73 protein-coding genes and 5 pseudogenes (2 of these 78 cut by a window edge) are annotated in these 115343 nt (G+C 62.5%); 36 read left to right on the top strand and 42 right to left on the bottom strand.

Going from position 1 to position 115343, the window contains the following annotated elements; all coding sequences use genetic code 11:
• Together NUH87_RS01980 and hutH are read left to right on the top strand one after the other, a co-directional pair.
• Positions 1-1880: pseudogene (locus NUH87_RS01980) on the top strand (multidrug efflux RND transporter permease subunit) (it extends 1278 nt beyond the left edge of the window).
• Positions 1881-2242: 362 nt separating this feature from the next.
• Positions 2243-3772: a histidine ammonia-lyase gene (gene hutH, locus NUH87_RS01975; RefSeq protein WP_338524476.1), complete on the top strand. Its 1530-nt coding sequence runs from the start codon at positions 2243-2245 to the stop codon at positions 3770-3772.
• 162 nt (positions 3773-3934) lie between these two features.
• On the opposite strand, the gene NUH87_RS01970 is transcribed toward hutH, so the two are convergent.
• On the bottom strand, positions 3935-4066 hold the full coding sequence (locus NUH87_RS01970) for a hypothetical protein (RefSeq protein WP_338524475.1): 132 nt from the start codon (positions 4064-4066) through the stop codon (positions 3935-3937).
• On the opposite strand from NUH87_RS01970, the pseudogene NUH87_RS31175 reads away from it, so the two are divergent.
• The 9 genes and pseudogenes from NUH87_RS31175 to NUH87_RS01930 all read left to right on the top strand — a co-directional run.
• Positions 4017-4324 (top strand): annotated as a pseudogene (locus NUH87_RS31175) (FAD-binding oxidoreductase); the annotation flags it as partial. The gene NUH87_RS01970 and the pseudogene NUH87_RS31175 sit on opposite strands and share 50 nt — an antisense overlap.
• Positions 4322-5221, top strand: coding sequence for an FAD-binding oxidoreductase (locus tag NUH87_RS01965; protein WP_422393968.1), 900 nt, complete (start codon positions 4322-4324; stop codon positions 5219-5221). The pseudogene NUH87_RS31175 and the gene NUH87_RS01965, both read left to right, overlap by 3 nt.
• Positions 5222-5324: 103 nt before the next feature.
• Complete coding sequence (locus NUH87_RS01960) at positions 5325-6161, top strand: transporter substrate-binding domain-containing protein (RefSeq protein ID WP_338524474.1); 837 nt, start codon at positions 5325-5327, stop codon at positions 6159-6161.
• Positions 6162-6230: 69 nt separating this feature from the next.
• Positions 6231-6890: an amino acid ABC transporter permease gene (locus NUH87_RS01955; RefSeq protein WP_338524473.1), complete on the top strand. Its 660-nt coding sequence runs from the start codon at positions 6231-6233 to the stop codon at positions 6888-6890.
• Entirely contained in the window at positions 6887-7558 is a 672-nt protein-coding gene (locus NUH87_RS01950; protein WP_338524472.1) for an amino acid ABC transporter permease, read from the top strand. The genes NUH87_RS01955 and NUH87_RS01950 overlap by 4 nt, the downstream gene beginning before the upstream one ends.
• Before the next feature lie 89 nt (positions 7559-7647).
• On the top strand, positions 7648-8448 hold the full coding sequence (locus NUH87_RS01945) for an amino acid ABC transporter ATP-binding protein (RefSeq protein ID WP_422393967.1): 801 nt from the start codon (positions 7648-7650) through the stop codon (positions 8446-8448).
• Positions 8445-9578, top strand: coding sequence for a histidinol-phosphate transaminase (hisC, locus tag NUH87_RS01940; RefSeq protein WP_338524470.1), 1134 nt, complete (start codon positions 8445-8447; stop codon positions 9576-9578). Before NUH87_RS01945 ends, hisC begins: the two co-directional genes overlap by 4 nt.
• Before the next feature lie 3 nt (positions 9579-9581).
• Positions 9582-10319 carry a histidine utilization repressor gene (gene hutC / locus NUH87_RS01935; RefSeq protein ID WP_040066862.1) on the top strand — a complete coding sequence of 246 codons (738 nt, stop codon included), beginning with the start codon at positions 9582-9584 and terminating at the stop codon, positions 10317-10319.
• Between the two features lie 163 nt (positions 10320-10482).
• Positions 10483-10761, top strand: coding sequence for a putative quinol monooxygenase (locus NUH87_RS01930; protein ID WP_338524469.1), 279 nt, complete (start codon positions 10483-10485; stop codon positions 10759-10761).
• 107 nt (positions 10762-10868) lie between these two features.
• Here NUH87_RS01930 and dctM read toward each other — a convergent pair whose 3' ends face one another.
• The 7 genes and pseudogenes from dctM to NUH87_RS01895 all read right to left on the bottom strand — a co-directional run bounded on the left by dctM (position 10869) and on the right by NUH87_RS01895 (position 18154).
• Positions 10869-12152: a C4-dicarboxylate TRAP transporter large permease protein DctM gene (gene dctM, locus NUH87_RS01925; protein WP_338524468.1), complete on the bottom strand. Its 1284-nt coding sequence runs from the start codon at positions 12150-12152 to the stop codon at positions 10869-10871.
• Entirely contained in the window at positions 12152-12790 is a 639-nt protein-coding gene (locus NUH87_RS01920; protein WP_338524467.1) for a TRAP transporter small permease, read from the bottom strand. Before NUH87_RS01920 ends, dctM begins: the two co-directional genes overlap by 1 nt.
• A gap of 34 nt (positions 12791-12824) precedes the next feature.
• Positions 12825-13811 carry a TRAP transporter substrate-binding protein gene (locus NUH87_RS01915; RefSeq protein ID WP_338524466.1) on the bottom strand — a complete coding sequence of 329 codons (987 nt, stop codon included), beginning with the start codon at positions 13809-13811 and terminating at the stop codon, positions 12825-12827.
• 193 nt (positions 13812-14004) lie between these two features.
• Positions 14005-14815, bottom strand: a pseudogene (locus NUH87_RS01910) (HpcH/HpaI aldolase/citrate lyase family protein).
• 26 nt (positions 14816-14841) lie between these two features.
• Positions 14842-16056, bottom strand: coding sequence for a CaiB/BaiF CoA-transferase family protein (locus tag NUH87_RS01905; RefSeq protein WP_338524465.1), 1215 nt, complete (start codon positions 16054-16056; stop codon positions 14842-14844).
• A gap of 84 nt (positions 16057-16140) precedes the next feature.
• Positions 16141-17304, bottom strand: a complete 1164-nt coding sequence (locus tag NUH87_RS01900) for an acyl-CoA dehydrogenase family protein (RefSeq protein ID WP_338524464.1) — start codon at positions 17302-17304, stop codon at positions 16141-16143.
• A gap of 22 nt (positions 17305-17326) precedes the next feature.
• Entirely contained in the window at positions 17327-18154 is an 828-nt protein-coding gene (locus NUH87_RS01895) for an FAS1-like dehydratase domain-containing protein (protein WP_338524463.1), read from the bottom strand.
• Positions 18155-18301: 147 nt separating this feature from the next.
• Between NUH87_RS01895 and NUH87_RS01890 the strand changes: the two genes are divergently transcribed.
• Both NUH87_RS01890 and tal read left to right on the top strand, forming a co-directional pair.
• Complete coding sequence (locus NUH87_RS01890; RefSeq protein WP_338524462.1) at positions 18302-19189, top strand: LysR family transcriptional regulator; 888 nt, start codon at positions 18302-18304, stop codon at positions 19187-19189.
• A 138-nt stretch (positions 19190-19327) separates the two neighbouring features.
• Positions 19328-20248, top strand: a complete 921-nt coding sequence (gene tal, locus NUH87_RS01885; RefSeq protein WP_338524461.1) for a transaldolase — start codon at positions 19328-19330, stop codon at positions 20246-20248.
• Between the two features lie 186 nt (positions 20249-20434).
• Here tal and NUH87_RS01880 read toward each other — a convergent pair whose 3' ends face one another.
• The gene (locus tag NUH87_RS01880; protein ID WP_040066890.1) at positions 20435-20638 is read right to left on the bottom strand and encodes a co-regulatory protein PtrA N-terminal domain-containing protein; all 204 of its coding nucleotides are present in this window, start codon (positions 20636-20638) and stop codon (positions 20435-20437) included.
• Positions 20639-20854: 216 nt separating this feature from the next.
• Between NUH87_RS01880 and NUH87_RS01875 the strand changes: the two genes are divergently transcribed.
• The gene (locus NUH87_RS01875; RefSeq protein ID WP_338524460.1) at positions 20855-21751 is read left to right on the top strand and encodes a LysR family transcriptional regulator; all 897 of its coding nucleotides are present in this window, start codon (positions 20855-20857) and stop codon (positions 21749-21751) included.
• A gap of 4 nt (positions 21752-21755) precedes the next feature.
• Here NUH87_RS01875 and NUH87_RS01870 read toward each other — a convergent pair whose 3' ends face one another.
• The 3 genes from NUH87_RS01870 to NUH87_RS01860 all read right to left on the bottom strand — a co-directional run bounded on the left by NUH87_RS01870 (position 21756) and on the right by NUH87_RS01860 (position 25406).
• Positions 21756-23006, bottom strand: coding sequence for an HD-GYP domain-containing protein (locus tag NUH87_RS01870; RefSeq protein WP_338524459.1), 1251 nt, complete (start codon positions 23004-23006; stop codon positions 21756-21758).
• Positions 23007-23165: 159 nt separating this feature from the next.
• Positions 23166-23882: a hypothetical protein gene (locus NUH87_RS01865; protein WP_338524458.1), complete on the bottom strand. Its 717-nt coding sequence runs from the start codon at positions 23880-23882 to the stop codon at positions 23166-23168.
• Between the two features lie 243 nt (positions 23883-24125).
• Positions 24126-25406, bottom strand: coding sequence for an HAD family hydrolase (locus NUH87_RS01860; RefSeq protein WP_338524457.1), 1281 nt, complete (start codon positions 25404-25406; stop codon positions 24126-24128).
• Between the two features lie 263 nt (positions 25407-25669).
• On the opposite strand from NUH87_RS01860, the gene NUH87_RS01855 reads away from it, so the two are divergent.
• Positions 25670-26440: a DeoR/GlpR family DNA-binding transcription regulator gene (locus NUH87_RS01855; protein ID WP_338524456.1), complete on the top strand. Its 771-nt coding sequence runs from the start codon at positions 25670-25672 to the stop codon at positions 26438-26440.
• A gap of 5 nt (positions 26441-26445) precedes the next feature.
• Here the strand turns inward: NUH87_RS01855 and NUH87_RS01850 are convergent, their stop codons facing one another.
• A complete protein-coding gene (locus tag NUH87_RS01850) occupies positions 26446-27642 on the bottom strand; it encodes an MFS transporter (RefSeq protein ID WP_338524455.1) in 1197 nt (398 codons plus the stop codon).
• 229 nt (positions 27643-27871) lie between these two features.
• On the opposite strand from NUH87_RS01850, the gene NUH87_RS01845 reads away from it, so the two are divergent.
• Complete coding sequence (locus NUH87_RS01845; protein ID WP_338524454.1) at positions 27872-29911, top strand: hypothetical protein; 2040 nt, start codon at positions 27872-27874, stop codon at positions 29909-29911.
• 73 nt (positions 29912-29984) lie between these two features.
• Here the strand turns inward: NUH87_RS01845 and NUH87_RS01840 are convergent, their stop codons facing one another.
• Complete coding sequence (locus tag NUH87_RS01840; protein ID WP_338524453.1) at positions 29985-30614, bottom strand: glutamine cyclotransferase; 630 nt, start codon at positions 30612-30614, stop codon at positions 29985-29987.
• A gap of 9 nt (positions 30615-30623) precedes the next feature.
• Positions 30624-31844, bottom strand: a complete 1221-nt coding sequence (locus NUH87_RS01835; protein ID WP_338524452.1) for a helix-turn-helix domain-containing protein — start codon at positions 31842-31844, stop codon at positions 30624-30626.
• 122 nt (positions 31845-31966) lie between these two features.
• On the opposite strand from NUH87_RS01835, the gene NUH87_RS01830 reads away from it, so the two are divergent.
• The 3 genes from NUH87_RS01830 (at position 31967) to NUH87_RS01820 (ending at position 34809) form a co-directional block, all read left to right on the top strand.
• Entirely contained in the window at positions 31967-32764 is a 798-nt protein-coding gene (locus tag NUH87_RS01830; RefSeq protein ID WP_338524451.1) for a thioredoxin family protein, read from the top strand.
• A 5-nt stretch (positions 32765-32769) separates the two neighbouring features.
• Positions 32770-33048, top strand: a complete 279-nt coding sequence (locus tag NUH87_RS01825; RefSeq protein WP_338524450.1) for a hypothetical protein — start codon at positions 32770-32772, stop codon at positions 33046-33048.
• Positions 33049-33162: 114 nt separating this feature from the next.
• Entirely contained in the window at positions 33163-34809 is a 1647-nt protein-coding gene (locus NUH87_RS01820; protein WP_338524449.1) for a SulP family inorganic anion transporter, read from the top strand.
• A 30-nt stretch (positions 34810-34839) separates the two neighbouring features.
• On the opposite strand, the gene NUH87_RS01815 is transcribed toward NUH87_RS01820, so the two are convergent.
• Complete coding sequence (locus NUH87_RS01815; protein ID WP_040066911.1) at positions 34840-35025, bottom strand: ribbon-helix-helix protein, CopG family; 186 nt, start codon at positions 35023-35025, stop codon at positions 34840-34842.
• A gap of 123 nt (positions 35026-35148) precedes the next feature.
• Positions 35149-36120 carry a LysR family transcriptional regulator gene (locus NUH87_RS01810; RefSeq protein ID WP_338524448.1) on the bottom strand — a complete coding sequence of 324 codons (972 nt, stop codon included), beginning with the start codon at positions 36118-36120 and terminating at the stop codon, positions 35149-35151.
• 179 nt (positions 36121-36299) lie between these two features.
• Here NUH87_RS01810 and NUH87_RS01805 point away from each other — a divergent pair, with 179 nt between their 5' ends.
• Positions 36300-37832, top strand: coding sequence for an MFS transporter (locus tag NUH87_RS01805; RefSeq protein ID WP_338524447.1), 1533 nt, complete (start codon positions 36300-36302; stop codon positions 37830-37832).
• On the opposite strand, the gene NUH87_RS01800 is transcribed toward NUH87_RS01805, so the two are convergent.
• Complete coding sequence (locus NUH87_RS01800; RefSeq protein WP_338524446.1) at positions 37820-38461, bottom strand: DUF2239 family protein; 642 nt, start codon at positions 38459-38461, stop codon at positions 37820-37822. The two genes, NUH87_RS01805 and NUH87_RS01800, sit on opposite strands and share 13 nt — an antisense overlap.
• Before the next feature lie 255 nt (positions 38462-38716).
• On the opposite strand from NUH87_RS01800, the gene NUH87_RS01795 reads away from it, so the two are divergent.
• From NUH87_RS01795 to NUH87_RS01765, 7 genes are all read left to right on the top strand, one after another.
• The gene (locus NUH87_RS01795; RefSeq protein ID WP_040066925.1) at positions 38717-39784 is read left to right on the top strand and encodes an NAD(P)-dependent alcohol dehydrogenase; all 1068 of its coding nucleotides are present in this window, start codon (positions 38717-38719) and stop codon (positions 39782-39784) included.
• Positions 39785-39994: 210 nt separating this feature from the next.
• On the top strand, positions 39995-40441 hold the full coding sequence (locus NUH87_RS01790) for a hypothetical protein (RefSeq protein ID WP_338524445.1): 447 nt from the start codon (positions 39995-39997) through the stop codon (positions 40439-40441).
• A 22-nt stretch (positions 40442-40463) separates the two neighbouring features.
• Positions 40464-41201, top strand: a complete 738-nt coding sequence (gene dapF / locus NUH87_RS01785; RefSeq protein WP_422393896.1) for a diaminopimelate epimerase — start codon at positions 40464-40466, stop codon at positions 41199-41201.
• A 224-nt stretch (positions 41202-41425) separates the two neighbouring features.
• Positions 41426-41926 carry a GNAT family N-acetyltransferase gene (locus NUH87_RS01780; RefSeq protein ID WP_338524444.1) on the top strand — a complete coding sequence of 167 codons (501 nt, stop codon included), beginning with the start codon at positions 41426-41428 and terminating at the stop codon, positions 41924-41926.
• A 343-nt stretch (positions 41927-42269) separates the two neighbouring features.
• Positions 42270-42950 carry a hypothetical protein gene (locus NUH87_RS01775; RefSeq protein ID WP_338524443.1) on the top strand — a complete coding sequence of 227 codons (681 nt, stop codon included), beginning with the start codon at positions 42270-42272 and terminating at the stop codon, positions 42948-42950.
• 191 nt (positions 42951-43141) lie between these two features.
• Positions 43142-43417 carry a hypothetical protein gene (locus NUH87_RS01770; RefSeq protein WP_338524442.1) on the top strand — a complete coding sequence of 92 codons (276 nt, stop codon included), beginning with the start codon at positions 43142-43144 and terminating at the stop codon, positions 43415-43417.
• Positions 43418-43615: 198 nt separating this feature from the next.
• Positions 43616-44023, top strand: coding sequence for a hypothetical protein (locus NUH87_RS01765; protein WP_338524441.1), 408 nt, complete (start codon positions 43616-43618; stop codon positions 44021-44023).
• A gap of 132 nt (positions 44024-44155) precedes the next feature.
• Here NUH87_RS01765 and NUH87_RS01760 read toward each other — a convergent pair whose 3' ends face one another.
• From NUH87_RS01760 to NUH87_RS01735, 6 genes and pseudogenes are all read right to left on the bottom strand, one after another.
• Positions 44156-44743 (bottom strand): GNAT family N-acetyltransferase, encoded by a 588-nt coding sequence (locus NUH87_RS01760; RefSeq protein WP_338524440.1) that lies wholly within the window; start codon positions 44741-44743, stop codon positions 44156-44158.
• Positions 44744-45018: 275 nt separating this feature from the next.
• The gene (locus NUH87_RS01755) at positions 45019-45348 is read right to left on the bottom strand and encodes a DHCW motif cupin fold protein (protein WP_338524439.1); all 330 of its coding nucleotides are present in this window, start codon (positions 45346-45348) and stop codon (positions 45019-45021) included.
• 167 nt (positions 45349-45515) lie between these two features.
• Entirely contained in the window at positions 45516-47885 is a 2370-nt protein-coding gene (locus NUH87_RS01750; protein ID WP_338524438.1) for a hypothetical protein, read from the bottom strand.
• A gap of 49 nt (positions 47886-47934) precedes the next feature.
• A pseudogene (locus NUH87_RS01745) lies at positions 47935-48683 on the bottom strand (ABC transporter permease).
• A gap of 8 nt (positions 48684-48691) precedes the next feature.
• A complete protein-coding gene (locus tag NUH87_RS01740) occupies positions 48692-49693 on the bottom strand; it encodes an ABC transporter substrate-binding protein (protein ID WP_338524437.1) in 1002 nt (333 codons plus the stop codon).
• The gene (locus NUH87_RS01735; RefSeq protein ID WP_338524436.1) at positions 49690-50541 is read right to left on the bottom strand and encodes an ABC transporter ATP-binding protein; all 852 of its coding nucleotides are present in this window, start codon (positions 50539-50541) and stop codon (positions 49690-49692) included. The genes NUH87_RS01740 and NUH87_RS01735 overlap by 4 nt, the downstream gene beginning before the upstream one ends.
• Positions 50542-50683: 142 nt before the next feature.
• On the opposite strand from NUH87_RS01735, the gene NUH87_RS01730 reads away from it, so the two are divergent.
• The 5 genes from NUH87_RS01730 (at position 50684) to NUH87_RS01710 (ending at position 56344) form a co-directional block, all read left to right on the top strand.
• Positions 50684-51427: a GntR family transcriptional regulator gene (locus NUH87_RS01730; protein WP_338524435.1), complete on the top strand. Its 744-nt coding sequence runs from the start codon at positions 50684-50686 to the stop codon at positions 51425-51427.
• 193 nt (positions 51428-51620) lie between these two features.
• Positions 51621-52142, top strand: a complete 522-nt coding sequence (locus NUH87_RS01725) for a winged helix-turn-helix transcriptional regulator (RefSeq protein ID WP_040066952.1) — start codon at positions 51621-51623, stop codon at positions 52140-52142.
• Between the two features lie 25 nt (positions 52143-52167).
• On the top strand, positions 52168-53295 hold the full coding sequence (locus NUH87_RS01720) for an HlyD family secretion protein (protein ID WP_338524434.1): 1128 nt from the start codon (positions 52168-52170) through the stop codon (positions 53293-53295).
• Entirely contained in the window at positions 53292-54857 is a 1566-nt protein-coding gene (locus NUH87_RS01715; protein ID WP_338524433.1) for a DHA2 family efflux MFS transporter permease subunit, read from the top strand. The genes NUH87_RS01720 and NUH87_RS01715 overlap by 4 nt, the downstream gene beginning before the upstream one ends.
• A gap of 20 nt (positions 54858-54877) precedes the next feature.
• The gene (locus NUH87_RS01710; protein WP_338524432.1) at positions 54878-56344 is read left to right on the top strand and encodes an efflux transporter outer membrane subunit; all 1467 of its coding nucleotides are present in this window, start codon (positions 54878-54880) and stop codon (positions 56342-56344) included.
• 89 nt (positions 56345-56433) lie between these two features.
• Here NUH87_RS01710 and NUH87_RS01705 read toward each other — a convergent pair.
• The 10 genes and pseudogenes from NUH87_RS01705 to NUH87_RS01655 form a co-directional block, all read right to left on the bottom strand.
• Positions 56434-57824 (bottom strand): annotated as a pseudogene (locus NUH87_RS01705) (pilus assembly protein).
• A 2141-nt stretch (positions 57825-59965) separates the two neighbouring features.
• The gene (locus NUH87_RS01695) at positions 59966-60529 is read right to left on the bottom strand and encodes a hypothetical protein (RefSeq protein ID WP_338524429.1); all 564 of its coding nucleotides are present in this window, start codon (positions 60527-60529) and stop codon (positions 59966-59968) included.
• 10 nt (positions 60530-60539) lie between these two features.
• Positions 60540-61610, bottom strand: coding sequence for a PilW family protein (locus tag NUH87_RS01690; RefSeq protein WP_338524428.1), 1071 nt, complete (start codon positions 61608-61610; stop codon positions 60540-60542).
• Complete coding sequence (locus tag NUH87_RS01685) at positions 61607-62023, bottom strand: type IV pilus modification PilV family protein (RefSeq protein ID WP_338524427.1); 417 nt, start codon at positions 62021-62023, stop codon at positions 61607-61609. The genes NUH87_RS01690 and NUH87_RS01685 overlap by 4 nt, the downstream gene beginning before the upstream one ends.
• Positions 61989-62483 carry a pilus assembly FimT family protein gene (locus tag NUH87_RS01680; protein ID WP_338524426.1) on the bottom strand — a complete coding sequence of 165 codons (495 nt, stop codon included), beginning with the start codon at positions 62481-62483 and terminating at the stop codon, positions 61989-61991. The genes NUH87_RS01685 and NUH87_RS01680 overlap by 35 nt, the downstream gene beginning before the upstream one ends.
• Positions 62484-62485: 2 nt before the next feature.
• On the bottom strand, positions 62486-62896 hold the full coding sequence (locus NUH87_RS01675; protein WP_040066959.1) for a type IV pilin protein: 411 nt from the start codon (positions 62894-62896) through the stop codon (positions 62486-62488).
• A 185-nt stretch (positions 62897-63081) separates the two neighbouring features.
• Positions 63082-64440: a sensor histidine kinase gene (locus NUH87_RS01670; RefSeq protein WP_338524425.1), complete on the bottom strand. Its 1359-nt coding sequence runs from the start codon at positions 64438-64440 to the stop codon at positions 63082-63084.
• Positions 64416-65081, bottom strand: coding sequence for a response regulator transcription factor (locus NUH87_RS01665; RefSeq protein WP_338524424.1), 666 nt, complete (start codon positions 65079-65081; stop codon positions 64416-64418). The genes NUH87_RS01670 and NUH87_RS01665 overlap by 25 nt, the downstream gene beginning before the upstream one ends.
• Positions 65082-65229: 148 nt before the next feature.
• Positions 65230-65676 carry a hypothetical protein gene (locus NUH87_RS01660; RefSeq protein ID WP_338524423.1) on the bottom strand — a complete coding sequence of 149 codons (447 nt, stop codon included), beginning with the start codon at positions 65674-65676 and terminating at the stop codon, positions 65230-65232.
• A gap of 32 nt (positions 65677-65708) precedes the next feature.
• The gene (locus tag NUH87_RS01655) at positions 65709-66476 is read right to left on the bottom strand and encodes a membrane protein (RefSeq protein WP_040066965.1); all 768 of its coding nucleotides are present in this window, start codon (positions 66474-66476) and stop codon (positions 65709-65711) included.
• A 306-nt stretch (positions 66477-66782) separates the two neighbouring features.
• Between NUH87_RS01655 and NUH87_RS01650 the strand changes: the two genes are divergently transcribed.
• Positions 66783-67514: a helix-turn-helix transcriptional regulator gene (locus NUH87_RS01650; RefSeq protein ID WP_167337437.1), complete on the top strand. Its 732-nt coding sequence runs from the start codon at positions 66783-66785 to the stop codon at positions 67512-67514.
• A 73-nt stretch (positions 67515-67587) separates the two neighbouring features.
• On the opposite strand, the gene NUH87_RS01645 is transcribed toward NUH87_RS01650, so the two are convergent.
• Positions 67588-68187 carry a LysE family translocator gene (locus NUH87_RS01645; protein ID WP_338524422.1) on the bottom strand — a complete coding sequence of 200 codons (600 nt, stop codon included), beginning with the start codon at positions 68185-68187 and terminating at the stop codon, positions 67588-67590.
• A gap of 300 nt (positions 68188-68487) precedes the next feature.
• On the opposite strand from NUH87_RS01645, the gene NUH87_RS01640 reads away from it, so the two are divergent.
• Both NUH87_RS01640 and NUH87_RS01635 read left to right on the top strand, forming a co-directional pair.
• A complete protein-coding gene (locus NUH87_RS01640; RefSeq protein ID WP_338524421.1) occupies positions 68488-69240 on the top strand; it encodes an acyl-homoserine-lactone synthase in 753 nt (250 codons plus the stop codon).
• Positions 69241-69320: 80 nt separating this feature from the next.
• The gene (locus NUH87_RS01635) at positions 69321-70148 is read left to right on the top strand and encodes a helix-turn-helix transcriptional regulator (protein WP_338524420.1); all 828 of its coding nucleotides are present in this window, start codon (positions 69321-69323) and stop codon (positions 70146-70148) included.
• 47 nt (positions 70149-70195) lie between these two features.
• Here the strand turns inward: NUH87_RS01635 and NUH87_RS01630 are convergent, their stop codons facing one another.
• Genes NUH87_RS01630 through NUH87_RS01620 form a run of 3 tightly spaced genes read right to left on the bottom strand, consistent with a single transcriptional unit; the run spans position 70196 to position 75755 of the window.
• The gene (locus tag NUH87_RS01630; RefSeq protein WP_338524419.1) at positions 70196-73228 is read right to left on the bottom strand and encodes an efflux RND transporter permease subunit; all 3033 of its coding nucleotides are present in this window, start codon (positions 73226-73228) and stop codon (positions 70196-70198) included.
• A complete protein-coding gene (locus NUH87_RS01625) occupies positions 73225-74328 on the bottom strand; it encodes an efflux RND transporter periplasmic adaptor subunit (protein WP_338524418.1) in 1104 nt (367 codons plus the stop codon). The genes NUH87_RS01630 and NUH87_RS01625 overlap by 4 nt, the downstream gene beginning before the upstream one ends.
• Positions 74325-75755 (bottom strand): efflux transporter outer membrane subunit, encoded by a 1431-nt coding sequence (locus NUH87_RS01620; RefSeq protein WP_338524417.1) that lies wholly within the window; start codon positions 75753-75755, stop codon positions 74325-74327. The genes NUH87_RS01625 and NUH87_RS01620 overlap by 4 nt, the downstream gene beginning before the upstream one ends.
• A 275-nt stretch (positions 75756-76030) precedes the next feature.
• On the opposite strand from NUH87_RS01620, the gene NUH87_RS01615 reads away from it, so the two are divergent.
• Positions 76031-77365, top strand: a complete 1335-nt coding sequence (locus NUH87_RS01615) for a diaminobutyrate--2-oxoglutarate transaminase family protein (protein WP_338524416.1) — start codon at positions 76031-76033, stop codon at positions 77363-77365.
• A gap of 59 nt (positions 77366-77424) precedes the next feature.
• Here the strand turns inward: NUH87_RS01615 and NUH87_RS01610 are convergent, their stop codons facing one another.
• The 4 genes from NUH87_RS01610 to NUH87_RS01595 form a co-directional block, all read right to left on the bottom strand.
• The gene (locus tag NUH87_RS01610; protein WP_338524415.1) at positions 77425-79386 is read right to left on the bottom strand and encodes a MacB family efflux pump subunit; all 1962 of its coding nucleotides are present in this window, start codon (positions 79384-79386) and stop codon (positions 77425-77427) included.
• A 2-nt stretch (positions 79387-79388) separates the two neighbouring features.
• Positions 79389-80546: a macrolide transporter subunit MacA gene (macA, locus tag NUH87_RS01605; RefSeq protein ID WP_338524414.1), complete on the bottom strand. Its 1158-nt coding sequence runs from the start codon at positions 80544-80546 to the stop codon at positions 79389-79391.
• A gap of 64 nt (positions 80547-80610) precedes the next feature.
• A complete protein-coding gene (locus tag NUH87_RS01600; RefSeq protein ID WP_338524413.1) occupies positions 80611-111573 on the bottom strand; it encodes a non-ribosomal peptide synthase/polyketide synthase in 30963 nt (10320 codons plus the stop codon).
• Positions 111574-111937: 364 nt separating this feature from the next.
• Positions 111938-115343, bottom strand: partial view of an amino acid adenylation domain-containing protein gene (locus tag NUH87_RS01595; protein ID WP_338527047.1) — the final stretch only. 13067 nt of this gene lie beyond the right edge of the window; only the last 3406 of its 16473 coding nucleotides appear in the window; the start codon falls outside the window, past its right edge — the gene reads right to left on this strand; the stop codon is at positions 111938-111940.

Here is a 115343-nt window from a genome sequence, read left to right as displayed (position 1 = left end):
CGGGAGGCCACCCGCAAGGCCATGGGCCAGATCAGCGGCGCGATCGTCGGCATCACCCTGGTGCTGGTGGCGGTGTTCATTCCCATGGCCTTCATGCAGGGCTCGGTGGGGGTGATCTACCAGCAGTTCTCGTTGTCCATGGCGACCTCGATCCTGTTCTCGGCCTTCCTCGCCCTGACCCTGACCCCGGCGCTCTGTGCCACCCTGCTCAAGCCGATTGCCCAGAGCGAGCACCACGCCAAGGGCGGCTTCTTCGGTGCGTTCAACCGGCGTTTCGAGCAACTGAGCAATAAATATGAAGGCTGGGTGGTGTATGCGCTGAAACGCAGCGGCCGCTACCTGCTGGTCTATGGCCTGCTGCTGGTACTGCTGGGACTGTGCTTCATGCGCCTGCCCGCCTCCTTCCTGCCGGTGGAAGACCAGGGCTACACCATCACCGATATCCAGTTGCCACCTGGCGCAAGCCAGAACCGCACGGTCAAGGTGGTGGAACAGATCGAGGCCCATAACGCCACGGAACCGGGGGTCGGCGACACCACCATGATCCTCGGCTTCAGCTTCTCCGGCAGCGGCCAGAATGCCGCGCTGGCCTTCACCACCCTGAAGGACTGGTCGCTGCGCAGCGCCCAGGACTCGGCGCAAGCCATTGCCGACCGCGCCAACCTGGCCCTGGGCGACATCAAGGACGCGGTGGCCTACGCCATCCTGCCGCCGCCGGTGGATGGCCTCGGCACCTCCAGCGGCTTCGAGTTCCGCTTGCAGGACCGTGGCGGCATCGGCCATGAGGCGCTGATGAAAGCCCGCAGCCAGTTGCTGGCGGCGGCGGAAAACAGCCCGGTGCTGGCCAACGTCCGCGAAAGCGCCCTGGCCGAAGCGCCGCAGGTGCAACTGCAAGTCGACCGCCAGCAGGCCAACGCGCTGGGGGTATCGTTTGCCGACATCGGCGCGCTGCTCTCCACCGCGCTGGGCTCGGCCTATGTCAACGATTTCCCGAACCAGGGCGTATGCAACGGGTGGTGATCCAGGCCGAAGGTGACCAGCGCAGCCAGGTGGCCGACCTGCTGAAGATCCATGTGCGCAACAGCAGCGGGAAAATGGTGCCGCTGTCGGCCTTTGTCCAGGCCCACTGGACCCAGGGCCCGGCGCAACTGACCCGCTACAACGGCTACCCGGCCATTGCCATTTCCGGCGAGCCCAAGGCCGGGCACAGCACCGGGCAGGCCATGGCGGAAATGGAGCGACTGGTGACCCAGCTGCCGAGCGGGCTTGGCCTGGAATGGACCGGGTTGTCGTTACAGGAACGCTTGTCCGGGTCCCAGGCGACGATGCTGCTGGGGCTGTCGCTGCTGGTGGTGTTCCTCTGCCTGGCGGCGCTGTATGAAAGCTGGTCGATCCCGACCTCGGTGCTGCTGGTGGTGCCGCTGGGGGTGCTCGGCGCAGTGCTGGCGGTGACCTTGCGCGGGATGCCCAACGACGTGTTCTTCAAGGTCGGCCTGATCACCATCATCGGCCTGTCGGCGAAGAACGCGATCCTGATCATCGAGTTCGCCAAGAGCCTTTACGACGAGGGCCATGATCTGCTGGACGCAACGGTGCAGGCGGCTCGCCTGCGATTACGCCCGATCATCATGACCTCCCTGGCCTTCATCCTCGGTGTAGTGCCGCTGGCGATTGCCAGCGGGGCCAGTTCGGCGAGCCAGCAGGCCATCGGCACCGGGGTGATCGGCGGGATGATCACGGCGACGCTGGCGGTTCTGTTCGTGCCGGTGTTCTTTGTGGTGGTGATGAAACTGGCTGGAGCCAGGCGCCAAGGCTCGTCGAGCGCGGCACCGGCGCTGGGCGCCGATCCGGAAGCGGGAGGTGATCGTCGTTTCGGGTGAAACCCATCCAACCTGTATATACAGATAAAAATTCCCCTGCAGTCCTGCCCTTCGTCCCTCCAACGACAGCCGGCACGCCAAGGCGACTCATCGTAGCGCAGTCGCCTTGAGCACCGGCAACTCCCTCAACCATTGGTTTCCCTTCGCCCCAACAGGGTGCGAAGGGAACGCCTGTGGTGCGACTTTTGGTTACACATTCCGGGTTCAACAGGTCGTGGTGTTCTTTTCGCGACCGCCTTGAATCGGCTCTGCAACGCCACTCTCTGACTGGAATAGCGACCTTGGCCCGCATATTGCTCATCCTGTATATACAGGAATATATAGCAACCTGGTCCACCCACCCTCCACCTCAGGACACTGCAATGCACACACCTCTGCTGCTCAAGCCCGGTCAACTCACCCTCGATCAATTGCGCGTCATCTATCAGAAACAATGCGCGATCGAACTGGACCCCATCGCTCGCGAGACCGTCGATGCGAGCACACGCACGGTGAACGCAATCATCGCCAACCAGCGCACGGTGTACGGCATCAATACCGGCTTCGGCCTGCTCGCCAGAACCTCGATCGCCACCGAGTCGCTGGCCAAGCTGCAGCGCAACCTGCTGCTCTCGCACTGCACCGGCACCGGTCCGCTGCTCGATGACGCCAGTGTCGGCCTGATCATGGCGTTGAAGATCGGCTCGCTGGCCCGTGGCTTCTCCGGCGTGCGCTGGGAAGTGATCCAGGCGCTGGTCCGGCTGTATGTCGCCAAGGTCTATCCATGCATCCCGTCCCAGGGATCGGTGGGCGCCTCGGGCGACCTGGCACCACTGGCGCATATGTCCGCCGTGCTCATCGGCGTCGGTCGCGTGCGTCATGAAGGACGTGAAATGGATGCCGTCGAAGGCTTGGCGATTGCCGGCCTGGAACCCATGGTACTGGGGCCGAAGGAAGGCCTGGCGCTGATCAACGGCACCCAGGTGTCCACCGCACTGGCGCTGCGCGGGCTGTTTGCCGCCGAGAAGCTGTTCAGCGCCGCCGTGGTCGCCGGCAGCCTGTGCGTGGAAGCCTTGAAGGGCTCCGACGTGCCCTTCGATCCGCGCATCCAGGCGGTGCGTGGTCAACTCGGGCAAATCGACGTGGCCCAGTACTATCGTGAACTGCTGGCCGACAGCGAGATTCGTCAATCGCATATCGATTGCGCCCGGGTCCAGGACCCCTACTCGCTGCGCTGCCAGCCTCAAGTCATGGGCGCCTGCCTGGACCACTTGCGCTTTGCCGCCGGCGTGTTCCTGCGTGAATCCAACGCGGTTTCGGATAACCCATTGGTGTTCAGCGCCGACGGTGATGTGCTCTCGGGTGGCAATTTCCACGCCGAACCGGTGGCGATGGCCGCTGACGTCCTGGCCCTGGCGATTTCCGAAATCGGTGCCCTCTCCGAACGGCGGATCGCCCAGTTGGTCGACCCGGCGCTCTCCGGCCTGCCGGCCTTTCTGGTGCGCGAAGGGGGACTGAACTCAGGCTTCATGATCGCCCAGGTGACCGCCGCCGCCCTCGCCTCGGAAAACAAGACCCTGGCCCACCCGGCGTCGGTGGACAGCCTGCCGACTTCGGCCAACCAGGAAGACCATGTGTCGATGGCGACCTTTGCCGCCCGCCGCCTGCTGGATATGGCCGGTAACAGCAGCGCCGTGGTGGCCATCGAGCTGCTGGGGGCGGCCCAGGGTGTGGACCTGCATGCTCCGCTCAAGACCTCGAAGAAACTCGGCGAGGTCATGACGATGATTCGCAGCGAGGTCGCGCATTACGACGAAGACCGTTACTTCGCGCCCGACATCGCGGCAGCCAGGGCCTGGGTCGAATCCGCCGCCTTCGAGCGCTGGATGCCCGCCGAACGCCTGTATGCCTGATTAAAGCCGGATTGGCGGAGGCGATCTACCCTGTATGAGCCTCCGCCACCTTCCCTGACCGTGAGTTGAGCCGATGAGCGATCCAGCACAAACCCTCGAACAGTTGCGCCAGGCGTTAGGTGATGACGCGGTCGTCACCGGGACGGACATCAGTCAGCGTCACTACAGCGACTGGACCGGCCATGCGCCGGCCTGCCCAGCCGCGCTGCTGTTGCCACGGACCACCGCGCACGTCGCCAGTGCCCTGCGCATCTGCAATGCCGCCAGGCAACCGGTGGTTCCCCAGGGCGGCATGACCGGGCTGGCCGGCGGTGCCGTCCCCGGGAAAGCGATATCGCCCTGTCCCTGGAACGCCTGCGCGGCATTGAAGAGCTCGACCCGGCGGCGGCCACCATCAGCGTCATGGCCGGCACCCCGCTGGAGGACATCCAGCAGGCGGCGCTCAACGCAGGCTTTGTCTTTCCACTGGACCTGGGAGCCCGTGGCTCATGCCAGATTGGCGGCAATATCGCCACCAATGCCGGGGGCAATGCGGTGATTCGCTACGGCATGACCCGCGACCTGGTGCTCGGGCTGGAAGTGGTCCTGGCCGATGGCCGGGTGCTCGATTTGCGCAACAAGATGATCAAGAACAACTGCGGTTATGACCTGAAACAGTGCTTTATCGGCAGCGAAGGCACCTTGGGCGTCATTACCCGTGCGGTCTTGAAACTTGCGCCACAACCGGGCCCGACCAGCACCCTGCTCTGTGCCCTGCCCGACTACGCCAGCGCCGTCAGCCTGCTGCGGCGGATTCAGCGCGGTGTCGGCACGCCACAGGCCTATGAGCTGATGTGGCAGGACTTCTTTCGCCTCGGTGTGAGCTGGCTGGAAAACCCGACAGCGCCAATGTCGCTGGACCATCCGCTGTATGTGCTGCTCGAGTCCGCAGGCCCCGGGGAACCGCTCGAAACCTTGCTGGAACAGGCATTCGCCGACGGCGAAGTGCTCGACGCGGTACTCGCCGGCTCCCAGGCCCAGGCCCGCGGACTCTGGAAAATCCGCGAGGCAACCGCTGAGTTTCCATTGCGCATGACTCCATTGAACTTCGACGTCAGCCTGCCGATCGGCCTGATCGGCGACTTCGTCGAGCGTTGTCGCACACGCCTGGAACAGCACTGGCCGGGCAATCGCAGCGTGTATTTCGGCCACATCGGCGACAGCAACCTGCACCTGACCGTGGACTGCACCTCCCTGCCCCAACCCGCGCCGATCCTCGACATCGAAGAATTGGTGTACAGCGCCGTCGGCGAACTGGGTGGCTCGGTCTCCGCCGAACATGGCATCGGCCTGCTCAAGCGCGAGTTTCTCCATCACTCGGTGGGTCCCGAATCCCTCGCGGTGATGCGCCAACTCAAGGACTGCTTCGACCCCAACGGCATTCTCAACCCGGGCAAGATTTTCGTCTGAAGAGCTGTATATACCGGAGTGGCACGTTAACTGCTGATGCAATCCCGAATCACCGCAGGAATCACGCACCCAACCTCGCTGCATCCCCTGAAGGAGTGACACCATGCAAGTCGATTCTCTATTGAGTAAACGCTTCAACGGTCTGTGCCTCGCTTTGACTCTGACGGTCGCGTCCCTGACAGCCCATGCCGATCAACTGGCGGAGGTGAAAAAAGCCGGTGAGCTGGTGGTGGGTACCGAGCTGCAATTCGCACCTTTCGATTTCACCGATAACGGTAAGCAGAAAGGCCTGAACGCCGAGTTGTTCAATCAGCTGGGCAAGGAGCTGGGGGTCAAGGTGAAGTTCCTCGACCTGCCATGGCCCAGCGTATTGCCGGGGCTCGAGGCGAAGAAGTTCGACGTGGTTGCTGGCCCTATCATCGTGACCCAGGCCCGGAAGGAGCGTTATCACTTCATGCTGCCGATCGCCGAAGCAACCGTGGCCTTGATGGTCGGCGCCGGCGACAACAGCATCAGCAAACCGCAAGACATTGCCGGCAAGGCCGTGGGTGCCGGCAAGGGCTCGGCGCAACTCGAAGAACTCAAGACCTTCGCCGCCACGCTGCCGGAGAAAGTCACGATCCGCGAATACGTCGACAACAACCAGGCCTACGCTGACCTGGCGGCCAAGCGCATCGTCGCCGTCGCCAACTCGCTGCCGAACATCTCGTACGTCGCCGCCGAGCGCAGCAAGACCTTCAAAGTGGTGCAGCCACCGTTCGGCAAAAAATCCTACTTCGCCTACCTGGGCCGCAAGGATGACGACGCCAACAGTTTGATCGCCGCCCTCGATGCCGGGCTGCTGAAGATGCATGACGACGGGCGCCTCGCCGCGCTGCAGAAAAAATGGCTGGGCGCCGAGATGGATGTGCCGAAAGCCGACTTCACCCCAGCCTGGTAAATCCGCCTGCCCATTGAAGCGCCTGATCGCCGGCCCTGGCCGGCGATCAACTGAGTCGGAGTCGCCACGATGTTCGATTGGCCTTTGTTTCTACAGAACCTGCCCTTGCTGCTGACCAGCCTGCTGGTGACCCTCGAGGTCTCCACCGCGGCCCTGGTGATCGGCTTTTTCATCGGCATCCTGGTCGCCAGCCTGCGCCTGTCGCCGCTGCCGTTGTGCAGACGCCTGGGGGGCGCCTACATTTTCGTATTCCGCGGCATCCCGCTGCTGGTGCAATTGCTCTTCGTCTATTACTTCCTGCCCCGCGTCGGCTTGCCCAACGTGTCGCCGCTGACGGCCGCGATCATCAGCCTGTCGTTGTGCGCCGGTGCCTATATCGCCGAGATCCTGCGCGGTGGCTTTCTCGCCATCCCCGGCGGCCAGCTGGAAGCCGCCGGGCTACTCGGCCTGAGTACCCGGCAGATGCTGGTCCGCATCCGCGTACCACAAGCCGTGCGCCTGACCCTGCCGGCCCTGGTCAACGAAATGATCCTGCTGATCAAGGCGTCTTCGCTGGTGTCGGTGGTCGGACTCGCCGACCTGACCCGCACCGCACAGAACCTGGCGGCCAGCGACTACCTGTTCGTGCAGGACTACCTGATGCTCGCCGGCTTCTATTGCCTGATCAATATCCCACTGGCGTTCTGCGGCGGCCAGCTGGAACGCCGCCTGAAGGAGCAACGCACATGATCTTCGATCACCGGATCATTACCGAGCACCTCGACGATATCGCCCAAGGCCTCATGGTCACCCTCGGTACCTGGTCCGCCGGTGTCGTCCTGGGGTTGTTCCTCGGCCTGCTGATTGCCGTGGCGCAGCTGTTTGGCAATCAGCTGATTCGCGCGCCATTGCGAGCGTTCATCGAAGTGATCCGCAGCACACCGTTTCTGGTCCAGCTGTTCCTGGTCTACTACGGCGGCCCGTCCTTCGGACTCAGCCTGGAGCCGATTCCCGCCGGGGTCCTCGGCTTGGGTATCTACGGCAGCGTCTACTTCGCGGAGATCTTCCGCACCGGTTTCCAGTCGGTGGCCCGCGGCCAACTGGAGGCGGCCGACTGCCTGGGCATCACCCGCTGGCAATGCATCCTGCGTATCCAGTTGCCGCAGATGCTGGTGATCATCCTGCCAGCGTTGGTCAACCTGGTGACGATCCTGTGCAAGGAAACCGCGGTCCTGTCGATCATTACCATCCCGGAACTGACCATGGTCATGACCGGCATCGGCTCGCAAACCTTCGCCTTCGTCGAAACCCTGTTGGTGCTGTGTATCGGCTACCTGCTGCTGGTGGAGTTCTGCTCGCGCCTGGGGATGTACCTGGAGACACGGGTCGGGCGCTTCATGAGCAGGCAACCACTATGAACGACGCACAACACCCTCTGAAACCCATTGTCGCGAAACCAGGTGACCCCATGAAAACGCCCGAACAACGCCCCGACGACCTGCAACCCATGCTGCGCCTGTGCAATGTCGGCAAGAGCTTCGGCACCCTGCGTGTACTCAAGGGGGTCGACCTGGAAGTCCGACGTTCCGAAGTGGTGTGCCTGATCGGCCCTTCCGGCTCGGGCAAAAGCACCCTGCTGCGCAGCATGGCGTTCCTCGAGGAGTATGACGAGGGAGAGATCCATATCGAAGGTCAGTTGCTGGGCTATGTGGCGGATAACGGCAAGGGGCGCAAACGCGCCGCGCAAGCCCGGATCAACCAGGTCCGGCGCAATGTCGGCATGGTCTTCCAGCAGTTCAACCTGTGGCCGCACATGACCGCGCTGGGCAATGTCAGCGAAGCCTTGCTGCGGGTGCGCAAACTGTCGCCTGCCGAGGCCCGTCAACGCGCCCTGGCGATGCTCGACAAAGTCGGCCTGGCGCACAAGGCCGACGTCTATCCGATCCAGCTCTCCGGTGGCCAGCAACAGCGCGTGGCGATTGCCCGGGCGCTGGCCATGGAGCCGCACATCATGTTGTTCGACGAGCCGACCTCGGCGCTCGACCCGGAACTGGTGGGCGAAGTCCTGCAGGTCATGAAGGCCCTGGCCAGGGAAGGCATGACCATGGTGGTGGTCACCCATGAGATGGGCTTCGCCGCACAAGTCGCCGACTCGGTGGTGTTCCTCGACCAGGGTCAGGTGGTCGCCCAGGGCACGCCGCAGCAGATCTTCCACGATACCGAACACCCACGCCTGCAGCAGTTTCTGCAGAACTATCTGGATCGCAATGCGTTCTGGCAAGACAACCAAGAGGTTTCCCTGGTATGACCGCTGCTGAACTGCAACTCCTCGCCCGTCCACAAGTGCGCGACCTCGCCAGCTACAACGCCGGCCTCGGCACGGAAGCGGTGCGCAAGCGCTTCGGGCTGACCCGGGTGGCCAAGCTGGGCAGTAACGAAAACCCCCTGGGTCCGGCCCCCGCGGTCGCCGCCGCCATGGCCCAGGCCTGTTCAAGCATCGCCCTCTACCCGGATGCCAGTTGCCTGGAGCTGCGTGCCGCCCTCAGTGCCAAGCTTGGCGTGCCGGGCAATCAGCTGGTATTCGGCAATGGTTCCGAAGATTTGCTGAGCATCATCAGCCGGGTGTTCCTCGACCATGGCGATGAAGTCGTCACGGTGGTGCCCGCGTTCGGCCTGCACTTCACCTACCCCATCGCCGCCGGCGCCCAAGTGACCGGCGTGCCGATGACCGACGAGGACCGCTTCGACGTACCGGCCATGATCCGGGCGCTGACGCCGAAAACCCGCCTGCTGATGTTTTCCTGCCCCTCCAATCCGGTCGGCTGCACCCTCGACGCCGACGAATTGCAACAGCTGCTGGCGGCACTCCCGCCGCAGTGCCTGCTGGTGTTCGACGAGGCCTATTACGAGTACGCGCAATTCGAGGAGGGCTATCCCGATTGCCTCGGGCTGATCCAGGCCAGCGGCAAGCCGTTCATCCTGCTGCGCACCTTCTCCAAGGCTTATTCCCTGGCCGGTTTGCGGATCGGCTACGGTATCGTCAGCGACCCGCTGTTGGCCGACCTGATCGATCGCCTGCGCACGCCGTTCAATATCAATCGCGTGGCCCAGGCCGCGGCCATTGCCGCGCTGGCGGACGAAGAGCACCTGCGCGCCAGCCTCGCCCATGTGGCCCACGAGCGGCGGCACATGGTGACAGCCCTGCACAACCTGGGCCTCGACACCGCCCCGTCCATGGCCAACTTCCTCTACTTCAGCACACCGTATCCCGCTGAAACCCTCAATCAGGCCTTGCTGCGCAAAGGCGTTATCGTCAAACCCTGGCGTGAAAATGGGTACACAGAGTACTTGCGCGTATCCATCGGTAGCTGTGAGGATAACGACCTTTTTCTCAAGGCCCTGGCAAGTGTTCTTGCCGCTCAAAAAGATGCGGACTGACCCATGATCAAAAATGCACCGCAAGCCCTCTATCGGCGCGCGAAGGACTTTGTGCAAGACAAACTGCGCAGCGGTGAATGGAAGCCCGGAGACCTGATTCCGTCGGAAAATCGCCTGGTGCAGGAACTGGGCATTTCGCGCATGACCGTCAACCGCGCCTTGCGCGAGCTGACGGAAGAAGGCCATCTGCTGCGGATCTCCGGCGTCGGGACCTTCGTGGCCGAAAGCAAGCCGCAATCGAACCTGCTGCGCATCACCAATATCGCCGACGAAATCATCGCCCGGGGGCACCGCTACTCCTGTCGCGTCCTGCACCTGGGCCGCGAAGCCGCCTCGATGCCGGTGGCCGCCGCCCTGGCGTTGCCCACCGGCTCGTCGGTGTTTCACCTGACCTGTGTACACAGCGAAGAAGGCGTGCCGGTGCAGTTCGAGGACCGCTACGTCAACCCCGAACTGGTGCCGGAGTTCCTGCAACAGGACTTCGGCGAACAGTTGCAACCGGCGCGCTACCTGCTGCAGGTCATTCGCCCCGATGAGATGGAACATATCGTCGAGGCCGGCCATCCCAGCAGCGACGAAAGCAGGCACATGCAGATCGACGCCCTAGAGCCCTGCCTGATCCTGGTACGGCGTACCTGGAGCCAGAACAAGATCGTCACCTACGTTCGCCTGACCCACCCCTCATCTCGTTATCGCCTGGGCAGTCGCCTGCCGGTAACGGGCGCCCACAGGGACAGTTGAGCCAAGGCCGCCGGGCATTGCAAACGGCCTGCGCCTGGCCGATACGCTGCGGAATTGGCCTTGGGGAATTCCCGGGAATTGGCTATAGATCAGGCCATACCCGCCGCCTATTCTTGTTCACGCCCCCACCTCCCGGGGTGGCCTGCACACAGGAGCCCCCAGAATGTCCACTCATGTGATCAATATCGTTCGACTGGAGGCCGTCCCGGGTCGTAGCGAAGCCTTGGGGCAACGCTTGAACGAACTGGTCGAAATCCTGCGCTCGACACCGGGCTGCCTCGACTACTCGGTGACAGGGTGTAGCGATGCCAACGACTGGATCGTGACAGGCCGCTGGCAATCCCCCGCCGCACTGCAAGCCCATTTCGAACTGCCGGCGCTGCAAGGTTTTATCGATCTGCTCGGCTGCCAACTGGCCCATAGCATCGACTTCCAGCACTAGCCCCTGCTTGAGTGCACAAACCATAAGGGCCCCGAAGTTCATCACCACGACCCTCGTCGGTACCACAATGACCCGCCGCCCCTGCGTCCGGACCTGACGCGCACAAGTCAGGGCATGCCCAACCAGTGCGGCAGCGTCAGCGAGATCATCGGCACGTAGGTCACCAGGATCAGGAACGCGAGCAGGATCATCAGCCACGGCAACGCCGCGCGGATGGTCTGCCCCAGGCTCAGCCCGGTCACCGCCGAGGTCACGAACAGGTTCAGCCCCACCGGTGGATGCACCAGGCCGATTTCCATGTTCACCACCATGACGATCCCCAGGTGAATCGGGTCGATTCCCAGCTTCAGGGCAATCGGGAAGAAGATCGGCGCCAGGATCAGCACGATAGCCGACGGTTCCATGAAACTGCCCGCCACCAGCAGCACCACGTTGACCATCAGCAGGAAACCGATCGGCGTCAGCCCCTCGGACACCACCCAGTTGGTTATCTGCTGGGGGATCTGCTCGGTGGTCAGCACATGGGCGAACAGGATCGCGTTGGCAATGATGAACATCAGCATGATCGCCAACCGACCCGACTCCATCAGAACCTTGGGGCAATCGCCGATCTTCATGTCCTTGTAGATGAACAAGGCGACGAACGCCGAATACACCGCCGCCACCGCCGCCGCTTCGGTCGGGGTGAACAGGCCGCTGTAGATCCCACCGAGGATGATCACCAGCAACAGCAGGCCCCAGAAGGCCCGGCGCGCCGCCGCCAGCCACTGGCGAAAGGTCGCACGGGGCTGGGCCGGCAACTTCTTGATCCGCGCCACGATGTAGATCGCCACCATCAGCATCAGGCCCAGCAGCAGCCCGGGAATCACCCCGGCCATGAACAGCTTGCCCACCGAGGTTTCCGTCGCCGCTGAGTACACCACCATGACGATGGACGGCGGAATCAGGATGCCCAGGGTCCCGGCGTTGCAAATGATGCCGGCGCCGAATGCCTTCGGATAACCCGAACGCACCATGCCCGCCACCGCGATGGAACCCACCGCCGCCACCGTCGCCGGCGAGGAGCCGGACAAGGCCGCGAACAGCATGCAGGCCAGCACGGCGGCAATCGCCAGGCCGCCACGAATATGCCCGACACAGGCATTGGCGAAATCGATCAGGCGCTTGGCCACGCCGCCGGTGGTCATGAAGGCCCCCGACAACAGGAAGAACGGAATCGCCAGGAAGGTGTAGGCGTCCGAGGTTTCGAACAGCTTGATCGCCAGGGAACTGAGGGAGTCCTGGCTGAAGATCAGGATCGACACGGCACCCGACAGGCCCAGGGAAATCGCGATGGGCACGCCGAGAAACATGAAGGTGAGCAACAGCAGAAACAGACAGAGGACGGCCATCAGTGCTGCTCCTTGTCTTCGCCCGCCAGCTTGCTCGCTTCGCCGGCTTCATCGGCCAGGCCCAGCCCGGTCTGGCGACGGGTGAAAATGCGGTAGAAGATCTCCAAGTAGCGGATCAGGACCAGGGCGAAGCCCAGCGGCACGATGACCACGATGTAGCCGACCTTGATCCCGTACTGGTCGAGGTCCTCAGCGCCGATACCGGCGCTGAGCACCGCGCCCAGCCATTTGTAGCTGGCCACCATGAACAGCCCGGCGTAGGCCAGGCAGCAGGCGCAGGCGAGCAGCGCCAGGTAGCGCTGCACCGGGCGTGGCGTCAGCTTGACGAGCGCGTCCACCCCCAGGTGGCCGGCGGTACGTACTCCGTAGGAAATACCGAAGAAGATCAACCAGCCGAACATGGCCTTGGTCAAGGCCACGCTCCAGGTCATGTCCTGGGCCACGGTCATGGTGGCGTCGCCCAGGGTATTGAAGAAGCCGCTGCTCCAGGTCCAGCGGTCCGCCAGGTTGAAGAACAGCGTGTAGATGTTGTTGGCCATCACGTAGACAAAGGTCACCAGCGTCATGGCCGCCAGCAGGAAGGCAATGAAGCCTTCCTCGAAATGTTCCCAGATGCGCCGCAACGATCGCGTTTGCATGGACAGGACTCCGCGAGAGGGAAAAAGGCCGCTATCAGGGCTGGTTGGACTTGTCCGCCGCCTCGATCAGGTCGGCGCCGATTTCACCCTCGAACTTCTTCCATACCGGCTTCATCGCTTCGCGCCATTGCCCGCGCTCTTGCGGGGTCAGCTCGACGATTTCGCTGGTCCTGGCGTCAACGATCTTCTGCCTGGCGCTTTGGTTCAGGGCTTCGGCCTGCTTGTTCACTTCGACGGTAACCTCGGCCATGATCTTTTCCAGCTCGCCGCGGATGTCCGGCGGCAGGCCATCCCAGAACTTGCTGTTGGTGATCACCATGTAGTCGATCAGGCCGTGGTTGGACTCGGTGAAGTACTTCTGCACCTCGTTGACCTTCTGGCTTTCATAGTTCGACCAGGTGTTCTCGGTGCCGTTGACGGTGCCGGTCTGCAAGCCCTGGTAGACCTCGGCGAAACTCATCTTGCGCGGGTTGGCGCGAATGGTCTTGAACTGCTCTTCCAGCACGCTGGAAGCCTGGACACGGAACTTCAGGCCACGGGCGTCGCCCGGAATGTGCAGTGCCTTGTTCGCGGAAATCTGCTTCAGGCCGTTGTGCCAATAGGCCAGGCCGAGAATCCCCTTGCCCTGCATCGAGGTCAGCAGCGCCTTGCCCTGGGCGGCCTGGAAGCGGTCGACCGCGCCCAGGTCATTGAACAGGAACGGCAGGTCGTAGATCTGGATCTGCTTGGTGTACTGCTCGAACTTGGCCAGGGAGGGCGCCAGCATCTGCACGTCGCCCAGCAACAGGGCTTCCATCTCCTTGCCGTCGCCGAACAGCGACGAGTTGGGGTAGACCTCGACCTTGACCTTGCCCGGCAAGCGTTCTTCGGCAAGTTTCTTGAACAGCAACGCACCCTGCCCCTTGGGCGTGTTTTCCGCGACGACGTGGGCGAACTTGATCACGATGGGCTCGGCCGCCTGTGCAAGGCCGGCGGCGAGCAAGGTGGCGGCGCAGAACAGCGCCCGGGTCAACTTGAACATGTGAGTCACCTTCTTATTGTTGTGTGGTAGGCAGGTTGCCCAAAGCCATGGGTATGGAGAATTTCGAATTCCGAGTACCTGCGTTCGGTCCGGATGAACGCTGCCTAAACCCTAGGTTCGTTGCCGCATGCCGGGTACGACGAGGCGTCCGATCAGCGAGTAGGGATCTGCCGGTCGTGCCTGCGGTTATGGCCTACGCCAGCGCCAGCAACCGGCGCGCGCGCAGCAGCACTGGCGCGTCGACCATCTGTCCGTCGACCTGGTAAGCCCCGGCGCCGCCGCTCCCGGCTTCCACCACCCGCCGGGCCCAGGCCAGGTCTGCGGCGCTCGGCGCCAGGGCGGCGTGGATCACCGGCACCTGCCGGGGATGAATGCACAACGCCCCGGCAAAGCCCATTTCATAGGCGTGGCGGATCGAGCGCTGCAAACCCTCGGGGTCATCGATGGCCGGATGCACGCCATCCAGGGGGGCGACCAGCCCGGCGACACGCGAATGCACGATCAGCGCCAGGCGCGCCTGGTCAAGGGCGAACCCGGCGGCCGCCGAGCCGCTGGAGAGGTTCAGGTCCAGGGCTAGGTCGAGGCCGCCGAAGGACAGCCGCTCGACACCGGGGCGCCGGCAATTTCGGCCAGGTTCAGCAACCCCCGGGCACTTTCGATGATCGGCCAGACCGTTTTGCCGGTCGCGGCCGCGGCGGCCACTTGAGGCGCATTCTCGACCTTGGGCAGCAGCACGCCGCTGACCCCGGGGTGTTGTTTGCAGAACGCCAGGTCAGCCGCATGTTCGGGATGATCCGGGGCATTGACGCGCACCAGGACCCGGGCCAGGGGGTTGTTGGTGAGGAATTGCCCGAGGTTGTCGCGGGCGATCCGCTTGAGGGGTTCCTCGACGGCGTCCTCGAAATCGACGATCACCGCATCGGCGCCACTGGCCAGGGCCTTGGCGAAACGCTCGGGACGACTGCCGGGACAAAGAGCGCGGAGCGGGCAATGGAGGCTGACATAGTGAACTCCTTGTTTTTCTGGATGCTCAAATCACACCACCGGCGCGCAACCCTTCGATGGCCTCGGCGCAAAACCCCAGCTCGCCGAGAATCGCCCCGGTGTGCTCGCCCAACCCCGGCACCGCGTCCATACGTGGTTCAAACGCACCATTGCGCGCCGGCGGCAGCAACGCCGGCAGTTTCCCCGCCGGGCTGTCGACCTCGCGCCAGCCGTCGCGGGCCTTGAGCTGTGGGTGGTCCCACACACCCTGCATGTCATTGACCCGGGCATTGGCGATCTGCGCCTCTTCCAGCCGGGCAATCACCTGCGCGGTACTGAGCCGGGCAAAGCGGTCGACGATGATCTGGCGCAACACCTCGCGATTGGCCGAACGCTTGAAGTTGGCCGAAAAGCGCTCGTCCACCGCCAGCTCCGGGGTCAGTAGCACCTTGTCGCAGAACGCCGACCATTCGCGCTCGTTCTGCAAGCCCAGCATCACCGTGCCGCCGTCCCCCGCCGGAAACGGGCCATAGGGATAGATGGTCGAGTGCGCCGCACCGGCGCGCGGCGGTGGCGTGGCACCATCGAAGGCGTAATACATCGGATAGCCCATCCACTCCACCAGGCTTTCCAGCATGCTCACGTCGACGCGGCTGCCCTCCCCGGTTTTCTCCCGCAGCAGCAACGCCGAGAGAATGCCGCTGTAGGCGTACATGCCGGCGGAAATATCGGCAATCGAACAGCCGGCCTTCGCCAGTTCGTCCTCACCCGGGCCGCCGGTCACCGAAAGAAAGCCGCCCTCGCTCTGGATCAGCAGGTCGTAGGCCTTTTTCTTTTCATAGGGACCGCCTTCGCCGTAACCGGAAATATCGCAGACGATCAGTCGTGGAAAGCGCTCGTGCAGCGCCTCGAAGGACAAGCCCATGCGCGCCGCGGCCCCCGGCGCGAGGTTCTGCACCAGTACGTCGGCCTGGCCGAGCAACGACTGGAGGATGTCATCGGCTGCGTCCTGCTTAAGGTCCAGGGTCAGGCTTTGCTTGGAGCGGTTGGTCCAGACGAAGTGCGAGGCCAGGCCCCGGACGCGCTGGTCATAGCCACGGGCAAAGTCGCCGCTGCCGGGGCGCTCGATCTTCACCACCCGCGCGCCCAGGTCCGCCAGTTGCCGGGTACAGAACGGTGCGGCGATGGCGTGTTCGAGGCTGATCACGGTGATGCCGTCCAGCGGACGCGGGGCCAGGGTGTTGCCTGCTGCCGTGTTCATCAGCGCAGCTCCTTCAAGTCGGTGGTGTGACGCAGGCCGGCGAGGCATTCGCACAGGGCTTGAGTGTGAATCACGGTCGTTTCCTCAGAAGCTGCGCGGCAGTTCGAGCAGGTGCTCGGCCACGTAGGACAGGATCAGGTTGGTGGAGATCGGCGCCACCTGGTACAGGCGGGTCTCGCGGAACTTGCGCTCGACGTCGTATTCGCAGGCGAAACCGAAACCGCCATGGGTCTGCAGGCAGGCGTTGGCCGCTTCCCAGGACGCCTTGGCCGCCAGGTACTTGGCCATGTTGGCGCTGGCCCCGGCGTTCTGACCGCTGTCGTATTCCTCGCAGGCGCGCCAGCGCATCAGGTCGGCGGCCTCGATCTCGATATGGGCTTCGGCAATCGGGAACTGCACACCCTGGTTCTGCCCGATCGGCCGGCCGAATACCACGCGGTCACGGGCGTACTGCGCGGACTTCTCGATGAACCAGCGGCCATCGCCGATGCATTCGGCGGCGATCAGGGTGCGCTCGGCATTCAGGCCGTCGAGGATATAGCGGAAGCCCTTGCCTTCCTCGCCGATCAGGCTGTCGGCGGGGATTTCCAGGTTGTCGAAGAACAGCTCGTTGGTCTCATGGTTGACCATGTTGGCGATGGGCTGCACGGTCAGGCCGTTGCCGATGGCCTCGCGCAGGTCCACCAGGAAGATCGACATGCCCTCGGACTTCTTCTGCACCTCGGCCAGGGGCGTGGTGCGCGCCAGCAGGATCATCAGGTCCGAATGCTGGACCCGCGAGATCCACACCTTCTGGCCGTTGATCACGTACTTGTCGCCCTTGCGCACGGCAGTGGTCTTGATCCTGGTGGTGTCGGTGCCGGTGGTGGGCTCGGTAACGCCCATCGATTGCAGGCGCAGCTCGCCACTGGCCAGCTTCGGCAGGTAGAAGCTTTTCTGTGCCTCGCTGCCGTGCCGCAACAGGGTGAACATGTTGTACATCTGGCCGTGCACCGTGCCGGAGTTGCCGCCGCAACGGTTCACCTCTTCGAGGATCACCGAGGCTTCGGCCAGCCCCAGGCCGGAACCGCCGTATTCGGTTGGAATCATCGCCGCCAGCCAACCGGCCTCGGTCAGCGCCTTGACGAAGGCTTCGGGGAAGCCCTTTTCTTCATCGACCTTGCGCCAGTAGGCGGCATCGAATTCGCCGCACAGGGCGCGTACACCCTCGCGAATGGCGTTGAGTTCTTCGTTGTGATTCGGATTCATCAGCTGATTGCCTTTTTTATTGTCAGTCGAAATGCACTTCAGCCTGCTGGGCCAGGCCGCCCGCGTTGCCGGCCCACAACTGGGCGACCCCGGGGCTGACAATTCGTCCGCCGACTTCGAAGGGTTGTGGAGCGATCAACGGGCGCACACCGCGATAGGAAAAGCGGCGCAGGGTCGCCTGCGGGTTGGCCCGGCAGAATGCCCGCAGGTTCAGGGTGGCGATCATCGGACCGTGCACCACCAGGCCCGAATAGCCTTCGGTTTCGGTGACGTAGGGGAAGTCGTAGTGGATGCGGTGGCCGTTGAAGGTCACCGCGCTGTAGCGGAACAGCAAGGTCGACGTGGGCTCCACGGCTTCGCGCCAGTCACCCTGGAGCAGGGCTTCGCCACTGCCCGGCTTGGGCGGCGTGGGCTCGCGGTAGACGATGTCCTGCTCTTCACGAATCGCCAGCCGGCCATCCTGGGAGTACTCGTGCCGTACGGTGACGAACAGCAAGGCACCGGTACGGCCCTGCTTTTCCTCGATATGACTGATGGTCGACAGCCGGGTGGCATCGTGACCGGCGCGCAAGTGCTCGAAGAACTCGAGGCGCCCACCGGCCCACATGCGATTGCGGTTGTCCGCCGGGGGCAGGAAGCCGCCACGGGCCGGATGACCGTCGCTGCCCAGCAGGGGCTCGGCCAGCGGCTCCTGGAAGAAACACCATTGCCACAGCGGCGGCAACGCCTCGCCGTGGGCCGGAGCCGGTTCGCCGAACGTCGCGCCGATGCGCTTGAGCAGGTTGCGGCTCAATTGGTCATGGGCTTCTTCGGTCCGTCCCAGCCAGGCACTCAGATCCGTCGCACTCATTGAAGGGTTCCCCTTGCCGGTTGTTGTAATGAACCGATGATGCAAGGTGTCGCCCGTTCCGAGAATTTGCATTTCTATAAGCCGGCGTTCGGTTATGCTGAACGCTGTCATTCTGCCGATGCGCCGGCCCTGAGCGGAGTCGCCCCCATGCATTTCGACCTGGCGGATCTACGCCTCTTCATCCATATCGCCGAATCGCCGAGCCTGACCCAGGGCGCCCGGCGCGCCTGCCTTTCGCCGGCCGCCGCCAGCGCGCGGATCAAGGCCCTCGAAGCGCAACTGGACACGCGTCTGCTCTATCGCGACAGCCGTGGCGTGGAAGTCACCCCGGCCGGCCAGCGGCTGCTGCAACATGCCCGGCTGATCATGCGCCAGGTCGACTACCTGAAAAGCGAGTTCACCCGCTACGGCAGCGATTCCGCCGGGCATATCCGCATCTTCGCCAACACCACGGCGGTGACCGAGTTCCTCCCGGAAGTGCTGGCCGGTTTCCTCTCCCGGCGTCCCGGGGTGACGGTGGACCTGCAGGAGCGCCTGTCGCGGGACATCGTCCGGGGCGTGCTCGACGGCACCACCGACATGGGCATCATCGCCGGCCCCGTGGAGGCCAGCGGCCTGCAGGTGATTCACTTCAGCACCGACCGACTGGCACTGATCGTGCCGGTGGAGCACCCACTGGCGGCACAGCAGTCCGTGACCCTGGACCAGACCCTGGCGTTCCAGCACATCGGCCTGCATGAAGGCAGTACCCTGCTGAGCTTTCTACGCGAACATGTCGAACGGCTCGGCAAGACCCTGTCGTTGCGGATCCAGGTCTCTAGCTTCGAGGCGATCTGTCGCATGGTCGAGGCCGGCGTGGGCATCGGCATCATTCCCCTGTCTGCGGCCGTACGGCACAGTCGGACCATGGAACTGGCGACCGTGGCGCTGGACGAGCCCTGGGCGATTCGCGAACGCAGCATTCTGGTGCGCGAACTAGAAGCCCTGCCCGGCACCATCCGCGCCCTGATCGCCGCGCTGATGCCCAGCGCGTAAAGCTGAACCGCCCTACGGTTTGGGTTGCATAAAGCCCCGGTTCAACGGCATTCTTGAAGGCATCCCACTGACAGAGCTTTTCACCTCAGCCGCACTCAATCAGTGCATGGACCCACGCCCTTCCCGACAGAGACGCTCATGACTTCGAAGCTTGCACAACTCAAGCAGTTCACCACCGTGGTCGCGGACACCGGCGACCTCGACGCCATTACCCGCCTCAAGCCGGTCGACGCCACCACCAACCCTTCGCTGCTGCTCAAGGCCGCAGCACTGCCAGGCTACGCCGACCTGCTCAAGGCCGCCGTGTCCCACGCCAAGGGCGATGTGGGCCTGGCCTGCGACCATTTCGCGGTGTCCGTGGGCAGTGGCATTCTCAAGGCGATCCCAGGGCGTATTTCCACTGAAGTCGACGCGCGCCTGTCCTTCGATGAGGCCGCGTTGCTGGGCAAGGCCCACCAGTTGATCGAGCTGTACGACAAGGCCGGCGTGGGCCGTGACCGCGTGCTGATCAAGCTGGCGTCCACCTGGGAAGGCATCCGCGCCGCCGAGAAGCTGGAAAAGGATGGCATCCAGACCAACCTGACCCTGCTGTTCTCCTTTGCCCAGGCCGCGGCCTGCGCCGACGCCGGGGTGTTCCTGATCTCGCCGTTCGTGGGTCGTATCTACGACTGGTACAAGAAGTCCACCGGCAACGAGTACAGCGGCGCCGACGATCCGGGCGTGCAGTCGGTGACCCGCATCTACAACTACTACAAGTCCAACGACTACAAGACCGTGGTCATGGGCGCGAGCTTCCGCAACCTCAACCAGATCGAGCAACTGGCCGGTTGCGACCGCCTGACCATCAGCCCCGAGCTGCTGGAAAAGCTGTCCCAGGATGAAGGCAAGCTGGAACGTCGGCTGGTGCCGGGCACCGCGGGCGAAACGCGCCTGAGCCTGAATGAAGCGCAGTTCCGCTGGGCCTCCAACGAAGACGCCATGGCCACCGAGAAACTGGCCGAAGGTATTCGCCAGTTCGCCCGTGACCAGGAAAAACTCGAAGCCCTGCTGGGCCAGTAACAAGACAACCCGGGCAGTCGGCTACTCCGCTACCCGGGATACTGATCATGTCGGGTCCTGCTGCCACACGGCCAGTCAGCGACCCGCTTGGTATTGCTTCCTTCCTGGCCCGGCGCCCCTCGCCAGGCATCAAACACCCAAGGGGCGAGCCGGCCGGCCTTGCGGCCCGACCGCCGAACCCCACCGTCAGTTGGTGCGTTCGACGCTATCGGACGGCGCCTGTTTACTCGCCGCCACGGCCTGGGCCTTTTCAGACTGCTGGTAATGCGCCATGGAGGAATCGCGAGCCGCCTCCATCCGCGCCATGACTTTCTCACCGCCGCCTTCGGCCATGGCTGCAACGGAGGCCGTCATCAGGGTCACGATCAACAATGCTTTCAGGGATTTCATCAGTCACTCTCCAATAGTTTGAGTTCGTCAGCGCAGTTCTTGCTGACTTGGGCTCATCCTATCGAGCGGTGCATTTCAGCCTGTTCCCCGCAGGATGAAATTTTTTACAGGAAGATCAATTCGACAAAACCACCGGCACCCGCCCTTCCAGATGCTGGATAAACTCGATACAACGCCCTAGAATTCGCCGAGCATTGATTCTTAAAAAGGGACAATATGGACCGTATCGACTGCATGCGCGCGTTCGTCGCCACCGTCGGCGCCAATGGCTTTGCCGCGGCGGCCCGGGCCATGGATGTGCCGCGCTCGAAGGTCAGCAAGCAGATCCAGGCGCTGGAAGAGGCGATCGGCGTGCAACTGCTGCAACGCACCACCCGCAGCCTGCACCTGACCGAAGCCGGCGCCGAATACTACGAAGCGGCCCGCGAACTGCTGGCGTCCCTGGACGAAACCGAGCAACGGGCCCGCGATGGCGTCGGTGAACTGCGTGGCGTGCTGCGGGTCAACGCGCCCATGTCCTTCGGCTTGCGGCGGCTGGGGCCGCTGATTCCGCTGTTTCACCAGCAGCATCCGAACGTGGAACTGCAACTGGTGCTCAGCGACCAGCAAGTCGACCCGGTGCGCGGCGGCTTCGACGTCACCATCCGGATTGCCAGCCTGCCGGACTCCTCCCTGGTCGCCCGCCTGCTGGCCCCGGCGCCGCGCATCATGGTGGCCTCGCCCGCCTACCTGGCGCGGGCCGGCACGCCCCAGACACCGAAGGACCTGACGAGCCACCAGTGCCTGAACTATGGCTACCTGCAAAGCGGCGTCAGCCTGCAACTGAGCAATGGCAAGGAGACCCAGCGGGTGAACGTCACCGGCCCCTTGCACGCCAACAACGGCGACCTGCTGGCCCAGGCGGCGCAGGCCGGCATGGGCATCGCCCTGCTACCGGACTTTATCGTCGAGGACGCCCTGGCCGCCGGCACCCTGGTCCCGGTCCTGTGCGAATGGCAGGCACCGGCGATCAGCATCAACGCGGTCTACCCCTCGTCGCGCCGGGTGCCACAGAAAACCCGGGCCTTTATCGAGTTCCTGGTGAAGGCGCTGGCGGTGCACACCACGGTCTGAACACCTAGGCGGTGCTGAAAATCGACTGCTTGCCGATTGAGATACCCGACCACAGCTCGTCCAGGTGCTTGAAACCCCACTTCTTCACGGACTCCAGGCTGGCGATCGAATCCTGTTCGCCGGCAACGGCAAGATCGATGACACACTGGGCGATGGGCATGCGCAGCTGCGCGGAGTAGAACACCTTCACCCTGGGGCTCAGCAAGGACTGCTCGTGCTGCTCCATGACGATCGCCAGGCGTCCGCTTTTCAGCAGGACCAGGGCGCCCACGGGATAGATCCCGACGCAGCGGACAAAGGCGTGAAACACCTGCTCATCGAAATAGCCTGTCCAACCGGCCATTTTGCGAATGGCCTCGGCCGCCGCCCACGCCTCCTTGCCATGCCGATTGGAGGTCACCGTGTCATAGGTGTCACACACCGCGGCCATCCGCGAAAACAGGCTGATCTGCGTCCCGCACAGCTTGTGGGGATAACCGCTGCCGTCGATTTTTTCGTGATGATGCAGGCAGACATCCACCACCCTTGGGCTGAAATGGCGGGTATCCAGCAGCATCTTCGCCCCCACCTCGGGATGGTGGCGCAGGCTCTCGGACTCGGCTTCGCTGAGGGGCGAGGTCTTGTTGAGCAACTCGACCGGCACAAACACCTTGCCCACTTCATGCAGGATGCCCGCAATGCCGGCCTCTTTGACCAGGCTGTCGGGCAGGTTCAAGCGGTAGGCAAGGCTCATCATCAGGCCACACACCGCCACCGAATGCATGTAGGTGTATTCATCGCTGGTCTTGAGTCGAGCCAGGCTGATCAGCGCATCGGGATGGCGCATCAGTGAATCCGAGATATCGGCAACCAGTTGGGAAATCTGCTCGGGATAAACCGCCCTGCCCATCCGCAGGTCGCTGAACATATCCAACACGGCGGCCTTGGTCCGGGCGCACAGGTTCAGCGCATGGATCACCTCATCGCTCATGGCAATCCGCGGACGATTGCGCGATCGCTCCTGGGCAGGAATGGCCAGCGGTTCCAGCGCCGGCTCGGAGGTAGAGGCAGAAGGCTGCTCGTCGAGCTGTACGTCCAGTCCCTTGCTCGTGTCTATCCAGAGCGCGGCGATGCCGCAGGAGCGGATCTTTTCCAGGTCCTGTGGGTCATCGAGCAGGAAGTGACTGCGCCAGAAAGGATGATCCATCCACGTGCCACAGAAGGATTGCACATACATGCCGACACGAAGATCGCTCACCTTTATCTGTCTCAGCATGATCGGCATCCTGGTTTCCAATCACCTTGAAGCGCCTCGCCGCAGGCGCGCTACAGTGAAAATCGTGCAATCCGGTGATTCACGTTCAGGTGTGGGGGACGCCAATCACCCCACCAGTGTAGTCCGTCCCCCACAAAAGGTCGGTCTCAGTGCCCCGGGCTACGTCGGGTCGCGATCAACAAATTTAATGGGCTCTAATTTATTGAGTTCTATAGACAGGCCTTTGTGCTCGTTGCCATCCAGGGTAATCCCCATACTTCCGATATGAGTGATTTTACCCTGCTGGTAAGTCTGACCTGACAATCGATAGACATGCCCTGGCCGAACTTGACAGTGGGCATATTTTATTTCGAACTGATCTCCTGTTTTTTTACTCACATCCATAATGATGGGCCGGGCGGGATCAGTGATATCCAGCAGTTTGACTTCCGTCAGCCGATTGGGATCACGAAGTTCCCGGGTTGCCCAATCGGCAGTCCCCTCTAGCATCACCAACTGAGTAATCTCTATGGGAGGCGGACTGGTCCTGGGTTCCACGCGAATGACGATGTCCCTTTGATCCTGATCGCCCAGTGTCACCGGGCGGTGTCCCTCATTGGTAATGGTGTCGCCCGAATACACTCTGCTGAACAATTCATACCTGCCCCTGGCCTGTCTTTGACACAACGCGTATTTGATGCTGAACAGCATTCCCTTTTGTCGGCTCGTATCCAGCGTCACCGGTTGATCAGGGTGAGTCACATCGCGCAGGGTCACTACCGTGACAAGATCGGAAACAGGTACTTTATGGGTGGGGAGATCGCCAAGGCTGGGGATATCGCTCCTGCCCTCAAGCAGGATAAGCGCGGTGTTGCTGACGGCTGTGTCGGTATTCATAAAACGACTCTCGATAAATAGAAAAACCGGTTGATGACCTAACGACAAGTAATGGCACTTGCGTTCGAGGGGTCACTGTAACAACGGCCAATCGAGGAGAAGTCGTAGCGGGATAGTGCACGTTGAACGGCATTTTGCAGAGGCGCCAATCCACTGATTGGCGCCCCTGAACAGCGCCAGGATTAACAAGCTCGATACAGCGCGACTCGCGGGCAGCCTTGCGCCACCCGCGAGCCGACGGACTCAGGCCAGCAGCTTGCGCTCGGTCTTGCCGTACTTGATCGACTTCTCATCAGGGATCATCAGGCCGGTCTGTTCGTCACGACCCTGCAGGACAAAGCGCGCGTCGGCCTTGCCCAACTGCTCGGCGGCCTTCTGGCTGTCGGCACCGATCTCACCCTTTTTCATGCGGTTGACGATCACACCCACGGCAGTGTCCTTGAAGTCGCGCAGCATCCAGGCGTCGCCGTCGCTGTCGCCGGCCACCAGCACCGGGCCATAGCCCTTCTTCGCCACCAGCACATTCTTGATGCCGACAGTCTTGCCCGGGCCATAGTTGAAGTGCCAGCCCGGCAGGTAGCTGCTGTCGTACTTGCCGTCTTTCATGGCCAAACGCAGGCCGATCACGTTTTCCGGCGGCACGCCGTAACCGTAGTTGGGATGACCGGCGAACACCCGGACCACGTCGTCGATGGACGCGGTGCTGACATAGACGTCGATGCCGTTGGCCCGCAACGTGTGCATCAGGCCACGGATTTCCTCGTGGATACGGATGCCATGGAAGTGCGAATCGGCCACCACCCCGGCCTTGCCCGGCAGGCTGCGCGGGCTCTCGTACTTGACCTTGCGCAGGCCGTCACCGAGGTCGTGGTTGTTGGACGCCTCGGCCATCGCCTGCAGCTCGGCGGTGGTCATGTTCTTGTAGAAGTAGATGATCCACTTGTAGCCGATCTCCACCGGATAGCTGTCGCAGATCGCGTCGTACATGAAGTAGAGCTTGACGAAGAAGTCCTTGAACTGATCGGTGGCCTGGATTTCCTCCAGGCTCTTGCTGCCGGCCAGGCCCTGGTAGTTGGCGTGCAGCCAGCGGTAGTCGGCTTCGACGTCGGCGGCGATGTCCTCCATGTTCACCGGCTTGCCGTCAACGGTGACGTAATCCTTCATGAACGGGCCGTTCGGCACGTCCTGGCGCAGCACGGCAGCAAACTCGTCGGGGCTGAGTTTGTACTGCAAATGGTTCATCTGGTAGACCAGCAGCGCCTCTTCGCAGTCGTTCATGATGCAGGTGTTGTCCCAGTCGAACACCGCGTACGGGCGCTTGTCCGGGTGATAGGACGCGCTCTTCACACCGTGCTGGTCGATCACCGCCTGCAGGCGCTTCTGGTTCAGCGGCGACCAGCGCGCCGGGTCCAGTTCGCTTGGCGCGGCCTTGGGGGCGGCGGCCTGGGCCAAACGGGTGCTCAACAACAAGGGACTGGCAACGGAAACGGCGGCAAGGGTGTTCAGAAACTGGCGACGCTGCATGGCATAACTCCTGTACTTAGAAGAATGGTCACAAACGGGGCGACGGTGAGAGCGTGTTTCAAGACAAGGGCGCAGGGGGACGGGCCGCCCGGCGATGAGGCTAGCGCCAAATGCATACAAATACAACAATGCCACAATATTACACATTTATGGCACCCGGCCACTTACCGACCAACGGTAACGGAGATACCGAACTTGACAGCGCCCGGGCACCTCCCACAATGCGAGCTCGGCGAGTAATCCCAACAGCAAGGACATGAGGCATGTGGCAAGAAGAGCGTTACCAGCGAATCCGCGCATTGCTGGCAACCTTGCAGCGCGTGACCACCGACCGCATCGTCACGGAATTGAATGTTTCCCGCGAGACGGTGCGCCGCGACCTGGTGGCGCTGGAAGCCCTGGGTGAGTTGAAACGTATCCACGGCGGCGCAATCACCGTCGAGGATGAGGCGCCGATTGCCGAACGGGCCCATATCAACGTCAAGTTCAAGCGTGACCTGGCCCGTGCCGCGGTCAGCCTGCTCAGCCATGGGCAGACGGTGTTCATCGACGCCGGCACCACCACCGAAATCCTCGCCCAGGAGTTGGCCAGGCTCGGCGGGCTGACCGTGATCACCAACTCGTTCAACGTGGCGTTGCAACTGCGCGGCAGCAACGTTTCCGGCAGCTTGCACAACGAGGTGATCGTCCTCGGCGGCTCGCTCTGCGACCGCTCACCGGCCACGGTGGGCGCGAACACCGTGGCGGAAATAGGTCGCTATCGCGCCGACCTGGCGCTGCTCTCGCCGGTGGGAATGGACGCCCGTCATGGCGCCAGCAACTACGACCAGCGTGAGAGCGAAGTGGCCCGCGCCATGGCCGAGCACGCCGAACGGGTGGTCATCCTGGCCGACTACAGCAAGCTCGGCGTGCAGAGCCGTATCAGCTTCTGCCCGCCAGAACGTATCGACGTACTGGTCACCAATCACCGGGCCAGTGGAGAGGCGGCATTCGGCGCACTGAAGGCCGGGATCAAGGAAATCATCCTGGCTTGATGCCCCTAGGTTCCGCGCACGCTTGAAAGTGCCGAATAGTCCAGCCAGCGACCGATGCTGATGATCCAGACCAGCGCGGCAATCAGCCCGACGCTGAACAGCATGCCGTGCACACCACCATGGACGATGAGCTTGCCGGCCACGAAGGGGAAACCGAACACCCCGAGAAAATAGGACAGGCTGAACAGCAACAGGGATTGTGCAGTCAGCCCTGGCGGCGCTTCGTTAGCCGCCAAGCCGTTGATCACCGAGTAATTCAGGCCGTAGCCGATACCCAGCAAAGCCGCCATGGCACCGTAGCTCAGGCTGTCGTGCACCCATTGGCTGAAACCGAGCACGGCCAGCAGCATCAGCGTGCTCAATACGCAGGATGTGGCAAACGGGTTGCGCTTGACCACCCAACCGGCGATCAGCAGGCGGCAGGCGATCGCGGCCCCCATGAAACAGAGGAAAAACAGCGAATAGTCGAGTCCGAGGCTCGCGGCGTAGCTGGTTTGAAAACTGCCCAGCCCACCGAAGATCGCCCCGCCCAACCCCACCATCAAAATCGAGAAGACCGCCTTGGAGCGCAGTACCTGAACGGCCGACACCGCGCTGATCTTGACGATCTGCCGGTTGCCGACGCCCGCCTCGTCCCGACCGCCCAGGCGCCAGAAATACAGCCCGCCGAGTATCGCAGTGGCGGCGGCAGAGAAAAACGCCGTCTGGATCGGCAGATAGAAGTAACCGGCAAGCTTGCCGGCGATGGGACCGCTGCCAATGCCGGTCAGCATGCTGCCCGACAGCAAGGCAAAACAGTGGGTGCGTCGAGCGGGTTCGATTCTCGCCGCCACCATGATTGGCCCCAGTGTGTAGAAAATCCCCCAGCCCAGGCCCAGCACCAGACCACAGAGCATCAGCGCGACGCCCAACTCCTGAACCAGGCCAAATCCCAGCGAAGCGCAGGCCAAGCACGCGGCACCAAAGGCGACACAGCGCGCGGCGCCCCAGCGACTCATCATATGCCCCGAGCCGATGACCGCGGCCAGAGTGCTGAGCATCGCCGTGGCAATGACTTGCCCGGCATCATGCTCGTTGCCGCCGAAGGACTTGACCAGCAAGGCCAGCAGGAAGGTGGAACCATAGGCCACCGAGAGCAGGAAACTGGCAATGCAAAAGGCGCCGAACCCGGAATCGGGACGGCTGGGTGAAGAGGCTGTCATGTGTTTTTCCAGGTGTTGTTCTGTGTGCTTTTTAGCACTGCCCGGCACAGGGTTAGCTAGCGAAATAGCGGAGTGAAGATAAAAAAGCTTGTACGTTTTCAGAGGGGAAAAGGATGGCAGGATCGCCGAATGAGCTCCGGTCCCTGATCCGACAAAGGTCCGAGATACCAAAATAACATCATCCAGCTATACCTGTTGTTGCCAACACAACAAAAATAGAGGGATCTGTATGCGCCATTTCACGATGTGTTTGATGGGCCTCTTGGTGAGCGGCCCGGCAGTATCGGGCGAAATCAGCTGGTCGCTTGACAACGGCTTTCCGCAATTTCGCAATGCCAGTCAGTTCCAGCAGCTGAAATCGGTCTGGAGTAAAGACGATTCGGCTGAAGCGTTCCTCGCCAAACTTGAACATCGGAAACCTGGCGTCAGTGTCAGCCAGCAACTGCGCGAGCTGCTCCCGGCCTCTAAACAAACACTCTGGGATGAACGGACGGGGCGGTACGATCGAAAGGCCTTGTTCAACCCTCTCCATGTTCTCAGGGTTTTCTATTCCGGAGCTTCAGCCGAGGCCTCATGCATCTGGAGCCTCGATGGCGTACCTTCTGCAAAAGCGCCCTGTAACGACACCGCGCTGATTCCAAATGTCCGTGAACTCACGCCTTTCACACTGTCGGTACAGGCAAGTGACGGATCAGTAGGCCAAGCCCAAGGAGAAATCAAGCAAGTCGTTATTCTCGGGCTCGGCGACAGCTTCGCCAGCGGGGAAGGCAATCCAGACTGGGCGGCCCAGGTTGCTCCCGGCAAACGACCTCCGGTCAATGGTCAGTACTGGTTTTACCAGAAGGACATGGCCCGGGGTGCATTTATCGACTCCGCACACTGGTGGGACACCGCATGCCATCGTTCATTACTGTCCTGGCAAGCGCTGCATGCACTTCAAACCTCTATTAAAAACCCCGACACTGTTGTCCGATTCGCTTCCTTCGCATGCTCCGGTGCGGAGGTCTACGACGGGTTCTTCCGTGCGCAGTTGAATCCTCCGGTCAAGACCTCCCGGGTCACCACCAACAGTAACCGGGATGGTGGCAACTATCGAGGGCCAGACACTGGACGAATTCCTCATCGAGATCCGGACGGCTGGACCGAGGTTTCAAACTCCTCTCCCAAGCTCAACAGATCCCAACTCAATTCAGCGATCGAACTGCTGTGCGACGGGAAGGCCTCCCCCGGCGCCGATCACTTCTTCGGAAGAGAACGCGACGGACTGAGAAAGCGAGTGCACTACGGCACGGTCAAATATGATCAGTGCTCAGGGCGATTGTTGCCTGTCGATCGTGTGCTGATGTCTTTTGGCGGCAATGATTTCGGCTTTTCCGGTGTAGTCAAATGGGCCCTCGTGCCCAAAACGGTCGTACACAATGATCTGAGGGACTCCAACTTTTTCCTTTTCCGCTTGGTGGCCAAAGCCGATGAGCGCTCACGCCTGGAGCTGCTCAAGTTCCTTCGTAATGGACTCAGGGTCATCGACCCAGCCGATGGCGAAGACTCCGCCAGGAAAAACCTGCCCAAGGTCTACGAAAACCTCAACTTCGCGCTCAACACCCTTCTCGGCATCAAACCAGAGAATGTGTACGAACTCATCTACCCGGATCCCTTACCAGATAAATACCCGGCCTACTGCCCTGAACGGTTGGAAGTCGGCAATGAAGCCATGAGCCAGCTCACTCAAAAATCCGCCACTTACATTCCCGCGTTTAACAAGCATGCACAGAATTTCATCTACCGGATGGAGCCGAACGATGCCAGGACCGTGCAGGCCAAGTTCATCAATCCGCTGCGCCAATATCAACGCGAGAACCTGCAATCCTGGCAAGCAGTCGATGCTCAGAAAGCCTTTGACAGCGATGGCGGACGCCTGTCCTTTTGCGCAGTATCCGATACCTGCCAGACATCGGGAAAATGCTCCGTAGAAGACTTGTATGCCTGGAGAACGACCAAGGATTCGTCGCAAAGCCCTTCGTTGGCACGCCTCAAAGACCTATCACAATGGGATGCATACGCCTACGGACGCTTGCGCGGCCTACGGACCTCGAACGATGCGGTCATGACGCAAGCACGCTTCAACGACAAGGATAAGGGAAAAATCGAAGGTGACTGGTTCAATGGCAGCGTGCACCCCACTGCCCGCATCCATGCCGGGATCGCCGACTCTTTGCCCGTCATGATAAAAGAGCCGGCCCAGCTCAGCACCAACCTCGTCATCCATTGACGAAAAGGATCACCCCTGGCGGGCGCTGGGGTGATCCTTTCTCCGGACTTCGCGTTGCGAAACCCGCCGGCACTCAGGACCGGCGGACGACCCGGATCCTGCCACTATTGCCACCGCCACAAAAGAACCGATCCTCGCCATCTGATTCAAGCCCCGATACGCCCAGGCCCGCAGGCATATCGATGCGCTCCAGCAGTTCTCCCGTTTCAGGATTCACCCGCCGGATATCACTCTGGTCGTCTTCCCAGGTCGCATGCCAAAGCTCGCCATCGACCCAGGTGACGCCCGTAACGAAACGGTCCGACTCGATAATGCGCAGGACCGCCCCGGTCTCGGGGTCGACCTGATGGATCCGGCGGTCGCGATACTGCCCGACCCAGAGCGCGCCCTCGGCCCAGGCAAGCCCGGAATCACCGCCATTACCCGGCACCGGCAGGGTCTTGAGCACCTCACCGGTCTGCGGGTCGATCTTCCGGATACGCCCCTCGGCGATCTGGAACAGGTAGCGGCCATCGAAGGCGGTGCCGGCCTGGGCGGCGACATCGATCGAGCGCACGATCGCCCCACTGGCCGGGTCGAGGGCGTTGAGCCTGTCGCCCGAGGCAAACCAGACGTGCCGGCCGTCATAGGTAACCCCGGCCACATGCTCGGCATCCGGAAAAGGCCCATATTCACGAAGGATTTCAGCTTGGGAATGTTTCATGAACCTATCCTAGCCGCTGGTCAGCGGACCTGGGAGTAACAAAGTTGACGGGTATCCCGGTACGGACGGGAGCGTCCAACGACGTGCCGGCCCGCGCCCGAAAGCATGCACCTTGCCGGTCGCCGCCAGTACATCGAGCGCCCGCTGCACCGTGCGCGGGCTGGTCCCCAGTGCGATCGCCAGCGCCGAGCTCGACCACGACTCGCCATCGGCCAGGAAAGCGAGCAGCGTGCCATGCGGCTCCTCGACCGGCGGCGCCAGAATAACCACCTCGTGGGCCTGCCGCGGCACGAGCACGAAGCCGTCCCGGGTCGCCCTCACCTGCGCCAATGCGTGAATCTCGCCCCGTAGCCGTCCGATTTCGACCCGCAGCCGGACCCGGTGCGATTCATCGGCCTCCTTGCCCCGAAATGCGCGGGCGATCAGTGCCTGCCGCGAAACACCTCCTGGCCAGCTCTCGGCGAGGGCGCGCAGCAGCACGAACAACACCGGTCGTTTCGTCAGCGATACCGACGCGTTCGCCTCACGCACCGCGTAACGACAGGCATCCACCACCAGTGCTGGCGAGGCGAACAGTGCCTCGACTTCCTCCAGCAACAGGAAACGCTCCTGGTCCCCCACGATCAAACGTGCAGCAGGCCTGCTCAACACTTGAGAGGTGCTCTCGACTTCGGCAGCGAGTGCAGCAATACCCGCCTTGCGCGCGGCCTCTTCCGCCCGCCGCAGCGCAGCCCGCGCCGCCTCCGTCTGCAACCGCCGGATGGCAATTCCGGCGCGGGCCAACTCGTAGGCGGCCCTCAATGGCGGCGCCAGCATTGTCGGCTCAAGCGCGCTCAGCCGAAGCTCAGCCTCATCGAGATGACCGGTCAACAGCAGGCGCCGGACTTCGAGGTGACACGCATGCGCGGCATTCAGACGGTCACCCTGTGCCTCGAGAACCGCCCGAGCACCCGCGAGTGTCTTGGCCGGCCAGGCCAGGTCACGCGAGACCAACGCGATCTCGGCTTCGGCAACCACGCAGCGGGCCTTCGCCAATGCCTCTTGCGGACCGAAAGCCCGGGCAGCCAGTTTGAGCAGCGTCCTGGCGCGAACCAGATCACCCAGCTGCGCCATGGCGATACCGCGCAGCGCAAGTGCCGGCCCGTCATCGCGCAAGGCAACCCGCTTCAAGGCCCCAAGCACATCGCCGGTGGCGAGCAGCCGCGCCGCTGCGCCGATCATCGCGTCCATGCCGATCCCGTCAAACTTGTCACTCCCACCCTGGTGCGCCTCCGCCCTAGTCTGTTCACGACCACCCGGTAACCGCCCGTACGACCGATGGTACGACGGGCCATGGCAAATGGAGAACCATCATGACCACACACATGATAGGCACACGCGAAGAATGGCTGGCGGCGCGGCTCAAGCTGCTGGCGGATGAAAAAGAACTGACCCGCCGCGGCGACGCCCTGGCCCAGCAACGGCAGGCCCTGCCCTGGGTACGGGTCGACAAGGACTACCGCTTTGACACCGCCACCGGCAGCGCCTCGCTGCAGGACCTGTTCAAGGGTCGCTCGCAGCTGCTGGTCTACCACTTCATGTTCGGGCCCGACTACAGCGCCGGCTGCCCTTCCTGCTCCTCGATCGCCGATGGCTTCAATGGCATCGTCGTCCATCTCGAAAACCATGACGTCGCCTTCACCGCCATCTCGCGGGCACCGCTGGCCAAGCTGCTGGCGTTCAAGCAACGCATGGGCTGGAGCTTTGACTGGGCCAGCTCGTTCGGCAGCGATTTCAACAGCGACTTCAGCGTCTGGTTCAGCGAGGAGCAGCAGCGCGAGGGCGACATCGTCTACAACTATCTCCGCGAGGCGCCTCTGGCTGGCCCCCAGAGAGGCCAGACCGTCCGGGAATGGCAGTTGCAGGGCAACGAAAGTCCGATTTCCCGGGCCGCCGCCATGACCGGAACCGACATCGCCACTTTCATACGTGACAGGCCCGGGGTCAGCGCCTTCGTGCTCGAAGACGGCGAGGTCTACCACACCTACTCCGCCTATGCCCGCGGACTGGACGGCCTCTGGGGCATGTACCAGTGGCTCGACCGCGCGCCCAAGGGTCGCAACGAACAGGGCATCTGGTGGCGCCACCACGACAAATACGGCCAGGAGTGACCAGCATGCTCTCGTCCAGTCGGCCGAAGGAAAACCCACCGGCGCGAATGCCAGGCGGCCATGCACTGGGCATTGCCGACTGGCTGTGCCTGGCGGCCACGCCCACCTTTGCCGGCATGGCGCTGCTCACGGCCGCCGGTGCAGGCACGGATGTGATGTGTTCCTCAATGCGCGGCACTTTTGCCTTCGACGGCATGGTGACCATGTACCTGATCATGGGCGCCTTCCATCTACCGCCCTGGCTGCGGCTGATTTCCGGCCACGCCGGCGGATCAACCGGCTGATCCACGACACCGATCGGCACGCAATCCAGGGGTGGCTGGCATTAAGGCGGTCTATTGCTCTTTGGTTATCACTGCATGTTAATGTTATGCACATGATCCCAGGGAGTCAGCGTCATGATTGCGATACGAGAGGCGTGGAAATCAGGACTGCTTGGCCGCAAGCACTGGCCTCGCAACCTGATCTCGGGCGTTATCGTGGGCATCGTGGCGCTCCCCTTGTCCATGGCTTTTGCCATCGCCTCGGGAGTCAAGCCCGAACAAGGCATCTACACCGCCATTGTCGGTGGGCTCCTGGTGTCCTTGTTCGGCGGCAGCCGCCTGCAGATCGCGGGGCCCACGGGCGCCTTTATCGTGATCCTGGCCGGCGTCACTGCCCGCTACGGCATTGACGGCCTGCAGATAGCGACCTTCATGGCCGGGGCGATCCTGCTGCTACTCGGGATCACCCGGTTGGGCGCCATCATCAAGTTCATACCAGACCCTGTGATCGTCGGGTTCACCGCCGGCATCGGCGTGATCATCTGGGTGGGGCAATGGAAAGACTTCTTCGGCCTGCCGAAAGTCGCCGACGGTCATTTCCATGAACGGCTCTGGCACCTGCTTGAAGCACTCCCGAACCTTCACCCGACGACAACCCTGCTGGCGCTCCTGAGCCTGCTGCTGGTCCTGCTCACGCCCAGGCTCCCCGGCATGAAACGCGTTCCCGGTCCATTGCTCGCCATGGTCGTCGCAACCGTCATACAGGCGTCGTTCCAGTTTCCCGGTGTAGCCACGATCGGCAGTGCCTTCGGCGGGATACCCCAGGGGTTGCCGACATTGAGCCTGCCTGAAGTGACCCTGCCGCGGATCATCGAATTGATTGGCCCGGCGTTCGCCATCGCCATGCTCGGCGCCATCGAGTCATTATTGTCGGCCGTGGTGGCCGATGGCATGGCGGGCACCCGCCATGACTCCAACCAGGAACTGATCGGCCAGGGTATCGCCAACCTGATCAGTCCGTTGTTCGCCGGCTTTGCCGCGACCGGAGCCATCGCCCGGACCGCCACCAATATCCGCAACGGCGGCAACAGCCCGCTCGCCGGCCTGGTGCATGCGCTCACGCTGGTGCTGCTGGTTTCTTTCCTGGCACCGCTGGCTTCGGATATCCCGCTGTGCACCCTCGCGGCCATCCTGTTTGTCGTGGCCTACAACATGAGCGAGTTGAAACACTTCAAGCGCATGCTCCAGCGAGCACCGCGTGCCGATATCGCGATACTGCTGGTCACCTTCCTGCTGACGGTCTTCAGCGACCTGACCATTGCCGTGAACATCGGCGTCATTCTCGCCATGCTGCAATTCATGCGGCGGATGGCGTCTTCGGTGGAGGTGCAGAGGATGGTCGGCAAGGACCTGGAGGTCGAGCTGCGCCTCAACGGCCAGGTCGAACTGCCGGCCAATGTCCTGGTGTATGGCATCGAGGGGCCGTTGTTCTTCGGTGCGGCGGAAACCTTCGAACGGGTGCTGGCGCAGACCCACACCGACCCCGGGACCCTGATCATTCGCCTGAATCACGTGCCCTTCATGGACATCACGGGTTTGCAGACCCTGCTCGAAGTCATCGAGCAGCTGCGCAATCGCAGCATTGTCGTGAAGCTGTGCGAGGCCAACGAGAAGGTCCTGGGCAAGCTGCGCAAGGCCGGGATACTCCAGGCGCTGGGGCCTGGGCATTATCATGCCGATTTCCATTCGGCACTGAGCGCAGCCAATCCACCCGGGCAGTAACATGTGCCTGCCCGGCATCGACCGGTTGCCTTACTGCTCCTTGCCGACCACCTTGCTTCTGGTCGAATAGGAAACGCCATGGGTTTCCAGATAATCTCGAATCAACTGGCGAACCACCTGCGACGGCGTCAGGTCCTGAGCGGCACAAAGTTCCTCAAGGGCCTTTTTCTTGACCGGATCAATGAGTACGGTCAGTCGTGCGGTCTTGCTTTCCATGGAAGTATCGACGCCCTGCGGCCACCTATGTTAATCAAATTATAATAACCGCCTTCCGGTGTTGTCACGCCCTCTCCCCGATCGGCGGAGGACGCCCTGGGATCGGCGGCGCCCGCGTTATCGTCAACCGCCATCGCGAGCCAGTTGGCTGCTGCTTCTGCGGGAAAAAAGACACTCCTGCGTGAGGGTCGCCCGCAGCTGCACAGCCTCCTGCTCCAGCCGTTCACACATGAAGTCGACGAACACGCGAATCTTGCGCGACAGTTGGCGGCTCGAAGGCCAGACGATGCTCATGGTGTCCGGCGGGATCAGATAGCCATGCAGCAGACAGCGCAACGAGCCATCAGCCAGGGCCTCGCGGGCCAGGAAGTCGGGGATGGTGCCCAGCCCGAAGCCCTTGACCAGCGCCCCACGGACCATCTCCATGTTGTTGCTGACCATCACCGTACGGGTCCGAGGCTCGCGCGCACCCTCCTCGCGCAACAGAGGAAAGTCCAGCAACTTGCCATTCTTGAAGTAGCGAAAACGCACCGCCAGGTGATCGTCCAGCTCCGCCGGCGTCTGCGGCGTGCCGTAGCGCTCCAGGTACGCCGGCGCGGCGCACAGCACCGGTTGCACGCCGGGCAGGCGCCGGCTCATCAGGCGCGAATCCGGCAGCTCGCCGCTACGAATGGCGATGTCCATCCCCTCCTCGATCAGGTCCACCAGCTTGTCGCTGAAGTCGAGGTCCAGTTCGATATCGGGGTACAGCTCCATGAACGCCATCAGCACGGACTGGAAGAGCTGATAGCTGGCCGCCGGCATGCTGATGCGCAAACGTCCGCGCGGGACTTCCGTGGACTGCGACAAGGTCGCCTGGGCGTCGTCCAGGTCATCGAGGATACGCCGGCAGCGCTCCTGGAACACCCGGCCCTCGTCGGTCAGGCTGAGGCTGCGGGTCGAGCGTTGAAACAGGCGCACGCCCAACTGCTGTTCAAGCCGGGTCACCCCCTTGCCAACAGCCGACGCCGACAATCCCAGCGCTCTGCCCGCCTCGACGAAACTGCCCAGCTCGGCCGTGCGGACAAAGGACATCAAACCACTCAGTCGATCCACCTGCCTCTCCTATTCGATCCTTTTGTTCCGATATGGGCGGAATTTTTACCGTTTTTAACTCGATTACCCGCTCTTTAAGATCCTTGCATGTTCCGCCGCCCCCGGTAAACCACCGAAGCGCGGCCATTTCACGCTCATCCAAGGGGCACACAGCCGCGCCCGATACAAGGATCCGACCGATGTCCATCCCACTCCTGCTGCAACAGCGACTGATCCTGCTGGCCGTGTGCATCACGGCCATCAGCATGCCCTTCAACTTCACCGCGCCGGCCGTTGCCCTGCCCGCCATCGGCCGCACCTTCGGTGGCTCGCCGATGGAGCTGAACTGGGTCACCAATGCCTTCATGCTGACCTTCGGCAGTTGCCTGATGCTCGCCGGCGCACTGGCTGACAACTATGGCCGCAAGAGAATCTTCCTCGGCGGCGTCAGCACGTTTGCCGTGCTCGCCGCCACCTTGCCCTTCTCCCCCAGCCTGGCACTGTTCGATGTGCTGCGGGCGGCCCAGGGCCTGGCTGCCGCGGCGGCCTTCTCCGGCGGTATGTCCGCCCTGGCGCAAGTCTTCGACGGACCGGGGCGCATCCGCGCGTTCAGTTTCGTCGGGACCAGCTTTGGTATCGGCCTGGCCTTCGGCCCCGTGGCGGCCGGCGCCATCGTCGAAGCCTCTGACTGGCACCTGGTCTTCCTGCTGATCACCGTGCTGGCGGTGATCTCGTTGGCACTGGCCTCCCGCTATATGGAGGAATCACGCAACCCCGATGCCGCCGGAATAGATTGGCCGGGGGCGATCACCTTCACCTGGGCACTGGGCATCTTCACCTTTGCCATCCTCAAGGCGCCTGAAAGCGGCTGGAGCAATCCGCTGGTGCTCGGGCTGTTCGCCGTCGCGCTGCTGTCCTTCGTGGCCTTCGTCATGATCGAACAGCGTGTCGCCCAGCCCATGCTCGACCTGACGCTGTTCCGCTTCCCACGCTTCGTTGGCGTGCAGCTGCTGGCGGCCGCGCCGGCCTATTCCTTCGTAGTGTTGCTGATACTGCTGCCGATCCGCTTCGTCGGCATCGAAGGCATGAGCGAGGTCGCCGCCGGCTGGTTGCTGATCGCTTTATCGGCACCGCTGTTGGTACTGCCGGTTGTTGCCGGCTACCTGACCCGTTGGCTGTCGCCTTCCACCTTGTGCGGCAGCGGTCTGCTGGTGTGTGCCGTCGGGTTGTTCTGGTTGAGCCGTGTACCGGTAGGCAGCACCGCAAGCACGCTGGCCTGGCCGATGTTGGTGATCGGCGCGGGCATCAGCCTGCCCTGGGGCTTGATGGATGGCATGGCGGTCAGCGTGGTCCCCAAGGAGCGCGCCGGCATGGCCACCGGAATCTTCAGCACGACCCGGGTGGCCGGTGAAGGCGTGGCCATTGCCGTCGTCACCGCACTGCTGTCGGCGTTCACCGCAGGCCATCTCGGTAATGCCGCGACGCCGGACATCGTCGGTGCCGCACAACACTTGGCCACCGGCGACCTGGCCGGTGCCGCGCGACGGCTACCTGCCACCGGACACGCCGCACTGACCGAGGGTTACAGTGCCGCGTTCAGCACCTTGCTGCAGGTGCTGACAGCGATCACCGTACTGACGGCGGCCGTGGTGTTTCTGTTTCTCGACCGGGGTTCGGTCGCGGATGATACGGACACCGAACGGGACGACCAGGTGCTGGATCAGGCGGGGTAGTCCTGCGCGCCAGGCGCCAGACGCATGACATGAGCCCGGATATCTTCGGGCCAAGTCTCGATGCGCTGTTCCAGGGCTGCCCGATCGTCGGCGAACAGCGCGCGCGTTGCCTCTTCGTAGCCGGGCAGGTCACCGGCGATCGCCAACATGAACTGATAGGTGGCCTCCTGGGCGGCCCGGCGTTGCTGGAGCGCCCCGCCGTTTCGCCGGGCGTCATCCACCAGGCGCCGGAGTACGGCGGATGCACCGCCGGGTTGGGTGGCCAACCAATCCCATTGCCTTGGCAACAAGGTCACTTCCCGGGAGACCACCCCCAGTCTTGGCCGACCTCTTCCCCTCGGCTCCGCCGCTTCATCCTTCGCAGGTTGCGCAGGCTCGCTCGGCCCCGGCCGATAGCGCCCGGCGCTGGCCTGGGGCGGCTGGGACAATCGTTCGAGGATCTCTGCCTCGGTACCGCGCAGGTCCAGATCGATGACGCGGCCAGTCGCATCGTCGAAAACCAGGATGGGATTCGCCGAGCCATTTTCGATGGCCGTCTTGATCGCCGGCGCCACTTCAGCCAGCGGTCCGGACCGTAGCAATCGATGGGCTTCAAAGGCCGTGACAGGTTTTGAGAGAAGGTCGGACATGGAATCAGCCCCTTGGGTGTGGAAGCTAATTAATACCCGGATAAAAACAATTTCGCAATATCACCCGGATAATATTTGCAACGGCGCTGATTGCCCGAACAGCCCTCAGCCGTGTCCGAGACCTTATCGACTGGCCGACCACAGCCCTGACTACCTGGCCCGCCCCCTTGTCTCGGGATCGTCATCCAGCGGAACGATTCAGTGGCTATGCTGGTCAAGCTATTTACTGTCCCATGAAACCAAGGTGACGATTCCATGACCAAGACCTATAGCTACGCGGCCCAGAATCCCAAGGATTCACTCAAACCTTTCACCTTCGACCGACGGGTTCCCGGTGCCGATGATGTGCAGATCGACATCCTCTACTGCGGCGTCTGCCACTCCGACCTGCACACCGCGCGCAACGAATGGCATAACACGCTGTACCCTTCGGTGCCGGGGCATGAAATCGTCGGCCGGGTGACTGCGGTCGGCGCCAGCGTCAGCAAATTCAAGGTCGGCGACCTGGCCGGTGTCGGCTGCATGATCGACAGCTGCCAGCAGTGCGCGTCCTGCGCCGAAGGTGAAGAGCAATATTGCGAGAACGGCTTCACCGGCACCTACAATGGCCCGGTATTCGGTGGCGCGAACACCTTCGGTGGCTATTCGGACAACATCGTCGTCAAGGAGAAGTTCGTCCTGCGCATCTCCCACGGCGATGCCAACCTGGCGGCGGTCGCGCCGCTGCTGTGTGCCGGCATCACCACCTATTCGCCGCTGCGCCACTGGAAAGTCGGCCCGGGCACAAGGGTCGGCGTGGTCGGTCTGGGGGGCCTGGGGCACATGGCGGTGAAAATCGCCCATGCCATGGGCGCCCATGTGGTGCTGTTCACCACCTCGCCGAACAAGCGTGAAGACGGCCTGCGCCTGGGCGCCGATGAGGTGGTGGTGTCCAGTAACCCGGATGAAATGGCCTGGGTCACCAACAGCCTGGACTTCATCCTCAACACCGTGGCCGCGCCCCACAACCTGGACCCGTTCCTCGCGCTGCTCAAGCGCGATGGCACCATGACCCTGGTCGGCGCCCCCGACAGTCCCCACCCCTCGCCTTCGGTGTTCAACCTGATCTTCAAACGCCGCAAGCTGGCCGGCTCGCTGATCGGCGGCATCCAGGAAACCCAGGACATGCTGGATTTCTGCGCCAAGCACGGGATTGTCTCGGATATCGAGATGATCGCCATTCAAGATATCAACGAGGCCTACGAGCGCATGCTCAAGGGCGACGTCAAATACCGCTTCGTGATCGACATGAACAGCCTGAAGAAAGAGGCCAATGTGGCCTGATCAATCCGCTTCTCCGAGTCCGTGCGATCGCGTCAGGCATGCGGTCGTCACGGGCTTCGCAGGCCTACTATCCACTCTCGAACCTACTGCGGTACTGTAAGCGAACACGCGTGACCCATTGGCGGCTGCAATCGCGAAAGTGAATGCCGATGGCTAAGCAATACGGGGTTGAACCGACAGGTAAGTCCCTAAATTCAAGATGAGACCAGAATGCTGAAAAAAGCTGTTTTTTGCCTGTCACTCCTGGCAACCGCAAGCTCCGCCTACGCCAACGAAGCCATTGCCTACAAAGACGAGTTCGAGACCCAATACGTTCAGTGCATTCAGAGCAAGTTGGCGGAGGGCTGCTGGGACAAAGTCTTTTCTGGACACTTTGACCCGTCGCAATCCAAGGAGAAGGAACTGATCTCCAAAAGCCAAAGCGTACTTTCAGCCTGGATCGGGCAACATGACCTCTACAAAGTGCACCTGGGCTCCAAGGAAACGAAAGGTGAAGTGTTTGAAAACAGAACTTATCTGATCGAACGTGACGACGGGGCGTTAGTCGGATTGCACGTAGGTTTCAGACAGGTAAAAGGCGAATGGTTCGTCTACGAACTCATGAGCGGCAGCGACGATGCCTTCATCCGCTCGATACTGCATATGCCCAAGATATAGTGCGAGAGAAACAGGCCTCCGTATGACGCTGAGCTTCGTGAAGATGCATGCCCACGGCGACGATTTCGTGATTGTCGATCTGCGCGGCAAAGTCGATCCGATCACCAGTGAGGTAGCCCGTCGCCTGGGTGATCGGAATCGTGGCATCGGCTTCAATCAGTTGGCCGTGGTACTGGACTGTGAGGATGCGGCGGCACGGTTGCTGTTCTGGAATCCGGATGGTTCCAGGCTCGACACCTGCGGCAGCGCGACTCGTGGTGTTGCCGATAAGCTCATGCGTGAGGCTGACACCTCTTCAATCGTGCTCAGGACCCATCGTGGCTTGCTGACCTGCGTGCGCGAACCGGGTCAGCGGGTATCGGTGGATATGGGCAAGCCCCTGCTCGATTGGCGGGATATTCCGCTCTCCAGGGAAGTGGATACGAATCGGTTGCCTCTGTCCGGAAGCCCCACGGCTTGCAGCATGGGCAATCCGCATTGCACCTTCTTCATCGAGGACCTGGCAACGGTCGATGTGGCGGCCATTGGACCCAGGATCGAAACCGACCCGCTTTTCCCCAGGAAAACCAATGTGCATTTCGTCCAGGTCATCGACCGCGGTCATATCCGCTTGCGCATCTGGGAGCGTGGCGGCGGTATCGCGCTCGGCTCGGGCTCCTGCTGTTGTGGCGCGGTCGTTGGCGGGATTCGGCGTGGCCTGCTGGATGACACCGTCGAGGTGGAATGTGATGGTGGGACGGTGCAGGTGAAATGGGATTGAGTCGGCGGCGTAGTTCTGATCGGATCGGTGGAACCGATTTTGTATGGCACGATTGCGAGCCATTTTCTGCAGGTCTAGGCCCTACTACCGATCTCTCAAGACGAAACACGATACCTGTAGGAGCCAGCTTGCTGGCGATAGCGGTGGTGAATACGACACCGCTATCAATACTCGGTAAGTAGAAACTCAAAACCAGGACAGTTCAAGCAAGGAGATGCAACCCAATGAATACACTCAGCGTTCGCAAGCTGGAAAAAACTGATACTGAAGCGTTGCTGACATTCGAAATTCGTAACCGTGAATGGTTCGAATCTCAGATTGATGCGCGTGCCCCATCCTTCTACTCATTGCAGGGGGTTACCGATCATATTGAGTGCTATTTGTCCGGTTTTGCCACCGGCACCTGGCACCCATTCGTGATCGAAGACGCCATTGAGGGGATCGTGGGTCGAGCCAATTTGAAAGACATCAACTCACCGAAGGGTTGCGCAGAAGTAGGCTATCGGGTTGACCAACGCTTTTGCGGTCAGGGACTGGCGACACTGGCACTGAAGCATCTTATCCAGGAGGCACAGACGCACTGGAATCTTACGCAACTGGTTGCTCACGTATACAAGAATAATATTGGCTCAAGGAAAGTACTTGAGCGGTGTGGATTCCTGATTGAACATGAGTCCTGGATAGACAATACGAAGGATGAATGTCGACTCATCCTTTCGATCTAAAAAAGCGTTTCGGATGCGATTGGCATTTTAGGATGCGGTAGCACGGTTGTTTTCTGAAATCCAGACAACTCCAGGCTTGACATTTGCGACAGAACGATTCGTGGCGTTGCAAATAAGCTTAAGCGTGAGGCTGACACCTCTTCAATCGTACCCAGAACCAATCCCCGCTCCTCTTATCTCTGCACTGTTGAGTACGGTATGCGTGTATTTGCGCGCAACCATCAAAGATATTTCCCACGACCACTAAAGAAGCAGCTGACTACCCCACCCAATGAATTTGGTTCGATGATTTGCTCTAGTTCGCTGTCGCTGGGAAACTCAAAGACATGCGAGGAGATTAGTAATGGAAAACCTATTCTGGGAGCGTGATTATGCGGGCTCCAAAGCCACCTACACGCCTGCAAAAACAAAATATGTGTCCCCCCAGGCTGCCCGCTTTTTAGTCAAGCGCCTCATGCACGAAGCCTCGACCATCAGTGCAAGCTTTGGCGTTCATGAGCTTGTAGTTTTCTCAAGGCTGCTAGGGGTTTCAGAATTTGATGAAACGGGCGGATCTTTTTATGGCTTGTACAGCAGCGGCCATGATGAGCAAAGCTCCCCGCCCCTGCCAAATTACTGCCTGAGAAAGCTCCAGTGGACGAAAGGTTTTAAAAACATTGATACGGTTCTTCAAGGCTTAACCTCTACGTCGCTCTTCTTCCATTCGGACAGCTTAGACCGTGACTCACGCACAGTCTTTGAGGACGCAGAAGCTCCGCTTGGCAACAAATTAGATATCACTCATGCCCCTGCTGATGCAGAAGTCCGGAGCGAGAAAATCATAAATTACTTCGCCATGGATGATGCCACTATGCTTCAGGGTGAGTACCAAGCGCCAGCGGTATTCAACCCGTATATTGAAAATAAAATCCAGGAATTGTCAAAGCTCTTTGACGCGCTTTTCGTAGACGGCGGTATATTACCCGACGTTAACTCTCTGAGAATATCCTATACGTTCGATCACTTTGACTTTATGAAATCATAATCCTTCCCAGAGCGGGCTCGCGAACGCGTGAGCTCGCGCTATCAAAAGACGCCGAATCTTTGCAATGTTTACCGCGCTGGCAGCCTCCGCTACGACCAGCAATACCGAGTCACAATTTAAAAATTCCAGAGCATACACTAATGATCGAGCATCCAGTAACAGATGGCCCCCTTCAAACTAAAGGAAGCTACATGTTTAAATTTCACGAATTTTGGAAAGCGATAGACCCGCATACGCTTGCAATTTATTTCTGCTTTGAGGACCTAGAAAGCGGAAAGTATTGTGTTCAAAACGTAGAGTTCTACAGATTACCGTTGAAGGGCGAACGCCAGTTGAGCGGTCACAAAAATGCGATGGAGCTTTTTATGGAGGAAAGCCCTTTATCTCGCTGCGACTGGGCGTCTTCACTGACTGCCGCAATAAAATCACATGACAATGCTTTTGAAAACCAAATCATCACCACTTGAACTTCCCCTCTCTACGGGAGGGGGCGTTATATTTTATCGACTATCAAACACCGAAAAATCAACCCTCTATAAACTCTCCATAGGGAATGTACCTCATCCCCATAGTTGGGAAAGGCCGCCAGATGATGAACCACCAACACATAAACATCGAGGCTATGACTCTCCCCACAAGCCCGCTTCCTAGGGACGAACAACACTATGCTATCCAGTACTTATCACGATGAGAAACTGATCTCTATCGCCGCATCAGAAAACAGCTTGACTCTTCAGATTTATTCAGAAAGCAAGACATCAACAATCCAACTGAATGATCTTGTAAAACTTCGAGCGACAGACTTCGAGGAAGGAAACATCATAAATATTGTGCAAATCTTCGACGCACATAACGCTCCGACGGGTGAGGCGACGTACAGATCGCTTATTAAATATGCTTACGGCATCAGCAATGATGATTTAAAGAAAAACCCAAAGCTATCATCCTTCCTAAATAACAAAATTAGAGAGTATGAAAAAGGTTCTCTCCTCATCCTCGAAGTAGAGCCATCTTACGGGTGCTACCTTGTTGCGATCGGCCGAACCATTTCAGAAGCAGTCACGTCCACCTGACCTTATAATCCCTGCTTATTGAATGGATCGCTACAACGTGCTCAGCCTAAGTCGTAGCGATATCCAGCGTAACCGTCGCGTGCCTTAGCCCTGAAGTTGGGCATCCGCCGTTTGCTCATGGCCCTCACTCCATCAAAAAAGTGAACTGAGCGTTGAGGCGTCTGGCTCGTGATGGATCAGCGTGCGAGGCGACTGCGGCGACAGCTCTCGTAGATCATTCCACATATGGACTTTTGAGACGAACTGCGTCCCGACTGCTACCGCAAGCGGCTCTAAACCAAAGGTCACAAAACCCATTCGCTCATAGAGTACTTTTGCACTGCCATTACCGTCTGTGACGGTGAGTTGAACGACCAAAAGCTGAGGTTGGGATTTCGCATAAGCCAACACGCCACACATTAATTTATGTCCAATACCCTTATTCCTGTGAGCGAGGGGTACGTACATCCCGAAAATGGTTGATTTGTGGCTAGCCTTTTTTCGAGTTTCAACAGACAACCCTACTACCCCCAGCAAATGGTCACCCTCAAGCGCCGCAAAAACCACATCGGTAGCAGCCGGACTGCTATCAAGTCTCTTCTCCCACCAGTCAATGGGTAAAGCTTCGCGCTCCTTCGCATCGGAGGTAAAAGCGTCTGGATGGAGCTCGTAAGCCTCGAGCATCAGGGCGCGATAGGAGGAAGCATGCTCTGGGGTGAGTCGTCGAAATGTAAGGGTCATCGAAGTCGAACTCGCATGATGGAGGACCAGATTATTGCACTACATAATCAACGAGGCCGTAACGATATGCTCCTTTTTCAACAGAATCGGTCGGAAGCTGCCATTCGTAATTCCTCGTGCAAGACAGGAAATACGCTGCATCGTCGTCGAGTCACTGGCTGACACCCACAATCACTCAAGACGAAATACGCTACCTGTAGGAGCCGGCTTGCGGCGCTTTCAAATCCACCACTCCCCTCACAGCCGAGATGCAGGAGTCCGTCATCAGGCCATGTTCAATCCACAATGAACAACTTCGCTCCGCTCGTAGTGGACGACCGATGCCCCTCGTTATTGTTGCCCACCTGATAACTCATCCCCGCAGACAGGGTGAACCGACGGCCATCTTCCAGTTCGGTCTCCAACTCCCCTTCCAGACACAACAGAATATGCCCTCTCCAGCACCAGTGATCGGCCAGGTATCCAGGACTGTACTCGACCATCCGCACACGGGTCGCACCAAACTGACAGGTCCGCCAATAGGCGGTACCCGTCTGACCTGGGTGGGCGACAGGCTCGATAGTCGACCAATCCGTCGTACCGAAAGGGATAGCCGTGAGATCCATGGAGCAACTCCTTGCCGAAAAGAACTGCAGACCGTATCAACCCGCCGGGATGCCGGATAGATACAGATGGGCAGAATCGGTGGCATACGGTCCTCGGATTTCTGCTGGCGAACGGCGCGGTAGACTGTTGGATGAACAGTTGGCGCCCTAGCCTTCCAGACTGATCCTTACACCGTCAAAAACAACGCCGAAGTCCACACCCTGGACTGATCCCGCTGCCGCGCACAGATGAACAAAGGATGCTCGCGCCCCGCTTCCAACTGCAACGCCGCCAGCTCGATCCGCCCTTGCACCTCACGCGGCAGCGGCGCGTCGGTGGTCCGTTCCAGGGACACCTTCAACTCCGCCCCCGGCAGTTCCTCGACCACCTGCCCCTGCGCCAGCAGTTGCTCACCGGACAACTCCATCAGCACCGTCGGCGCATGCACATGGGGTTGCGGCTCGGACGGGTCGCCGACCTTGATGTAATTGTCGATACGGCTGTGAATCTGCAAGGTCGCGCCGGCCAGTTGCGACAGGTCGATCTCGATACTGTCGGTATCGCCATTGGTGTCGGTGCGAAACGCCAGCGTCGTCGCATCCTTGCGCCACACGGTCTGCTCGGGATGATCGAGGCCCAAGGCCCGGAAGCCCTTGATCACCGCACCGGTGACACGGATCTCGCCGGTCCAGTAGGCACCGCGATAACGGTCCTTGATCCGTGCGCCGCCCAGGCGCAGGCGAATGCCGTGGGCAGAGAAACCCAGTTCCTCATGCAGGTTGCGCGACCAGACCCGTTGCTCGCCGTCGAACAGCTCCACCTGCTCCCAACCCGCCTCCCCCAGCAACCGATAATCCAGTACCGAATCCTCCCGCGCAGTGAACACCTCACCCATGAAATGTGTACCCTGGCGCAAACTGGCGAACGAACGCTCGCCGGTGGTGGCAAAGGTGCGACGGGCACGCAATGCCTTGCCGACACTGGCGCGGTCGAAGCTGTCGGCGATCACCCCGGTCAGCCCGCCCCGTGAACCGAACACCGCCGTGGCCGGTACACCTCCGCCGCAACGGCCCTGGTGTTCATCGCTGTTGGCGGCGGCACCGACCCGATAACCCCGCTGCAAGGCTTCGGCGTAGACCCAATGGAACTGCCCCCAGGCCGAACCCACTTCAATCAGGCGCTCCAACTCCGGGTGGTGCCAGTCCAGGTTGCAACGGCGGCCGCCCACATGCGGCATCATCAGATGACCCTCGGGGTCCTTGGCATAGGCGGCGTACAACTCGTCCACCGGCCAGGCGCCGGGCTTGATGGTGCCGGCGGTGAACTCGTTCCATTCTAACGAGCGCACCAACCGCCCCTGGTTGTCGAACGGAAACTCCGGCTTCCTGTCGTGCAGGAACACCACGTTGCGGTCACCGCCGGCGCAGGAGTTACCGCACCATTCGGTTCCGGGATAGCAGACGAAGCGACCGGGCTCGTTGAGCTCGTGAATCAGCCTGACCGCCTGGTCCCAGCGTTGCTCGGTGATGTTGAAGTCGTTCGCGGTATAGCCGAGCACATCGAGCCCGGCGACATCCCGGCCATAGCTGAGGTTGTACAGGGTATCATTGGTGCCCACGGTGTCGTCGGAATGCACGTGCAGGTCCGCGTAGAGCGGGCGCAATGCGCGACCGGCCGGATCGACCGTGACAAAGGCCTGGGCTCCACGGACAAACGCTCCCTGCACCTCAGCCGACAGGCGCCACTCGCCCACCGCGCCGAACACCAACCCTTCCAGCCGGGCAACCGCCCAGCCTTCGGCCGCCAGACGGAATGGCTGTTGCCGCTGTTCGCCTTCAGGGCCGGTCAGGCTCAGCAGACCCTCGAGCGGCAGGTGGCGACAGGTATTGCCCCAGGCATCGTCGACCCGCAGCAACACGTCGAACGCCTCGCCGGCGCTGACCAGGCGCGGCACGATCAGTTGCACGCCGTGGGCCGGTCCCGGGACGATATCCAGCAGCGGATCACCCGGCACCTCGGCAAACTTCGAGCTGCCCAACGGGTCGATGAACAGGCGGAAGCGGAAGTCCTTCTCGACAAAGCTCTGCACCCGGGTGCCCGCGCCGCCCTGACGCCGGTCGCCCAGGCGGATGACGATGCGATCGCCGGGATTGAGGTAGCCGTCGACGATATCGATGATCACGGCTTTCTGGAACGGCCGCTCATGGCCCTTCTGGTCGAAGCGCACCTTCAGGTGCTGTACCGTGGCCTGGCTCTGCCCCGGCACCAATTCCCCGGCCTGGTACTCGGCACTGACGTAGTTGGCGCCCGCCGGGTTCGAGGTCTGGAACAGCGCCCAGTCGGAGTAGAACTTGAACGCCAGTTTCAACCAGGCACCGTCCGCCAGCCCGCTGCCGCCGACCTCGTAGACCAGGGTGATCTCGTCCCATTGGCCGGCCACCAGGGTGTTGCGGTCAGAGCGGATAGAACCCAGGAACGGGCGCTGCTTGTTGCGTTCATACAGGCCTTGCGGGGCAATGTAGTGCCCGGCTTCGCGGGGATCGAACGGGTTGCTCACATGACACCTCGTACAGTTTCACTGACAGTTTGAAGGGGGCACAGGCGACTTATTGCGCGCGCCATTGCTGGTAGTGACGCTCGATGCGCCGGAACACGAAACTCTCCATCAACCAGGCAATCAGCCCGATCATGACAATGCCCAGCAGCACCTGGCTGCTGTTGCCGATCTGGCCCCCCGTGGAGACCATCCAGCCGATGCCCTGGGAGGCACCGATCATTTCCGCCGCCACCAGCGCCCGCCAGCCCTGGCTGAAGCCGATGCGCAGGGCCGCCGTGACGAACGGCAGCGAGGCCGGCAGGTAGACATGGGCGAGCAATTGCCAGGGACTGGCCCCCAGGGTACGGGCCGCGCGAACTTCGCCACCGCGAATGCCCTGCACGCCCTCCTGGATCGTCACCGCCATGGGGAACACCGCGGCAATGAAGATCACCAGCACGATGGACAGGTAACCCAGGCCGAAGATGATCATGATCAGCGGCGCCCAGGCGATCGGCGGGATGGCCATGAACAGGCTGTTGAGCGGCGCGATGAAGTCGCGAAAACGCGCCGACAATCCGCCCGCCGCCCCAGCAGCACCGCGACCACGACCGCCGCGCAGAACCCGCCGAGCTCCTCCAGGACGCTGGCTTGCAGGTGCCGCCAGAGCGATCCGTCGCCCAGCCAACGCAGGGTCTCGCGGGCGACCTCCCAGGGTTGCGGCAGGATGTAGGTGGGAAAGCGACTGGCCAGGGCCACCCAGATCAACAGCAGGAAAGGCAGCGAGGCCCATCCCCAATTCGGTTTCGGCAAGGACATGGGCAGACTCAGCGCGAAGCTTTTTCCAGGTAGGCGGTGTCGACGATCTGCTCGGTCTTGAGCGGGGTGTCGATAAAGCCCAGGTCATGGGAGTAGTTCATCAGGCGTTGGATGAACTGGATGTCCGCGGCCTGCAAGTCCGCCGACCAGCCCAGCCGGGTGCGGGCCTGGGCGACGATGGTTTGCGGGGCGATGGTCTTGCCGTCGGGCCCTTGCACGGCTTCGAGCTTGAACGCCTCGGCGATGATCCGGTTCGACTCGTCGGGATGCTCGTTGAGAAAGGCGATGGCCTTGCGATGGGCACGCAGCAGTTTCACCACATCGTCCGGTCGCTCCTGCAAGGTTTTCGGCAAGGAGATCACCACGTACCAGGGGTATTGCGGCAAGGCCTGGTTGACGTCGAACAGCACCCGACTGGAACCCCGCAGCAACGACTGGCTGACAAAGGGTTCCCAGGAGAACGCCGCATCGACGATGCCGCGCTCCAGGGCGGCGTTCATGTTGCCGGGGGGCATGTCGATGATGTCGAGGTCGGCGTCGGGATTGAGTCCGGCCTTTTCCTTGAGCACATAGCCCCTCAGCAGCACGTCCATGCCGCTGCCCTTCTTCACCCCGGCGAGCTTTTTGCCCTTGAGATCAGCCAGGGAATTGCTCGGGCTCTTGCTGTCGACGATCACCGCCGCCTGGCCGTAATTGACTTTGGCCAGGATCCGGCTCTGCAACCCTCGGGAAAACCACTGGTACACCGGCGGCGTGCCGACATAGGCCATGTCCAGTTCGCCGGCGGCCAGCGCCTGCTGGATCACCGGGCCATCGCCCAACGCCTTGAGATCCACCGTCAGGCCTTCATCGCGGTAGTAGCCCTGCTTGTCGGCGATCAGCGCCGGGGCATTGGCCATGGCAAACACATACCCCACCCGTAGCGGCCTGGTTTCGTTGGCGACAGCAGATGAGCTGCCGACCACGGCGGCAACCGACAATGAAAGGGCAAGCAGCGTACGTTTGATCATGGGATCGACTCGGTTTCAAGGACCAGGGAAAGGGATGGGGAAACGCGGGCCTCGGACAGCGCCATGACCTGGGAAATACGTTCCATCAGCTCATTGCGGTAATCGAGGAAAGCCGGCAGGCGGCGGGTTTTCAGATTGGAACGCGGGCGTGGCAGCTGGATCTTCAGTTCGCTGTGAATACCGCCCGGAGCGATGTTGAGGACGATGACCCGGTCCGCCAGGAACACCGCCTCGTCGATATCGTGGGTAATGAACAAGACGGTCTGGCCCAGTTCGGCCCATATCCGCAGGGTTTCTTCATTCATGTGGTTGCGGCTGATGGCGTCCAGCGCGGCGAACGGCTCATCCATCAGCAATACCTCGGGCTCCAGCGCCAGGGTGCGGGCCAACGAGACCCGCTGCTGCATGCCGCCGGAAAGCTGATGGGGCAAACGCTGCGCGGCCTGCCCAAGCCCGACCAGGCGCAGGTACTGCAAGGCTCGTTCGCGCTGTTGCGATTCGCTCAGATCGGCGGCCATGCGCAAGCCGAAACGGACGTTTTCCAAGGCAGTCAGCCAGGGAAACAACTGCGGCGCCTGGAACACATAACCCAGTTCCGAACGCTCCGGACGAACCAAAGCCTGGTTCAGGCGGATCTGCCCCGCCTGCGGCTGGACGAAACCCGACAACAGGTTCAGCAAGGTGGTCTTGCCGCAGCCGGACGGCCCCAGGATGGCGACAAACTCGCCGGGAGCGGCGCCCAGGCTGAAAGAGGAAAACACCCGCTGCCCATTGGGGTAGCTGAAACTGATCTGCTCGACGCTCAGCGCATCGGCCGCAGGCTGCATACGAAGGTAGGTTTCTGGCATGGCACGTGTCGTCAGGTCGCTTAAAATGAGATTGCCTGACATAATACGTATTAATACAAGTCGTCCCAATAATCTGTTTTTATAACCTTAGAAGCTAAGGCTCACGAGGAGCACCGCGCTTCTGCGATCACGGAACCCAGCAGTGTCCACGCCCATTCTTCGCGACAGCAGCACCTCGCTCTACGAACAGATCGCCCACCAGTTGCTGGAGGAGATCCAGCGTGGCGCCTACGAGCCCAGCGGCAAGCTGCCCTCCGAGGCCGCGCTGGGCCAGCGCTTTGCGGTCAGCCGCGTGACCATCCGCCTGGCCGTGGGCAAGCTCAGCGACGACGGGGTGGTGGAACGCAAGCAAGGCAAAGGCACCTTCGTTGCCGCCAAGCAGGTCCGGCATGGTCTCGATGCCCTGCGCAGTTTTCATGAGGCGTTGCTGCTGCAAGGTCTCAAGCCGAGCATGCGCGTCCTCGACCATCAGTTGCAGACCGTTCCCGAGGCGTTATGCGGCTTGTTTTCCGGCGCCGAGCACTGCCTGCTGCTGGAGCGCCTGCACTTTGTCGACGACGAACCCATTGCCCTGGGTCGCAGCCACCTGCCGACCGAACTGGCGAATGTCTTGTGGAGCGAGGCCGAACACCGGCCGATCTATTCGATCCTGGAGTCGATCATCGGCTCCCCGGTCACCCGCGCCGACATGGCGATTCGGGCCCAGGAAGCCGACAGGCACCTGGCCCAGACCCTGAAGGTCAAACGTGGCGCGGCGCTGCTGGTGATGGAGCGCACCTCGTACTTCGCCGATGGCCGCTGCTGCGATCGGACCACCTTCTTTATCCGCCCGGAACGCTACGCGTTTGTCCTCAGCGGTGTTTTCAAGTCCGGCCCAGCCCATTGAAACCGGGGCGCCCAGCCCCGTCCCAGCTGACTCCCTCCCCCTACGCCATCGAATGAGCAGGCAATCGCGCCGCCCCGGCGCCGAGCGCTAGCCGACGATCGGCAGAGATTTTTTTCAAAAGTCACTTTCATTATGAAATTCACTATGAAATATTATGACCGTAATACAAACGAACACCGATTCGGAGACCCCGATGAAAAGAGCCAGCTTCCAACCCATGCCTTGCCCGGTCGCCCATGCCCTGGAGCACATCGGTGACGGCTGGAGCCTGCTGATCCTGCGCGATGCCTTCTACGGCCTGCGCCGTTTCGACGAGTTCCTCAACAGCCTGGGTATCGCCTCGAACACCCTGACCCGCCGTCTGAATGACCTGGTCGCTACCGGTTTGCTGGAGCGCCGTCCCTACCAGGACAACCCGCCGCGCAATGAGTACCACCTCACCGAAGCCGGCCTGGATCTGCGTCCGGTGATCCTCACGCTGATGGCCTGGGGTGCCCGCCACGCCAGCGGCTCGGACAAGGTTTTCCTGGCGGACGAAACCACCGGACAACCCGTGGCGCTGGCGTTGATGGATGCCAATACCGGCAAACCCATCACCCGCGAGGGCCACCGGGTCCATGTGTCACACGATGCCGATGCATTGACCCAATGGCGTGTCCGTACCGGCCAGGCCTACCGCCAGAGCGATGCTCTGGTCAGCCACTTTCCCAATTAATTTTTCTCAAAAAGGTCATTTCGCCATGACAGCTCAAGTCGGCACTGCGCCCGAATCAGCAGACACCCCCGTCTCCTACACCCGCGTTAGCCGCAAGAAAGCCTTGCGCCTGGGGCTGCTGAGCCTCGCCGTGATCGGCGCCGTCGGCTATGGCAGCCATTGGTGGTTGGTCAGCCGCTACATCGAAGACACCGACGACGCCTACGTAGGCGCCGATGTCACGGTCATCAGCGCCAAGGTGCCGGGCTATATCAGTGAGGTGGCGGTGCAGGACAACCAGTTTGTCAAAGCCGGCGACCTGCTTGCCCGTATCGATGTACGCGATTACCGCGCCGCCCTGGCCAAGGCCGATGGCGCCGTGGCGGCGCAGCAGGCCACCCTGGTCAATCTCGATGCGACCGAACAGTTGCAACAGGCGGTGATCAACCAGGCCAAGGCGCAAATCGACGCTTCGGATGCCGAAACGCAACGGGCTGGAGACGATCATGCGCGCTATCAGAATCTGGTTCGCAGCCAGGCCGTATCGGTCGAAAGTGCCCAGCGAGTCGATGCCACCTGGAAGACCGCGCGTGCCGACCACGCCCGCGCCGAAGCCGGGCTGCTGGCGGCACGCCGGCAACTCGACGTGATCGACAGCCAGCGCGGCCAGGCCCGGGCAGCGCTGCAACAGGCACAAGCCGAACGCGAACAGGCCCAACTGAACATTGGCTATACCGAGTTGCGTGCCCCCGTGGATGGTTACGTCGGTAACCGCCGCGCCAGGGTCGGCACCTACGCCGCCGCCGGCAGCCAGTTGATCTCGGTGGTACCGGCGAAGGGGCTGTGGGTCGACGCCAACTTCAAGGAAGACCAACTGGCCCGCATGCAGGTGGGTCAATCTGTCAGCGTTCGGGCCGATATCCTGCCCGGCCGCGAGTTCCACGGTCACATCGAAAGCCTGGCACCGGCCACGGGTGCGCAGTTCAGCGTATTGCCACCGGAAAACGCCACGGGCAACTTCACCAAGATCGTCCAGCGCGTGCCGGTGCGGGTACGTCTGGACGGCGCCGATGCCCAATTGGGTGCACTGCGCCCCGGGTTGTCGGTGGTGACCCAAGTGAACACCCGTGAGGCGTTGCAGCCCGACAACGCTGCAGTGGCAGGCCAGCCATGAGCAGCCCACTGCCCACACTGACCATGGCACAGAAAGTGGCAGCCTTCGCCACCATGTGCGTCGGCATGTTCATCGCCCTGATCGATATCCAGATCGTCTCCGCGTCGCTCAAGGACATCGGCGGCGGCCTCTCGGCCGGCGCCGACGACACGGCCTGGGTGCAGACCGCCTACCTCATCGCGGAGATCATCGTGATCCCCATGTCCGGCTGGCTCTCGCGGGTGATGAGCACGCGCTGGCTGTTCGCCGTGTCGGCAGCCGGCTTCACCTTGACCAGCCTGCTCTGCGCCTTGGCCTGGAACATCCAGAGCATGATCGCCTTTCGCGCCTTGCAGGGCTTTCTCGGCGGCTCGATGATCCCGCTGGTGTTCACCACGGCATTCATGTATTTCACCGGCAAGCAGCGGGTAATCGCCGCCTCCACCATCGGCGCCATCGCCTCGCTGGCCCCGACCCTGGGCCCGGCGGTGGGCGGCTGGATCACCGACGTTTCATCCTGGCACTGGCTGTTCTATATCAACCTGGTACCGGGCCTGTTCGTGACCTTCGTCGTGCCGATGCTGGTCAAGGTCGACCACCCCAACCCGGCCTTGCTCAAGGGCGCCGACTATATCGGCATGTTCCTGATGGCGGTGTTTCTCGGTTGCCTGGAATACACCCTGGAAGAAGGGCCGCGCTGGAACTGGTTCAGCGACAGCACCATCGCCACCACCGCCTGGATCGCGGGCATCAGCGGCGCACTGTTCATCTGGCGCTGCCTGGAAATTGCCGAACCCATCGTCGATCTGCGCGCGCTGAGCGATCGCAATTTTGCCCTGGGCTGCCTGTTTTCCTTTATCACCGGGATCGGCATCTTCGCCACCATCTACCTGACCCCACTGTTTCTCGGACGGGTACGTGGATACGGCTCGCTGGACATCGGCCTGGCTGTGTTTTCCACCGGCATATTCCAGCTGTTGGCGATCCCGGTGTATGCGATATTGGCCAACCGCATCGACCTGCGCTGGATTCTCATGCTGGGGCTTTCCCTGTTTGCCCTGTCGATGTGGGACTTCTCCCCCATCACCCACGACTGGGGCGCCAAGGAGCTGCTGCTGCCACAAGCCCTGCGTGGCTTCGCCCAGCAAATGGCGGTGCCGCCCGTTGTCACCCTCACCCTGGGCTCGCTGGCTCCCGCACGCCTGAAACTGGCCTCCGGCCTGTTCAACCTGATGCGCAACCTCGGTGGCGCCATCGGCATCGCCGCCTGCGCCACCGTGCTCAACGACCGGACCAACCTGCACTTCCTGAGACTGGCCGAGCACCTCAATACCCGCAACGAAGCCATGAATACCTGGCTCGACCAACTGACCGCGAACGCCCAACTGCTCGGGCAGAACAGCATCGACGCTGGCCAGCTCGCCATGCGTCAACTCTGGGCCCTGACCTGGCGGGAGGCACAAACGCTGACCTATGCCGACGCCTTCCTGATGATCATGGTCTGCTTCGTGGCCGCCACGTTGCTGGTGCCATTGATGCACAAGGTCCAGCCACCCAAACAGCCGTCCGCCGACGCTCATTAATCACGCTTGAGGATTATTCGATGAACACCTTGCTTGATCGCATGCTCCCTCGCGGGCGCTTTGTACTGGCTGCGCTGGCCATCACCGTAGCCGGCTGCACGGTGGGCCCGGACTACCAGCGCCCCGCTGATCAGGCCGCCGCCCGGTTCATGGCCCAGGACGCCCTGCAACAGCGCGACGCCGGGCGCCCCGCCCCTGCGCTGGAAAGCTGGTGGAAAGGCTTTGATGACCCGCAACTGACCCAGTTGATCCAGAAGGTCCTGGCGCAGAATCTCGACCTCGCCGTGGCCATGGCCCGCGTTGAGCAGGCGCGTGCCGTCGCCCAGGAGGCCGGCGCGACGCGCATGCCTCAAGGCAGCCTCGATGGCCAGGTGGTGCGGCAGCGCCAGTCGCTGGAAAGCCCCGAGGGCCAACTGGCGAGCCATCAGCCGGGCTACGAGCGCAATCAGACCCTGAGCAACATCGGCGCCGGCGCGAGCTGGGAGCTGGATCTGGCGGGAGGGCTCAAGCGCGGCGAGCAGGCGGCGCTGGACGACGCCCAGGCCGCACAAGCCAGCCAGGCCGGCGTACGGGTTTCCGTTGCCGCCGAAGCGGCGGATGCTTACTTGCGCATTCGCGGTGCCCAGCAGCGTATCCAGGTGACCGAACAGCAGATCAAGAACCAGGGCGATCTGCTCGCCCTGGTCGAAGCCCGCCTGGCCCAGGGGTTGGGCAACCAGCGCGAGACCGCCCAGGCCCGGGCGGTGCTGCAACAGGCGCGTACCACCTTGCCACCGTTGCGCACCGAACTGGCGGTGCAGCTCAACCGCCTCGATGTGCTGATGGGCGTCGCACCCGGAACCTATGCCCGCGACCTGGCCGGCACGGCACCGGAAAAAATCGATTACAAGGTTCCGCAGATCCCGGCCAACATTGCTCCGGGAGAGATGCTGCGTCGCCGCCCGGATGTCATCGCCGCCGAGCGGCGCCTGGCGGCCAGCAACGAGCGGATCGGCGTAGCGGTTGCCGAGTTTTACCCGAAGGTTTCGCTGGGCGGCCTGCTGGGTTTCTCCAGCCTGCACAGCGGCTCGTTGTTCACCGCCCAGGCCTTCCAGCCGCAGGCGCTGCTGGGCCTGCATTGGCGCCTGTTCGATTTCGGCCGCGTCGACGCCGAGGTCGCCCAGGCCAAGGGCGCAAACGCCCAGGCGCTGGCCGAATACCGCCAGTCGATGCTGCGCGCCAGCGAAGATGTTGAAAACGCCGTGGTGACCCTGACTCAACTCGAGGCCCAACGTCAGGAACTGGCCCTCGAAATCACCTCCAGGCAAACCGCGCGACAAGCGGCGAGCGAGGCGTACCAGGGTGGCGCGGTGAGCCTGATCGAAGTGTTGAACGAGGACAGCGAACTGCTGCGCACACGCAACCAGATGGCCGAGCTCAATGCCAACGATGCGCGTGCCGCAGTGGCCACCTTCCGTGCCCTCGGGGGCGGCTGGAGCGTGGAGTAGCGCCGAGTTCAAATCGCCTGGCCATCAGGGACTACGGTCTTTGATGGCGGCGATTTTATTCATTCGCTGTTTCATCAGCTTATTGCACGCTAATTTCGAACTTCCCGCCAAAAAATCTTGTGCATGGCCGTTGCCCCCTTGCCGAGCAAGGCGAGACTGATCACGCTGTTATCGGAGCCGTGACTAAAGCTGATCACCGTACCGTTGGACAGCACAGCGACCACCGGGCGCGATGTGAGGTTGCTTCCCAAACTCCGACCCGCCCAGGGGGTGATGCCCGTGGCGAAGTAAGAGTTATCCAGCTGTCCGCCGGAACCTTCGTCGACTTGATACTGATAGCTATTTGAACTGCAGGCCGTAGTGGACGGTGCGTTGGAGTTCAAGACCAACGTGCCGAAAGCCAACTGCATGTCCGACGTCACCCCCTCCCCGGCAGGCAAATCGAAGTACCAGCCCTTTTGCGTTGAGTAGTTGACGGTATTCTTGGTAATGCTCCGGGTCCCATCCGCATTCACGGTGACTGTCTGCGGAACAAGCACGCTACGAGGCGAGCTGGTACCCGTGTAGGTCGTCCCGTCATCCAGAAAGGCGTAAACGCTTTGGATTTGAGTGGAGCTGAAGTCCGACGTGGCCAGGGACCGACCTGTGCCGACAAAGATCGCCGTCTTGCTGTTCACCTGCCCCACCTCGACACTCTGAGTAATGGGTTGGGTGGCGCCACTGCCGTCCTGCAAGACCGCAATGCGGGCAACAGACCAGTTCGCCGGATTCGGATCCGAGATATCGAACTTGAAGACATTACCGTTCAGATCGCCTGCATAGACTGCCGAGGCGGTGATCCCATCCGAGGAATAGGCTGAAAGGTGGGCCAGCCCGGCCGGAGACAGTGAGGTTCCATAGCCGCTAGGGATGTCACGAATCACGGCTCCGGTGTCAGGATTCAGAACGAACAGATGGCCCGCATAATCCCCACCGTTGTTGTAGCCTGACGAAACCATGACGACATATCCGGCGGCCGTATTGGTAATCAACGGCTGGCCATAAGAAAGCCCCACGTTATTGGTCACGCTCGACGAGGTGCTGGCGTTGGGAAACTCCCATTTCACCTTCGAGGCCAGGTCTGCCGAACTGGTGGCTGCCGGATTCGTTACATCAAGGGCGTAATAACCATTCCCCCCGCGCGAAGCCCTGCCACCAGCAAGGTCTTCCATGTCCCTGATGAATTGACATCACGAACGGTCGGCGTACCGTCCACGGTGAACGTGTGATTGTAGGTTTTCTGGGATAACGAGTTGAGTTTCGCAAGCACCAGGCTTGGAATGTAAGCCCACAGCTCACCACCGTTGCTGGCATCAATCGCATGCAGCATACCGTCGTTGCCGCCCTGATAGACGACACTTTTGCGTGCGGCAATAGTCTGACCGAACGTCGTATAAGTACTGTCAGTCGTTATGCTCCAGGAGCGTTTGTTATTCACCATCACCGGCTCTGCATCCACCAGATCGCCAAGGACATGGGTACGGGTACGGTACAAGGTACCTTCGTTGGAGCGATCCCCCTTCAACCAGTTGGCAACCGTGAGATTGTCCGTGGCGCTCGGGGAATTGAGAAGCGCTGTTTGTGTGGAACTCAATCCATCGGGGAAAATGGCACCGCTGCTGCCTGTGTAAGAGGCAAATTTTCGGGTCGTCCAGTCCAAGGCATCCAGCGTCGCTTGAAAACTCCACAATGAGGAGCTGGCCGATGTATTCCCCGTGGTGATATCAATCGGCGCGGCCACCAAGTCGCCGTACCAGGAGGACGCATTGAAACTGGCAATGTAGGCCGTGTTGTCGCCCGGCTGGATATTGATGTTGGAGACGCTGATCGCGCCCCCCGCTCCCGACTTGTTCAGTAGATCGGCAATGATGCTCTTGATTGAAGCGGTGGCACTCACACTGTCGGTGGCCAACAGCATCTTGCCCCGGCCATTGATGGTCGCATGGTACAGGTCATCAACGGCTGTCGGGCTGCGCCCCACGTTGGGGTTGGGCCATGTGGGGGCGTAGGTGTACGGGTCTTTATCCTGATTGGAGCCCGTCCCGAAGATCGTCCCCTGCGCCCCCAGTGTCATCCCATATGTGTTCATGTGCAGGTTAGGGTTCTTGTCTGCGCTTGGGGAAGTCGCATTCGGATCATAAGGCACCCGACCGCCTGTAAAGCTGGAACTACCCAAAGTGTTGCTGTAGTAGGAAGCGGCCAAATCCGCCAACGTGCCTGAGTAGGTCGTGGTATAGGGCGCTGAAGTGAACCACGGACTGGACGAGTAAGCGGGAGGCGTTGTGGCCGTGGCATCAGCAAACCCGTCAGTCACGATCATGATGCTATTGCGCTGGCAAGCGTACTGAATGTAGGTCTTGCTGCTGTCGTTCTTATAAAGATCACCGATTGCTTTCAAAAGCGTACGGGTAGGCGTACCACCGGCCCCGAACACGCGATAGATCAATCCAAGCAGGTACTGGTAATTGGTAGCCGGTGTCGTTGAGTTAAGATCGACCATATTGGCCACGTTGCCGGAATCCATCCAACGGGCGCCCATGCGAAGATTGGTCAATTGAGGCAATACCGCAGCCATTGCAGAGGACAACATCAGTCTGCGCTTGCGGTAATAGGTGAACCAATTGGCAAAATTCTGCATTTCCGCCGCGTAGCTGCGACCCGACGGGAACGTGTTGCCTGACTTGATTTCATATCGGTGAAGCAAGGTTCCATCTGGAGCGGTTGCACACGCAGGTGGCCCGGCCGTACACGTTGCATCCTTGACCCAATACGTGGCGGGGTAATAAGGGATCGTAATATCGTAGTATGAGCCCGTATAACCCGAGCTCGTGCCCACCGTCACATTGGTGGTGATGCTGTTACTGCCATTCATGATACCTGCAACCGTTGCCCCCGGAATCACCATCCCGGTATAGAACCTGAACGTCCAACCACTAGAACTGTTGGTTAGCGTACTGGTCAGGTCATAGGTCACACCGGGTGATTCCGTAGGATGGATTCGCGCCGCCGTGGGAATAGAGTTGCTGTAAGTGGTCGTGGTGCCACTATAATAATCAGGTGCCCATGGGACATAAGTCGTATTGGGGTTGTAGTACAGGGGGTTATATTCATAATCCCGTAAGTAGGCGTAGCTCGGAATGAAGGGCGCGGCGAAGCCCTCCCCGGTCGCCCCGGTGTCTACGTATTTTCGGGAACTATTAGGGAATAGATACTCGTACTTCAACCACGTCGAGCTTGTCGCCCCAACAGAATTATAGTTCATCGCATAGTTGCTGGCGCTATAGACATCGGAACTGTTCCATCCGGTAAAGCCAGACTTGCCGGAAGTCGAGTTATACCAAAGGGCACCGTCATTACTCGTTAGCAACACCTCGGTATCCATCGACCCTGAGTCGTCAATCCCCAGTATCATATTGGGCTCAACCACATTCATCATGCCCAATGGGAGTTGAGCAATATCCGTAGTCGCTGCAAAAGCCGGAGAAGCCCCCTCGACCAGAAAAAATACTACGAGCAGTCTCGCCAACTTAAACATGTCACCCCCAACCCCTGAATTTTCTTCAACGACACTGACTGTACTGATCATCTTGAAATGACTGTCTGGGTCGTTACCACGGTTCCCTTGGGGCCAGTGGTTTTTACCGTTACCCGGTATAAAATGGGGTACGACATGAGCGACTTACCATCTTGATTCCCGCCCCGCAGGCTGTAGCTACCACCGTTGGCCGCTGTCGGCTTTTCGACTTGGCACTGCGTTCCGGTGCTCGTGACGACGGCGACCGTACAAAGACGCTCGATGTAGTAAGTATAAGAATAGCCACTCGAAAGCCCCACCGAGTTCAGGCAACTCCAGCCATCTCCCGTGGCGCAAGGGAGGGGTAAACCGTTGGCATCTCTGTTGGTCAGAATGGTTGGGGAGTAGATCCCTGGGTCAGCCGCGGTCAAATCGGCCTTGCCGGAGATATAGCTCTTGACAGTCGGCAATATACTATCCGAGGCCGCCAGCGCACCTTCCCGATAGGAGTAGTTCCCCACGGTGGTGACATTCATGTTGACCGAGCGGATTAACCCAACCGAAGCGATCAAAAATATCGTCAGCAAAATAAGGGTGAGGATAAGAACCGCACCTTTCTGGTTATTTTTCATCGCCGCCTTCTCACTGGGCCGTGGCCCAAGCCAAACTACGGAGCGGTGTTACCGTCGTGTAGGTCTTGTAAAAATAGCAGCGCCAATCCGGAATCAGGGCAGTACCACTTGTTGTGTTGGTCAGGGCCGATACATCGACCGAGCTTGAACCGTTTGCCGCATTCTGCCAGCCATCAAAACTGATGGTAGAACTCGTTGTGCTTGTGCAATTGGCGGCATTGGCTTGTTTTTCTCGATTCCCCGAGCGAATCACCATTGCCGTGCGCACCGCCTTCAGGTTGTTGAGTTGGCTGGGGAGCTGGTCCTGCCAGGTCAGTCCAAGGCCACTGTTCACACCGTATTGCGCTCTCAAGAAAACCACCCCATCGGCCACGATGCTCACCTTACCGGTAATTTTGTCCTTGATTTTCAACAGTGCATTTTCCGAGTACCACTCCTGGTAGTTGAAAACTTGTTCAGGTATGACATAAAAATCAGCCGCGTAGGTGGGCACTCCGGCAATCGCTTGATTATGTTCAGCCGTTGCTGACAAACCGATATTCACCATCCCGGCATTGCCGTTCACCGCGTTGGGGGCCGTCGCACGTCGCAAGGTGCAGTCCGTTCCACTCCCGGCAGAACTATAGGCCAGTAGAATATCGTCTCCGGTCGCCACCGAGCCCACCTGGGGAATGCCGATATCGTCGTTGGGGTTGGCCAATGACACTGAAACCTTGAGCATTGAAGCTGCGCTCCCCCCACTGCCATAGGCAAAAATCACATGATTGGAATTGGGGTCTGTCGTCACATCCAGCTTTATCGTATCCAGTTCGATGCCAGAATTGGTATTCGTCGCCGTCGTGGAATAGAGGTGGGTACAGATTTGACTGTAATTACTGATCAGCCCGGCACCGGCCATTTCAAGCGCCGTGTTGATGGTCTCGGCTGCCGTGGTCCCGTTGCTGTTGGCCGTGTTGGACGCGATATTACTCATTCTCCCCGTGTCATAGGACATCGCCAGCGAGGCGGCGGCGAGCGACATGATCAGACCGATGACCATCGCCAGCATGGCTTCAATGAGCGAGAAGCCCTTTTGCCTCATAACGTTTTATCTACTGTGAAAGGAACACTGTAAGTATTCACAACGTTATCCTGAGGCATGCTCCACTTAATCGTGATCAGACAAGTGCCATCCGCCTGCACGCTCACCGCGGGGTCAATCGCCCCCGGCAATTTCTTGACTTCCACAGCCCAACTGGCGGCCAAACTGCCCGTGCCCGGATAAACATAGCTGGCAAGGTTCGAAGCGTCCGAGACCATTTGACCGTAGAGGATCTTGGCCAGATTGGTGGCCTTTACCCGATCATCCGACTTGGCGGACTCTTTCGACAGTTGCGCTTGAAGGGCGGCATTGCCCAACAGACCAATCGTCATGATCAAGAGTGCTATCAAACACTCGATCAGCGAGAATCCGCGCTGCTTATGAGGATGAGGATGGGCAAAAGTTCGAGGCATTACTGTCACCTTGCGAAGGGTTGCAGACTTTGATGAAACCGCCGCCATAAGCCTCAACATTGAGACATGCATTATTTGCCGCGCAGGAAGTATTTATAATCGTGATGGTATACGAGGTGGAGGCAACAATCTGCCCAGTCGAGGTGAACGTAATCGCGCCGGCTGTATTTTGACTGATCGTCGTCCCAGACCCCGCGCCCGCCAAACTTATTGTCTTGGCATAATTACTGCCCGACAGATTGATTGCCGTGGCGGTGATGGTAGCGGAAACCGCTGTATTGCGTTTCAGCGCCTCGGAGCGGGCTTCCTGAAGAGCGGAAAAAACCACGTCCGCCGTGGATTTTACGGTGTTATTGGAAATGACATCGCTCAAAGAAGGAATGCCCCAAGCAATCACGATACCCATGATCGCAATGGCAACCATGGTTTCCAACAAGGTCACCCCTCGCTGACGATTCAAGATCAGCACTCCGACCCGGTTATGATCCAACAGGCTTTGTTGGAAGAACCGGTGGTCGTCTTGTTGCCTTGCTCGTTAATTGTGTAATTCGTTCCCGCTATAGACCCTATTCCGCTGGCCGTATAGGTATATCCCTGCCCACTACCATTAGTATTATTGATGGCACAGGCAATCGTAAAATTGGTCGTATTAGCGGGAAGCACCCCACAGGCACCCGCATTACTGTAGGTCTGGGTATTTTGATAATAGGATTCCATCTTTACCTGCAAGGCCGCCAGGGCGTTAGCCCCTTCAGACAACTTGCTGCGATTCACATAGCTCGTATACGATGGATACGCAATAGAGGCCAGAATTGCAACGATCGCCACTGTCACCATCAGCTCTATCAAGGTGAAACCGTTTTGGCCTTTCATCGATGCCCCTAATTTGTGTGTGTGAAATTTATCTTATTGTATTTTTTTGACAGAATTGATGTCGCAGAGGCTGCGAATCGAAGCAAGAGAAATTCTGCTTCACGCAGCCATCTATAACACGCACAGGGATGATAGCCAATGGCCCGCAGCGCCTTATGGCTATCGATATGAAAGGTCAACCGCGCCTAGGCCGGCGCCACCGGCCACCACAGCGAAACGCACAACCCGTGTCGTTCCACCTCATCGCAGTATTCCAGGCAGATACGGCCCCCCGTACGCTCGGCGATGGCCTTGACGATGGACAGCCCCAACCCGGACCCGACTTCCTGGCTGCCCAGGCTGCGATAGAACGGATCGAACACCCGCTCGCGTTCTTCGACGGCGATGCCGGGGCCGCTGTCCTTGACCCGCAACAGCGCCCCGCCCTGCTCCCGGCTCACCGACAGGTCGACCCGTCCACCGGCAGGCGCATAACGAATGGCGTTGTCCACCAGGTTCTTGACCACCGCCAGCAGGTCGATCTCGTCGAGCGCCAGCCGCACGTCCTCTTCGCCCTCGACACCGATATCGATCTGCTTGAGTTCAGCCAACGGCAGCAAGTCTTCCAGCACCCGGCGGTAGACCGCGTGCACAGACACTGGCGCGCTGGGCCGCGTCGCGTTCGCTTGCGCGGTGGCCAGCGCCAGCAGTTGGTCAATCAGGCTCTTGCCGCGCTCGATACCCCGGCGCAATACGAACAGGCGCTCGCGGGCCAGGCCCGACATCTCGGCGGCGGCCAGGCGTTCGGCCTGCAGGGACAGTGCCGTCAAGGGTGAACGCAACTCATGGGCGGCGTCGGCGACGAAGCGGCGCTGGGTGTCCATCGACTGAGCGACCCGGCCGAGCAGGCGATTGATCGCCAGCACGAAGGGCCGGACCTCGGCGGGCACGTGATTTTCGTCGATGGGGTGCAGTTCCTGCTCGCTGCGCTGGTCGATCTCGGCCGCCAGCACCGCGATGGGCCGGAACAGCTTGCGCAGCAGGTCGGCCACCACCAGCAACAGCACGGGAAACAGGATGAGAAACGGCAACAGGCCGCGCCAGGCGCTCTCACGTGCGTCCTTGTCACGGGCGCCGGTTTCCTGAGCCACGGCGATACGCGCGCCGCTGCCCAGGGTCCTGACCAGCACCCGGAACGGCTCGCCGGCGACCGTCAGCGTCGACAGGCCATCGGCCAGCGTCGCCGGTAGTGGCAGCGGCCCGCCAGTCTCGACATTGGCAGCGGCTCGGCCACCATCCCCCAGATACTGCACGATCACCCGCGACTCTTCATCGTCGCCAGCGATACCGCCCTCCGGCTTCGGATAGGCCAGCGTCATCTGCTGGCGCTCGAACAGCACGGCCACCTGATGCAGGGTGTTGTCCTGCATCTCCAGGGCCTCGTCGAAGGCCGAGACAAAGGCGAACACCCCGGCCAGCAGCGCAACGATCAGGATCGCCAGCGACAGGGAAACCGAAAGCCGCAGCTGGACCGACTCGCTCAGGCGTTTTTTGAAACCATCCATCCCATGCCCCTGACGTTCTTGATGACGTGACTGCCCAGCTTGCGCCGCAAGCCGTGGATCAGAAACTCCACCGCGTTGCTTTCCACTTCATTGCCCCAGCCATAGATCCGGTCTTCGAGATCGCTGCGCGAGAGAATCGCCCCGGGCCGGATCAACAGCGCCTGCAACAACGCGAACTCGCGGCTGGAGAGCTGGACTTCGGGATTTTCCGCGGTGCCGGCCTGTTTCGAGATCAGGTCCAGCGACACCACGCCGTTGCTCAGCACCGGCACCGCGCTGCCGCCCTTGCGCCGTAACACCGCACGCATGCGCGCGAGCAACTCGGCCATGTCGAAAGGTTTGAGCAGATAGTCGTCGGCACCGCCATCCAGGCCCTGCAAGCGATCGTCGAGGCTGTCACGGGCGGTAATGATCAGCAGCGGCACGCCGTTGTCGCGCGCGCGAATACAGCCCAGGACTTCGAGCCCGTCCTTGCCCGGCAGACCGAGGTCGAGCAGCACCAGGTCATAGTGCTGGGTGTCCAGCGCAGTGAGGGCGCTCATCCCGTTGTTGACCCAGTCGGCGGCGTAGCTGGCATCCGTCAGTGCGTCCCGGATCGCCTCGCCGATCATGGGGTCGTCTTCGACCAGTAAAATCCGCATGTCCCTCTCCGCTGAAAAAAACAGGCCCGGCACTCATACCGGACCACGCCTGCATGATGATTGCCGAGCCTGCATTGAAGCACCTGTCCGAGCGTGGGCGAAGCGATTTATCGGGCTTGCCCAACCCGCGCTACGTCGTACGAGGTCATTATTTGCCTTGCATGGCGTTGAAGGTTTTCAGCAACTCGTCCAGGGTCGCCTTGCAGTCGGCCTGTTTCGGGCTGCCGGCGCGCAGGGCTTCCAGTGCGTTGTCGATGGCCTTGTCGAGCACGTGCCAGTCGCCGGCGGCACGGGGCTTGAGGCCGGCTTCGGCGGAGTCCCAGGCCAGTTCCAGATCCTTGATCCGCGCCTTGGCACCCGCCAGGTCGCTCTTCTGCACCAGAGCGGCAACATCGATGGCAATGCCCTGGAAGGCCGACAGATCGCCCAGTTTCGAGACCGTGCCCTGGCTTGTCGCCGGCGCGCTGGTGGTGCTCGCCGCGGTGGTAGCGGCCTTGGCGCTATCAGCGGGTTTGGAGCAGCCGGCGGCCAGGCCGAGCACGGCAATCATGGAAACAACGGCGGCGGTGCGCATAACGGTTTGAACCTTGAACATGATAATTCCTTGTGTGTGTAAACGGGGTCGGGTTATTGCGTGACGAGCTTGCGGTTGCCGACGCCGAACTGCGCGACGACCACCAGGATCAGGATGACGCTGAGGAAAATCGCGCTGGTCCAGGCGGCGCCCATGCCCAGGCCGCCGTAGGTCTTGGCCTGGGTCAGCAGGTCGCCCAGGGAAGCACCGAACGGACGGGTCAGGATGTAGGCGATCCAGAAGGTCAGGACGGCATTGCCGCCCAGGCGCCAGGCGACCAGGGTCAAGGCGATCAGCCCGCCGAAAATCATCGAGCCGAGGGTGAAACCAAGGCCCAGTGCCTCGGTGGCCAGGTCGCCCGCCGCCGTGCCCAGGGCGAAGGTGCAGAGCACGGTCGTCCAGTAGAACCACTCCCGGCGCGGGGTGACGATTTCATTAATGGACAGGTTGCGTTCGCGGGCATACCAGATGCCGAAATTGATCGCCAGCAACACCGAGAATATCGCCGTGCTGAGGTACAGGCTGACGCCCAGCTTGTCGGTGAGCACATCGGTGATCTGCGTCCCGACCACGCTCACCAGCACCACGCTGAGCCAGTAGATCCAAGGGGTGTAGGCACGGGTGCGCAGTTGGCCGAACAAGGCGATGGCCAGCAGCACGGCCATGCCGATACTGGTCAGGCCCTGCCCCAGGCCGGCGTCGACGGCGAGGTAGTCGGCAGCGGTTTCGCCCACGGTGGTGGACATGATCTTGATGATCCAGAAGGACAGCGTCACTTCCGGGACCTTGTTGAGCCAGTCGGCTGTGGTCAGCGCTTTCATGTGGGGACGTCTCCTTAACGGCGCCACAATCGGCGCAGGGAGGAGACTACCCAGGGAAACTTAGCTGAGACTGAGGACCGCGAATTTCCCTCTAAATACCCCTTAATAGTCGAAAAAAACTCGACCGTTCAGCCGATCCAGGCAAAGGGCAAAGCGTCAAAAATAAGTGATTCAATCGCACCATCATCCTTTTATGCTGTCTCTTTGACACATATTGAAATGGCTTTCCGGCGATGTTATAAGTCAGCCTTACCCCATTTGGATCCAATTAGCAGAGCACATCCAGCCAACCGGAGCCCGCTTGTCATGCCTAAACTCCGCACAATCAAACATACGTTTGACTTGGTTAGAGAAGTTGAGAACAACATTCCTGGGGCCAGCACAAAAACCTATGTAGATGTCTTGACCTGGGTATTCTACCAACTGGAACTAACACGATTTGCCTATGTCTACGCCGATTCTCTTTTAATTGACAATGGTGATATCTCCATCCATAGCAACTACCCCGCCGAGTGGGTTGACACCTATCGTCGACAGGCGCTCTACAAGTCCGACCCGGTCATGGCCAATGTCGCCATCACTTCGCAGCCGTTCTTCTGGGCGGCGGTAAACGACCGCTCTCACGCGCCCAACAGAGTCTTCGAACAATCCGCTCGCTATGGCATTGATCAAGGCTTCAGCATTCCCGTTCATGACCCCGGCAGCGCTTTCGGCTCGCTGCACTTGCCCTGTGTCGAAGGCGACCCTGATTTTGACCGTATCGTCCAGTCGAATATGTTCCTGATCAAGGCCATCGGCACCATTGCCCATCAGTACCGGCCGATCGAAGCCAGCCAGGAAGAACTGTTGTCGCTGAGTCCCAGGGAGATTGAATTTCTCCACTGGCTGGCCCTCGGGAAAAATTATCAGGAAATCGGCCTGATCATGAACATCACGGAAAGGACGGTGAAATTCTACGCCAAGAAAATCACCGAGAAGATGGGTTGCACCAATGTCAAACAGGCCATGGTCAAGGCCATTCGCCACAATATCTTTTAACCTTACGCCCCCAGCCTACCCTACTCCCCCCCTCACAGGCCCTACACTTGTGAGGCGGACTCGCTCGCCCTCTTCAGGCCACTATCACGTTCGAGGCCAGGTTATACAAAGCCATACTGGCAAATAGCCCAATTACCAATGAAACAAATCTATTGACTCGATTACCCGATATTATCGACGGAAGATTTCGCCCAAAAACAGCCCCCAGTCCCACCCAGACAATACCCACGGGAAGAATGACCAGGGAAAAGATCGCCATGAACGAAAGATAACTTTCCAGGTTCGCAAAGGTCCCGGTAGGCGCCACGAACGAGGCGAAGAACAGTCCTTTCGGATTGCTCAGTGTCGCCAGGAACAGCGCTGAAACCGAGATGGCAGAAGGCTTTCCAGACGTTTCCAGCTGCACCGAGAACCACAGTTTCAACGAAATGTAGAACAGGAAGATCACCGCCAGAATCTTCGTCGCCACCACCACCCAGCCGTAATTTGCCATCAGCGCATCAATGGATACACCCCAAGCGGTTATCTGGATCAGGTAGGCCGTCCATTCGGCCAGAATCAACTTCACCGAATAACTCCCCAGGCCGCGACTGACCCCCGACTGCAGCAGCAGCGAATTGGTCGGCCCCGGCACCAGCAATACCGTGAGCATTGCAATTGCAATGTAATACATGACCCGCCCCCAAAAAAATTCCAGAATAGACTCAGTTTCCAGTCGACTTATTTTCCAATTTGGAAATTCCGTTCTTCCCTACCGACTTATTAAAAGCGTGAACACCCTTGCTTTTATTTCAACTTGATGAATACCACCCGGTTTTTTCAGCGCAAAGATCAACCCGTGGCGGCTATAAAAGTCTCACGACGGCAATTAAACAGCACTTTGCTCTCGCTAGCCACCTGCACTTAAGTACAGTTGCCGCGCTTATACAGGATCACTATAAATAAGCACCCTTCTCCTCTCCGCGACGTATTTATGATTGACTATTTCCCTCACTCGTACACCTTCTCCGACCACTCGTACAGTTTCTCCGACATCCATGTCGCCATCGCCAGCTACTCCGAACTCCCCTCACGCGCATTAGAGCAAATACTCAGCATCCGTAAAACCGCTTTTATTGACCGGAGAAAATGGGATATTGAAAGCTACACGGGCAGCGACTATGAGTTCGATGAGTATGACAATGATGATTCGGTCTATATCTATTCCCACATAGGCTCGCAGGTGACCGGCTGCGTCAGACTTCGTCCGTCCCATAAGCCCACCTTGATGTGCGGCGCCTTGAACTTCATGCTCAGCGATGGCCTGCCCCGGCCAAACCCGATGGACTGCTGGGAAGCCACCCGATTTGCCCTGTTGAGCACAGACACCTCGGGTAACGACTTCACCAAGAGCAAAGTTGACTTTCGCACCGCCGCACTGTTCCTCGCCATGCTGCAATTTGCCAGGATTCAAGAGGTCGGTACTTATGAAGTTGTTGTCGATGCCATGATGGAAAAAGTTCTAAGACGCTCCGGCTGGATCCTCCATCGGCGAAATGTTGCGCAAGGCAGCAAAGGTGAAAAAGTCATCTATGGCACACTGGAATGCACGGCAATGATCTACGATAACATGCTCAAGATAAACCATATGCAGCACCTGACCGACGATCTGCTGCCAATGATTGCATGGCCTGCTGTCGACTACGGCGTGACCCATTCAATCCCCCCCCATCACGCGATGACCTGAAGCAACTGATACCTACCAAAAAATCTCATGGAACCGTGGGCGGCGCTGGCCGTTGTGCCCCGAATAAAAATGGAGAGCGGATGAACTTGCAAAGACTTTTCCCATCTGTCGGCAAAGTGATTGCCCACACCGGCAACCGTAATTTTCCGCGCGTGCTGCATGATCTGATCGTTGCACAACTGCCCGTCGACGCCACACACATCACCGAGCTGCGGCTCGATACCACGAATGCCGCACAGTCGATTACCTCGAGTATCGGCGGCGTGGGTATCAGCCCGATTTGCACCGACACACTGATGAATGCCTCCTCCGTGAAGCAATCCGCCCTGCCGGGCGACGACGGCATCTGCCCGGCACCGCACACCGAACTGGCCTGCTGCCAGCGAGCCTCCTCGCTGTCCGCCGCCCCCAACCACCTGCACCTGATCTGCCGAACGAAACATCGCTGCTACGCACTGTCTGTCTATCGGTCCAATCCATCCCTGGGGTTTTCCACACAGGAATGCGCCTTCCTGCAAGAGTTCTCCTGCCTCCTGTTGCCCATGATCGGCGAACATATCGAGGCCCTGTTGCCGGCGCCGGTCCGCCTGGAAGCCTTCTCGGTCACCCAGGAACTGGAAAACGGTGGCATGGATGCGCTGCGCCAACGCTTTATCGAACGCCTGGAAATGTCCGGGTTGAATCTGTCCTCCCGGGAAACCGAAGTCTGCGTCGGCCTGCTCGCCGGGCGCACGGCCCCGGAACTGGCCGAGCAGTTGGCGCTGCGGGTCAATACCGTGGAAAGCTATCTCAAACGTGCCTCCATCAAGATGGGGATCGGCGGGCGTCGCTCGTTGATCCGCTGGATGCATTCGGCGGACGCCAAGGCCGGCCCGGAAAACGCCGTCGCCCTGCAAAACGCCCTCTGACCTCTCGGTCTGATTCGTGAAGACACCTCGATAGCGGCCCATGCCGACTATCGAGGTACGCGAAAAATGCGCTTGAGCCCTTCAAGCCCATCGTCGACATAGGTGAAGATCACCGGCACCACCAACAGGCTCAGCACGGTCGACGCCAGCAGACCACCGATCACCACCACGGCCATCGGCTGGCGAAAACTCGACTCACCGCCCAGTCCCAGCGCCGTCGGCAGCATACCCGCGCCCATGGCGATGGTGGTCATCAGAATCGGCCGGGCACGCTTGTGACAGGCATCGATCAAGGCGTCATAACGGCTCATGCCCTGCTCTCGGCGGGCCATGATCGCGTACTCCACCAACAGGATCGAGTTCTTGGTCACGATCCCCATCAGCATCAGCAAACCGATGACCGAGGCCATGGAAAAGCTCATCCCACCGACCAGCAACGCCAACAAGGCCCCCCCCAGGGACAAGGGCAAGGCCGAGAGAATCGTCAGCGGTTGCATGAAATCGTGAAACAGCAGCACCAGCACCGAGTAGATACAGAACACGCCGACGGCCATGGCCAGGCTGAAATTGCCGAACAGTTCGCTCATCAACTGCAACTCGCCCTGCTCCACCAGCCTCACTTGCGCCGGCAGGTGCTGCATCGCCGGCAACTGCCTGGCCTCCTCCATCACCTCGCCCAGGTTGCGACCATTGAGTTCGATGGACAGGGTGATATTGCGCAGGCGATCCAGCCGATCGATCTGCGCCGGCCCGCTGCCCATGCCGATCTCTCCCAGGGAAGCCAGCGAGACCTGCCCGTCGCGGCCCTTGACCCGCAACTGGGCGATGCTGTCCAGATCGGTACGGACCTGCGGTTGCATACGCACCCGGACATCCACTTGCCGCTGGGACAGATTGATCTTGCCCAGGGCCGATGAGTATTCGCCGTAGGTGGCCATGCGCAAGGTGTCAGCAATGTCCTGGCTGCTGATACCTTGCTCGGCCGCCCGGACAAAATCCGGGCGGATCTGGATTTCCGGTCGCTGCACCGCCGTGCTCGACGTCACGTTGCCAATGCCCTTGAGCTGACGCAACTGGGGCTCGAGGGCCGTGGCGGTACGTTCGAGCAAATCGCCATCATCACTGGCGAGGACAATCTGCAAGCGTTCGCCGCTGCTGTCACCGCCGACATTCACCCGCACCCCGGGCAGGCCGTGTAACGCCTCGCGCATCTTGGCCTCGACCGCGGACTGTTTCAGCCTGCGCTCGCCGCGGGGTAACAGGTCGACGGTCAGGACCGCCTTGCGATTGCCGCCGCCGGCGATATCGCCACTGCCGACCACGGCGAACACATGGGCCACCTCAGGGATCGCACGCAAGTAGGCGTCGGCCCGCAGAGCGATCGCGCCGGTCTGCGCCAGGCTGCTGCCCGGCGGCAACTCCAGGCTGACGGTACTGCGCGCATTGTCCTGGGCCGGCAGGAAACTGGTGGGCAACAGCGGGATCAGCGCCACGGAGCCGAGCAACAGCACGCCGACCAGAGCCAGGGTGGTCCGGCGTCGGGTCAGGCTGGTGCGGATCCAGCCCAGGTAACCGGTCATCAAGCCGCCGTCGTGCTCGAGGTGCGACCTGGCCTTGAGCACGTACGCCGCCATCATCGGCGTCAACAAGCGGGCCACCAGCAAGGAAAACAACAGCGCCGCGCTGGCGGTCACCCCGAATTGCCGAAACAGCTTGCCGGAAATCCCGCCCATGAAGGCCGTGGGCAGGAACACCGCCACCAGGGTCACGGTGGTGGCCAACACCGCCAGGCCGATTTCGCCGGAAGCCTCGACCGCCGCCTGGCGCGGGCTTTTGCCCATGCGCAGGTGCCGCGCGATGTTCTCGACCTCGACGATGGCGTCGTCCACCAGGATGCCGATCACCAGGGCCAGGGCCAGCAGCGAAATGGTGTTGAGGGTAAAGCCGGCAAAATACATCACGCCGAAGGTGGGAATGATCGACAGCGGCAGCGCCGTGGCGACGACGAGGGTGGCCCGCCAATCACGCAGGAACCACCAGACCACCAACACCGCCAGCAGCATACCCTCGTACAGCAACGCCATGGAGCCGCGATAATTGTCCAGCACCGGCGCGACGGTATTGCTCGCCTCTTCGACCCGGATATCGGCGTGTTGCCGGGCAAACCGGTTCATCGCCTGGCGCACATCCGCCGTCACCCCGACATCGGAAAAGCCCAGGGAGCGGATCACCTGGAAGCCGATGAGCGGCTTGCCGTCGCGATAGGCCCGGGTACTTCGCTCGGCATGGGTGTCACGCACCGTGGCCAACTGCTGCAAGGCCAGCATGCGCCCTTCGCCAATGGGGATCCGGATGTCCCCGAGCGCCGCCGGATCGTCGATGGCGCCGAGGATGCGCAACGCCTGCTGGCCACTGCCCAGGTCGCCCTGGCCGCCGGAGTTGTCCTTCTGCATCGCCCGCAAGCGACTGGCCACGTCCGTCACACTCAGGCCCAGGCCGGCCATCAGCGCCGGGTCGAGGTCGACCTGGACCTCCCGGTCCACGCCACCGACCCGAACGATCTTCGACACACCGCGAACCGCCAGGAGCTGCTTGCTCAATTCGTTGTCGACGAACCACGACAAGGCTTCTTCGTTCATCCGCGGGGCCTCGACGACATAGGTCAGCAACGCCGAGGTATTGGTGGTCAGGCGCGACACCGATGGCGTATCGAGGTTCGCCGGCAACTCCGCCTTGGTGCTGTCCACCGCATTGCGCACTTCGTTGAGGGCCTCGTTGCCGTCCTTGTCGATGGCAAAGGTCACGCTGATGCTCACGCTGCCGTCGGCAATCAGCGTGGTGACATGTTGCAGCAGGCGCAGCGACGTCAGCTTGTCTTCGAGCTTGCGCGCCACTTCGGTTTCCAACTGCTCGGGCGCCGCTCCCTCCAGCGAGGCACTGATGACCACGGTGGGCAGGTCGGTGTCGGGAAAGTCCTGGATACCGAGGCGGTCCAGGCCGAACGCACCGAACAGGGTCAGCAGCACGAACAGCATCACCGCCGGGACCGGATAGCGAATCGACAGCGCGGAAATATTCATCGGGCATCCGCCTCGGCCCGGACCAGGGTCACGCTGGCCCCGTCACTGAGAAAGGCCCCGCCACTGCGAACGACCTGCGCCTGCTCCGCCAGGCCGCCAACGATCTCCACCGCCCCCCCGCGTCGTCGCCCGACTTCCACGCCCTGCTGACTGACGTGCTGGTCCGGGCCGAGCACGAACACGTAGGAGCGACCATCGCGCAGCACCACCGCGGTGTCCGGAACGGCCAACGCCGTGCTGGGCGCCAGTTCGATGCGACCGCTGGCGTACATGCCCGCCCGCGCCGGGGTCCCGGCGGGCAAGGACACATAGACCAGCGCCCGGCTGGTCTTGCTGTCGAGCACCGGCGAGACCAGTCGCACCCTCCCTTCGACCTGCGCCCCACCCGGCAGCTCCAGCCGGGCGGACTGACCGACCCGCACCCGTGGCAGTTGCCGCGCATCCAGCTCCGCCTGCCATTCGATACGGTCGGCGCGGATCATCCTGAACAGTTCGGTGCCGGCCGCCACCACATCCCCGAGCAAGGCCTTGCGTGCGGAGATGAGCCCATCGTCCACCGCGACAATGCGGGTCTGCGTGAGCTTGATGCGGGTGCTGCGCAGGTCGGCGTTCGTCGCGGCCAGGTTGGCCTCGGCGGTCTGTACCTTGACCCGATACTCCTCCAGCTGCTGCTCCGACAAGGCCCCGCTCTGCCCGACCAATGCCGCACGCCGCGCGTTGGAACGAGCTTCCTGCAATTGCGCACGGGCCTGGGCCACCGCGGCCTTCTGCTTGTTCTCTTCGGCCAGCACGCTGGCATCGGCCAGGGTGGCCAGTATCTGGCCCTTCTTCACCCGGTCGCCGATATCGGCGTTCAGGCTGGCGATACGCAAACTGCCGGTTTCGGCACTGATCACCGCTTCCTGCCAGGGCGCCAGCGCGCCGCTGGCGACCAGCACCTGCGGCCAGTCTTCGCGGCGTGGCTGAACCGCTTCGACACTCAGGCTGGTGGCCGGCACGGGCGCAGCCGCCGGTGCCGGCGCGGCGCGCCCGAAGAGCAACCACCCAGAGACTGTCAGCGCGGCAACCGCCAGCAACCCGTAGCCCAGCGCCGGTTTCATGCTCCACCTCGTGTCGACGCTGCAGCGGCCAGCCCGTCGCGACTGTCCCGCCAGCCACCGCCCAGGGCCTTGTACAGCGCGATCCAGTAGCGCACCTGATTCTGCTGCAAGGTGATCAGTTCGATCTGCGCCGACAACGCCGAGCGGCGGGCCAGCTCGCGATCCAGCAGACTCGCGTTGCCGGCGTGCCAGTTACGGTCGATGGCCTGGAAATACTCCTGGTAACCCGCGGTGGCGCGCTGCGCATCGGCTTCCGAGCGTCGTGCCGCGTCCAGGCGCACCAGCGACTGCTCGACCTCCATCACCGCCGTGCGCAGGGTCTGCCGATACGTCGCCAGGGCCGCGTCATAGCCGGCCCGGGCCGAGTCCACCGCGGCCCGCCGCTTGCCGCCATCGAACAACGGCACGCTCAACTGCGGGCCAAGGCTCCAGGTCCGGCTGTAGGCCCCCGAGGTGTTGCCCACTGCAAAGGAGCCGACCAGGCCCAGGCTGGGCAGGCGATCGGCCTGGGCGGCGCCGATCCGCGCATTCGCCGCGGCCAGCTCGCGCTCGCTGGAGGCCAGGTCCGGACGCTGGCGCACCAGGTCGGTGGGAATTTCCCGTACGTCCAGCAGCGCCGGCTCCGGCAGGCGCGCCGGGGTATGGCCAAGCACCTCGCGCAGTTGTTCCTCACGACTGCCGGTCAGGGCCACCAGGCTCTTTAGCAGCACATCGCAGGCACTTTGCTGATTGATCAGGGTCGCGCTGCTGGCGGCGGCGCTGGCATCGGTCAGCGCGGCGTCGGCGGAGGAAGTGAAACCGGCCTGGAAAGACAGGCGGGTCAGGCGTGCGGTCTGGTCCTGGGATTGCGCCTGGTCGCGATAAGCGTTCACCAGCATCTGGCAACCGCGGTATTGCACGAAGTCATCGCCAACCTCGGCGGCCAGGGACACCCGGGCGTCATGCCAGTCATCGACCCGCGCCTCCAGCTGATTGCGCGAGGCTTCGTCATTGCGCCGCAGCTTGCCGAACAGATCCAGCTCCCAGGCGGCGTCGAGGGTGGCTCCGGAGGTGGTGCCGGTCTTGCCCAACCCGCGCTGGCTGACGCCGGCCCGCGCCTTGGTCAGCCCGCCGTTGAATTGCGGCCGCGCGTCGGCAACGCTGCCGTCCAGGGTCGCCCGGGCCTGGGCGATACGCGCCAGCGCCTGGTCCAGGGACGGGCTGTCCGCCTCGGCCAGGCGCAGCAGGGTCGCTAGCGCCGGGTCGTTGAACTGCTGCCACCAATCGTTCAAGCCCACCACCGAGGCGCCATGGGGCAGCGGCCCATACCACTGGCCGGGCACTGCCACTGCCGGCAAACGGTAGTCCGGTCCCAGCGTGCACCCGCCCAGCAGCGTCGCGAACAGCATCGGCAGCAGGAGGTGGGCAACGGGTTTGGCGATAGGCATAACGCTCTCTGAGGCACCCTGAACACCGGGGCCCTGGAAAATGGGAAGACACGGGGTACCGCAGGGGGACGCGGCAGCAACAGAGGCCTGCTCCCGCGTCATAAAGTCCTTTCGTGGCACGCATTTAACCCCAGCAGCGGCGGCCTGTCTGGCGTGGAAAACGGGGACATCCCGGGCGCGATAAAGTGGCGGTCGCCGCGGGGCTCTTCCAGAATCGGGCCCAGCTCGGAATGAGCAGCCAATGAATCCGCACCTGTGCCAATGAGTGATCGACTATGGAAGAGTTAAGTAATCTCAAGCAATTGGAGTCGAACGCGCGCACTTACGCGGCGACATTCCAGCGCCTGTTCGTCAGCGGCAAGGGCATGCGGGTCAAGGATGCCAACGGTCAGGAATACCTCGACTGCCTGTCGAATGCCGGCACCCTGGCATTGGGTCACAATCCACCGGTGGTGCGTGATGCGGTGATCGAATTCCTCGCCAGCGATCACCTGCAGCAGGCGCTGGACCTGGCCACACCGGCCAAGCACGCGTTCGTCCAGGAACTGTTCACCACGCTGCCGGCCGGCCTGCGTGACCACAGCAAGATCCTGTTCTGCGGTCCCAGCGGCTCGGACGCCATCGAAGCGGCGATCAAGCTGGCCCGCCATTACACCCGGTGCTCGCCGCTGATGGCTTTCCATGGCGGTTACCATGGCATGACCGCCGGGGCGTTGTCGGCCATGGGCAACCTCAACCCCAAGGTCGGCCTGATGACCCAGGGCACCCACTTCCTGCCGTTCCCCTACCGCTTTCGCTGCCCATTCGGCACCGATGGCGAGCACACCGATCGGCTCTCCATCGACTATATCCGTACCGTGCTCGGTGACCCTGAAAGCGGTGTACCCAAGCCGGCAGCGGTGGTGGTCGAGGTGGTCCAGGGCGAAGGCGGCTGCATCCCGGCCTCGGCCGAATGGCTCCGGGCCCTGCGCGAGATCACCCGGGAGCAGGAAATCCTGCTGATCATCGACGAAGTGCAGACCGGACTGGGGCGTACCGGCAGCCTGTTCGCCATCGAACATGCCGGGATCACGCCGGATATCCTGGTGTTGTCCAAGGCCATCGGCGGTGGCTACCCGATGTCGGTGATCGTCTATGCCGAGCACCTGGATACCTGGGGCCCGGGCATGCATGCCGGAACCTTCCGCGGCAACCAGGTGGCCATGGTCGCCGGGGCGGCGACCATGCGCTACATCAAGGAGCACGACCTGGCGGCCCAGGCTGCGCGCCGTGGTGAGCAGTTGCAAAGCGGGCTGGAGGATATCGCCCGGCACTTCCCGTTCATCGGCGATGTCCGCGGGCGCGGCCTGATGCTCGGGGTGGAAATCGTCAAACCGGGCAGCGGCTCGCGTCCGGGGCTGGGGGATGGCGCGCGGGCGCGGGCGATCAAGCTGGAATGCTTCGACAACGGCATGATGATCGAGACCGGCGGGCGTCATAGTGCGGTCTTGCGTTTCCTGCCACCGCTGAACATTACCGAGTCGGAAGTCGGCATGGTCCTCGATCGCTTCGAAGAGGCCCTCAAGCGCAGCAGCGCGGCACGGGTTTCCAGCGTCAGCGCAGTGGGCTGAGTCTGGCAAATCAAAAAGGGCCCGTCGCGCAAGCGACGGGCCCTTTTTTCAATCCCGTTTCAATCCCGCGCCAGCGCCTCGATCGGATCGAGCCGGGCGGCATTGCGCGCCGGCACGAAGCCGAACACGATACCGATCAGCGTCGAGCAGATGAACGCGGTGACAATCGAGCTCATCGAGAACACCATCTGCCATTCCTTGACCAGCAGTGAGAACACATAGCCGATACCGAACGACAGGGTAATGCCGATGACCCCGCCGATCAGGCAGACCATCACCGCCTCCACCAGGAACTGCTGGCGGATATCCGACTGACGCGCACCGACGGCCATGCGAATGCCGATCTCCCGGGTCCGCTCGGTCACCGATACCAGCATGATATTCATCACCCCGATGCCCCCCACCGCCAGCGAGATCACCGCGATCAAGGACAACAGCAAGGCCAGCGACTGACTGGTCTTCTGCACCGTCTGCATCACGCTGTCGAGGTTGTAGGTGAAGAAGTCCTTGGTCCCGTGGCGCTTTTCCAACAGTTTGCTGACGTTGTCCTCGACCACCTTGCTCGGCTGGCCGTCCTTGATCCGCACCGTGATGCTGTCCAGGAAGCGCTGGCCCAGCACGCGGCCGGCGGCGGTTTCGTAGGGCATCCAGATATTCAGGTTCTTGCTGGTATTGAAGATGTTCTTCTTGTCCTCGGTCACGCCGATCACCGTACACGGCAGGTTATCCACCAGGATCACCTGGCCCAGCGGGTCCACCGTCGGGCCGAACAGGCGGATGCGGGTGTTGTAGTCGATCACCACCACCTGCGCCTGGCGCCTGGCGTCGTCCTTGGTGAACGACACCCCCGAGCCCATCTTGGTGCCGCGCACCTGGAAGTAACTCGGGCTGACCCCACTGACCGTCGCCGTCACATCGAGATTGCGGTAGCGCACCAACAGGTTGCGCCCGATGTTCGGCGAAGCACTGTCGATGTAGTACAAGCCGCTCAAGGCCGCGACATCGGACAGTGCCAGGGTCTCGATGGCCCCCGATTTGTTGTCGCCAAAGTCGCTGCCGGGGAAGATCTCGATGGTGTTGCTGCCGATGGCCTGGATGTCCTTGAGCACATAACGCTTGGCCCCTTCGCCAATGGCCACGATCGACACCACCGAAGTGATACCGATAATGATCCCGAGCATGGTCAGCAAGGTGCGCATGCGGTGCGAGATCAGCGCCACCCAGGCCATCACGAAAGCTTCCTGGAACAGCGCCAGGCCCGCCATCAGGCGATTGCCCTGTTTCGGCTTGGACGGCAGGCGCTGGGCCGCTTTTTCGTTGACCTCCGGGCGATTGGCATTGACCCGGTCGCTGACGATCTCGCCGTCACGCATCTGGATGATGCGCTCGGCATGGGCCGCCACCTTGTCATCGTGGGTGACCAGGATCACCGTGTGCCCGGCGCTGTTGAGCTCCAGCAGGATCTTCATCACCTCCTTGCCGCTGACGCTGTCCAGGGCTCCGGTGGGTTCGTCGGCGAGGATGATTTCGCCGCCGTTCATCAGCGCCCGGGCAATACTGACCCGTTGCTGCTGGCCGCCCGACAGTTGGCTGGGCCGATGGCCCAGGTGCCCCGCCAGGCCCAGGCGCGCCAGCAGCTCCTGGGCACGACTGTAGCGCTTGCTTTCGCCGGTGCCGGCATAGACCGCCGGCATCTCGACGTTGTGGGTCGCCCCCAGGTGCGGCAACAGGTGATAGCGCTGAAAAATGAAGCCGAAGTGATCGCGGCGCAACTCCGCCAGTTCATCGTCGCTCAGGGTGCTGGTTTCACGCCCGTCGACCTTGTAGCTGCCGCTGTTGGCGTGGTCCAGGCAACCCAGCACGTTCATCAGGGTCGACTTGCCCGAGCCCGAGGCGCCGGTAATCGCTACCAGCTCGCCGGCATTGATGGTCAGGTTGATGTCATTGAGCGCGATGAAGTCCTTCTCGCCGGCGACGAAACGCCGGGTAATGCCCTTGAGTTCCAGCAGGGGTCGGCTCATGGTCAGGCTCCCGCTACCGCAGGCGTCGCCGACGGCTCGCCGATCACCACCTTGTCACCCTCGGCCAGGCCGCTCTTGATCTCGACCCGCACATTGTTGTTGATACCGGTCTGCACATTGCGGATCTGTGCCTGGCCCTGATCATCCACCACCCGTACCGGGAACGTACCGTCCTGGTTCTTGTCACCCAGGGCCGCGACCGGCACCGTCAACACGGTCTTGGCCTGGTCACGGACGATATGCACTTGGGCGGTCATGGAAATACGCAGGCGGTGATCCGGGTTCGGCACATCGAACAGGGCGTTGTAGAACACTGCGGTGTTCTGCTTGCTGGCGCTGGTGGCCTGGGCATCCAGGAAGTTCTGCGGCGCCGGTTCAGTGCCGCGCAGCTTGGCGTAATAACGTTTGTCGGCGTCACCGAGGATGGTGAAATACACTTCCTGGCCCGGGACGATATGAATCACGTCGGCCTCGGAGACCTGGGCCTTGATGGTCATGGTGTCCAGGTCGGCGAGCTTGAGAATGACCGGCGTCAGTTGGCTGGCGATCACGGTCTGGCCTTCCTGGGTCACGATGCCCACCACGTCACCGCTGATGGGCGCGACGATGCGGGTATAGCCCAGGTTGATCCGGGCAGTCTCGACCTGGATCCGCGCGTCCCTGACCTGCGCCTCCAGCGACAGCAGGTTGGCACCCTTGACCTCGAAGTTCGATTGCGCGGTCTCGAAGTCCTGCTTGGAAATCGCGTCATCCAGCCGCAGCAGCTTGTAGCGCTCGTAGGTGGCCTTGGCGTCCTTGAGTTGCGAGGCGGCCGCCTGTTTCTGCGCGATCAGGTTCTCTTCGTTGACCTGCGCCTGGCGCAGGGCGTTCTGCAGCACCACCGGATCGATTTCCGCCAGCCACTGGCCCTGTTTGACCTTGTCGCCCAGCTTGACCTTCAGCGACTTGAGCTGGCCCGAAACCTGCGCACCGACATCGACCTGCTTGATACCTTGCAGGACCCCACTGGCCAGCACGGAATTCTCGATATCCGCGCGTTCGACCTTGGCGGTCAGGTACTCCGGCGGCTTTGCCGGCGCCTGCATGCTGTAGAAAATGATCGCCGCCAGGACCAGCAGCACCACCACTATGACCACTTTGCGAAACTTCAACTTTTTCATAGAAAGCCACGAATGTGTTGAGGGTTGACCCGACGGACCCACCGCCGGGCTTGAAGAAACCGCGTTATTGATGGGATCGCCACCAACTCGCCAGATGCTGCACATGGGGCGCCTTGAGGATGGTGAAATGGTTGCCCGGCCCACGCCAGACGCTGAGATCCGGTGCACAACGGCGCCAGCCGGCGACCATCGACTGCTGCTCGCGCTGGTTGCCCGCCGCGTCCAGCACCGGGTCGTCGGCCAACACCAGGCGAACCGGCCCGGTGTAGATCGACGACGGTTGATAACGGGTACGCAAGGCCGTACCGAAGGCCCGCGCCGGCCCACGCATCGAGTCCGCTGCCGAACGCTGCGGCAACAACCCGGCCCGCACCATCCCGGCATGCAGCAAGCGCAGCTGGCCGGCGTCGTCCTGCGCCGCGAAGGCGGCCTGGTCGACCTCCATCGACTTGCCGGCAGCCAGTTGCATGGTCTCGATCAGGCGCTCCAGCACGCCCATCGCCGTATAAGGTTTACCCACCACGCCGTTGCCCCCCGGCGACTCGCTGTCGATCAAGGTCAGCGAAGCCACTTCGCGACCCCGCGCCGTCAGGCGCTGGGCCATTTCGAAGACCACCCAGCCGCCGAAGGAGTGACCGAGCAGATGCACCGGCCCTTCGGGATGAACACTGTCGATTGCCTGCAGATAGGCCTCGGCGGCCGTTTCCACCAGGCTGTACGGCACCGTACGACCATCCAACCCGCGCGGTTGCAGGCCATGGATCGGCCAGTGCGGACCGAACGCATCGGTCAGGCCGATAAAGCCCGTGACACTGTCGCCGGCCCCCGGCACACAGAACACCGGCGTGTGATCGCCGCGTCCGCCCTGGATCGTCAGCAACGGCTGGTGGGCAACGCGGGTCGGCAAGGGACGACCGGCCAGACCGGCCAACGCCGTGTTGATCGCCAGCCCAAGACCTTCGATATGCGGCGCCTGCATCAGGCTCCGGTGATCACCCGGCACCTTGATGCTGTGCAACTGGCTCAGCGGCAGAACCTCGTCCCAACCCAGGTAGCCGCTGTGGGCCAGTGCGTCATGGGCCCGCTCGCTGGCGGTGAACAGATGCACCGGCACGCTGTTGGCGTACACCGTGTAATGAGCCTGGGCGTGACCGTGGGCGACTTCGCGATCCAGGTACTGCCAAAGATCGAGGGTCCCGGAGACATCGAGCTCCGGAGGCATCACACCCTGTTCGCGGCAGCCTTGCAGCAGGCCCTCGAAGTCGAAGGAGTGGAGTTCTGCACGCAGCCCTTCAAGCAGTGCCAGGGGATTCGCACCCTCGGCGTGGCCAGTCCAGAACCGCTCGCAGTGCTCCAGCAGATGCTGTTTGTGCGCGCTGTCCGGATTCCAGCGGGCCCGGCCCTGATCCACCAGCCGTGGCAGATAGGTGTCGATCAGGCCGACGAACTCCACTTCCTCGTCCAGACCGACCAACTGGATGGCGATCTCATAGGCCAGCACCCCGCCGAACGACCAGCCGGCCAGGCGATAAGGCCCTTGCGGCTGGACCGTGCGCATCAGGTTCAGCAGGCGGGTCGCCAGGCACTCCATGGTCTGCAACTGCGTCTGCCCGAGGGCCACGCCAGGCAGGCCGTAGACCGGAATATCGCTGTCGATATGCTGACCCAGGGTCGGGAAGTACAGGTCCAGGCCGGTGAACTCGTGGACCAGGAACAACGGACGCTGGCTCCCCGTGGTGCGCACCGGCACCAGTTGCTCGTCCGGGCGGACCTCGGCCGTGCGGCTCTCCAGCAGCGCCGCCAACGCGGCGACACTGGTGTGCTGGAACAACTCGGCCAGCGACACCGGCAATCCAGCCAGCGTCAGTTGGCTGACCAACCGCACTGCCAGCAGCGAATGACCGCCCAGGGCGAAGAAGTTGTCGTACCGACCGACCCGCTCCAAATCGAGCACCTCGGCCCAGACCTGCGCCAGACGATGCTCCAGATCGCCGTGCGGCGCCTCGAAGGCGTGGGTGGCGAACTGCTCCGCTTCCGGTGCCGGCAGTGCCCGTACATCGACCTTGCCGTTGAGCGTCAGGGGCAAGGCATCCAGGCGCATGCAGATACCCGGGACCATATATTCCGGCAGGTCGGCGGCCAGTTGCGCCCGCAGGGCTTCGGACTCCGGTACTTCGCCATCAGGCTGCACGGTGTAATAAGCCACCAGGTACTTGTCGCCCGGACTGTCCTCGCGCGCCACCACCACGGCGTTGCGTACCCCGGCACAGTGATGCAGGCAGGTTTCGATTTCCCCCAGCTCCACGCGGAAGCCACGGATCTTCACCTGGCCATCGTTGCGCGCCAGGTACTCGAGGTTGCCGTCCGGCAGCCAGCGCGCCAGGTCACCGGTGCGATAGAGCCGGCCGCCGAGATGTTCGCTGAACGGGTCGTCGCTGAAGCGTTCGGCGGTCAGTTCCGGCCGGTTCAGGTAACCCAGCGCCACCCCGGCACCGCCGATATACATCTCGCCGACCACGCCCACCGGCACCGGTTCGCGCCGGGCGTTGAGCACATAGATGCGCACGTTGGCGTTGGGCTGGCCGATCGGCAGGCCGAGGGTACCCGGCAGCACGTCGAACACCTCGTACCGGCTGGCGCAGGTGGTGGCCTCGGTCGGCCCGTAGCCGTTGAACAGGCGCACTGCTGACGAATGCTCACGCACCCGTCGGAACGACGCCGGATCAGCCCGCTCACCGCCGCACATCACCATGCGCAAGCGCGCCAGGGCCGCCGGAATCAACCCTGCATACAAGTTGAACAACGCGGTGGAGATGATCAGCACCGTCACCTCGTTGCGCCCCAGCAACTCGGCGAAGGCCTGGGGCTCAAGCAGCACCTGATGCTCGACAATCACCGACTGCCCGCCATTGAGCAAAGCCCCCCAGATTTCCGGACTGCTGGCATCGAACGCCGGGTTGGAGGAGAAGGCCACGCGATCCTCGGGGGAGAAATCGTAGTAGCCATTGTCCTGGACCAGGCGTGCGAGACCGTTGTGGCTGACGATCACGCCCTTGGGCTGACCGGTGGAACCGGAGGTGTAGATGATGCAGGCTGGTGTGTCTCCCGCCGTGTTGTCCTCAAGTGCCGGTGGCGCCTGGTTTACCGCCAGCGCCGCGGGTTCCAGGGTATCCAGGTTCAAGCGTGGCGTGCCTTCGGGGGCTGACAGGTCGCTGCGGGTCAGCAGCACCGTTGCTTTGCTGTCCTCGAGCATGAAGCGCACGCGCTCCTCGGGGGCCAGGCGATCCAGCGCCAGGTAAGCGGCGCCGCATTTGAGCGTCGCCAACAGGCTCGCCAGCAAGTCAATCGAACGATCCAGCAGGATCGCCACCCGGGTACCCGGCACCACGCCCTGCTCACGCAGGCGGTGGGCCAAGGCATTGGCGCGGGTATCGAGTTCGCCGTAGCTCACGGTCAACTCGCCCTGACGGGCCGCGATTGCCTGTGGCCGTGCCGCCGCATGGGCCTCGAACAGCTGGTGAATCAGCTGGCCGTGGGGATAGGCGCGTTCGGTCCGGTTGAAGTCGAGCAACAGCTGCCGACGTTCCGCCAGCGGCAGGATCGACAGATCGTGCAACGGCATTTCCGGCGTGCGCTCCAGCGCTTCCACCAGGCTGTCCAGCGCCGCATGCATGTAGCCGCAGATGCGTTGGGCACCGATTTCAGCCACCACTTGCGCGGTCAGCACAAAGGCTTCGCCGAGGTCATCGATACTCAGGGACAGCGGGTAGTTGGTCCACTCATCGCCCCCCAGGCTCTCGATCCCGCTCCACGCCGTTACGGCTTGGCTGTCGAGCTGCCCGCCGCTGTGCCGGTAGTTGAGCAAGGCGCTGAACAGCGGTGCCGGAGCGGCGACGCCACTGCAACGCTGGGCCAGGGCCAGGGAAGCGTGTTCGTGGCCGAGCAAGGCGCTGAGGCGGGCATGGGTCGCCCGGACACCGGCCCGGGCACCCTGGGCACCGACCTCGATGCGCAGCGGCAAGGTGTTGATGAACATTCCCAACGCCCGATCCGCGCCCTCGCCGCCCTGCATCCGTCCCATCAGCACGGTGCCGAACACCACATCCTCGCGACCGCTGAGCGCACCGACCACCTGCGCCCAGGCCAGGTGATGCAGGCTGGCGACGCTGACGCCGAGCTGCCGTGCAGACTGGCGCAAGCGCAGGCTCAGGGTGTCCTCGACCACCAGGCGGGCCTGGTCGATGGCGCTGCCGTCACCCTGCACATCGGCCAGGCCGAACGGCAGGGTCGACTCGTCGACATCGCCGAGCATGTCGCGGAAGAAGCTTTCGTGAGCCGCCTGACTGACACCCAGGCGGGCCTGGGCCACGTAGTTGCGATACGGCACCGCCGCCCCCAGTTGCGCCTGCTGCCCCAGCAGATAGGCCTGCATCTCGTGGCGCACCACGTCCAGCGCGGTGTGGTCGAGCGCCATGTGATGGAACAGGAGCAAGGCGGCCCAGCGCTGCTGAGCGGCGTCGTAGGCGCAGGCCAGGCCCAGCAACGGTGCCTGACGCACATCGAGCCGGTAGTGCAGCGGATCGAAATGCCCACGCAGTTGGCTGGCGATATCACCGGCCTCAGGCGCAAAGGTCATTTCCTCCAGCACCATCGGTGCCCGGCGCAGCACCACTTGCAGTGGCTCGTCCAGGCCTTCCCACAGCACGGCGGTGCGCAGGATATCGTGGCGGCCGATCACGCCCTCGAAGGCGTCGACAAAGGCCAGCAGCCGTGCGCGGTCTTCCAGGTAGAACAACGCCTGTTGCACATAGGGGTCGCCCTGCTCCGCCGCCAGGTGGTGATAAAGAATACCCTCCTGCAACGGTGCCAGCGGGTAGATGTCCTGAATATTCGCCGCCCCGCCCGGCACTGCTGCCACCACCCGGTCGATCTGCGCCTGGGTCAGGTTGACCAATGGCAGCAGGTCCGGGGTGATATGCGTACAGCCTTCAGCGATCAGGTTGGCCGGTACCACGATTTCCGTGCTGCCGCCCACTGCCGCCGCCAGCGCCGACAAGCTCGGTTGGCCGAACAGCACCCGCACATCGGCGCTCAGGCCGACCTGGCGCATCCGTTCGATCAGCGTCACGGCCAATAGCGAGTGACCGCCAAGTTCGAAGAAGTTGTCATGCCGCCCTACACGCTCGACCTTGAGCAGCTCGGCCCACAGTTGTGCCAGCACGCTTTCGGTTTCGCCTTGTGGGGCTTCGTATTCACGGCTGATCAGTGCCGCCCCATCCGGTGCCGGCAGCGCCTTGCGGTCCAGTTTGCCGTTAGGCGTGAGTGGCAGAGCATCAAGCTGTACGTAGGCCGCCGGGACCATGTATTCCGGCAATGCGCCTTGCAGATGACCGCGCAGGCTTTCGATCTCCAGCAGCGTTTCAGGCTGCTGCGCCGTGACATAAGCCACCAGGCGTTTTTCGCCGGGGTTGTCTTCCCGTGCCAGCACCACGCTTTCCTTGACCCCAGGGTAAGCGGCCAGGCGGGCTTCGATTTCACCCAGTTCGATACGGAAACCACGGATCTTCACCTGGTCGTCGTTACGCCCCAGGTATTCCACCGTGCCGTCCGGCAGGTAGCGAGCCAGGTCGCCGGTGCGATACATGCGCCCGCCTTGCACCGTATTGAATGGGTCGTCGAGAAAACGCTCGGCGCTCAGTTCCGGGCGGTTCAGGTAACCGCGGGCCACCTGCACGCCGCCGATATACAGCTCGCCTGCCACACCCAGTGGCACTGGCTGACGGCTGGCATCCAGCAGGTAGATCTTTGTATTCGCCACCGGCTTGCCGATCGGCGTGTTGTCCGGCGTTTCGTCCAGAGGACCGGCACAATCCCAAGCCGTAACGTCGACGGCTGCTTCGGTCGGACCATACAGGTTGAACAAGCCAACCTCCGGCAACTGCTGCTTGAAGCGTCGTACCAGATGCCCTGGCAAGGCTTCACCGCTGCACATTACCCGCAGCAAGCCACTCTCCCCGGCCTCGCCATGGGCCAGGAACAGGTCCAGCATCGACGGCACGAAGTGCAAGGTGGTGATGTTCTGCTCACGAATCACTTCACGCAGGTAGCCCGGATCACGATGACCACCCGGACGCGCCATCACCAGCCGGGCGCCGTTGAACAGCGGCCAGAAGAACTCCCAGACCGAGACGTCGAAGCTGAACGGGGTCTTCTGCAACACGCTGTCCGAAGCCTCCAGACCGTATTCGTCCTGCATCCACAGCAGGCGGTTGACCACGCCACGGTGTTCGTTCATCACGCCTTTCGGTTGGCCGGTCGAACCCGAGGTGTAGATCACGTAAGCCAGATGCTCGGGACGCACCTCGGCCCGCAGCGGATTGCTATCTGGTTGTGCGAGGAAACCTTCACGCTCGGCATGCTCAGGATCAAGCAACAGCACCGGTACGTTGCTTGCTGGAAGCACCGCACGCAAAGCTTCCTGAGTGAGAACCACCGCCGGAGCGCAGTTCTCCAGCATGTAAGTCAGGCGATCAATTGGATAATCCGGGTCCAGCGGCACATAAGCCGCGCCAGCCTTGAGAATCCCCAACAGCCCCGCCACCATTTCCAGGCTACGGTCGACACAGATCGCTACCCGATCATCCGGACCGATGCCCAGGCCGATCAGGCGATGGGCGATGCGGTTGGCCTGACGGTTGAGTGCGTCATAAGTCAGGCTGCCTTGCTCGTCGACGACGGCTACCGCGTCACCACAAGCGGCAACCCGTGCCTCGAACAGGCCATGCAAGGTCAGATCCTGCGGATAGTCGACGGCGGTGGCATTGAAACCCTCCAGCAACTGCCCACGCTGTTCCTCGTCCAGCAATGGAATTTCCGCGATCAGCGCCCGCTCATCGGCCGCCATCCCACGTAACATGGCTTCCAGGTAACCCAGGTAACGCTGCATGGTCGACTCGTCGAACAACGCCGTGGCGTATTCCAGAGTACCGAGCAGACGGTCACCCACCTCGGTCATGTCCAGCAGCACGTCGAATTTGGCCGTGCGACTGGTCACCGCGACGCCTTGCAGGGTCATATCACCGAGCGCCAGATCGACGTCCTCGGTGTTCTGCCAGGACAACATCGCCTGGAAAATCGGGCTATGGGACAGGCTGCGCTGCGGACGAACCACCTCGACCACCTGCTCGAACGGCAAGTCCTGGTTGGCCTGGGCGGCCAGGGTCTGATGCTTGACCTGTTGCAGCAGGGTTTCGACGCTCAGCGTTGCCGAAACGTCGACGCGCACCGCCAGGGTATTGACGAAGAACCCGATCAGGTCCTCCACCTCGGCGCGCAGGCGGTTGGCCGCCGGTGTACCGATCACCACGTCATCCTGGCCGGACAGCCGGCTCAGCACCGCGGCCCAGGCGGCCATGACCGTCATGAACAAGGTGGTGCCCTGGCGCTGGCTCAGCGCCTTGAGGCCATGGGTCAGCTCGGCGTCGAGGGCCAGGCCCAACAGATGCCCGCTGTAGTCCTGCTGTGCCGGACGTGGCCGGTCGCTCGGCAAGGCCAGCAGGACCGGTGCACCGGTCAGGGCCTGTTGCCAATAGTGCCCTTGCTGTTGCAACACCTCGCCGCTCAGCCAGTTGCGCTGCCACACCGCATAGTCGGCGTACTGCACCGGCAAGGCCGGCAACGGATCTTCCGCGCCCTGGCGGAAGGCCTCGTAGAGCACACCCAGTTCGCGGGTCAGTACTCCAGCGGACCAGCCATCGGAGATGATGTGGTGCAGGGTCACCAGCAACACATGGTCGTCTTCGGCCATGCGCACCAGACGCCCACGCACCAGCGGTCCACGGATCAGGTCGAAACTCTCGCGAGCCTCTTCGGCGGCGATGGACAGCAGTTCCTCTTCCGCCTCCGCCTGTCCGGCCAGCACATGCAATTGCAGGTTGAAGCCGATATCGGCCGGGGCGATACGTTGTTCCGCATCATGCCCCTGCAGTTGCACAAAGGTGGTCCGCAGCGACTCGTGACGCGCGACGATACGATCCAGCGCCCGCTTGAGGGCAATACGATCCAGGGCACCGCGCAAACGCAGCCCGGCTGGAATGTGATAGGCCGAGCTGCCGCCGTCCAGTTGCGCCAGGAACCACAGGCGCTGCTGGGCAAACGACAATGGCAAGGCCTGGTCACGGGACACCGGCACGATCGGTGGCTGGCGGCTGCCGGCGGCTTGCGCCAGCACCTGGGCCAATGCCGCCAACTCCGGCTGGGCGAAGATATCCGCCAGGCTCAGCTCGACGCCCAGGCGATGACGCACCTGGGAAATCAAGCGCATGGCCAGCAGCGAGTGCCCACCGAGGTCGAAGAAGTGGTCGTGACGCCCCACCTGTTCCAGGTTCAGCAGGCTTTGCCAGATTTGTGCCAGGGCCGTCTCGGTGGCGCCTTGCGGAGCGACATGCTCGCGACTGGCAAAGGCATCGTCCGCCGGGGCCGGCAAGGCCTTGCGGTCGAGCTTGCGGTTCGGTGTCAACGGCAGCGCGTCGAGCATCACGAAGGCACTTGGCAGCATGTATTCGGCCAGTTGCGGTGCCAGTTCGGCGCGCAAACCGGCGGCATCCAGGCTCGCTTCAGGCTGGGCGACCACATAGGCCACCAGGCGTTTTTCCCCCGGACGATCTTCCCGGGCGATGACCACCGCCTCCTTGACCCCGGCGCAACTGCCGAGGCGCGACTCGATTTCCCCCAGTTCGATACGGAAACCACGGACCTTGACCTGGAAGTCATTGCGGCCCAGGTACTCGATACGACCATCGGCCATATAGCGCGCCAGGTCGCCGGTCTTGTACATGCGCGCATCGGGCTTGTCGCTGAACGGATCGACAAGGAAGCGCTCGGCGTTGACCTGCTCGAGGTTCAGGTAACCCCGTGCCACGCCGTCGCCGCCGATGAAGATCTCCCCGGCCACACCGTACGGCACCGGCTGTTGGTGAGCGTCGAGCAGGTAGATCCGGGTGTTGGCCATCGGCTTGCCGATGGTCGCGTTGCCGCTGCCCTCGCTGCCGGCCACGGCATCATGGGTGACATAAGCAGCGGTGCAAGACACCGTCGCCTCGGTCGGACCATAGGTGTTGATCAAGCGCGTATGCGCGGGACGTACTTCATCCCAGAGCTTGAGCTTCTGCGCCGACAGCGCATCACCGGTGACGTTGATCAGGCGCACATCGGCCAGACGTTGCACGGCGACCTGTGGCTGGCTGTGCCATTCGGCGGCCAGGGTGTGCCAGTGAGCAGCGGTCATATGCAGGAAGGTCGGGCGAATGCCGTGATCCTGAGAGCCCTCGCTGCCGAAGATCTCCTGGCTCGGCGCCAGGGTGGCACCGGCCAGCAGCGCCGGGAAAATTTCCTCCACCGACAGGTCGAAGTTCAGGGTGTTCTGTTGCAGCACGGTGTCCGCCGGGGTCAAGCCGAACAGGCGTGCGGCGTCGACGCTGTAGTTGACCAGGCCACGGTGTTCGATCATCACCCCTTTTGGATTACCGGTGGAACCGGAGGTGTAGATCACATAGGCCAGGTTGCGCGCACCGAGGTTCGCTGGTTGCGGGTTGTCGTCACGCTCGCTGAGGCCCTGACGCTGATCGTCGTCAAGCAACACCAGCGGCAGCTCAAGCACCGGCAAACGGCCCTGCAATGCACGCTGGGTCAGCAACGCCGACGGCTTGCTGTCCTCGATCATGTAGGCCAGACGCTCGGCCGGATAGGCCGGGTCCAGCGGCACATAAGCGGCACCGGCCTTGAGCACGCCGAGCAGGCCGACCATCATCTCCACGCCACGTTCGACGCAGATCGCCACCCGATCGTCCGGGCCGATGCCCAGGCCGATCAGGTAATGGGCCAGGCGGTTGGCCTGGCGGTTCAGTTCGGCATAACTCAGGCGCTGAGCCTGGAAGGCCACCGCGATGGCCTCGGGTTGCGCGCGGACCTGCTCCTCGAACAATTGATGAATGGTGCTGTCCTGCGGATAAGGCACTTCGGTCGCGTTGAGGCCCACCAGCAGGTGCTCGCGCTCGGCGGCGTCGAGCAACGGCACCTGTTCCAGCACCTGACGGTCGTCGGCAACCATGGCTTCCAGCAGGCGCTGGAAGTAACCCAGGTAACGAACCATGGTGCTTTCGTCGAACAATGCCGTGGCGTATTCCAGCGAACCGAGCAGACGGCCTTGGGCCTCGCCCAGGTCCAGCGAGAGATCGAACTTGGCCAGGGTATGGCTCGCGCCCAGGCCTTCGAGTTGCAGATCGCCGAGGGCGAAGTCTCCGCCGCCCATGTCCTGCCAGGTCAGCATCGCCTGGAAGACCGGGCTGTGGGACAGGCTGCGCACCGGTTTGACCACTTCCACCACTTGTTCGAACGGCAGGTCCTGATGCGCCTGGGCGCCCAGGGTGCCAGCCTTGACTCGCGCTAACAGGGTCTGGGCCGTCGGCTGCTCGCTGAGGTCGATACGGATCGCCAGGGTATTGACGAACAGGCCGATCAGCCCCTCGACTTCACTGCGTGTACGGTTGGCCACCGGCGAACCGATCACCACGTCGTCCTGCCCGGCCAGGCGACCCAACAGTGCCGCCCAAGCGGTCATGACGGTCATATACAAAGTGGTGCCGTGACGCTGACCGAGGGCCTTGAGGCCACGGGTCAGGTGCTCGTCGAAGATCACAGGCAGCGTGGCGCCGGCATAATCCTGCTGCGCCGGACGGACCCGGTCGGTAGGCAGCATCAACAGTGCCGGCGCCTCCGCCAGGGTCTCCTGCCAGTAGCTGCATTGCTGTTGCAACAGCTCGCCACTGAGCCAGCGACGCTGCCACACGGCGTAGTCCAGGTACTGCAATGCCAAAGGTGCCAGCGGATCGTCCTGACCCTGGCTGAACGCAGCGTACAGCGCAGCCAGTTCACGGGTCAGCACGGTCATCGACCAACCATCGGAGACGATGTGGTGCATGGTCACCAGCAGGACATGGTGGTCCTCGGCCATACGGATCAGACGGCCACGAATCAACGGTCCCTGTTCCAGGTCGAACGCTTGCACGGCCTCCTCGCTGGCCAGTACCTGGAGCTTCTCCTCCGCCGCCGTCAGCCCCTGCAAATCGTGCAGTTGCAGGCTGAAGCCGGCATCCGCCGCCGCAATCCGCTGCGAGGGTTGTTCGTCATCACCGAGGGCAAAGGTCGTGCGCAAGCCTTCGTGACGCGCAACGATGCGCTCCAGCGCCCGTTGCAGGGCCACGCGGTCGAGGGTGCCACGCAGGCTGAGGCCGGCGGGCATATGGTAGGCCGCGCTGGCGCCTTCCATCTGCGCGAGGAACCACAGGCGCTGCTGGGCGAAGGACAACGGCCAGGCCTGATCCCGCGCCACCGGCAGGATCTTCGGCAGGGTGCTGCGCCCGGCCTGGGCGATCACCTGGGCCACCGCCGTCAGTTGGGGATGGGCAAACAACGACGCCAGGCCCACCTCGACTCCCAGTTGCTGGCGGATTTGCGAAATCAAGCGCATCGCCAGTAACGAGTGACCACCCAGCTCGAAGAACTGGTCGTGTCGACCGACCCGGGACAGGCCCAGCAATTCTTGCCAGACCAGGGCCAGGGCAATCTCGATCTCGCCTTCGGGTGCTTCGTAGTCACGGCTGATGACCGCGTCGAGGTCCGGCGCCGGCAGAGCCTTGCGGTCGAGCTTGCCGTTCGGCGTCAGCGGCAAGGCACCGAGCTGCACGTAAGCCGCTGGCACCATGTACTCCGGCAGTGCGCCTTGCAGATGGCCACGCAGGCTTTCGATCTCCAGCACGGTTTCCGGTTGCTGCGCAATGACATAAGCCACCAGGCGTTTTTCACCCGGGTTGTCTTCCCGTGCAAGGACCACACTTTCCTTGACCCCTGGGTAAGCGGCCAGGCGGGCTTCGATTTCACCCAGTTCGATACGGAAACCACGAATCTTCACTTGTTCGTCGTTACGACCGAGGTACTCCAGGCTGCCGTCGGCCAGCCAGCGGCCAAGGTCACCGGTGCGATACATGCGGGCGTTCGCCTCGGCGCTGAACGGGTTGTCGAGGAAACGCTCGGCACTCAGTTCGGCACGGTTCAAGTAGCCCCGGGCAACCCCGGCACCACCGACATACAGCTCGCCGGCCACGCCGACCGGTACCGGTTCGCGGCGGGCGTCGAGCACATAGAGTTGCAAGTCGGGAATACGCTTGCCGATTGGGCTGGCGCCCAGGCGTTGGGCGTCTTCGGCCTGCAACGGGTAATAGGTCACATGCACCGTGGTTTCGGTGATGCCGTACATGTTCACCAGTTGCGTGCCGCTATTCAGTTCCCGGGTGTACCAGGGCTTGAGCATCACGGTGTCCAGCGCTTCACCGCCGAAAATCACCTGGCGCAACGAATGTGGCTGCCCATTCTCGCCCTGGGCCTCGATCAGTTGACGGAACGCGCTCGGGGTCTGGTTGAGCACCGTCACCCCGGCGCTGCACAACAGTTTGTAGCAGTGCTCGGGGGATCGGCTGACCAGTTGCGGCACGATCAGCAGACGCCCGCCGTGCAGCAGCGCCCCCCAGATTTCCCAGACCGAGAAGTCGAAGGCGAACGAGTGGAACAGCGCCCAGACATCCTGCTCATTGAAGCCGAACCATTCTTCGGTAGCCGAGAACAGCCGCGCAACGTTGCGATGCTCGACCATCACGCCTTTGGGCAGGCCGGTGGAACCAGAGGTGTAGATGACATAGGCCAGATGCGCGGCCGTCAGCCCCGGCACCTGCGGATTCTGGACGGATTCGTCCTGCAGATCCGCACCGTCGAGATTGATGACGGGCACCTGCACCGTCGGCAAGGCTTCCTGCACCGAGTGCTGGCTGAGCAACGCCACCGGGGCGCTGTCGCCGAGGGTGTAGGCCAGACGCTCGCGGGGATAGGCCGGGTCCAGCGGCACATAACCGGCGCCGGACTTGAGAATGCCCAGCAGGCCAATGATCATCGCCGGGCCGCGCTCGACGCAGATCGCCACCCGATCGTCCGGGCGCACACCCAGGGCCAGCAGGCGATGGGCAACCTGATTGGCACGGGCGTTGAGTTCGCCGTAGCTCAGGCTTTCATCCTGATACACCAGCGCCACGGCCTCCGGCCGCTCGGCGGCACGGGCTTCGAATTGCTGATGGATCAATGCATCGGCGGCATAGGCCTTGCCTGACTGGTTCCAGCCTTCGAGCAACTGCTCGCGTTCATCGTCCGGCAGGATCGACAGGCTGTTCAGCGCGGCCTGCGGCCGGTGTTCCAATGCGTCCACCAGGCTCGCCAGGGCAGCCTGCATATAACCGCCAACCCGCTTGGCACCGATCTGCCCCACGGCCTGGATGTTGAGCATAAAGTCGTCGCCCAGGTCATCGACGTTCAGGCACAACGGATAGTTGGTCCGCTCCTCCATGCTCAGGGTCTGGATGCCCTGCCAGGCCGACAACGTTTCGGACGAGGCTACACCGCCGGTGCTATGGCGATAGTTCAGCAAGCTGCTGAACAGCGGCAACGAACTCGCTACACCACTGCAACGCTGGGCCAGGGACAACGAGGCATGCTCGTGCCCGAGCAGGGCCGACAGCCGCCCATGGGTCGCCTTGACCCCGGCCAGTGCGCCCTGGGCACCGACGCTCAGGCGCAGTGGCAAGGTATTGATAAACATGCCCAGGGCCCGGTCGCTACCCTCGCCGCCTTGCATCCGGCCCATCAGCACGGTGCCGAAGACCACTTCCTCACGGCCCGACACCCGGCCCACCACCTGGGCCCAGGCCAGGTGCACCAGGCTCGCGGCGCTGACCCCCAGTTGCCGCGCACGGCTGCGCAGCCGCCGGCTCAGGCCGCTGTCCAGCAGTTGGTGGATTTCGTCGACACCGCTGCCGTCACCCTGCACGTCCTGGATGCCGTAAGGCAGCGTCGGCTCGTCGATATCGCCAAGCAGCTCGCGGAAAAACCCTTCATGTTCCTGCTGGCTGACCCCCAGGCGTGCCTGGGCCACGTGGTTGCGATACGGCACCGGCGCCGGCAATTGCCCGCCCAGTCCTTGCAGGCAGGCCTGCATTTCCTGCACCACCACCTCCAGTGCGGTGTGGTCCAGGGCAATGTGATGGAACAACAACATCCCGACCCAGCGCTGGTTGGCCATGTCCTGCGCGTAGGCAATGCGCATCAGCGGCGCCTGGCCGATATCCAGGCGGTAATGGCGCGGGTCGAAGCGCTCGTGCAGGTGTTCCAGCACGTCACCCGCAGCCGGATCGACCGTCACCTCTTCCAGACCCAGTTGCGCAGTGCGCCAGACCACCTGCACCGGCTGGTCCAGTCCCTCCCAGACCACGCTGGTACGCAGGATGTCATGGCGCTCGACCACGCTCTGCAAGGCCTGGGCGAAACCACCCAGGCGCTCGCGATTGTCGAAGGCGAACAGCATCTGCAGGACATAGGGATCACCCTCATGGGCCGCCAGGTGGTGATAAAGAATCCCTTCCTGCAACGGCGCCAGGGCGTAGATATCCTGCACATTGGCCACACCGCCCGGCACGCTGGCCACGATGCGATCGATGGCCGCCTGGTCCAGATCGGCCAGGGGCAGCATGTCCGGGGTAATACGTTCACAGCCCGGGACGATCAGGTTGTCCGGCACCCACACGTCCTGGTGCCCGCCCACCGCCGCGGCCAAGGCCGCCAGGGTCGGCTGGCTGAACAGCACCCGCACATCGGCAGCCAGGCCGACCTGGCGCATGCGCTCGATCAACTTCACCGCCAGCAACGAATGCCCGCCCAGTTCGAAGAAGTGGTCATGGCGACCCACCTGCGGCAGTTGCAGCAAGGACTCCCAGATCTGCGCGATGGCGATTTCCACCACACCTTCGGGTGCCGCGTAGTCACGCCGCACCAGGGCCTGCGCATCCGGCGCCGGCAGCGCCTTGCGATTCAGCTTGCCGTTGGTGGTCAGCGGGAAGGCTTCCAGGGCCACGAAGGCACTCGGCACCATGTAGTCGGCCAGGGACAGCAACAGCTGGGCACGCAGCTCGGCGGCCACCACTTCCCGGCCCGGCGCGGCGATCACATAGGCCACCAGGCGCTTATCACCCGGCTCGTCCTCGCGGGCCAGCACCACTGCTTCGCGGACACCTTCGCAAGCCGCCAGCGCCGCTTCGATCTCACCCAGTTCGATACGGAAGCCGCGGATCTTCACCTGGTCGTCGTTGCGGCCCAGGTAATCGAGGCTGCCATCGGCCAACCAGCGACCCAGGTCGCCGGTCTTGTACAACCGCGCCTGGGGATCCTTGCTGAACGGGTTCGGCAGGAAACGCTCGGCGGTCAGTTCGGCACGGTTCAGATAGCCCCGTGCAACCCCGGCACCGCCGACATACAGCTCGCCGACCACGCCCACCGGTACCGGCTCGCGGCGGCTGTCGAGTACATACAACTGCAAGTCGGGAATGCGTACACCGATAGGGCTGACGCCCGCCCGCAGCGCATCCGCCGCCACCAATGGGCAGTAGGTCACATGCACCGTGGTTTCCGTAATGCCGTACATGTTCACCAGTTGGGTGCCGGCGTTGGCCACCCGGGCGTACCACGGCTTGAGAATCCCGGTCTCCAGGGCTTCGCCACCGAAAATCACCTGGCGCAGGGAATGCCGCAGATCACTCTCGCCCTGGGCGTTGAGCAACTGGCGGAACGCGCTCGGGGTCTGGTTGAGTACCGTCACCCCGGCGTTGCACAGCAGTGCGTAGCAGTCTTGCGGCGAGCGGCTGACCAACTGCGGCACCACCAGCAAACGCCCGCCGTGCAGCAACGCGCCCCAGATTTCCCAGACCGAGAAGTCGAAGGCGAACGAGTGGAACAAGGCCCAGACATCCTGCTCATTGAATTCGAACCAGCTCTGGGTCGCCGAGAACAGCCGCGCGACATTGCGGTGCTCGACCATCACACCCTTGGGCAGGCCGGTTGAGCCGGAGGTATAGATGACATAGGCCAGGTGATGCGGGCTGAGTCCGCTCACCCGTGGATTGCTGCTCGACTGGGCCTGCAGCGCCGGGCTGCGCAGATCGACCCGGGGGCCGTCGAAGGTGCCCAGCAGCGCCAGGCCAGCGGCATCGGCCAACACCGCCACCGGGGCGCTGTCCTGCAACTGGTAGGCGATACGCTCGGCCGGATAGGCCGGATCGATCGGCACATAACCGGCACCGGACTTGAGGATACCCAGCAGGCCGACAATCATCTCCAGGCCACGCTCGACACAGATCGCCACCCGGTCATCCGGACGCACACCCAACCCCAGCAAGTGATGGGCCACCTGGTTGGCACGGGCATTCAGTTCGCCGTAGGTCAGCGTGCGCTCTTCATATTGCAGCGCCACAGCCTCCGGTTGCGCCACCACCCAGGCTTCGAAAGTGCGGTGAATCAAGGTGTCATCGGCGTACAGCGCATGGGGGGTGTTCCAGCTTTCCAGCAATTGCTGGCGCTCGCCCGGCGGCAGGATATTGACCGCGCCCAGCGCCGTGTCCGGTGCCTGCTCCAGGGCCTGCACCAGGTTTTCCAGGGCGCAGTGCATATAACCGCAGACCCGCTCGGCACCGATCCGCCCTTCGGCCATGACGGTCAGGTTGAAACCTTCGCCCAGATCGTCCACCGACAGGGTCAGCGGGTAGTTGGTGCGCTCTTCGCCGTCCAGCGCCTGGATGCCTTCCCAGGCGGCCAGCGCCTGGTCGGTCACGCTGGTATCGCCGATCTGCCGATAGTTGAGCAAGGAACTGAACAGCGGCGTCGAAGCGGCCACGCCGCTGCAGCGTTGTGCCAGCACCAGCGACGCATGTTCGTGGGCCAGCAGCCCGCTGAGTCGGGCATGGGTGGCCTTGAGACCGCTGCGCACGCCCTGCTCGCCCAGTGCCACCCGCAGCGGCAAGGTGTTGATGAACATGCCCAGGGCCCGATCGGCCCCGGCGCCGCCTTGCAGGCGACCGAGCAAGACGGTGCCGAAGACCACGTCGTCCTTGTCCGACACCACGCCCAGTACACGCCCCCAGGCCAGGTGATAGAGGCTCGCGGCACTCACCCCGAGCTGACGGGCCTGCAAGCGCAGGCGCCGGCTCAGGTCGTCGTCCACACGTTGGCGCACCTCCTCGATCGCATGACCGTCACCCTGCACATCCTGCAGGCCGAACGGCAGCGTCGGTTCCTCGATATCGCCGAGCATGTCGCGGAAGAACGCTTCGTGTTCCTCGCGGCTGACACCCAGCCAGGCCTGGGCCACGTAGTTGCGATAAGGTACGGACGGCGGCAGCTCGGCCTGGCGGTCGAGCATATGCGCCTCGATTTCGCCGCAGAGAATGCGCAGCGAAGTGGCGTCATCCACCAGGTGATGGAACAGCAGCATGCCGACCCAGCGGTTGTTCGCAGGGTCCTGGGCATAACCGATGCGCATCATCGGCGCTTGGCGGATATCCAGGCGGGTATGGCGTGGATCGAGGCGTTCACGCAGTTGTTCGACGATTTCACCGTTCGCCGGGTCCAGCTCCAGCTGTTCAAGACCCAGGGTCGCTTCGCGCCAGACCACTTGCACTGGAGCATCGAGGCTTTCCCAGAATACCGAGGTACGCAGGATATCGTGCCTCGCCACCACGCCTTGCAGGGCCTGGGCAAAGCTGTGCAGACGTTCGAGACTGTCAAAGGCGAACATCGCATATTGCAGGTACGGGTCACCCTGGGCTGCAGCCAGGTGGTGATACAAAATCCCCTCCTGCAACGGCGCCAGCGCATAGATATCCTGCACATTGGCCAGGCCACCGGGCACACCGGCAACCACGCGGTCGATATCGTCCTGGGTCAGGGACACCAGCGGCAGCATGTCCGGGGTGATGCGTTCACAGCCTTCGGGGATGAGGTTGGCCGGGACTTCGACCTCATGCTTGCCGCCCACTGCGGCCGCCAGGGCAGACAGGGTCGGCTGGCCGAACAGCACCCGCACGTCGGCACTGAGATCGACCTGGCGCATGCGCTCGATCAGCTTCACCGCCAGCAGCGAGTGGCCGCCCAGTTCGAAGAAGTGGTCATGACGACCGACCTGCTCCAGTTGCAACAGGTCCTGCCAGATCCGCGCAATGGCGATCTCGGTGTCACCTTCAGGGGCCTCGTAGCCACGGCTGGCCACCGCCGAGCGATCAGGGGCCGGCAGGGCCTTGCGATCGAGCTTGCCGTTGGCGGTCAGCGGGAAGCTTTCCAGGCTGACAAAGGCGCTTGGTAGCATGTATTCGGCCAGGGACTGGCGCAGTTGCTCGCGCAGTTGCGCGGCGTCCAGCTCAACATCCGTTGCGCCTATGACATAGGCCACCAGGCGCTTGTCGCCGGGTTCGTCCTCGCGCACCAGCACCAGCGCATCCCGCACGCCCTCACAAGCAGCCAGCTGCGCTTCGATTTCGCCCAGTTCGATCCGGAAACCGCGAATCTTCACCTGCTCGTCGTTACGACCGAAGTATTCCAGGCTGCCGTCGGCCAGCCAGCGGCCGAGGTCACCGGTGCGATACATGCGGGCGTTCGCCTCGGCGCTGAACGGGTTGTCGAGGAAACGCTCGGCGCTCAGTTCGGCGCGGTTCAGGTAGCCCCGGGCAACCCCGGCACCACCGACATACAGCTCGCCGACCACACCCACCGGTACCGGCTCGCGACGGTCGTCGAGCACATAGAGTTGCAGGTCGGGAATACGCTTGCCGATCGGGCTGGCGCCCAGGCGTTGGGCATCTTCGGCCTGCAACGGGTAATAGGTCACGTGCACCGTGGTTTCGGTGATGCCGTACATATTCACCAGTTGCGTGCCGCTATTCAGTTCCCGGGCGTACCAGGGCTTGAGCATCGCAGTGTCCAACGCCTCACCGCCGAAAATCACCTGGCGCAGGGAATGCGGCTGGCCGTTTTCGCCCTGGGCCGCGATCAGTTGCCGGAATGCGCTCGGGGTCTGGTTGAGGACCGTGACCCCGGCGCTGCACAGCAGCTTGTAGCAATCCTCAGGCGAACGGCTGACCAGTTGCGGCACGATCAGCAAACGTCCGCCGTGCAGCAGCGCGCCCCAGATTTCCCAGACCGAGAAGTCGAAGGCGAACGAGTGGAACAGCGCCCAGACATCCTGCTCATTGAAGCCGAACCAGTCCTCGGTAGCCGAGAACAGCCGCGCGACGTTGCGATGCTCGACCATCACCCCTTTGGGCAGGCCGGTGGAACCGGAGGTGTAGATCACATAGGCCAGGCTGGACGGCGTCAGCCCCGACACCTGCGGATTGCGCACGGATTCGTCCTGCAGATCCGCATCGTCGAGATTGATGACCGGCACCTGCACCGCCGGCAAGGCTTCCTGCACCGAGTGCTGGCTGAGCAAGGCCACCGGAGCGCTGTCACCGAGGGTGTAGGCCAGGCGCTCGCGGGGATAGGCCGGGTCCAGCGGTACATAACCGGCGCCGGACTTGAGGATGCCCAGCAGGCCAATGATCATCGCCGGGCCGCGCTCGACGCAGATCGCCACCCGATCGTCCGGGCGCACGCCCAGGGCCAGCAGGCGATGGGCAACCTGGTTGGCCCGGGCGTTGAGTTCGCCGTAGCTCAGGCTGTGCTCCTGATACACCAGCGCCACGGCCTCCGGCCGCTCTTCGGCACGGGCTTCGAATTGCTGATGGATCAATGCATCGGCGGCATAGGCTTTGCCTGACTGGTTCCAGTCTTCGAGCAACTGCTCACGCTCGGCCGGCGGCACTATCGACAGCGCATGCAACGGCGTCTGTGGCGCCTGTTCCAGGGCCTGGACCACCCCGTCCAGGGCCGTCTGCAAGTAACCGCAAAGACGCTGCGCACCAATGCTCGCGGCCACCAGCGTGGTGAAGTAGAAACCGTCGCCCAGATCGTCGACGTTGACGGTCAACGGGTAGTTGGTCCGCTCTTCGCCCACCAGAGCCTGCATGCCTTGCCAGGCGCTCTGGCCTTGCTCGGTCACCACCGTGCTGCTGTGGCGGTAGTTGAGCAACGCGCTGAACAGCGGTGCCGGTGCGACCACGCCGCTGCAACGCTGGGCCAAGGCCAGGGAGGCGTGTTCATGCCCGAGCAAGGCGGTCAGCCGCGCATGGGTCGCCTTGACCCCGTCACGGACTTCCCGTTCACCCAGGTCAACCCGCAGCGGCAAGGTATTGATAAACATCCCCAGGGCCCGTTCGGCGCCCTCGCCGGCCTGCATCCGGCCGAACAGCACGGTACCGAACACCACCTGGTCACGCCCGCTGACTTGCCCCAACACCTGGGCAAACGCCAGGTGCACCAGGCTCGCGGCACTGACCCCGAACTGACGGGCCTGGACCCGCAGACGCTGGCTCAAACCGGCGTCCAGGGCCAGGTGGGCCTGTTCGATGGCATGGCCGTCGCCCTGCACATCCTGCAGGCCGAACGGCAGCGTCGGCTCGTCGATATCGCCGAGCATTTCCTTGAAGAACGCCTCGTGGGCCTGCTCGCTGACCCCCAGGCGGGCCTGGGCGACATAATTGCGATAGGGCACGGAGACGCCCAGTTGATCGGTCTGGCCCAGCAGCCAGGCCTGCATTTCCTGCTTCACCTGGTCCAACGCGGTGTGGTCGAGGACCATATGGTGGAACAGCAAGGTCGCCAGCCAGCGCTGGTTGGCCGTGTCCAGGGCGAAGACCAGGCGCAACATCGGCGCCTGACGGACATCCAGGCGCACCTGGCGTGGATCGAAAAGCGCCTGCAACTGCTCGGCGATATCGCCGACGCGAGGATCCAGATGGACTTCCTCGATGCTCAACTCGGCACGGCGCCAGACCACCTGCAACGGCTCGTCGAGGCTTTCCCAGTGCATGGAGGTACGCAGGATGTCATGCCGGTCGATAACCGCTTGCAGCGCCTGGGCGAAATCGTTCAGGCGGGCGCGGCTGTCAAAGGCGAACTGCGATTGCAGCACATAGGGGTCGCCCTGCTCGGCGCTCAGGTGGTGGTAGAGAATACCTTCCTGCAACGGCGCCAGCGGGTAGATGTCCTGCACATTCGCCGCGCCACCGGGCACCGTGGCCACGACGCGGTCGATAGTGGCCTGGTCCAGGCTGATCAGCGGCAGCATGTCCGGGGTGATGCGCTGGCAGTCCGCGGCAATCGCGTTGGCCGGAACCGCCAGGTCGCTGACCGCGCCCACGGACGCCGCCAGGGAGGCAATGGTCGGTTGGCCGAACAGCACGCGGACATCCGCCGCCAGGCCGACCTGGCGCATGCGCCCGATCAGGTTGACCGCCAGCAGCGAGTGACCGCCGAGTTCGAAGAAATGGTCATGCCGGCCGACGCGTTCAACCTTAAGCACATCGGCCCAGAGCCGCGCCAGGGTAATTTCGATATCGCCCTGGGGCGCTTCGTAGTCACGGCTGACCAGCGCTGCCAGATCCGGCGCCGGCAGTGCCCGACGGTCGATCTTGCCGTTGGCGGTCAGCGGGAAGCTGTCCAGGGCGACATAAGCCGACGGCACCATGTAGTCCGGCAGTTGCGTTTGCAGGTAGGCACGCAGGGTTTCGATTTCCAGCGTGGTGTCGGCCGAGCTGTAATAGGCCACCAGGCGCTTGTCGCCGGGGTGGTCTTCACGGGCCAGGACCACGGCCTCCTGAATCTGCGGATGGCTGGCCAGGCGGGTTTCGATTTCCCCCAGCTCGATACGCAGGCCTCGGATCTTCACCTGGTCGTCGTTACGCCCCAGGTAGTCGAGATTGCCGTCGGCCAGCCAGCGCGCCAGGTCGCCGGTCTTGTACATCCGCGCCTCGGGCTCGCCGCTGAACGGGTCCTTGAGGAAGCGCTCGGCGGTCAGTGCCGCGCGGTTCAGGTAACCGCGGGCCACGCTCGCGCCACCGATATAGAGTTCGCCGGGCACACCCATCGGCACCGGACGCAGTTGTTCGTCGAGCAGATAGACCCGGGTATTGGCCACCGGCTTGCCGATATGCAGCGTCACGGCGTGTTCGTCGATCAGCCCGGAGGTCGCCACCACCGTGGTTTCGGTCGGGCCGTAGTTGTTGATCAGGGCAAAACGCTGGTCCTGGGGGAACTGCCGCAGGCGGTCGCCACCGATCAGCAGGGTACGCAACGTCGGGTGCTGCAACGACTGGCTGAAGGCATATTCGGCAATCGGCGTCGGCAGGAAACTGACGTCCAGAGGCTGGGCCAGCCACCAGGCCAGCAGACCGTCGACATCTTCACTGCCGGCCTTGGCCGGCGGCAGGTGCAAGGTGGCGCCGACACACAGCGCCGGCCAGACTTCCCAGGCCATCGCGTCGAAGCCGAAGCCGGCGACACTGGAGGTCTGGCTGCCCGCTTCCAGGGCGAACGCCCGGCAGTGCCAGCTCACCAGGTTGGACAGCTGACGGTGCTCGACCATCACGCCCTTCGGCTCACCGGTGGAGCCCGAGGTGTAGATCACATAAGCCAGGCTGGACGGGGTCAGCGCGGCGATATCCAGGTTGCTGTCCGGCTGTGCGTCGACACCTGCGGCGCTGCGGGATTCGGCGTCGAGCAGCAGTACCGGCACATCCGCCGTTGAAAGACGTTCACGCAGGTCGGCCTGGGTCAGCAGCACCCGTGGGGCGCTGTCGCGCAACAGGTAGGCCAGGCGTTCCGCCGGATGAGACGGATCGATCGGCACATAACCGGCGCCGGACTTGAGGATCGCCACCAGGCCGACCAGCATGTCGAGGCTGCGCCGGGCGCTGATAGCGACGCGGTCATCAGGTTGTACGCCAAGGCCGCGCAGATGATGGGCCAGTTGGTTGGCCTGACGATTCAGCTCGGCATAGCTCAGGCTTTGGCCTTCGTGGACCACCGCGAGCGCGTCAGGGGTCGCGAGAACCTGGGCTTCGAACTGCCGGGCAATGGTCAGGTCGACGGGATAAGGCGCGGAACTGCGGTTGAAACCTTCGAGCAATTGCTGCTGTTCGGCGACCGGAACTACCGACAGCGCGGACAGCGGCGTCAGCGGCGCCTGCTCCAGGGCATCAGCCAGATTGACCAGGGCCGTGTGCATGTAGTCGCAGATCCGTTGCGCGCCGATCGCCTCCGGAGCCAGGACACTCAGGGCGAAATCTTCACCCAGGTCATCCACCGACAGGGTCAGTGGGTAGTTGCTGCGCTCCTCGCTGCCGAGGATCTCAATGCCTTGCCAGGCCTGCACGGCCTGTTCGGAAACACTGTCCGAGGCACTGTGCCGGTAGTTGAGCAGGCCGCTGAACAGCGGCGTCGGCGCGGCCACGCCGCTGCAACGCTGGGCCAGAGCCAGGGAGGCATATTCATGGCCGAGCAGCGCGGTCAGCCGCGCGTGGGTCGCCTTGACCCCGGCGCGCACACCCTCCTCACCCACGGCAACCCGCAGCGGCAAGGTGTTGATAAACATCCCCAGCGCCCGTTCGGAGCCTTCGCCGCCCTGCATCCGGCCCATCAGCACGGTGCCGAAGACCACGTCCGACTTGCCCGACAGAGCCCCCATCACCCGCGCCCAGGCCAGGTGGTGCAGGCTGGCGGCACTCACCCCCAACTGCCGGGCACGGGTTCTCAGGCGCAGGCTCAAGGTCGACGCCAGGACCTGCGAGGCTTCCTCGATCTGCTGGCCTTCACCCTGCACCTCGCGCAGGCCGAACGGTAGCGTGGGTTCGTCGACATCCCCCAGCATGTCGCGGAAAAACACCTCGTGTTCCTCGCGGCTCAGACCCAGGCGCGCCTGGGCCACATAGTTGCGGTACGGCACCGGGCTGCCGAGCTGCTCGGACTGCCCCAGCAGGTACGCCTGGATTTCATGGCGGACGACCTCCAGGGTCGTATGGTCCAGGGCCATATGATGGAAGCGCAACATCGCCACCCAGCGCTGCTGGGCTTCATCCCGGGCAAACACCAGTTGCATCAACGGTGCGCGGCTCACGTCCAGGCGCGAGTGACGGCTGTCGAAACGTTCCTTGAGCTGGCTCGCCACGTCACCGGCACCCGAGTCGAGTTCCACGGCTTCGCAGTGCAGCCGGGCCTGGCGCCAGACCACCTGGACCGGTTCGTCCAGGCCTTGCCAAAGCACAGCCGTGCGCAGGGTGTCATGACGGTCGATGACCTGTTGCAGCGCTTGGGCAAAATCGTCCAGCCGCTGACGCTCCTGCACCGTGAACATCATGTGCAGGACATAGGGATCACCGGCCACGGCTGACAGATGATGATAGAGGATGCCTTCCTGCAACGGCGCCAGCGGGTAGATATCCTGCACGTTCGCCACACCACCCGGCACGCTGGCGACAATACGGTCGATGGCGGCCTGGTCGAGATCGGCCAGCGGCAGCATATCCGGGGTGATACGTTCGCAACCCTCGGCAATCCGGTTGGCCGGCACGCTGATTTCACGGCCCCCGCCCACGGCGGCGGCCAGCGCGGCCAGGGTCGGCTGGCCGAACAGCACCTGGACATCGGCACTCAGGCCGGCCTGGCGCATGCGGCCAATCAGGCTGACCGCCAGCAACGAATGGCCACCCAGTTCGAAGAAGTGATCATGGCGTCCGACCTGCTCGACCTTGAGCAAGTCGGCCCAGATCTGCGCCAAGGCGATTTCGGTTTCGCCCTGGGGCGCCTCGTAGCCACGACGGACCAATGCGTCGCTGTCCGGTGCCGGCAGGGCCTTGCGGTCGAGCTTGCCGTTAGGGGTCAGGGGCAGCTTGTCCAACGCTACGTAGATGGCCGGGACCATGTACTCCGGCAATTTTTCCTGCAGATGGCGGCGCAGGCTGTCGATATCCACCGAGGTGTGCTCGGCAGACAAGGTGTAATAAGCCACCAGGCGTTTATCGCCCGGGATGTCTTCACGAGCGGTGACCACCGCCTCGTGAACCGCTGGGTGTTTGGCCAGACGGGCATCGATCTCGCCCAGTTCGATACGGAAACCGCGAATCTTCACCTGGTCGTCGTTACGGCCCAGGTATTCGATATTGCCATCTGGCAGATAGCGGCCCAGGTCTCCGGTGCGGTACATACGGGCATTTGGCGTGGTTGCGAACGGATCCTGGAGGAAGCGTTCGGCGGTCAGGTCGTCGCGGTTCAGGTAGCCTCGGGCTACACCGGCGCCGCCGATGTAGATTTCACCCGGTACGCCCAACGGAACGGGCTGTTGCTGCTCGTCCAGCAGGTAGAACTGGGTGTTGCCGACTGGCTTGCCGATATGGGGCGCGAAGCCGTCTTCGCGGTCCATCGACACCCAGCTTGAGTAGGTGGTGGTTTCCGACGGGCCGTAGAGGTTGCACAAGCGCTGGACGCCGGTTTTCTCGAACAGGGTTTCCACCAGGCTGCGCTTCAGGGCTTCACCCGCCACGTTGACCGTGTGCACCGACTCAGGAAGGCCGTCGACTTCCAGCAGGGCCTTGAGGGCTGACGGAACGGTGTTGATCAGGCCGATATCGTGGTCGCCGTATTGCAATTCCAGGACGTTTTTCACCACGTCGATGCTGCCGCCACAGGTCAGTGGCGCGAAGCACTCGTAGACCGCCAGGTCGAAGTTCAGCGATGTCGAGAACAAGGTCTTGTTCAACGCCGAACCACCGAAAGCGGCGTGAGCCCAGGTCAGGAAGTTCACCGTGTTTCGGTGTTCGATCATCACGCCCTTGGGCAGACCGGTGGAGCCCGAGGTGTAGATCAGATAAGCCAGATGTGCCGAAGTCAGGCCCGGCACCTCTGGATTCTGGACGGATTCGTCCTGCCAAGTGTCTTGATCGAGATTGATCACAGGCACTGACACGCCCGCCAACAAATCGCAGGTTGCGGTCTGTGCCAGCACCGCCGCCGGAGCGCTGTCCTGCAGCATGTAGGCAATCCGTTCCGCCGGATAAGCCGGGTCCAACGGCACATAACCGCCACCCGCCTTGAGAATCGCCAGCAGACCCACAACCGTCTCGGCCCCGCGCTCAACGCAGATCCCCACCCGCGAATCCAGCTGCACACCCTGTTTACGCAGGGCATGCGCCAAACGGTTGGCCTGCTCGTTAAGCTCGCGATAGCTCAAGCGCCGCTCGCCATGTACCACCGCCAAGGCCTCCGGCGTACGCTGCACCTGCGCCTCGAACAACCCATGAATCGTCTGCGCCTGCGGATAATCCAGCTCCGTCGCGTTGAACCCCACCAGCAATTGCTCGCGCTCACCAGCCGGCAGGATCGACAGGCCTTGCAATGACGCTTGCGGCGTCTGCTCCAGAGCCTCCACCAAATGCTCCAGCGCCGTGTTCATATAACCGCAGACCCGCTGCGCACCAATCGACGATGCCACCAGGGCAGTCAGGTTGAAGCCATCACCCAGATCATCGACGTTCAGCGTCAGCGGATAGTTGGTCCGCTCTTCACCACTCAGGACATGGATACCGTGCCAGGCCTGCACGGCCTGCTCGGAAACACTTCCGGCAGCGCTATGCCGGTAGTTGAGCAAGGCGCTGAACAGTGGCATCGGCGCGGCCACGCCGCTGCAACGCTGGGCCAGGGCCAGGGACGCATGTTCGTGCCCCAGCAAAGCGGTCAGTCGCGCGTGGGTCGCCTTGACCCCGGCGCGCACGCCCTGCCCGCCCACGGCAACCCGCAGCGGCAAGGTATTGATAAACATCCCCAACGCTCGATCGGCACCCTCGCCGCCCTGCATCCGGCCCATCAACACGGTGCCGAACACCACATCGCGGCGGCCCGAAACCTTGCCCAGCACCTGGGCCCAGGCCAGGTGCACGAGGCTGGCAACACTCACCCCCAGTTGCCGGGCCTGAGCCCGCAGGCGTTGGTCCAACTGCGCGTCCAGCGCCTGGACCGCTTCCTCGATATCGCTGCCATCGCCCTGCACATCCTGCAAACCGAACGGCAGGGTCGGCTCCTCCACCTCACCGAGCATGTCGCGGAAAAACGCTTCGTGATCGGCCGGGCTGACACCCAGGCGCGCCTGGGCCACATAGTTGCGATATGGCACCGGCGTCGGCAAGGCCTCGGCCTCACCGAGCAGCCAGGCCTGCATTTCATGCTGCACCACCTCCATCGCCATATGGTCCAGGGCCATGTGATGGAACAACAGCATCGCGGTGATCCGCTGGTTGAGCGGATCTTCGGCATAGGCCAGGCGCATCAGCGGCGCCTCGCTCACGTCCAGGCGGTAGTGACGCGGGTCGAAACGGCTGTGCAGTTGCGCACCGATATCGCCGGCGGCCGGGTCGAGTTCAAGCGCATCAAGGTGTAGGCGCGCCTGGCGCCAGACCACCTGCACCGGCGAATCCAGACCTTCCCAGACCACGCTGGTACGCAAAATGTCGTGGCGGTCGATCACTATCTGCAAGGCCTGGACAAAGGACTCCAGGCGCTCGCGGTCGTCAAAGGCGAACTGGCTCTGCAACACGTAGGGGTCGCCGTCCCGAGCCGCCAGGTGGTGATAGAGAATCCCCTCCTGCAACGGCGCCAGCGGGTAGATATCCTGCACATTGGCAGTACCGCCCGGCACCGTCGCCACCACCAGGTCGATCTGTGCCTGGGTCAGGTTGGCCAGCGGCAGCAGGTCCGGGGTGATCTGCTCACAACCGTCGACAATCAGGTTGGCCGGCACGCGGACTTCACGACCGCTACCGACGGCAGCGGCCAGCGCGGCCAGGGTCGGCTGGCTGAACAGCACGCGCACGTCGGCACTCAGGCCCAACTGACGCATGCGCTCGATCAGGCTCACGGCCAGCAGCGAGTGCCCGCCCAGTTCGAAGAAGTGATCGTGACGCCCAACCCGCTCGACTTTCAGCAACTCGGACCACAGCCGCGCCAGGGTGATTTCCAGCTCGCCCTCGGGGGCCTGGAACTCACGACTGGCATAAGCGTCGGCGTCGGGTGCCGGCAAGGCGCGGCGATCGAGCTTACCGTTGGCCGTCAACGGGAACGATTCGAGGACGACGAAGGCACTGGGCACCATGTATTCGGCCAGGGAGGCCGCCAGTTCGCGGCGCAGATCCGGTACCGACAAGTCGCTCTCGTCCTCGCCAACCAGGTAGGCCACCAGACGCTTGTGTCCGGGTTCGTCCTGACGGGCCAGCACCACCGCCTCGCGCACGCCCGCACAAGCGGCCAGGCGCGCTTCGATCTCGCCCAGTTCGATACGGAAACCACGAACCTTCACCTGGTCGTCGTTACGCCCGAGGTACTCGACAACCCCGTCCGCGGTCCAGCGAGCGAGGTCGCCGGTGCGATACAACAGGGCTCCCGCCTCGTCGCTGAACGGGTCGGCGACGAATTGCGTGGCGTTCAGTTCCGGGCGGTTCAAGTAACCCTTGGCCACACCCTGCCCGCCGATATACAGCTCACCGGCCACGCCCACCGCCACCGGTTGGCGCAAGGCATCGAGCACATAGACCTGGCTGTTGCCGATTGGCCGGCCAATGGGAATACCGCCATTGCCGACCGAGGTAATCTCGTAGGTCGTGGAAAAGGTGGTGGCTTCGGTCGGGCCGTAGCCGTTGAGCAGATGCTCCGGAGCCCCCTCTTCCAGCACCCGGGCAATCACCGCCGGGTCGAGCACATCGCCGCCGACGATCAGGTAGCGCAGTTGGGCGAAAGCCTCCATCAGGCCGTCGGCATATTGATGGAACAGCCCGGCGGTCATCCACAGCACGCTGACCGACTGCGCCAGCAGCAGCGCACGGAACTCGTCCAGGGACAGCAATACCGACTGCTCCACCACAACCACGCAACCGCCATTGAGCAGTGGCGCCCAGACATCCAGGGTGCTGGCGTCGAAGGCCGGGTTGGAGGCGAAAGCCACGCGGTCGCCGGCATTGAAATCGGCATAACCGTTGTTGATCACCAGGCGGCTGACGGCCCGGTGCGGCACCAGTACCCCTTTGGGCGTACCGGTGGAGCCGGAGGTGTACATGATATAGGCCACCGACTCGGCGGACGCGGCCAGTGCCGGATTCGGTACGTCGGCGTCCAGCTCCAGGGTGTCCAGATCGACTCGCTGGATCCCCTCGGGCACCACGCTGTCGCTCAGGGTCAATACCTGACGCGCCGCGCTGTCGTGCAGCATGAATGCCTGGCGTTCCGCCGGCGCATTGATATCCAGCGGCACATAGGCCGCGCCGCATTTGATAATCGCCAGTTGGCCGGCCAGCAGGTCGAAGGAGCGCTCCAGCAACAGCGCCACCCGCTCGCCCGGCTGTACGCCGAGGCCGATCAGGTGTCGGGCCAGGCCATTGGCCCGGCTGTTGAGTTGCCGATAGGTCAGGCTCCGGCCATCCTGGACGGCGGCCACTGCGTCGGGCCGCGCCACCACTTGTTGTTCGAACAGTGCCTGCAGGCTGCTGTGTCGCGGATAGTCGCGTGTCGTGGCATTGAAGCCGTGCAGCACTTGCCGGCGCTCAGCCGGTGGAAGGATTTCCAGGTGCTGCAAGGGTGTTTGTGGCTGCTGTTCCAGGGCCTCGATCAGGGCGCCGAGGGCGGCCAGCATATAGTCGCCGACGCGCTCTGCACCGATCTCCACCAGGGCCTGGACCGCCAGGCTGAACGCTTCGCCCAGGTCGTCCACCGACAGGGTGATCGGGTAGGTGCTTTGTTCTTCACCACCAAGGCTGTGCAAACCGGACCAGGCCTTCACGGTCTCGGCCGAAGCCACCGACTCGGGGCTGCTGTGGCGGTAGTTGAGCAGCGAACTGAACAAGGGCGCCGGCGCGGCCACGCCGCTGCAACGCTGGGCCAGGGCCAGGGAGGCGTGCTCGTGGCCGAGCAAGGCGGTCAGGCGCGCGTGGGTGGTCTTGACCCCTTCACGGACCCCGTGCCCCTCGAGTTTCACCCGCAACGGCAAGGTGTTGATAAACATGCCCAGGGCGCGGTCGGCGCCCTCGCCGCCCTGCATCCGGCCCATCAGCACGGTGCCGAAGACCACGTCCGACTTGCCCGAAACGGCGCCCACCACCCGCGCCCAGGCCAGGTGGTGCAGGCTCGCGGCGCTGACCCCCAGCTGCCGGGCCTGGGCCCGCAGGCGCAGGCTCAACGCGGTGTCGACCGGCACACGGACCTCTTCGATCAGCGGATCGCTGCCCGGGGTTTCGACCACGCCAAACGGCAGCGTCGGTTCATCGACGTCCGCCAGCATGTCGCGGAAGAACCCCTCATGGGCATCGGCCCCGGCACCGAGCCGGACCTGCGCCACATAGTTGCGATACGGCACTGCCTCGGGCAAGGCATGGCCTTCGCCGAGCAGGTAGGCCTGCATCTCGTACTGCACCAGCTCCAGCGCGGCATGGTCGATGGCGATGTGATGGAACAACAGGATCGCCACCCAACGCGCATTGGCCCGGTCCTCGGCGCAGACCAGGCGCATCAGCGGCGCCTGGCGCAGGTCGAGGCGGTAATGCCGGGAATCGTAGCGTTCGCGCAGCTGGGTTTCTATATCACCGTCGGCGGCCGCCAGTTCCAGCTCATCCACCGCCAGCGTGGCTTCGCGCAATACCACCTGCACCGGTTCGTCGAGGCCTTCCCAGACCATGGCGGTGCGCAGGATATCGTGGCGCTCGATCACCGCTTGCAGGGCCTGGGCGAAATCGTCGAGGCGCTCGCGGCTATCGGCACCGAACAGCGCCCGCAACACATAGGGGTCGCCCTGCCCGGCGGCCAGGTGATGGTAGAGAATCCCTTCCTGCAGGGGCGCCAGCGGGTAGATATCCTGGACATTGCCGGCGCCACCGGGCACCGCGTCGACGATGCGGTCGATCGCGGCCTGGCTGAGGTTGGCCAGCGGCAGCATGTCCGCGGTAATGCGGAAGGCCGGGCTCAGCCAGTCACCGCCGTTTCGAGCCACCAGCTTGAGCAGTTCCGCCTTGTGCACGCCCAGACTGTCGAGTACGGCGCTGTCAAGGCCCTCGTCGTCACCGAGAATCACCAGATCGTCTTCTTCCTGTTGAAGACGGATCGCGTGCGTGGAAAGAACTGCCATCAATTCGCTGAAGTGCATCGAATAACCTGCTATTTATCATTTCGGAAAGGATTGACACCCCAAAGGCTCGGTGTCGGAGACAGCGTTTCGCGCGATAAAAAATCGGAGGGGCTTCGAAGCTCGAAGACAGCACGGGAGTCCGGGCGCAGGCGTGATCGGGTCCGCAGCAACAAAGGGCTGCGGTCCACTGACACATGCGAAACATCCCATTCGCCATGCTCCCCACAGGCCTCGAAAATTAGAGCATCCACGGGTGACTGTCTGTCATGGGAAGCCGGGACAAGACCCGGTGGAGGCACGCCCGTACAGGGGCTGCGAAGGGGCAGGAGGAGAAAGGCCACGGCCCGACCGATGCGAGCTCGGTCGGGCCGTGGCCAGGGCTTCAGATACGGCGTTTGCGGTTAAGCGTCGGAATCTTCGCCTGCGGCACCTCCAGCCGTTGCGCGGTCCCCACCGAAGCGGCCACCTGGGCCAGCGTCGGCTGGCCGAACAGCACCCGGACATCGGCTTCCAGTTCCGCCTGGCGCATGCGTTCGATCAGGCTCACGGCGAGCAGCGAATGGCCGCCCAGTTCGAAGAAGTGGTCATGCCGCCCCACCCGTTCGACCTTGAGCAAATCGGCCCAGAGCGCCGCCAGCCTGGTCTCGACTTCGCCCACCGGGGCTTCGTAGACACGCAAGGCGTAGGCACTGCTGTCCGGCAGCGGCAGGGCCTTGCGGTCAAGCTTGCCGTTGGGGGTCAGCGGCAACGTGTCGAGTTGCATATAGGCTGCCGGCAACATGTAATCCGGCAGCAGCCCTTGCAGATAAGCCCGCAGGGTGCCGCTGTCCGGCACAACACCAATGCTGGCCGGCGTGAAATAAGCCACCAGGCGGGTTTCACCCGGCACATCCTCCCGAGCCATCACTACCGCTTCCTGCACCTCGGGGTGTTTGGCCAAGCGTGCTTCGATCTCGCCCAGTTCGATACGGAAACCGCGGATCTTCACCTGGTCGTCGTTACGGCCCAGGTATTCGATATTGCCGTCCGGCAGGTAGCGACCCAGGTCACCGGTGCGGTACATGCGGGCCGAGGCATCCCGGCTGAATGGGTCCTTGAGGAAGCGTTCGGCGGTCAGGTCGTCGCGGTTCAAGTAGCCTCGGGCTACACCAGCGCCGCCGATGTAGATTTCGCCCGGAACACCCAGTGGGACGGGTTGCTGCTGTTCATCCAACAGATAGAACTGGGTGTTGCCCACCGGTTTGCCGATATGGGGCGAGAAACCGTCTTCGCGATCCATCGCTACCCAGCTTGAGTAGGTGGTGGTTTCCGACGGGCCGTAGAGGTTACACAGGCGTTGGACGCCAGTCTTTTCGAACAGTGATTCAACCAGGCTGCGTTTCAGGGCTTCACCGGCAACGTTGACCGTGTGCACCGATTCCGGCAGGCCGTCGACCTCCAGCAGGGCCTTGAGAGCTGACGGAACGGTGTTGATCAGGCCGATATCGTGTTCGCCGTGTTGCAACTCCAGGACGTTTTTCACCACCTCGATGCTGCCGCCACAGGTCAAGGGGGCAAAGCACTCATAGACCGCCAGGTCGAAGTTCAGCGAAGTCGAGAACAGCGTCTTGTCCAACGCCGAACCTTCGAAAGCGGCGTGGGCCCAGGTGAGGAAGTTCACGGTGTTACGGTGTTCGATCATCACGCCCTTGGGCAGACCAGTCGAGCCCGAGGTGTAGATCAGGTAGGCCAGATGCGCCGAGGTCAGCCCCGGCACCTGCGGATTCTGGACGGATTCGTCCTGCCAGGTGCCTTGATCAAGATTGATCACGGGCACCGAAACGCCCGCCAACAACGCCTGGGTAGCCGCCTGAGCCAACACCGCCGCCGGAGCACTGTCCTGCAGCATGTAGGCAATCCGCTCCACCGGATAAGCCGGGTCCAACGGCACATAACCGCCGCCTGCCTTGAGAATCGCCAGCAGGCCAACAACCATTTCGGCCCCGCGCTCAACGCAAATCCCCACCCGCGAATCCGGCTGCACACCCTGTTTACGCAGGGCATGCGCCAAACGGTTGGCTTGCTCGTTAAGCTCGCGATAGCTCAAGCGTCGCCCGCCATGCACCACCGCCAAGGCCTCCGGCGTGCGCTGCACCTGCGCCTCGAACAACCCATGGATCGTCTGCTGCCGTGGATAATCCAGCGCGGTGGCGTTGAGCCCGAACAACAACTGCTCACGCTCCGTCGCCGGCAATACCGACAGCCGTCCCAGCGGCACCTCCGCGCTCTGCGCAAGGGCTCCCACCAGACTCGCCAGCGCGGCCTGCATATAACCGCAGACCCGTTGCGCATCGACGCCGACAGTCGCCTGTACCGTCAGACCGAAGCCCACATCGTTATCGTCCACCGAAAGCGTCAGCGGGTAGTTGGTCCGCTCACCGCCACCGAGGCTTTCGATACCCTGCCAGGCATCCAGCGCCTGCTGGCTGGCCTCACCGGCACCGTGCCGGTAGTTGAGCAAGGCGCTGAACAGTGGCGTCGGCGCCGGCACCCCGCTGCAACGCTGGGCCAGCGCCAGGGAAGCGTGCTCATGGCCAAGCAGCGCGGTGAGCCGGCCATGGGCCGCCTTGAGCGCGGCCCGGGTGCCCAAGGCGCCGAGGTCCAGGCGCAGCGGCAAGGTGTTGATAAACATCCCCAGCGCCCGATCGGCCCCCGCGCCGCCCTGCAGACGGCCCAGCAACACGGTACCGAACACGACCTTCTCGCGTCGGCACAGGCGGCCCAGCACCAGGCCCCAGGCCAGGTGCACCAGGCTCGCCGCGCTGACACCCGACTGCCGGACGTGGCCACGCAGACGCCGGGACAGATCGAGGTCCAGCGTCAGGTGGGCTTCGGCGATCGCCTGTTGGTCGCCCCGAACTTCCTGCTGTTCGAACGGCAGGGTCGGTTCGTCGATATCGCCGAGCATGTCGCGGAAGAAGCTTTCGTGGGCCTCCTGGCTTACCCCCAGGCGCGCCTGGGTCACGTAGTTGCGATACGGCACGGCCGGCGCCAGCGGCGTCGCCTGCCCACGCAGGCTGGCCTGCATTTCCTGTTGCACCACCGCGATGGTGGTGTGGTCAATGGCGATGTGATGGAACAGCAGGACGCCAACCCAACGCCGGTTGAGCGCATCTTCGCTGACGGCCAGTTGCAGCAACGGCGCCTGTTGCAGATTCAGGCGATAGTGCGCCGGATCGAAGCGCTGCAGCAGTTGCGCCAGCGGCTCAGCGGCTCCCGGGGTCGGCTCGAAGACCTCGACCATCAGCCGGGTCTGGCGCCAGACCACTTGCACCGGTGTTTCCAACCCTTCCCAGACGATCGAGGTACGCAGCACATCGTGACGATCGATCACGTTTTGCAGTGCCTGGATAAAATCGTCCAGGCGGCTGCGGCTGTCGAAGCTGAACTGCGATTGCAGCACATAGGGATCCCCTTCACCGGCCGACAGGTGATGGAACAGGATGCCCTCCTGCAACGGTGCCAGCGGGTAGATGTCCTGAATATTCGCCGCGCCGCCCGGTACGCTCGCCACCACCCGGTCGACCTGCGCCTGGGTCAGGCTGACCAGCGGCAACAGGTCCGGGGTGATATGCGTACAGCCTTCAGCGATCAGGTTGACCGGCACCACGATTTCCGTGCTGCCACCCACCGCCGCCGCCAGCGCCGACAAGCTCGGTTGGCCGAACAGCACCCGCACATCGGCGCTCAGGCCGACCTGGCGCATCCGTTCGATCAGCGTCACGGCCAATAGCGAGTGACCGCCAAGT

The organism is Pseudomonas batumici (assembly GCF_036585405.1).
In the GTDB taxonomy this organism is placed as follows: Bacteria; Pseudomonadota; Gammaproteobacteria; order Pseudomonadales; family Pseudomonadaceae; genus Aquipseudomonas; species Aquipseudomonas batumici.
Note: the sequence above shows the minus strand (reverse complement) of the source record. Positions and strands in the feature narration are given on the sequence as shown.

What these genes read in the sequence shown, in the direction of transcription:
- hutH (WP_338524476.1), top strand. Translation starts at nt 2,243, where the DNA reads ATGCACACACCTCTGCTGCTCAAGCCCGGTCAACTCACCCTCGATCAA.
- NUH87_RS01970 (WP_338524475.1), bottom strand. Translation starts at nt 4,066, where the DNA reads ATGCCGCCCTGGGGAACCACCGGTTGCCTGGCGGCATTGCAGATGCGC.
- NUH87_RS01965 (WP_422393968.1), top strand. Translation starts at nt 4,322, where the DNA reads ATGACCCGCGACCTGGTGCTCGGGCTGGAAGTGGTCCTGGCCGATGGC.
- NUH87_RS01960 (WP_338524474.1), top strand. Translation starts at nt 5,325, where the DNA reads ATGCAAGTCGATTCTCTATTGAGTAAACGCTTCAACGGTCTGTGCCTC.
- NUH87_RS01955 (WP_338524473.1), top strand. Translation starts at nt 6,231, where the DNA reads ATGTTCGATTGGCCTTTGTTTCTACAGAACCTGCCCTTGCTGCTGACC.
- NUH87_RS01950 (WP_338524472.1), top strand. Translation starts at nt 6,887, where the DNA reads ATGATCTTCGATCACCGGATCATTACCGAGCACCTCGACGATATCGCC.
- NUH87_RS01945 (WP_422393967.1), top strand. Translation starts at nt 7,648, where the DNA reads ATGCTGCGCCTGTGCAATGTCGGCAAGAGCTTCGGCACCCTGCGTGTA.
- hisC (WP_338524470.1), top strand. Translation starts at nt 8,445, where the DNA reads ATGACCGCTGCTGAACTGCAACTCCTCGCCCGTCCACAAGTGCGCGAC.
- hutC (WP_040066862.1), top strand. Translation starts at nt 9,582, where the DNA reads ATGATCAAAAATGCACCGCAAGCCCTCTATCGGCGCGCGAAGGACTTT.
- NUH87_RS01930 (WP_338524469.1), top strand. Translation starts at nt 10,483, where the DNA reads ATGTCCACTCATGTGATCAATATCGTTCGACTGGAGGCCGTCCCGGGT.
- dctM (WP_338524468.1), bottom strand. Translation starts at nt 12,152, where the DNA reads ATGGCCGTCCTCTGTCTGTTTCTGCTGTTGCTCACCTTCATGTTTCTC.
- NUH87_RS01920 (WP_338524467.1), bottom strand. Translation starts at nt 12,790, where the DNA reads ATGCAAACGCGATCGTTGCGGCGCATCTGGGAACATTTCGAGGAAGGC.
- NUH87_RS01915 (WP_338524466.1), bottom strand. Translation starts at nt 13,811, where the DNA reads ATGTTCAAGTTGACCCGGGCGCTGTTCTGCGCCGCCACCTTGCTCGCC.
- NUH87_RS01905 (WP_338524465.1), bottom strand. Translation starts at nt 16,056, where the DNA reads ATGAACACGGCAGCAGGCAACACCCTGGCCCCGCGTCCGCTGGACGGC.
- NUH87_RS01900 (WP_338524464.1), bottom strand. Translation starts at nt 17,304, where the DNA reads ATGAATCCGAATCACAACGAAGAACTCAACGCCATTCGCGAGGGTGTA.
- NUH87_RS01895 (WP_338524463.1), bottom strand. Translation starts at nt 18,154, where the DNA reads ATGAGTGCGACGGATCTGAGTGCCTGGCTGGGACGGACCGAAGAAGCC.
- NUH87_RS01890 (WP_338524462.1), top strand. Translation starts at nt 18,302, where the DNA reads ATGCATTTCGACCTGGCGGATCTACGCCTCTTCATCCATATCGCCGAA.
- tal (WP_338524461.1), top strand. Translation starts at nt 19,328, where the DNA reads ATGACTTCGAAGCTTGCACAACTCAAGCAGTTCACCACCGTGGTCGCG.
- NUH87_RS01880 (WP_040066890.1), bottom strand. Translation starts at nt 20,638, where the DNA reads ATGAAATCCCTGAAAGCATTGTTGATCGTGACCCTGATGACGGCCTCC.
- NUH87_RS01875 (WP_338524460.1), top strand. Translation starts at nt 20,855, where the DNA reads ATGGACCGTATCGACTGCATGCGCGCGTTCGTCGCCACCGTCGGCGCC.
- NUH87_RS01870 (WP_338524459.1), bottom strand. Translation starts at nt 23,006, where the DNA reads ATGCTGAGACAGATAAAGGTGAGCGATCTTCGTGTCGGCATGTATGTG.
- NUH87_RS01865 (WP_338524458.1), bottom strand. Translation starts at nt 23,882, where the DNA reads ATGAATACCGACACAGCCGTCAGCAACACCGCGCTTATCCTGCTTGAG.
- NUH87_RS01860 (WP_338524457.1), bottom strand. Translation starts at nt 25,406, where the DNA reads ATGCAGCGTCGCCAGTTTCTGAACACCCTTGCCGCCGTTTCCGTTGCC.
- NUH87_RS01855 (WP_338524456.1), top strand. Translation starts at nt 25,670, where the DNA reads ATGTGGCAAGAAGAGCGTTACCAGCGAATCCGCGCATTGCTGGCAACC.
- NUH87_RS01850 (WP_338524455.1), bottom strand. Translation starts at nt 27,642, where the DNA reads ATGACAGCCTCTTCACCCAGCCGTCCCGATTCCGGGTTCGGCGCCTTT.
- NUH87_RS01845 (WP_338524454.1), top strand. Translation starts at nt 27,872, where the DNA reads ATGCGCCATTTCACGATGTGTTTGATGGGCCTCTTGGTGAGCGGCCCG.
- NUH87_RS01840 (WP_338524453.1), bottom strand. Translation starts at nt 30,614, where the DNA reads ATGAAACATTCCCAAGCTGAAATCCTTCGTGAATATGGGCCTTTTCCG.
- NUH87_RS01835 (WP_338524452.1), bottom strand. Translation starts at nt 31,844, where the DNA reads ATGGACGCGATGATCGGCGCAGCGGCGCGGCTGCTCGCCACCGGCGAT.
- NUH87_RS01830 (WP_338524451.1), top strand. Translation starts at nt 31,967, where the DNA reads ATGACCACACACATGATAGGCACACGCGAAGAATGGCTGGCGGCGCGG.
- NUH87_RS01825 (WP_338524450.1), top strand. Translation starts at nt 32,770, where the DNA reads ATGCTCTCGTCCAGTCGGCCGAAGGAAAACCCACCGGCGCGAATGCCA.
- NUH87_RS01820 (WP_338524449.1), top strand. Translation starts at nt 33,163, where the DNA reads ATGATTGCGATACGAGAGGCGTGGAAATCAGGACTGCTTGGCCGCAAG.
- NUH87_RS01815 (WP_040066911.1), bottom strand. Translation starts at nt 35,025, where the DNA reads ATGGAAAGCAAGACCGCACGACTGACCGTACTCATTGATCCGGTCAAG.
- NUH87_RS01805 (WP_338524447.1), top strand. Translation starts at nt 36,300, where the DNA reads ATGTCCATCCCACTCCTGCTGCAACAGCGACTGATCCTGCTGGCCGTG.
- NUH87_RS01800 (WP_338524446.1), bottom strand. Translation starts at nt 38,461, where the DNA reads ATGTCCGACCTTCTCTCAAAACCTGTCACGGCCTTTGAAGCCCATCGA.
- NUH87_RS01795 (WP_040066925.1), top strand. Translation starts at nt 38,717, where the DNA reads ATGACCAAGACCTATAGCTACGCGGCCCAGAATCCCAAGGATTCACTC.
- NUH87_RS01790 (WP_338524445.1), top strand. Translation starts at nt 39,995, where the DNA reads ATGCTGAAAAAAGCTGTTTTTTGCCTGTCACTCCTGGCAACCGCAAGC.
- dapF (WP_422393896.1), top strand. Translation starts at nt 40,464, where the DNA reads ATGACGCTGAGCTTCGTGAAGATGCATGCCCACGGCGACGATTTCGTG.
- NUH87_RS01780 (WP_338524444.1), top strand. Translation starts at nt 41,426, where the DNA reads ATGAATACACTCAGCGTTCGCAAGCTGGAAAAAACTGATACTGAAGCG.
- NUH87_RS01775 (WP_338524443.1), top strand. Translation starts at nt 42,270, where the DNA reads ATGGAAAACCTATTCTGGGAGCGTGATTATGCGGGCTCCAAAGCCACC.
- NUH87_RS01770 (WP_338524442.1), top strand. Translation starts at nt 43,142, where the DNA reads ATGTTTAAATTTCACGAATTTTGGAAAGCGATAGACCCGCATACGCTT.
- NUH87_RS01765 (WP_338524441.1), top strand. Translation starts at nt 43,616, where the DNA reads ATGCTATCCAGTACTTATCACGATGAGAAACTGATCTCTATCGCCGCA.
- NUH87_RS01760 (WP_338524440.1), bottom strand. Translation starts at nt 44,743, where the DNA reads ATGACCCTTACATTTCGACGACTCACCCCAGAGCATGCTTCCTCCTAT.
- NUH87_RS01755 (WP_338524439.1), bottom strand. Translation starts at nt 45,348, where the DNA reads ATGGATCTCACGGCTATCCCTTTCGGTACGACGGATTGGTCGACTATC.
- NUH87_RS01740 (WP_338524437.1), bottom strand. Translation starts at nt 49,693, where the DNA reads ATGATCAAACGTACGCTGCTTGCCCTTTCATTGTCGGTTGCCGCCGTG.
- NUH87_RS01735 (WP_338524436.1), bottom strand. Translation starts at nt 50,541, where the DNA reads ATGCCAGAAACCTACCTTCGTATGCAGCCTGCGGCCGATGCGCTGAGC.
- NUH87_RS01725 (WP_040066952.1), top strand. Translation starts at nt 51,621, where the DNA reads ATGAAAAGAGCCAGCTTCCAACCCATGCCTTGCCCGGTCGCCCATGCC.
- NUH87_RS01720 (WP_338524434.1), top strand. Translation starts at nt 52,168, where the DNA reads ATGACAGCTCAAGTCGGCACTGCGCCCGAATCAGCAGACACCCCCGTC.
- NUH87_RS01715 (WP_338524433.1), top strand. Translation starts at nt 53,292, where the DNA reads ATGAGCAGCCCACTGCCCACACTGACCATGGCACAGAAAGTGGCAGCC.
- NUH87_RS01710 (WP_338524432.1), top strand. Translation starts at nt 54,878, where the DNA reads ATGAACACCTTGCTTGATCGCATGCTCCCTCGCGGGCGCTTTGTACTG.
- NUH87_RS01695 (WP_338524429.1), bottom strand. Translation starts at nt 60,529, where the DNA reads ATGAAAAATAACCAGAAAGGTGCGGTTCTTATCCTCACCCTTATTTTG.
- NUH87_RS01690 (WP_338524428.1), bottom strand. Translation starts at nt 61,610, where the DNA reads ATGAGGCAAAAGGGCTTCTCGCTCATTGAAGCCATGCTGGCGATGGTC.
- NUH87_RS01685 (WP_338524427.1), bottom strand. Translation starts at nt 62,023, where the DNA reads ATGCCTCGAACTTTTGCCCATCCTCATCCTCATAAGCAGCGCGGATTC.
- NUH87_RS01675 (WP_040066959.1), bottom strand. Translation starts at nt 62,896, where the DNA reads ATGAAAGGCCAAAACGGTTTCACCTTGATAGAGCTGATGGTGACAGTG.
- NUH87_RS01670 (WP_338524425.1), bottom strand. Translation starts at nt 64,440, where the DNA reads ATGGATGGTTTCAAAAAACGCCTGAGCGAGTCGGTCCAGCTGCGGCTT.
- NUH87_RS01665 (WP_338524424.1), bottom strand. Translation starts at nt 65,081, where the DNA reads ATGCGGATTTTACTGGTCGAAGACGACCCCATGATCGGCGAGGCGATC.
- NUH87_RS01660 (WP_338524423.1), bottom strand. Translation starts at nt 65,676, where the DNA reads ATGTTCAAGGTTCAAACCGTTATGCGCACCGCCGCCGTTGTTTCCATG.
- NUH87_RS01655 (WP_040066965.1), bottom strand. Translation starts at nt 66,476, where the DNA reads ATGAAAGCGCTGACCACAGCCGACTGGCTCAACAAGGTCCCGGAAGTG.
- NUH87_RS01650 (WP_167337437.1), top strand. Translation starts at nt 66,783, where the DNA reads ATGCCTAAACTCCGCACAATCAAACATACGTTTGACTTGGTTAGAGAA.
- NUH87_RS01645 (WP_338524422.1), bottom strand. Translation starts at nt 68,187, where the DNA reads ATGTATTACATTGCAATTGCAATGCTCACGGTATTGCTGGTGCCGGGG.
- NUH87_RS01640 (WP_338524421.1), top strand. Translation starts at nt 68,488, where the DNA reads ATGATTGACTATTTCCCTCACTCGTACACCTTCTCCGACCACTCGTAC.
- NUH87_RS01635 (WP_338524420.1), top strand. Translation starts at nt 69,321, where the DNA reads ATGAACTTGCAAAGACTTTTCCCATCTGTCGGCAAAGTGATTGCCCAC.
- NUH87_RS01630 (WP_338524419.1), bottom strand. Translation starts at nt 73,228, where the DNA reads ATGAATATTTCCGCGCTGTCGATTCGCTATCCGGTCCCGGCGGTGATG.
- NUH87_RS01625 (WP_338524418.1), bottom strand. Translation starts at nt 74,328, where the DNA reads ATGAAACCGGCGCTGGGCTACGGGTTGCTGGCGGTTGCCGCGCTGACA.
- NUH87_RS01620 (WP_338524417.1), bottom strand. Translation starts at nt 75,755, where the DNA reads ATGCCTATCGCCAAACCCGTTGCCCACCTCCTGCTGCCGATGCTGTTC.
- NUH87_RS01615 (WP_338524416.1), top strand. Translation starts at nt 76,031, where the DNA reads ATGGAAGAGTTAAGTAATCTCAAGCAATTGGAGTCGAACGCGCGCACT.
- NUH87_RS01610 (WP_338524415.1), bottom strand. Translation starts at nt 79,386, where the DNA reads ATGAGCCGACCCCTGCTGGAACTCAAGGGCATTACCCGGCGTTTCGTC.
- macA (WP_338524414.1), bottom strand. Translation starts at nt 80,546, where the DNA reads ATGAAAAAGTTGAAGTTTCGCAAAGTGGTCATAGTGGTGGTGCTGCTG.
- NUH87_RS01600 (WP_338524413.1), bottom strand. Translation starts at nt 111,573, where the DNA reads ATGCACTTCAGCGAATTGATGGCAGTTCTTTCCACGCACGCGATCCGT.